This window comes from Mycolicibacterium brisbanense, from assembly GCF_001570425.1.
GTDB classification, from domain to species: Bacteria; Actinomycetota; Actinomycetes; order Mycobacteriales; family Mycobacteriaceae; genus Mycobacterium; species Mycobacterium brisbanense.
Genome location: NZ_BCSX01000049.1, coordinates 1 through 92,190 on the forward strand (window position 1 = coordinate 1; position 92,190 = coordinate 92,190).

A 92,190-nucleotide genomic window follows, 5' to 3' on the forward strand; every position below is an offset into this window, starting at 1 on the left:
CGACCGCCTCCTGCACCGATCCGTAGTCATCAACCTCGACGGCGAGTCCTACCGACTACGCGACCACCACGCCTCCACCGACACCCTCCGCCGAGCCACCACCGGCACCCGCCAACCACTACACTGACCGCTGCTCACAGGTGAGGAATTTCAACGAGCACACCTGGGGACTTTCGACGAGCGCGATCACTCCGCTGGGCGCCGGATCCAGCTCGAAGTCCTCGGTGTGGGCCACGATCAAGGAAGTACCACGTAGACCGCGAATTCGCGCGTTTCACGCCCAGTCGCTTCGCTAAATGGCCACGGCTGCGTCGTCGACTCACGAACGGTCGTTGTGTCGATCAGATCGCAGCGACCCCGCGACTGAACTTTGGTCGCCCTGTCGAGAAGAACCCCGCGCAATCGGCACGAGCCGAGCAACCCTCGCACTCCTGCACGTAGGCATTTTTCCAATCTGAGATCGATCGCACAGCAAAGCGGCGGACCGCAGGATCGAGCACGCACAAAGGCAGGTTGTAGACCGAGACGTTCACTCCGGCGGCGGAGAGGACATCCACGCCTGCCTTCAACTGTTCCTGATAATCGAGCGGATCAATCCACAGCGTCTCGTCATTGGCGATCGCGAAGCCGGTGTTCTCCATGCCCATCAGAGCCACGTGATCCACGAACGGGAGATTTCGGGCGATCCACGAGCAGGTCTCGCGTAGCCGCGGGGCGGTGACGGCATGCAGCACAACACGTATTTCGACTCGCTGGCCACGGTCCTTGAGATGAAGCACGCCGAGCACCGTTTCGTCGAACGCTCCCTTGGCCTGGACGACGTAATCGTGAATGTGGTCTACCGCCGCATAGATGGGAATTCCGGCCGAGAGCTTCGGGTGATCGACTGCCGCCCACGCATTTGCTACTTCGGGAGAGGAGAAAGCACGCCCGTTGGTCAGCACGTGTATCGCAGTGTCCGGGAGCAGATCACGCGTCAACTCGAGGAGCCCGGTGAATCGGCGCCACTCGGTGAGCGGTTCACCTCCGGTGAACGTCAGAGCGGATGTCGCGGGATCGACCAGCGAAAGGCTCTGCGCGATCTCATCGATCAGCCACCCGTCATCGACTTTCCTCGGCGGCTGAGAGCACATCAGGCAGTAGTTGTTGCAGCGTTCGGTGACCAGGAAGAAGTTGTGTCTGGAGGATCTGCGGTAGAGCACCCGCACCCGACCAGACTTCGGGTAGATACTCAGCACGTCGCCGTCGCCAAGTTCGGCCAGCATCGCCGGAACTCGCACGTAGCTCATCGACATTGCGTCCGGGCGCGCGTCGCGCCCAACAGCGAGCCTGTAGCCGCGCTCATGCGCCAGCGCCCAATCGTCGTCTTTCGTAATCAACGCGGCGTCGCGATCGTCGGCCGGGTGACGATCCGGGGACCGAAGTCGTACCGACACCCGTTCCCCGCCCACTCCGACTATGTCTGCCAGAGGCGAACGTGCAGCAAGCACAAGCGGTTTCACGATGCCCATCTCCGAAGGATGGCGGCGTCCTCGGGGGAATGTTCCAGCAGTTCGAACAGGTGAGTGATGACACCTTTTTGCCGCGCGCAAAACTCCGATAGCGGCTTGATACCCAACAAATCGCCCTGCGTCGCATGGTGATAGACGGGATCAGCTCCGCAGTTGGGCTCAAAGACACACGTTGAGCATTGCGGCGCCGTTTGCGTCAGCGAGTTCGCGACTGCCGAGAGAAGAGTGTCGGACAGCACGAGGTCTCGATATCCATGGTCGCGGACGTTGCCGAGTTCGAAACTGCGGTCGCCCATCTCGGCGAGCATGCGGCCCTCGTCGGAAGCGAACACCGTCCCGTCATAGTTGTATACGAGGGCTCCGAGCCCTATACCGGCCGGACTTCGCAGATCGACGTAGCCAATTGGCTCGTCGCTTAGCATCCGTCGCAGGATCAGCGCTGAATAGAACTCAGGAAAATGGCGGCCAGACTTGTTGACCTGCAAGATATAGCGAAGACCGCGCTTCCAGAATTCGAGCCATTCCTGGGCGTCATATTTATGGAACTGCTTGTTCTTGATCGCGAATCCGTAGGGAGAGAGCGGCCTGAGAAAAATCCCGTCGAGGTCCTGCCGCAGGTATTCGTCGACGATCTCCTCGACGCGACCCAGGCTTGCTTCAGTGGTGGTCATCAACGCCCCAACCCTGTCGGACCCCAGTTGATCCTTGATGCGCGCGATTCCCGCGACCGCAAGCTCATAGCTGTTTTGGCCTCGGCGGGGTCGGTTCATGTTGTGCAGATCTCGGGGCCCATCTAGCGACGTGCTGAAAAGAACGTCGTGTTCAGCGCAGAAGTCGAGCACCTCGTCATTGAGTAAGGCCAGGTTCGTGGCAATCACGAACTGCAGCTCCTTACCTAACGGAACCGCGCGACGCTTGGCGGTCAAGACGATCCATTGGATGAGTTCGAAATTCAGAAGCGGCTCGCCGCCCTGGAATTCGATCTTGATCAGCGGAGCGGGCGCAGACAGGGCAACATCGAGTGCCTTGGCGGCGGTGGCCTGGTCCATGTCGTAGCGTGCTCGGTCCCGGCTTTGCCGTGACACCTGGCAATACGGGCAGGAGTGCTCGCACCGCAGAGTGACAACGAACAAGTGCAAGGGTGTGGCCGCACGCAAGAAACTCAGGCGGCTACGCAAACGAAGGGCCAAGAGCTGCTGCTGCGCGCGTTGACCGACCGACCCGACGAAGAGTTTCTCGAACGCACGCTCGTAGAGACCATCGCCGGGTGTGAGATCGAGCGTGCACAGACGGTCGAGTTCCGCCGCCGTCATCTCCGCCATGTCGCCAACCATGTTGCCAACAAGGAATCGATCCGCGCCGAGTCGCTCAAACCTGATGGGCAGCAGTTGAAGCGCAGATGCCTCGGGACGGAATGCCTCCGGTGACGCGAAGCCGGACAAGACTCAGTCCCCGTCCGCCAGAGAGCCGAAAGCCAAGGCGACAATGACGTCTCGCAGTCGGCCAGTCTCTCTACTCACTTTCTCGCGGAGGTTTTCGTCTGTCACGAGGTTCAGGAAGTGAGAGCGCAACTCGCCGCCGCGAAGCTGCGGGTGCGATGGTGAAAGTCGGCAGACGTATCGGCCGTCCGCTTGGTCGATCTGGCACGTGGCTTGCCCGATTAGGCGGTAAGCGGCTTCTTGCAACGCGCCGAGCGATTGTGTCGACACGCTGAAGTCCACGACGACATCAGCCATTGAGAAGTTGCCCATCTGCCGTCAGCGCACGACGTGCTGGACACCAAGGAGGACAACTGCGATCAGTCATGGCGGTAGCCGTCGCAGTAGTGCCCGCCGCCAAGCACAGCGGTCAACGCCTGCTTGGCAATATTCACCGCGTCAGCTCCGGATACGCCGTAGACCTCTTCGAGTTCACTGGCGATGTCGTTCACACCAAAACCGTTGCTCGCCCGCGTGCACGCGACGTAGGCAACGTCGGTGGCCGGCGCCGGTGCGGGCGTGGCCGTGGTGCTCGGTGAGGCCGCTGCCGGCGGGACCACGGCAGGCGGCACATAGGCGGGTGGCGGTACGTACGGCACGTAGGGCACATAGGGCCCGCCAAATCCGGGGCTGGAAGACGCATGCGAAACATGTGAGGAGTGAGACGAATGCGACGAATGAGAACTGTGCTGTGGGAACAAAATGCCGTCGCTGGTCTGGTGCACAGTGAAGCTCAGCAGCTCCACATCGCCAGGTAGAGAAATCTCGGGCCCCACCGGGACCTTTTCCATCGCGTCCCGCGCAACCGGGTACGCGTCCGCATCGGCCGCCTCCCCGATTGGCGGTGCAGCCGCGGGAGTCGCGAGGGCTGCGAGCGCGGTAGCGAGGCTGACGATTTTCGGAGTGTCACGCATCTGGCTTCACCCCAGCAATCCGGAGCCAACCGCTGTGGACGAACTCGCCGTGTGCTCCATCGCCATTTCCTCCGTGACTGCGCTGCCGGAACGCTGTGAACTCGCTGTCGGAATTTATAGCAAGGTTGACGGCGGCGTCAGACCCCAACGGCGCTAATCGAAGAATTTGTCGGAGCGGAACCGCTTGTCGTCGGCAATGGGATCTGCCGACCGCTGTTGGGAAACAACAACTCAGGTTTCGAACGGGGGCCGACGGCTAGCGACTCGCGGCCGACATCACTGTCCCGACGGAGAAGGTCACCCAACTCCGTCATCGGCCCGGGGGGACCAATGTTACTGTGCCCCATGGTATTTGACGCGCAGACTGCGACGGGCATGCTTGCCCGAGGGTTAGGGCAGGCCGACCTCTTCTGACGGCAGTGTGGCCGAACCCGTAATCGACGGCTGGGCCTTGCTGACAGCCGGCTCAGTCGGTGGATTCGAAGTGGTCGTCGTCGCCCCCAGCGACATGACGGTGTGGCCGACAGTTGGCGGCGGCGGGGGCAGATGCACTGCCATGTTGTTGGAATCGCCGGACGTGGCACCTAGCCAGCCCAGCGCCACCAGTGCACCACCGCCAGCGACCGCGGCAAGTACTCGGACCCTGCTGTCGGCTGCCATGAGCCGAACCTCCCTGTTGTGTGCAAACCCCCGAATTCACTTCGCGCCGCGCTACCCGTATCGGCATGCGTCGTACTAGGTGGGTTGCCCCCGCGTCGCCCGTCCAAACAACGGATACGGGGGCACCGGGGGTTGCGCTGCCGTCGGGAGAGCGGCATACGAGTTACTGACCGTACGTGTAGCGAAGGTTCGCATTGATCAAGGTGTTGATGCGCTCTCGCAGGTGGCCGGTCAAGCCCTCATCGGGCACCGGCTCGTCGACGGTCAGAGTCCACCGCAGGTCGGTTCCGCCGCCGGCGCCGTCAGGCGGAAGCTCGAAGGTGATCCGCGCGTCCGGCCGAGGCCAAAGCGAGGACCACACCACGCACCTGGGCTCCCGGGACTCCAGCACCACGGGCGCCCTGCTCGTCGGGAAGCAGGTGCAGCCACGAACGGATACCGACACTCCGCGGCGACACCAAGTCGCCGAAGACGATGTGCGGCGGCGCGGGGAGGTTGCGCGACCGGCTTCCTATCTCGGGCACCGGCCCAGCGTGACACGGCGAGCGGCCAAGACGCAGCGCTCATGACGGCGAAGTTCAGGTCCGCCGCCCGCGCCGCCAGGCGGAAGCTGGGCGGCGTCACACGGGGGCCTTGACTGAGGACCTAGTCATATGTGACGATTCCGTCACTAACGAAGGAAGCGGAGATGGCCCTGACCGAGACTGATGATTCGCACACCAACGGCCGTCGGGCGCTTCTGCCCGCGCCGCCGTTCATGTCGCGCCGCCCCGTGGGTATCCCGTCGTACCGGCCCGATCTCTACAGCACGTCGGCGATCGTCGACCCGTATCCGCACTACCGCGCGATGCGGGACCTCGGACCCGTCGTCTGGCTGCAGCGGCAGCGGCTGGTCGCCCTGCCGCGGTACACCGAATGCAAGGCCACGCTTCGCGCCGACGACCTGTACGTGTCCGGCCACGGAGTCGCCGCCAACGCGCTGGCCAACCGGCTCTCCCGAGGGACGACCCTCAACAGCGACGGTGTCGACCACGACAGGCGCCGAAAGCTCGTCGCCCACCGCCTCATGCCGCGGGCGTTGCGCGGGGTCAACGCCTCGGTCGAGAACACTGCTCGTTCCATCGTCGACGCCGCCCTCGCCAAGGGCCGAGTCGACGCCGTCGCGGACCTGGCCACCGCACTGCCGCTCGCCGTGGTGCCCGATCTCGTCGGCTGGCCGAAGGACCAGCGCAACCATCTGATCGCCTGGGCCGCAGCGACATTCGACATTCTCGGACCCTTGAACCGGCACGCGCTGCGAGCCGTCCCGCGCAGCACCCACATGTTGCGCTACACCCGCAGCGTCGTCCACGACCGCAACGTTCTGCCAGGCAGCATGGCCGACGAACTGTTGACCGCCGTCGATGACGGCGCGCTGACGCTCGATGACGTACCACCCCTGATGATCGACTACATTGCGCCGTCGTTGGACACCACCATCAGCGCCATTTCCAGTGCGATCTATCTGTTCGCGACGCACTCCGAGCAGTGGGAACTGCTGCGAGCGGAGCCAACCCTGCTGTCGAACGCGATCAACGAAGTGGTGCGTATCGAATCACCGCTGCGGGCCTTCACCCGCAAGACGGCGCGCGACACCGAGATCGGGGGAACGCCCATTCCCGCAGGCACGCGCCTGCTTGTCATGTACGCCTCGGCAAACCGTGACGAACTGGAGTGGGAGAACCCCGACGTGTTCGACATCCGCCGCGACGCCGGACGACACATCGGCTTCGGCAACGGAGCGCACGCCTGCGCGGGCCAGGGTCTGGCCAGGATGGAAACAGCCGCCCTCCTCACAGCGCTGCTCGAACGCGTCGAACGCTTCGACCTCCAGGGACAGCCGACGTGGGCAGTCAACAACGTCATTCACCGCCTCGAACAACTGCCCGTCACCTTGGTGCCCAACAGAAACCGCGACTGATGGCCGAAGCAAACGGCCCCGAGCTGCTCGACGTCCACGCGCATTTCGTCACCGACGAGTATGTCGGCGCCGCCATCGCCGCCGGTATCGACCACCCCGACGGCATGCCCGCGTGGCCGTCGTGGACCGTCGACCACCAGATTTCGTCGGTGCGGGACAACGCAATTCGCTACGCGGTCCTGTCGTTGTCCTCCCCCGGCGTGAGCTTCGCCGGGACGGATGCGCCTGCTCTGGCCCGCCACGCCAACGACTTCGCCGCCGCGGCCATCGCCGAGCACCCTGCGCGCCTCTCCTACTTCGCCACCCTCCCGCTACCCGACGTCGAAACCGCCGTGCGCGAAGCCATCCGCACGACGGACAGCGGAGCGGCAGGCGTCATCGTCATGAGCAACGCCGGCGGGCAGTACCTCGGTGACGCCGCTCTGGACCCGCTGTGGGAACGCCTGGACGCGCAGCGCTCCATCGTCTTCGTGCATCCGACCTCACCGCCCGATGCCAATTTCGTATCGCTCGGTCGCCCTCGTCCCATCATCGAGTTCATGTTCGAGACGACCCGCACGATCACCGATCTCATCTTCGCGGGTGTCGTCGGCCGCTATCCCGACATCCGCTTCGTGATACCGCACTGCGGAGCCACCCTGCCGCTGCTGGCCGCACGCATCGAACTGTTCCGCAGCGTATGGCCGGCCCCCAATGGCGATCCACCCGGACCGCTGACGACCGACGACCAATTGCGCCGCATGTGGTTCGATCTCGCCGGGCATCCACTACCCACCCACGCCGCCGTGCTGCGTGACGTGGTCGGGGACGGACGCATCCTCTATGGCAGCGACTCCTGCTGGACACCGGAGTTCGCGGTCGGCAAGCAGATCGCCGCCCTGGACGCCGATCCCGACGTCGACTGGCGACAAGTCACCTCCGAAAACGCACGGCGGCTGTTCGGATAAACGCCCCTGGCCGGCGCTCGATAACGGTCCGCACCGCGAGCACAGAGCCTGCCCGGCCACCACACGTTGTTGTTGACTCGCACAATTCGCTGACCTGAGGAAACAAGAGTGGGCGCGGACGGTATCGAACCGCCGACCGCTGGTGTGTAAAACCAGAGCTCTACCACTGAGCTACGCGCCCCGTCGCAGGCACGGTACACGGCGGGGCACCCTGACCGGAAATCCGCTACGTGCGCAGGGCCGCCAATGCCTGCCGCCACACGGATTGGTCGCGTGGTTGACCGGGTTCCATGGTCTCGGCGAAGCGGATGACCCCGGAGCGGTCGATGACGAAGGTGCCGCGATTCGGATAGCCAGCATCGTCGTTGAAGACGCCGTAGGCCTGCGATACGGCGCCGTGCGGCCAGAAGTCGGACAGCACCGGGAAGGTGAAACCGCTTTGGCCAGACCAGATCTTATGAGTCGGCGGGGGCCCGACGGAGATCGTCAGCGTCGCGATGTCGTCGTTTTGGTAGGCGGTGAGATGGTCCTGGATCTCATCGAGCTCACCTTGGCAGACGGCGGTGAACGCCAACGGGAAGAACACCAACAGCACGTCTTTGGCGCTGCGGAAGCCGCTCAGGGTCACCGCGCGGCCGTTCTGGTCCCGCAGCGTGAAATCGGGCGCTGCGGTTCCCACCTCCAGCACTGGCTAGCGCCTGCCTGCCGCCTTGGACTTCGGCTGCACCAACCGGCTCGCCGTCCAGTCCCCCAGCTTGGCCGACGAGGTCTGCATCAACCCTGCTGTCGGAGCCGATTCGGCGATTTCGGCGGGCTGCACATGCCCGGGCTTGCCGGTCTTGGGCGTCACCACCCAGATGACCCCGTCCTCGGCCAGCGGGGTGATAGCGTCCATCAGCCGGTCCACGAGGTCTCCGTCACCGTCCCGCCACCACAGCAAGACGACGTCGACCACTTCGTCCGCATCTTCGTCGAGCAGCTCAGAGCCGCACGCATCCTCGATGTCGGCCCGGATGTCGTCGTCGGTGTCCTCATCCCAGCCCAATTCCTGGACTATCTGATCCTTGTTGATGCCCAGACATTGGGCGTAGTTCGGGTCAGAGTCCTTCCCCGCCGCGACCACCGTCGATCCTCCTTCAGGCTCCAAGTGCACTCTTTGATGCGTTTTCGTCCTAATCGTCGCACGTCGGTGTCCGAGTACGGGCGCATGCCGGGCAGTTCATCGATACGCCTTGTCGCAGCGGTCCAGCGCGTTGGTCTTGGCGGTGTTGGATCGGTCGGTCGCGGCATTGATCGTGTCGACCGCCGCGTTGCTCGAAATGGCCGCCGCGAGCGCCCGCGCAGCGTCGACCCATTCGTTCAGCGCAGCGCGAAGATCAGGCGCGAGAGCATCGACGGAGCCAGAGCTGACCAGGTCAGCGCTGTGGTTGAGCGCGTCGGCTGCCGGGCCGACCTTGGACTGCACGTCGCCGTGGTTGTTGGCGGCGGTGACGTAGGCGTTGACGGCGTTGACCGCGTCGACCGATGAGGTGCTCATGTCCTCGCACACCGCATGGATGGCCTGGGTGGTCAGCGAGGCCTGGCGTTCCGACTCACGGGTCGCCGAGCTCGACTTCGACGCGTCGATCGAGGCCGAGATCGAAGCCCGGTACAGCTGAGCGTCCTGTTGGTCGGCGACAGCGGCGCCGTCGGTCATGCGGGTGCAGCCGACGATCACCATGGCGATCGACGCCGCACTCCCCACCGCGAACGCGGCGACGCGCAGCCGCGTCCGACACTGTCCACCCACCAGCACGGTCTGCAGACGTTACCGGCTGGAACCGATTCCGATGGGTTCATTGCACTCGACACCCCAGCGGCATGAATACGGCACGATAGGTGGACGATAGAGGACGCCACAAGCACCCATGAGTTGTTAACCGCCTAACAAGGAGCGGAAGTTGACCACCGAGTTCGCGCGCCAGGATCTGGCTCAAAACTCCACCACCGCAGCCGAACACGACCGGGTTCGCGTCATCCGGGAGGGGGTTGCCTCCTATCTTCCGGACATCGATACCGACGAAACCACGGAGTGGTTGGAGTCGTTCGACGAGTTGCTGGAGCGCTCCGGTCCCGCCCGGGCCCGGTATCTGATGCTGCGCCTGCTGGAACGTTCGCGGGAAAAGCGCGTCGCGATCCCGGCACTGACGTCGACCGACTACGTCAACACCATCCCGACGGACCTGGAACCGTGGTTTCCCGGCGACGAGGACGTCGAGCGACGCTACCGCGCCTGGATCCGGTGGAATGCGGCCATCATGGTGCACCGGGCCCAGCGCCCGGGAGTCGGTGTGGGCGGCCATATTTCGACCTACGCGTCGTCGGCGTCGCTGTATGAGGTCGGCTTCAACCACTTCTTCCGCGGCAAATCTCACCCGGGTGGCGGCGATCAGGTCTTCATCCAGGGTCACGCCTCACCGGGCATCTACGCCCGTGCGTTCCTGGAAGGCCGGCTGACAACCGACCAACTGGATGGTTTCCGTCAGGAACACAGCCATCGCGGCGGCGGCCTGCCCTCCTACCCGCACCCCCGGCTGATGCCCGACTTCTGGGAATTCCCCACGGTGTCGATGGGTCTGGGCCCGATGAACGCGATCTATCAGGCCCGGTTCAACCACTACCTGCACGACCGGGGCATCAAGGACACCTCCGATCAGCACGTGTGGGCGTTCCTCGGCGACGGCGAGATGGACGAGCCCGAGAGCCGCGGCCTGATCCAGGTCGCCGCCAACGAGGCGCTGGACAACCTCACCTTCGTGATCAACTGCAACCTGCAGCGGCTCGACGGCCCGGTGCGCGGTAACGGCAAGATCATCCAGGAGCTGGAGTCGTTCTTCCGCGGAGCGGGCTGGAACGTCATCAAGGTGGTCTGGGGCCGCGAGTGGGATGCCCTGCTGCATGCCGACAAGGACGGCGCGCTGGTCAATCTGATGAACGTCACCCCCGACGGCGACTACCAGACCTACAAGGCCAACGACGGCGCCTACGTTCGCGACCACTTCTTCGGCCGCGACCCGCGCACCAAGGCCCTCGTCGAACCGATGACCGATCAGGAGATCTGGAACCTCAAGCGCGGCGGCCACGACTACCGCAAGGTGTACGCCGCCTACCGGGCCGCCACCGAGCACAAGGGCCAGCCGACGGTCATCCTGGCCAAGACCATCAAGGGTTACACGCTGGGCAGCCACTTCGAGGGCCGCAACGCCACGCATCAGATGAAAAAGCTTGCGCTGCAAGACCTCAAGGATTTCCGCGACGTCACCCGCGTGCCGATCTCCGATGCCCAGCTCGAAGAGGATCCGTACCTGCCGCCGTACTACCACCCCGGCCCGGAAACTCCGGAGATCCGCTATCTGCTGGATCGCCGCCGCGCCCTTGGCGGATTCGTGCCGGCACGCCGCAACAAGAGCACCCCGTTGGCGTTGCCCGCGTCGGAGTCCTATAAGCCGCTCAAGAAGGGCTCGGGCAACCAGGCCGTGGCCACCACCATGGCGACGGTGCGTACGTTCAAGGAACTGTTGCGCGACAAGAACATCGGGCCCCGCCTGGTGCCGATCATCCCCGACGAGGCCCGCACCTTCGGCATGGACTCGTGGTTCCCGTCGTTGAAGATCTACAACCGCAACGGGCAGCTCTACACGTCGGTGGACTCGGCATTGATGTTGGCCTACAAGGAATCTGAGGTCGGCCAGATCCTGCACGAGGGCATCAACGAGGCCGGGTCGACGGCGTCGTTCACCGCCGTGGGCACGTCGTACTCCACCCATGACGAGCCGATGATCCCGATCTACATCTTCTATTCGATGTTCGGGTTCCAGCGCACCGGCGACGGGCTGTGGGCGGCGGCCGACCAGATGGCCAAGGGCTTCGTGCTCGGCGCCACCGCGGGCCGCACCACGCTGACCGGCGAAGGCCTGCAGCACGCCGACGGGCACTCGCTGCTGCTGGCGTCGACCAACCCGGCTGCGGTGACCTATGACCCGGCGTTCGCCTACGAGATCGCCCACATCATCGAGAGCGGGCTGCAGAGGATGTACGGCGAGCACGCCGAGAACGTCTTCTTCTACATCACCATCTACAACGAGCCCTACGTCCAGCCTGCCGAGCCGGAGAACCTCGACGCCGAGGCACTGCTGCGCGGCATGTACCGCTACCGCGCGGCAGCCGAGCCGCGGACCAACGCCGCCCAGATCCTGGCTTCGGGCGTCGCGATGCCCGAGGCTCTGCGGGCGGCAGACCTGCTGGCCGAGGAATGGGATGTCGCGGCGGATGTGTGGTCGGTGACCAGCTGGGGCGAGCTCAACCGCGAAGGCGTGGAGATCGAGAAGCACCGGCTGCGCCACCCGGACAAGCCGTCGCTGACGCCGCACGTGACCGCCTCGCTGGCGGATGCCGCAGGGCCGGTCGTGGCGGTGTCGGACTGGATGCGCGCCGTGCCTGAGCAGATCCGGCCCTGGGTGCCCGGCACCTACATCACGCTGGGCGCCGACGGGTTCGGCTTCTCCGACACCCGCCCGGCCGCGCGCCGCTACTTCAACACCGACGCGGAGTCGGTGGTGGTGGCCGTGCTGCAGGGGCTTGCCCGCGACGGCAACATCGACGAGTCGGTAGCCGTCGAGGCCGCCCGTAAGTACCGCATCGACGACGTGTTCGCCGCCGCGGTCTCCTACGCCGACACCGGCAGCGCCTAGCGTTTCCGGCGGTTTTCTCCGGCGAGCAGATGCCGCGGTACCGGAAACGCGGCGTGTCGCGAACCGCACTGTCTGCTCGCCGAGAAACCGTTTGGAGGAATCCGCCAGAACTTCGGCGTAGCTTTTAGGGATGACCGACAATCGGTTCGTTCCGCCGAAGACCACGGTCGAGGTGCTGGAGGCGGTGCCTGACTCGACGCTGCGCCGCTTGAAGCAGTACTCCGGCCGGCTGGCCACCGAAGCCGTGCATGCGATGGAAGACCGGCTGTCATTCTTCGCCGAGCTCGACGCGTCGCAGCGGGCCAGCGTGCAGCTGGTGGTGCAGACCGCCGTCGTCAACTTCGTGGAATGGATGCGCAACCCGCAAAGCGACGTCGGCTACACCGCGCAGGCCTTCGAAGTGGTGCCGCAGGATCTGCGGCGTCGGATCGCCCTGCGGCAGTCGGTGGAGATGGTGCGCACCACCATGGAGTTCTTCGAAGAGGTGGTGCCGCTGTTGGCCCGCTCAGAAGAGCAGCTGACCGCGCTGACGGCCGGGATCCTGCGATACAGCCGTGACCTGGCGTTCGCGGCGGCCAGCGCCTACGCCGACCAGGCCGAGGCTCGCGGCGCCTGGGACCGGCGGATGGAGGCCAACGTCGTCGACGCCGTGGTGCGCGGCGACGTGGGGCCCGAATTGCAGTCCCAGGCGGCGGCGCTGAACTGGGACGCCACCGCACCCGCCACGGTGATCGTGGGACTGCCCCACCCCGACCGCATCGATATGGCCAGCGACGACGTGCGCGACATCGTGCAGCGCCACGACCGGGCCGCCCTGTCAGACGTGCACGGCACCTGGTTGGTCACCATCGTGTCCGGCCCGTTGTCGCCGACCGACCGGTTCCTGACCGATCTGATGACGGTGTTCGCCGACGGCCCGGTGGTGATCGGTCCATTGGCCCACACCCTGACGGCCGCGCACCGCAGCGCGACCGAGGCGATCTCCGGCATGAACGCGGTGGCCGGCTGGAGCGGTGCCCCGCGGCCGGTCCCGGCGCGCGAGCTGCTGCCGGAGCGCGCACTGCTCGGCGACATGGACGCGATCGCGGCCCTGGCGACAGAGGTCATGCGCCCGCTGTCCGATGCCGGACCCGCACTGACCGAAACCCTTGACGCGTACCTCGATTCCGGCGGCGCGATCGAGGCGTGCGCCCGCAAATTGTTCGTTCATCCAAATACCGTCCGGTACCGGCTGAAACGGATCGCCGACTTCACCGGGCGCGACCCGTCGGTACCCCGGGATGCCTACGTGCTGCGGGTGGCGGCGAGCGTCGGGCGACTGAGCTCGCAGCCGTCTCAGTCGAGCACGTCAAACACCCTTGCCAAGGCGGTTCCCGCCATCGGACCGGCCGGCGGTGGCGGACGTCGGGCCTGGTAGCGGGGTTCTTGCCAAAAACCTGGGTCGCGACCGGGTATCGAGAATGTCGCATCACGTGCAGTTTTGTAGACATCCCACAAAAACCTAAGACAAGGTTCATAATCTCTTACACGGCGCAAAACCAACTTCACAGTGTTCTCTTAATGACGTGCCTCAAGGACCCGTGCTCGCATTGCTCGCCCCCGGACAGGGCTCGCAGACACCCGGCATGCTCACCCCATGGTTGGAGCTGCCAGGTGCTGCCGACCGTCTGGCGGCCTGGTCGCAGATCAGCGGCCTGGATCTGGCTCGTCTGGGCACCACGGCAACCGCCGAGGAGATCACCGACACTGCGGTGACACAGCCTCTGGTGGTGGCCGCAACCCTGCTGGCCCACGAGGAACTCGTCCGCCGCGGCGTCCTCGACAAAGTGGCCGCCGCCGAAACCATCGTGGCAGGGCACTCCGTCGGTGAGATCGCCGCCTACGCGATCGCCGGGGTGATCTCCGCCGACGATGCGGTCAAGCTCGCCGCCACCCGGGGCGCCGAGATGGCCAAGGCCTGCGCTGTCGAACCCACCGGCATGTCGGCGGTGCTCGGTGGCGACGAGGCAGAGGTGCTCGCCCGCCTCGAATCGCTCGACCTGATCCCGGCCAACCGCAACGCCGCGGGCCAGATCGTGGCGGCCGGCGCAGTGGCGGCCCTGGAGAAGCTGGCCGAGGATCCGCCGGCGAAGGCCCGGGTACGCCAGCTGGCCACCGCAGGCGCCTTCCACACCCACTACATGGCTTCCGCGCTCGACGGCTACGCGGCTGCGGCGGCGTCTGTAACGACCGGCGAGCCCACCGCGACACTGCTGTCGAACGCCGACGGGCAGCCCGTCACCTCGGCCGCCGATGCGATGGAGAAGCTCGTCGCTCAGCTGACCAAGCCGGTGCGCTGGGACCTGTGCACCGCGACCATGCGTCAGCACGAGGTGACCGCAATCGTCGAATTCCCACCGGCAGGCACGTTGGCCGGCATCGCCAAGCGGGAACTCAAGGGCACGCCGACGCGCGCCATCAAGTCCCCCGAGGATCTCGACACCCTCACCGAGCTCTAGTCCATCTCCACCCGAGAACGTTCCAAAGAGTCCTCCGCACCCGGGGGACGTAAACACCAATAGAAGGAGCCATAGTGGCCGCCAGTCAGGAAGAAATCATCGCCGGTCTCGCCGAGATCATCGAAGAGGTCACCGGCATCGAGCCGTCTGAGGTGACCCCCGAGAAGTCGTTCGTCGACGACCTGGACATCGACTCGCTGTCCATGGTGGAGATCGCCGTGCAGACCGAGGACAAGTACGGCGTGAAGATCCCCGACGAGGATCTGGCCGGCCTGCGGACCGTCGGTGACGTCGTCGCCTACATCCAGAAGCTCGAGGAAGAGAACCCCGAGGCCGCCGCCGCCCTGCGTGAGAAGTTCTCGGCCGACCAGTGACCAGGCCTTCCACTGCTAATGGCGGTTACCCCAGCGTTGTGGTAACCGCCGTTACGGCGACGACCTCGATCGCGCCGGACATCGAGAGCACGTGGAAGGGCCTGCTGGCAGGCGAGAGCGGTATCCGCGTCCTCGAAGACGATTTCGTCGCGAAGTGGGATCTTCCGGCCAAGATCGGTGGGCACCTCAAGGAGCCGCTCGATCCACTGATGACCCGCCTGGAGATGCGCCGCATGTCTTACGTGCAGCGCATGGCCAAGTACCTCGGCAACCAGCTGTGGGAGACCGCCGGTAAGCCGGAGGTCGACCCTGACCGGTTCGCCGTGGTCATCGGTACCGGGCTCGGCGGTGGCGAGAAGATCGTCGAGACCTACGACGCTATGAACGAGGGTGGGCCCCGCAAGGTGTCCCCGCTCGCCGTTCAGATGATCATGCCCAACGGTGCGGCTGCGGTCGTCGGCCTCGAACTCGGGGCCCGTGCCGGCGTCATCACGCCGGTCTCGGCCTGTTCGTCGGGTTCGGAGGGCATCGCCCATGCCTGGCGGCAAATCGTCATGGGCGACGCCGACATCGCCGTCTGCGGCGGCGTCGAGGGTGCCATCGAAGCTCTGCCGATCGCAGCGTTCTCGATGATGCGTGCCATGTCGACCCGGAACGACGACCCCGAGGGTGCGTCGCGTCCGTTCGACAAGGACCGTGACGGGTTCGTCTTCGGCGAGGCCGGTGCACTCATGGTCATCGAGACCGAGGAGCATGCCCTGGCCCGCGGCGCCAAGCCGCTGGCCCGCCTGATGGGCGCAGGCATCACCTCCGATGCCTTCCACATGGTGGCCCCGGCCGCCGACGGCCTGCGGGCCGGTGCCGCAATGAAGCGCGCGCTGGAGACTGCCGGTCTGGACGCCAAGGACATCGACCACGTCAACGCTCACGCCACGGCAACGCCGATCGGTGACACCGCGGAGGCCAACGCCATCCGTGTCGCCGGGGTGCAGAACGCCGCGGTGTACGCACCGAAGTCGGCCCTCGGCCACTCCATCGGTGCTGTCGGCGCACTCGAATCCGTGCTGACAGTGCTGGCTCTTCGCGACGGCGTCATCCCGCCGACGTTGAACTACGAAACACCGGATCCTGAGATCGATCTCGATATCGTTGCAGGTGAGCCTCGGTATGGCGACTACCAATACGCCATCAACAACTCGTTCGGGTTTGGTGGCCACAATGTGGCCCTGACCTTCGGGCGGTACTGAGGCACGAGAGGAAAGAACGCAGTAGAAATGGCGGGATTGTCCACGGGTAACGGTCTGCCCAACGTGGTTGTCACGGGCGTAGCCATGTCGACGGCGCTGGCAACCGATGCCGAAAGTACCTGGAAGAAGTTGCTGGACGGGCAGAGCGGCATTCGCACGCTCACCGACTCGTTCGTCGAACAGTATGACCTGCCGGTCCGTATCGGCGGTCATCTGCTCGAAGACTTCGATCATGAGCTGACGCGCGTCGAACTCCGTCGCCTGTCGTACCTCCAGAAGATGGCGACCGTGATCGGCCGCCGGGTCTGGGAGAACGCGGGCAATCCTGAAGTTGATCCCCGGCGCCTGATGGTGTCTGTGGGCACGGGCCTCGGTTCCACCGAGGAGCTCGTGTTCGCCTATGACGGCATGCGGGCCAAGGGTCTTCGTGCGGTGTCCCCGTTGACTGTGCAGATGTACATGCCCAACGGGGCCGCCGCCGCCATCGGTCTCGAGCGCAAGGCCAGGGCCGGGGTGTGTACCGCGGTCTCGGCCTGCGCCTCGGGCTCCGAAGCCATCGCCAACGCATGGCGCCAGATCGTGCTCGGCGAGGCCGACATCGCGATCTGCGGTGGCGTGGAAACCAAGATCGAAGCGGTGCCGATCGCGGGCTTCGCCCAGATGCGCATCGTGCTGTCCAACTCCAACGATGATCCCGAGGGCGCCTGCAAGCCCTTCGACAAGGACCGCAACGGGTTCGTGTTCGGTGAGGCCGGCGCGCTCATGGTCATCGAGACCGAAGAGCACGCCAAGGCCCGCGGCGCCAACATCCTGGCCCGGATCATGGGTGCCAGTGTGACCTCGGACGGCTTCCACATCGTGGCGCCGGATCCCAACGGCGAGCAGGCGGGTTACGCCATGACGCGCGCCATCGAGTTGGCCGGCCTGCAGCCGTCCGACATCGACCATGTCAACGCACATGCCACCGGCACCAACGTCGGCGACGTGGCCGAGGGCAAGGCCATCAACAACGCGATGCGCGGCCACAAGCCGGCCGTCTACGCCCCCAAGGCCGCACTCGGCCACTCGGTCGGCGCTGTCGGTGCGGTGGAGTCCATCCTGACCGTCCTGGCGTTGCGGGACGGCGTCATCCCGCCGACGCGCAACCTGCACAACCTCGATCCGGAGATCGATCTGGATGTTGTCGCTGGTGAGCCGCGGCAGGGCAATTACCAATACGCTATCAACAACTCGTTCGGATTCGGTGGGCACAACGTCGCGCTCACCTTCGGGAAGTACTGACACCCACCGTATTCCCGCAAGGCTGGCCGGCATCCGACAGCTACAAGGAGGTTTGTATGACCATCATGGCCCCCGAGGCGGCTGCCGAATCACTCGATCCGCGCGATCCACTTCTCCGGCTCAAGACTTTCTTCGACGACGGCTGCGACGTCGAGCTGCTGCACGAGCGTGATCGTTCGGGTGTGCTCGCCGCCGCAGGCACCGTCAACGGTGTGCGGACCGTCGCGTTCTGCACCGACGGCACCGTCATGGGCGGCGCGATGGGTGTGGACGGCTGCGCCCACATCGTCAACGCCTACGACACCGCCATCGCGGACCAGAGCCCGATCGTGGGCATCTGGCACTCCGGCGGTGCCCGGCTGGCCGAGGGCGTCCGCGCGCTGCATGCCGTCGGCCTGGTGTTCGAGGCGATGATCCGCGCGTCCGGCTACATCCCCCAGATCTCTGTGGTTGTCGGCTTCGCGGCCGGCGGCGCGGCCTACGGCCCGGCCCTGACCGACGTGATCATCATGGCCCCGGACAGCAAGGTGTTCGTCACGGGTCCCGACGTGGTGCGCAGTGTCACCGGCGAGGACGTCGACATGGTGTCGCTCGGCGGCCCCGACGCTCACCACAAGAAGTCCGGCGTGTGCCACATCGTCGCCGACGACGAGCTCGACGCTTACGAGCGCGGCCGCCGCCTGGTCGGATTGTTCTGCCAGCAGGGTCATTTCGACCGCACCAAGGCCGAGTCGGGCGATACCGACCTGCACGCGCTGCTGCCGGAATCGGCCCGCCGTGCCTACGACGTGCACCCGCTGATCACCGCGCTGCTCGATGACGGCGTGCCGTTCGAGGAGTTCCAGGCCAAATGGGCACCCTCGATCGTCGTTGGTCTGGGTCGCCTGGCCGGTCGTTCGGTCGGCGTGATCGCGAACAACCCGCTGCGGCTGGGCGGCTGCCTGAACTCCGAAAGTGCCGAGAAGTCGGCACGTTTCGTGCGGCTGTGCGACGCCTTCGGCATCCCGCTGGTGGTGCTGGTGGACGTGCCCGGCTACCTGCCCGGTGTGGATCAGGAATGGGGCGGTGTCGTGCGACGCGGCGCCAAACTGCTGCACGCCTTCGGCGAGTCGACGGTCCCCCGCGTCACCCTGGTGACCCGCAAGATCTACGGCGGCGCCTACATCGCCATGAACTCGCGGTCGCTGAACGCCACCAAGGTCTTCGCGTGGCCGGACGCCGAGGTCGCCGTGATGGGCGCCAAGGCCGCCGTCGGCATCCTGCACAAGAAGAAGCTGGCTGCCGTCGAGGATCCCGCCGAGCGGGAGGCCCTGCACGAGGAGCTGGCGGTCGAGCACGAGCGCATCGCCGGTGGCGTCGATTCGGCCATCGAGATCGGCGTGGTCGATGAGAAGATCGACCCTGCCCACACCCGCAGCAAGATCACGCAGGCATTGGCCGAGGCGCCGCACCGTCGTGGCCGCCACAAGAACATCCCGCTGTAATTTTTCTTCGCGCGAGCAGTCCCCCGCAGGCGGGGGACTGCTCGCCGTTTATTACCGGGTGGTGTAGCCCCCGTTGGCGAAGATGGTCTGCCCGTTGATCCAGTGCCCTTCACCGGCAAGGAACACCACGAGCGGGGCGATGTCGGTGATCTCGGTCAACCGGTTGCCCATGGCCTGCGACTTGTGGAACTCGACGCGCTCGGGAGTCTCCTGCGGATAGAAGAACGGCGTGTCCATCGGCCCGGGAGCGACGTTGTTGACGTTGATTCCGCGCACGCCGAATTCCTTGGACGCCGCGCGGGTGAAGTGCTCGACAGGGCTCTTCGAGCCGGCATACGTCGAATAGCCGTCCGTGTAGGCCGCCAGCAGCGCGGTCACGATGGTGACCACCGAACCGTTGTCGTTAAGCCGCTTCCCGGCCTGCTGCAGGAAGAAGTAGGCCGCCTTGGCGTTGATGTCGAACATCGAATCGTATTCGGCCTCAGTGGTTTCCACGAACGGCTTGCGCAGCACCTTGCCCACGGTGTTGATCGCGATGTCGACGCTGCCGAATGCATCGACAGCCGCGTCGAAGAGCTTCTCGACATTGGCGGGCACGGTCAGATCGCCCTGCACTTTGATCGCCTTCACGCCGGCGTCCTTCACCGCGGCCACGGTCTTGTCGGCGTCGGCCTCGGTGGACGCGCTGTTGTAGTGGACGGCGACGTTGACGCCGCGTTCGGCGAGTGTGGTGCTGATGAGACCGCCCAGGTTCTTGGCGCCTGCGGCAACGATCGCGGATTTACCTTCGAGTTTGCTCATGGTTCCGAGGCTAGCCAGCCGACTCACAAATGAGTAACGCAAAATTCTGATCTTTCGACAATCATCGCTTGTGGATAAGCTGGCGCGATGAACGAGCGCATCCCCGACCTGCGGCGTTTACGTCATTTCATCGCGGTCGCCGATGCCGGGGGCTTCACCCGGGCCGCCGCCGAACTCCACCTGAGTCAGCAGGCGCTGAGCAGTTCGGTTGCTCAGCTGGAGAAAGAGCTCGCCACAACGCTGTTCGTCCGCGAGGGCCGGCGGGTTTCACTCACGCGAGCCGGTGAGTTGCTGCGCAGCGAGGGCCGTGTTCTGCTGGCCGCGGCCCACACGGTCTCCGAGCGCGTGCGCCAAGCTTCAGGCACCGACGAGGTCTACGTCGTCGGCCATACTCCCGCGCTCAGCGGTGCCGAGGTGTACACGCGGCTGGAACGGGCCATCACTGCCTACGCGAGCACGTCATTCACGTTCCGGCAGCTCTATCCCGATCAATTGGTCGACGCGGTGCTCGATGGCACGGTAGCGCTGGGCCTGCGCCGTGCCGTGGTGCCCACCAGCGAATTGGCCACCGCCGTCGTGGGATACGACCGAGTGCGCCTAGCCGTACGAGCCGAGCACCCGCTGGCAGGCCGCTCGATGGCCGATATCGCCGAGGTGGCCGGCGAGCGGATCGCCCTGTGGGCACCACCGGGCGCGTCCTACTACAGCGACTTCTTGATGGGCGCGTGCCGCCGCGCCGGATTCGAACCCGACTACGTGGTGAGCCGGGTCCAGGGCGCCGCCACCGTCGCCGCGCCGCTCACCACCGGTGCGGTCGCGTTCGTGACGACACCGGCCGGTCCCGCCATGGCCGGACGAGTGGCGGTCATCGACCTGGATCCGCCGTTGCTGGTGCCCATCCAAGCGCTCTGGCAGCGCCACACCGCGTCCGCGGTACGCGATGCCATCCTCGCCGATGATCCGCTCTCACCGGTCGAGAATCGCGGAAAGTGATTGCCGCAGGGCGCTTTCCGGGTCGGAGGGCAGGCTCTCGGTACGCCAACCGACGAAGTCGTCGGGCCGGACCAACAGCGCACCGCCCGCACCGAGTCCCGTGTGCGCCGCGCCGTCGTCGCCCAGCGCATGCACCGTGACCTCGACCGCCAACGTGGCCGCCACACGCGTGGCCGCGGCCGTCCACGCCGCCAGATCCCCCGCGGTGAACAACGCGAAACCCGAACCGATCATGTCGAGGGTGGATACCCGCTTCCCGTCACCGGCGAGCCAGATGTGCGGCATGCGGGTGCCCGGTTGGCCGGTCAGCACGTCGACGAAGGTGACGGTACCTGGCGAAGCATCGTCGGAAACCACTGCAGCCGAATGGTATTGGTAGCCGAGCACCATGGTGAACAGCGGCGCCTCTTCGCCCGCGGGCAACCCGGGTGTCGCACCCTCCAGCTTGAGCAAGGCCAGCGGTGGCCCGATGAGCGACTGGCGGGCGGCGAACCGGCCGATCGGATACCGCTCGTCGTGATAGGTCGCGAGCAGGCCCGGGCCGGCGATGCCGTGATGCACGGCCGCCAGTTTCCAGGCGAGGTTGTGCGCACTCTGGATCGCGGTGTTCGCGCCCCCGGCCTTGAACGGCGGCATGGTGTGCGCGGCGTCGCCCACGAGATAGGTGCGCCCAGTTCGGAATTGATCAGCCACCCGCTCGTAGGGCTGCCACGGTGCCACCTCGATGATCTCCACATCGGTCGGTTCGCCGATCGCGGCGTTGAGAACGTCGCGGCAGTATTCGGGGGTGAACTGCTCGGCGGATTCACCGCGCTCGGGCAGGTAGGTGGCTGGCTACATGCCGCGGTCGCCCTCGACGACCAGGAAAATGCCGTCCGCCTCGGCGTTGCGCACCTGGATCGCATCGCCCTCACCCAGCTCGGGCACCAGCGATCGCCAGGGAGCCCGAAAGTAGATGAACACCACGAAGATCGGCAGTGCCCCGTACCCCGACGTGCCGGTGCCGAGCATGGTCCGGATCGGGCTGTGCACGCCGTCGGCCGCGACCAGGTAGTCGGCGTGCACCGTCTCAGTGCCGGCCTCGCCCCGCAGCTCGGCGGTGACGCCGTCGGGCCCATCGGTGAAACCCACAAGGCTGGTGCCGTACCGAACCTGGCTCCCGCGCCGGCGAATATCGTTGAGCAGCATCGGTTCCAAGTGGCTCTGCGGACAGTACTGGGCCACCGGTTCGGGACTGAGGCCGTCGAATACGGCGAAGATCGCGTCGACGTCCATGGCCGGCTCGGCCGACGGACTGTTCAGCGTCGGTTTGAGTACCACACCGGTGACACCGTCGGCCACCGCGTGCACCTGGTCCCCCAAGCCCAGCGACCGCAGGATCTCGAGTGTGCGGAAGGTGATGTTGCGGGCCTTCGGGTAGACGAAGGTCTCACGCCGCTTTTCCACCAGCATCGACTCAACGCCGTGCTGAGCCAAGAGATCCGCACAGGCCAGGCCTGCGACCCCTGCACCGACGATCAGCACCGGGACTCGAACGTCGTTCATGGCCCCTCCTTTAGACGGAACTACTTAGTTCCGTCTAGTCTCACTGTCGCACTGCTGGCCGCCCCGCGCAACCGTCAGAGCCCCGGTGCACCGGCCAGCGGCAGGATCACGTCTTCGAGCACGCGCCGCACGAACACCCGGTCGATCGGCCGTCCGGTGATCACCCTCACCACGTTGAGACCCAGCGCGACGTCGGGTATCAGGCTCAGGTCGCGGCCGGGCGGGATCTCGCCGCGGGCCTGCGCATGGTCGAGCAGTAGCCGGATCATCTGACGCGGCGGGGACAGCACGAGATCATCGAGTGCGGCCGCGAGCACCGGATCGTGCATCGCGGCAGTCGCCACCCCGACGATCACCTTTATGGTGCTCAGTCCCGCGTCATCGAACTCGGGCACCGCAGCGACGAGTGCCTCGATGTCGCCGCGGAGGCTTCCCGTATCGGGCGGTTCGACCGACCCCTGACGTCGCCGCCAGTGCGCGATCGCGTCGGCGATCACCACGGGCTTCGACGGCCAGCGACGATAGATCGCGGCCTTGCCGACGCCGGCCCGCGCCGCGATGTCGTCCATGCTCAGCCGGTCATACCCCAGTTCGGCCACACCCTGCAGCGCCGCATCGAGAATGCCCGGATCGCGGGTGCGGTCCAGGCGCCCCGGGCTGCGTCGCGCGTTCGATGTCGGCGGGGCATCTGCCATGGCGAACCATCCTGTCGATACGGGTTAGTTCCGTGTCAATATACGCGCGATCACACCCGGGCCAGGAACTCCGCGGCGGCCTCGGCGGCGAGCGCCCGGTCGCCGGCAACCAGCCCGATGCGGGTGCGGCGATCCAGGATGTCATCGACCGTCGCCGCGCCTTCGTGCGTCACCGCATACTCGAATTCCGCTCGGGTCACGTCGATTCCGTCGGCCACCCGCTCGGTCGGGCGATCGCAGCCGGCCTGAGCGACGACGTTGGGCGCCTCGGCTCCATAGCGGGCCACCAGGGACAGTGGCAGCTCCATCGGCGCGCGCAACGTCGACACCGGATTGGCCGGGGCACCGACCAGCGGCAGGTTGCGGGTGCGGCAGGCAGTGGCAGGCAAGCCGCGCAGCGCGACCGCGCGGTCGAGGACGTCCTGGGCCATGTAACGGTATTCGGTGAGCTTGCCGCCGATGACGCTGATGACACCGTTGGGTGATTCGACGACGGCATGCTCACGGGAGACGTCGGCGGTCCTGCTGTTGCCCTTGGTGCTCCTCACGTCCGCGGCCCTGCTCTCGATCAGCGGTCTCAGCCCCGCGTAGGCGCCCCGCACGTCTTCGGTGGTGAGTGTCGTGGCCAGTGCGGTGTTCACGGTGTCCAGCAGGAAGTCGATCTCACCCGGAGTCGGTTGCGGCACATCGGGTATGGGGCCAGGTGCGTCCTCGTCGGTAAGGCCCAGGTACACCCGGCCGAGCTGCTCGGGCATCGCGAAGACAAATCGGTTCAACTCCCCCGGTATCGGAACGGTCAGCGCCGCAGTCGGATTGCCGAAGGCCGCGGCATCGAACACCAGATGGGTACCGCGGCTCGGCCGCAGCGTGATGGACGGGTCCACCTCGCCCGCCCAGACGCCTGCGGCGTTGATCACGGCACGGGCCTTCACGTCGAACGTCTCGCCCGTGACCTGCTCGGTGAGCGTGACCGAATCACCCTGCGCGCCGGTCGCGGCCAGCCGGGTCAGGATCCGGGCGCCGTGCTGGGCGGCTGTGCGCGCGACGGCGACCACCAGCCGGGCGTCATCGATGAGCTGACCGTCGTAGGCCAGCAATGCGCCGTCCAGACCATCGGTGCGCACCGTGGGTGCCAGTTCGACCGCACGGGCGGCATCCACCCGCCGCGACCGCGGCAATACCGTGGCGGAAGTTCCGGCGAGCCTGCGCAATCCGTCGCCCGCGGCGAACCCGGTGCGCACCAGAGCCCGCGACGACCGGCTCATCGAGGGCAACAGCGGCACCAGCTGCGGCATGGCCTTCACCAGATGGGGAGCATTGCGGGTCATCAGAATTCCGCGTTCGATGGCACTGCGGCGAGCGATCCCGACGTTTCCCGTCGCGAGGTAGCGCAGCCCGCCGTGCACCAGTTTGGAGCTCCACCGGCTGGTGCCGAAGGCCAGATCGTGCTTTTCCACCAGGGCCACACTCAGCCCGCGGGTGGCGGCATCCAGCGCGATGCCCGCGCCGGTGATGCCGCCGCCGATGACGAGCACATCGACTTGCGCGTCATCGGCCAGTGCGGCGAGTTCGGTGACCCGGCGGGCCCGGTTGAGTGCGGCAGAGCGGGTCATGGCGCGAGGTATCCGTTCAGTGCGTGGGTCAGTTCACGAGCGAGCGCATCGGCATCGAGGATCGGCTCGACCATCTGTGCCGACTGGATCGCCGACTGCGTGATCAGCAGGCACATGGTGGCGAGTTGACGCGGGTCGCCCCCGCGTACGCTGCCGTCTTCCTGCGCGAGTTTGAGTTCGCCGGCGACCGCGTCGATGAGGATCTGCTGGCTGGTGCCGAGTCGTTCGGCGATGTACACCATGGCCAGCTCAGGCGCGGTGTGCAGCACCGCCATGATCACCTCGTCGTGCCGCAGGCGTTGTGCGACCTGAACGATACGGGCCACCAGGGCATCCCGACCGGGCCCTGGGCTGTCGACGTCGTCGAGCACCCGCACGATCCGCGCGGTGAGCAGCGCGGCCAGGATCGAGCGGGTGTCCGGGAAGCGGCGGTAGACGGTCGGCCGGCTGACCCCGGCCCGGCGGGCGATTTCAGCCAAGGTGACGCGGTCGATGCCGTATGCCAGTACACAGCTGGCGGCCGCGTCGAGGATCCGGTCGCCCAGAGACTCCCCCGCCGCATCGTTACTGATTGACATCATGTGTAATACTGTAACGCATGACGCGCCCGGCTGAGCAGCTTCTGCCCCCGATGAAATGGAATGCCTGGGGCGACCCCCAGGCAGCCAAACCCCTGTCCGACGGGATTCGAGCCCTGCTGCACCAGGCCCTCGGCGTCGGCGAAATCCAGATGCCCGAGCTCACCGCCGAAGCGGTCCGGCTCCGGCCGTCGGCGCTCGACGAGACGCACCGCGCCGCACTGGCAGCGATCGTCGGCGCGTCGCACTGCGCGACCGACGACACCTCCCGGCTGCTGCATGCCGGCGGCAAGTCGACCCTGGACCTGTTGCGCCGCAAGCATTCCGAACCACAGGATGCTCCCGACGCCGTGCTGCTGCCCGGTTCCGAGGACGAGATCGCCGAGCTTCTCGCCTACTGTTCGGCCCAGCGCATCGCGGTCGTCCCGTTCGGCGGCGGCACCAGCGTGGTCGGCGGGTTGGATCCGGTGCGCGGAGACCTCAGCGCTGTCATCACACTCGACCTGCGCCGCCTGAACCGGTTGATCGGCCTCGACGAGGTGTCCGGCGAGGCCGAGCTGGAGGCCGGCGTCACGGGCCCTGATGCGGAGAGAATGCTTGGTGCACACGGGTTTTCACTCGGGCATTTCCCGCAGAGTTTCCAGTTCGCCAGCATCGGCGGATTCGCCGCCACCCGCTCCTCGGGTCAGGACTCGGCAGGCTACGGCCGGTTCGACGACATGGTCCGCGGGGTGCGGGCGGTGACGCCTGCCGGTGTGCTGGATCTCGGGCGTGCCCCCGCGTCTGCGGCCGGGCCGGATCTGCGCCAACTCGTCGTGGGTTCCGAAGGCGTGCTCGGGATCATCACCCGGGTGCGGGTGCGGGTTCACCCCGTTCCTGAGTCCACCCGCTACGAGGCGTGGTCGTTTCCCGACTTCGCCACCGGCGCGGCCGCGCTGCGCGCCGTCACCCAGACCGGGACCGGCCCTACCGTGATCCGGTTGTCCGACGAGGTCGAGACGGGCGTGAACCTGGCCACCACCGAAAGCATCGGCGAGCAGAGCATCACCGGCGGCTGCCTGGCCATCACGGTGTTCGAGGGCACCGCGGCCCATGCCGAGAGTCGCCATGTCGAGACGCGCGCCGTGCTGGAACAACACGGCGGGACGTCGCTGGGTGAGGCCCCGGCCCGCGCGTGGGAGCACGGCCGGTTCGGGGCGCCGTACCTGCGGGATTCCCTGCTGTCCGCCGGAGCGCTGTGCGAGACGCTCGAGACCGCGACCAATTGGTCCAATGTCGCGGCGTTGAAAGCCGCTGTCACCGAAGCGTTGACGACCGCACTCGCACCGGCTCTGGTGATGTGCCACATATCGCACGTCTACCCCACCGGAGCCTCGCTGTACTTCACCGTCGTCGCCGCCCAGCACGGCAATCCGATCGAGCAGTGGCAGGCCGCCAAGGCCGCGGCCAGCGATGCCATGCTGCGCGCCGGAGGCACCATCACCCACCATCACGCGGTCGGCTCCGATCACCGGCCGTGGATGGGAGCCGAGATCGGCGATCTCGGTGTGGAGGTGCTGCGCGCCGTCAAGCGCACCCTTGACCCGGCCGGAATCCTCAACCCGGGCAAGCTGATTCCGTGAGCATCAGCCGCGTCACGGTGCTGACCAATCCGCTGTCCGGGCACGGCAACGCACCGCACGCCGCCGAACGCGCCGTCGCCCGGTTTCAGCGGCAAGGCCTTGACGTGTGCGCCATCGTCGGCACCGACGCCCAGCACGCCCGCCGTCTGGTCCGCGAGTCCCTCGACGCCGGCACCGACGCCCTCGTGGTGGTCGGTGGTGACGGCGTGATCTCGCTGGCCCTGCAGGAGTTGGCCCAGGGCAGCGTGCCGCTCGGCATCGTCCCGGCCGGCACCGGGAACGATCACGCCCGCGAATTCAGGCTGCCAACAGGCGATCCCGAGGCCGCGGCCGACGTGATCGTCGCCGGCCGCACCGAGACCATCGATCTGGGCCGCATCGTCGACAGCTCGGGCGTGGTGAAGTGGTTCGGCACCGTGATGGCTGCCGGGTTCGACTCGCTGGTCAGTGATCGCACCAACCGCATGACATGGCCGCACGGCCGGATGCGCTACAACGTGGCCATGGTCGCCGAGTTGTCGAAGCTGCGGCTGCTGCCGTTCCGGCTGGCCTTCGACGACGGGCCGGAGGTCGCCACCGACCTGACTCTGGCGGCCTTCGGCAACACCCGTAGCTATGGCGGCGGCATGTTGATCTGCCCGGGCGCCGATCACTCTGACGGTCTGCTGGATGTCACCATGGCGCATTCGGCGTCGCGTACCAAGCTGATTCGCTTGTTCCCCACGGTGTTCAAGGGCACGCACGTCAACCTGCCCGAAATCACCACCAAGCGAGCCGCGACCGTGCACGTCGACTGCCCCGGCATCAACGCCTACGCCGACGGGGATTTCGCTGCGGCCCTTCCGGTCACGGTGTCCGCGGTACCGCACGCGGTGCGGATCCTCGTGCCCTAGTCCGCGTCCTCGGCCGAGCCCATCACGGCCAGCAGTTTGGCGAGGTGGCCGAAGGCGTCGGTCATGGGTCGCGTGGGCACCGACGGATCGACGGCCCGCTGAATCCCCAGCCCGATACCGGCGCTGAGCAGGAGATTGCCGAGATCGTCGAGGCTGGCCGCGACGTCGCTGCCCGCCAGTTGCTCCTCGGTGAACCCGAGTTTGGCCGACATCGACTGCAGGACATCGACGATCATCGTCGCGGCCTCGTTGCGCAGCGCCGTGATCATCTCCCCGAGTTCGGGGTTGTTGCGCGACAGCACCACGAACTCGAGTTCGAGCATGGTCCAGCCGACATCACCGGCGGTCCGTTCCAGCCAGGCGCTCACCGCGGCTACGCGAGCCTCCAGTTCGTCGTCCGAGGTGGCGAGTTCGGCCATCTCGTCGAACTTTTCGCGGTGTATGAGTTCCAGCACCTCGCGGCACAGGTTGGGCTTGCTGCCGAAGTTGGAGTACACCGCGCCCTTCGAGAAGCCCGCGTCGTCAGCGATGTCGTCGAGGCTGGTGGCAGCGTATCCGTGACGCAGGAAGCGGAGTTTGGCAGCCTGCAACAGCTGGGCCCGCGTCCGTTCCTGGCGTTGCGCCCTGGTCAGCCGCGGCATCCGCTGATGATAGTTCGAGGTGCACTCCGGGTATTGAATTTACTCAGAGTATTCGGATACCGTCAGTATTTGAATGCTCGTGAGGTGACCCGTCGGGAGGCATGACGTGCAGTTTTCCTGGAAGAAGCCATCGGCTGCCGGCGCGGTGGTCGTCATCACCGGGGGTGCCCGCGGCATCGGCGCCAAGACCGCCGAGGTGTTCTGCGCCGCAGGCGCCACGGTGTGGATCGGCGACGTGGACGGCGATGTCGCCGCGGCGACGGCCGCAGGCATCAGGAATTGTCGCAGCGCGTGCCTCGATGTCACCGACCGCACGTCCTGGGACGGTTTTGTCGCCGAGGTGCTCGACGCCCAAGGTCGCATCGATGTCTTGGTCAACAACGCGGGCGTGATGCCGCTGGGCGCATTCGAAGCCGAAGCGGAAGCCACCACCGACCTGATTCTCGACGTAAACGTCCGCGGGGTGCTCAACGGGATGCGCGCGGTGGTTCCGACCATGATCGATCAGGGCGCCGGGCACATCGTCAACGTGGCATCGATGGCAGGCATGATCCCGATCCCCGGCATGGTGACCTACAACGCCAGCAAGTTCGCCGCGCTCGGTGCATCGCTGGCCGCGCGTCGCGAGTACGCGGGCGCCGGTGTCACGGTGTCGGCGGTGCTGCCGTCGGCCGTCCGTACCGAGTTGTCCTCCGGTGTCCAACTCGGTGGCGGGCTGCCGACGGTGGATCCCGACGACGTCGCGCGCGCCATCCTGCGCACGCTGCGCACGCGTGCCGCACGTACGTCGGTGCCGGCCTGGGTCGCTCCCGGATGGGCGCTCGTCGACGCCCTGGTCCCCGAATTCGTCGAGCGCGCAGTACGTTCCAAGATCGACGACCGGCGCGCCCTGACGGCGATCGATACGGCCGGGCGCGCGGACTATCTGCAGCGCCTCGATCGGCAGTCGAAAGCCCATGCCGTGCAGGCCGATTCGAAGGCGGTGCGATGAAGACGGCACTGGCCATCGGCTGCGGCGGAACCATCGGTGGGGCGTGGGCCGTCGCGGCGCTGCACGCCCTGGTCGAGCAGACCGGCTGGGATCCTGCCGGCGCCTCGGTGTTGCAGGGCACGTCGGCGGGCGCCGAACTGGTCACGATGCTCGGCGGCGGCGCATCGGTGGACGACCTCGTGGCGATGCATCTGGGCACCAGCACCGACGAGCGGTTGCGCCGCCACATCGCCGACACCCCGGCCAGTTTCCCGCCGATTCCCATGCCGGCGTTGCTCAATCCGCGACTGCTTCGCACACAGCGGGGTCTCGCGGCGGCGACAGGGCTGGCCCCGATCGGGCGCGGCGACGCGACCTGGCTGCAGCGCCTCGCCGATGGCTTCACCGGTGTCTCCGGCTGGGTGGCGCATCCCGGGACGCGGATGGTCGCTTTCGACTATCGGCGGGCCGAACGCGTCGCGTTCGGTTCCCCCGAAGCTCCTCGCGCAGAAACCGGATCGCTCCTCACGTGCGCAGAAACCGGTGAGGCACTGCGCGCGTCGTGGGCCATCCCGGGCTGGATGCCGCCGGTCACCATCGGAGACCGGCACTTCGTCGACGGCGGTGCGGCCTCGACCGCATCGGTCGACCTGATCGCCCGCGACGACGCCGATCTCATCTACGTCATCGCACCCATGGCCTCCGAGAGCGGCCACCGGGCAGCCGGTTTCGGTGGCGTCATGGAGAAGCGACTGCTGCGCAGGCCGATGTCGGAAGGACTCGAGCGCGAGGTGGCCGCCGTGCGGGCACGCGGCACACAGGTGGTGGTCATCCGTCCCGACGACGCCGATCTGGCCGGGCTGGGCGCCCACTTCATGCGGCGCGACCGTCGGCGGGCAGCCTTCGACGCAGCGCTGCGCACCGCGCCGGCCACGGTGGCACGGGCGCTGGCCATCAGTGAGGGGGCCCGGTGAACCGCGAGCTTCGGATCGTCATCGTCGGTGCCGGGATGGCAGGCATCGCCACGGCGTACACGTTCACCCAAGCGGGTTTTACGAATCTGACGATTCTGGAAAAAGGGTCCGACGTCGGTGGGGTCTGGCACTGGAATCGCTATCCCGGCCTCACCTGTGATGTGCCATCGCAGATCTATCAGTTCTCGTTTGCGCCCAACCCCGACTGGGGCCACATCTGGGCGAGCGGCCCGGAGATTCAGCAGTATCACCGCGACGTCGTCGAGCGTTTCGGGCTGCAGCGATATCTTCGCTTGAACACCGAGGTCACCGAGATGCGCTATGCTGCAGCCGATTCCACGTGGACGATAACCACGGGTGACGGTTCCACGCTGCCCGCCGATGTCGTGGTCTGCGCGACCGGGGTGCTGCACCACCCGTTCGTGCCCGATATCGCCGGGTTGGACACCTTCCAGGGCTCGATCGTGCACACCGCCCGGTGGGATCCCGACGTGGTCACCGCGGGACGACGAATCGCGGTCATCGGCACCGGATCGACTGGTGTGCAGGTGGTTTCGGCGTTGCAGCCCGAAGCGGAGACGATCACTCATTTCGCCAGGTCGCCCCAGTGGATCCTGTGGGCACCGATGGGGCTGCGGCAACCGAAGGCGTTCGGCCGCATCATGCGGCGCTGGCCGGCGCTGCACGACGCGACCCATCGGTGGCTGCTGTGGGCCTCGGGCATTCTGGCCGACATCGTCACCAAGCCGTCCTGGCGCCGCGCGCTGGTGCAGTCGTATGCGCGATGGTGCCTGCGCGCGCAGATCCGGGATCCGGAGTTGCGCGCCAAACTCACTCCGGACTACCAACCGCTGTGCAAGCGACAGGTGGTGTCGGGCAGTTACTACCGCGCCATCACCCGGCCCAACGCGCGACTGGTCACCGATCGCATCGACGCGTTCACCGCGACCGGCATCCGCACCGCCTCCGGCGAACACCATGACGTCGATCTCGTGGTACTGGCCACCGGGTTTCACGCCCACAACTACATGCGGCCGATGCGGATCATCGGCCGCGACGGGATGACGCTCGACGACGCGTGGGTCAAGGGCCCGCGGGCCTACCGGATGACCGCAATCCCGGGATTTCCCAACCTGTTCACCGTGCTCGGCCCGAACTCGCCGACCGGCTCCATCCCGCTGCAATATTCGGCAGAGCTGACGGCGCGTTACCTCGTGAAGTGGCTACACCGGCTCGCGGCCGGTGAGGTGACCGCAGTGGAAGTCACCGAGTCGGCCACCGACGAGTTCAACGCCGCAGTGGCGGAAGCGCTCGGGCCGACCGTGTGGAACACCGGCTGCAACTCGTGGTACTTCACCGACAACGGCACCATCGACCTGTGGCCGTTCGACCGCGCGACGCTCACCCACATGCTCTCCGAACCCGATCCGGCTCATTACCGTACGGCCTGAGGCACTTTCGCGTGTTCTTCGCACGCGCTGAACCGCGCACGGTACGTTTCGACGGGTTGATGGATCGACTCGTACGGAGCCTCATGGATGCAGTCACCCACATCGGTCGTTTCAGCGCGTTGGTGGTCGCTCTGGGCGCGGTCGTCGTCCACGGCACGGACTCCTACGCCCGCGCCGACCCCGGCCCGACGCCGCCGCAGGCCGGCTCTGCCTGTGGCGACAATCTCGACGGCGCGTTGACAGAGCTGCCCCAGCCCGCCTCGGATACCGGGACCGCCAAGAATCTTCTGCAGTGCACCGGCGGCACGTGGCAGCCGTACCTCGACCCGTATCCCGCATCCGATCGCTGGCTGACCACCGGCCCCGAACTGGTCCTGCACGGTCAGGGCCGACGGAATCCGGAAGTACACGCGGGCACATGGACCGGGACACCGCAGACCGACGAAACAGCGTGCCGCGCCGAGGTCGTCGATGTGCTCGCCCCCGGCGAGACGTCGGCGCCCGAGTTCCACGCAGCCGACCCGGGCCGGCCCCTGACCCTGGAGGTCGGCGACCACCTGTTCACGGCCAGGCTCACCGGCTACTGCCTGTGGCAGCGCGGCTGACGGTCGTCTGCGGGCGGCCTCAGCCGACTCCCCTGTTGAGCCAGCTGACCTCGCCGGTCTCGCCGCCGTCGCGGTAGGGCTCAAGCGATTCGTCCCATGCCGTCCCGAGCACAGAGTCCAGTTCGGCGGCGAGCATGTCAGCACCACCGGCCATGAGAGTGCGCAACCTCTGCTCGCCGACCATGACGTCGCCGTTAGCGCTCATGGCCCCGCTCCACAGACCGAGCTGCGGCGTGTGGCACCACCGGTGGCCATCGACACCCGCGCTGGGATCCTCGGTCACCTCGAAGCGCAGCACAGACCAGGAGCGCAGGGCATTGGCCAACTGCGCTCCGGTGCCGACCGGGCCGACCCAATTGGTGACGGCACGTAGCTGCCCCGGCATTGCCGGCTGGGGCGTCCACTTGAGGTTCGCCCGCGCCGACAGGGTCGACGACAACGCCCACTCGACATGCGGGCAGACCGCCGCGGGTGAGGCGTGGATGTACACCACACCCGTCGCCGCGTCGGCGAACTGGTTCGACGCACGCATCTGCTTCTCCTTCGGCTTCACGAGGGACGTCTTCCCCAACGACCTAGCGATACCGATCGAGTAATGCAGTTGTGTGTCGCGCGTGTCTATTGTGCCTTGTGTGGCCTATGTTGCGCTAGTCTGGCCCGATTTCTCTCAGGACACCATCAGATATGGCCGGCCACAGCGGGTAGGTCCACTCCCCGAAGTTGCGGTCGGTGAGCACTACCAACGCCACATCGGCGTTCGGATCCACCCACACAAACGTCCCTGACTGGCCGAAATGGCCGAAAGTCGACGGCGAATTGGTCAAGCCGGTCCAGTGCGGCGATTTGCTGTCGCGAATCTCGAACCCAAGCCCCCAGTCGTTGGGCCGCTGCGCACCGAAGCCCGGTAGCACCCCCGAGAGGCCGGGAAACTGCACCGCGGTCGCGGCCGTGTGCATGGCCGGCGAGACCAGCGCCGGGCGCAGCAGCTCACGGGCAAACTTCGCCAGGTCGGCGACGGTCGACGTGCCCCCGTATCCGGCAGCCTCCGCTCCCCCGGTCAGCGTCGACGCCGACATCCCGAGCGGCTCGAACACCGACTCGGTGAGGTACTGACCGAACTCGATCCCCGACTCCTTCTCGATCGCCTGCGCCAACAGCGCGAATCCGGTGTTGGAGTAGATGCGCCGCGTACCCGGCTTGGCCAGGATGTCGTCCGACACCATGGCCACGCCCGAGGTGTGCGCGAGCAGATGACGGATCGTCGAGCCCGGCGGTCCGGCCGGCGTGTCGAGTTCGACGACACCTTCCTCGATCGCAATCTGCGCAGCCCGTGCCGTCAGCGGTTTGGTCACCGACGCCAGCGCGAACGGCTTGGCCGTATCGCCATAGCTGGCGCACACGCCGGTCGGCCCGATCACCGCGGCGGCCGCGGCTGTCACCGGCCAATCGTCAAGGACCTGCAGAACATCCGCAACGCTCATGGGAGGCAAACTAGCCCGTGCGCCCCATGCCACGCGCAAGCAGCCCGTCCGCCAAACCGGCTGCGACGGCGTCGACTTCGGCGACCAGGCGACGCAAGTCGACGCCTCGCCGCACCAACTCGGCAGTGTCGCGGCCCGACTCCACCGAGAGCCGGTACACATCGCAGATCGCGCGGTAGGCCGATGGCGAGGCCTGCGTGGTTTCGCACCACTGGTCCATCGACCGAGTCCACGCCCGCAGCCGCTCGCGGTCGGAACGACGCTGCGCCAGGTTCAGCACCCGCCGATAGACATCACCGGCCCACTCCATCGGCACGCGCTCGTCGAGACCAGACAGCAGGACATCGTCGAGCGTCGCGAGCCCGGCGGCATCGCCCGCAGCAACGGCGCTGAGGCCCTCGAGCACCCGCGCCAGCGTCGCCACCCCCGCATCGTCGACGCGCCCGGCGATCCCCGTCAGTGCCCGTGCCGCCTCCGCCAGCTGAGTCGATTCGTCGGCATCGGCCGCCATCACACCAGTGAGATACATCACATAACCGTGGGCGCCGCTCTCAGGCACACCGCGCAGCAGCATCTCGGCCCGCTGAGCCCAATTTCTCGCCAACGCGATATGGCCGCGGGCCAGCCAGGCCAGGCCGAGTTCGGCCGCCTTCACCGCAGCCTGAACCGGGTCGGTGCGCAGCAAACGACTGTGGACGCGTTCATTGATGCGCACGGCTTCCCCGCCGTGGCCCTGCCGCCACGCGACCGCAGCGAAAACCGCGAGATCGTCCGTGTCGAGTGCCTGCACACCTTCCACGCGACTGAAGGACTCGTAGCTGGTGCGCCAGTCGTTTCGCCGGTACGCCGACCGCGCGACGACGAGAAGTTCGGTTCGATCGTCGACCACAACCAACGGTATCGCGAAGGTGGGCATGGGGCGGACGGTTCGGTTCCCTAAGTACTACGTTAGGGGGCATGAGCCAGATTGTTCGCGGCGTCATCGCCCGTAGCGCCAAAGCCCCCGTCGAGTTGGTCGACATCGTCATCCCGGATCCCGGTCCCGGCGAGGTTGTGGTGACAATCCAGGCCTGTGGGGTCTGTCACACCGATCTGACCTATCGGGAAGGCGGCATCAACGACGAATTCCCTTTTTTGCTGGGACACGAGGCCGCGGGCCGCGTCGAGTCGGTGGGCGAGGGTGTCAGCCACGTCGCCCCCGGCGACTTCGTGATTCTTAACTGGCGCGCGGTGTGCGGGGAATGCCGCGCCTGCAAGCGCGGCCGCCCCCAGCTGTGTTTCGACACCCACAATGCGAAGCAAAAGATGACACTCACCGATGGCACCGAACTCACGCCCGCCCTGGGCATCGGCGCCTTCGCCGACAAGACTCTGGTCGCTGAAGGTCAGTGCACCAAGGTCGACCCCGCTGCCGATCCTGCGGTCGCCGGTCTGCTCGGCTGCGGTGTCATGGCGGGCATCGGCGCCGCCGTCAACACCGGGGCGATCACGCGCAACGACACCGTCGCCGTCATCGGGTGCGGCGGCGTGGGCGATGCCGCGATCGCCGGCGCCAACCTCGCCGGCGCCAAGACCATCATCGCCGTCGACACCGACAACACCAAGCTCGACTGGGCCCGCGACTTCGGCGCCACCCACACCATCAACGCCCGGGAACTCGACCCGGTCAAAACCATCCAGGACCTCACCGACGGCTTCGGCGTCGACGTCGTGATCGACGCGGTCGGCCGCCCAGAAACCTGGAAGCAGGCCTTCTATGCCCGCGATCTCGCCGGCACCGTCGTGCTGGTCGGTGTCCCGACCCCGGACATGCGGCTGGATATGCCGCTGATCGACTTCTTCTCCCACGGCGGATCGTTGAAGTCCTCGTGGTACGGCGACTGCTTACCCGAACGCGACTTCCCCACCCTCATATCCCTGTATCTGCAGGGCCGCCTGCCGCTGCAGAAGTTTGTCACCGAGCGCATCGGCCTCGATGCCGTCGAGGAGTCCTTCGGAAAGATGCACGGCGGTCAGGTGCTGCGATCGGTGGTCGTACTATGAGCGCCATGAGCGCGATCCAGCGAGTGGTCACCTCCGGCACCTTCTCCCTCGACGGCGGCACCTGGGACGTCGACAACAACATCTGGCTCGTCGGCGACGACAGCGACGTTGTGGTCTTCGATGCCGCCCACACCGCCGGCCCCATCATCGACGCCGTCAACGGACGCAACGTGGTCGCGGTCGTGTGCACCCACGGGCACAACGATCACATCACCGTCGCACCCGAACTCTCGAAGGCGCTGGACGCGCCGGTGCTGCTGCACCCCGCCGACGAAATGCTGTGGCGAGAAATCCACCCCGACAACGAATTCCGTCCTGTCGCCGACGATCAGGTACTGAAGGTCGGCGGCATCGAACTGCACGCCCTGCACACCCCCGGTCACTCCCCCGGCTCGGTCTGCTGGTCCGCACCCGACCTGAACGCCGTCATCTCCGGCGACACGCTGTTCCAGGGCGGCCCCGGTGCCACCGGACGGTCGTACTCCGACTTTCCCACCATCCTGGAATCCATCAGCACGAGACTTGGCGCCCTGCCCGGCGAGACCGTGGTCTACACCGGACACGGTGACACCACCACCATCGGCGGCGAGATCGTGAATTACGACGAGTGGGTGGCGCGCGGCCACTGAGGTGGCCCTGCCCGGCCACTGACGCTTTGCGATCACGCTGAGCCAGTGTCTTAACGCGCGGCGGCGGTGCGCCCATAGTCGGTGCCATGACGACATCGAGCGGGCGCTCCGCTGCCATCATCGGAGCCGGCCAGACCGGGGTTACCGCAGCACTGGGGTTGTTGGACAACGGGTTTGACGTCACGTTGTACAGCGACCGCGATCAGCGCAGCCTGCGCGACGCGGTGCCTGCGACAGGCACGGCCCTGATCTTCGGCACCGCCCAGCGTGCCGAGGAGAGCCTTGGCCTCAACACCTACCTGGCCACCGCTCCGACCTCCACCGGACAGAGCGTGCGGGTGGTCAACGGCTCCGATCCGGCACGTCCCGAGGAGGTCGCGTTCGATGCGTCGTTCGACGGCTTCGTCGGGGTCGCGGTCGACACGCGCCTCAAGGCCGACGACCGGCTCACCCTGTTCCAGCAGCGCGGCGGAAGGTTCGTCGTCGAGCCGGTCGATCCCATCCGTCTCGACAGCATCGCCGCCGGTGTCGACCTGACCCTGGTGGCGACGGGCCGCGGCGGGCTCTCGTCGCTGTTTCCGATCGATCCCGACCGGACGGTGTACGACCGGCCGCAGCGCCGGCTCCTGGCCCTGACGGTAACCGGATTGCCCTACGGGCCGGAGGTTTTCGCGCACCGCAGCGCCGCAGGCGGCAGGCACAACGCCTTCACCGTGATCAGTGATCAGGGCGACTCGTGGTTGGGTCCGTATCTGCACAAGGACGCCGGTCCGTCCTGGGCCTTCCTCGGCTGGGCGTTGCCGGACAGCGACTGGGACCGCCGATTCGCCGGTGTGGACAGCGCCCAATCCGCGCTGCGGACCATCACCGAGCTGCACCGTGACTACATCGACTGGGATCTGCCCGAAGTCAGCGAATTGGCGGTGATCGAGGACGATCCGCATTCGTGGCTGACCGGCGGGGTCACCCAACTGGTGCGCTCGGGGGTGGGCCACACGGCCGGTGGACATCCGGTCGCGGCGCTCGGCGACACCGCGGTCGCGTTCGATCCGATCGCCGGGCAGGGCGCGCAGGGTGGACTGGTGCAGGCCGCAACACTGGTACGCAAGGCCGCGGCGCACGACGGCGCATTCGACACCGCATGGCTGACAACAGTGTTCGAGGACTTCTACCAGCACCGTGCCCGGGCGGCCCAGCTGGTCACCCGCCTCTTTCTGTCGGACCCCGAGTTCGCGGAGTACGGCGAACTGTTCTTCACCGCGGCCGGCTCCAGCGATCGGTTCGCGTCGAAACTCTTTGGGCTGCTGGATGACCCGACACCCGTGGAGCGGCTCACGTCCCGGCAGGCGGCATATGACCTGATCGCCGATTTCGCCGGGGAACCCGCCGAAGCGGTGCTCGACCGGTTTGTGCCGGCCGGCCGGTTCGACCGCTCCCGGTTGGCGTTGCGGGTGGCGTGACGATCAGCTTTTGAGGATGCGGCGCTTCTCCGCTTCGAACTCGGCGTCGGTCAGCGCACCCGAATCACGCAGCGCCGCCAGCGTCTTCAGCTGTTCGAGGCGCACGCCCTGATCGGTGGTCGGATAGCTCGGCGGTGCGGGAACATAGCTCTGCGACGAGTACGTCGGCGCATCCGACGTTCCGAAGGCCGGGTATTCCTGCGGACCGACGGGACGCGGGCGCTTCGCAACGCGCGCCGACCACCAGAGGGCGACCACAAGTTCGACGAGGCCCAGCACGAACAGCCCGACAAATAGCCACACGACCCAGCCGTACCGGCTGCCGTGACCGAACGCCAGCCGCGGACTGATGTAACCGTTCACGTCGCCGTCGGTGACCACGTGATAGCCCCCGGCCTCGGCCACCTGAGCCACCCATACCCGGACCCGGGCGTCATTGTTCACCGTCGTTGTGCCGCCGGGACTTTCGGTGACGACCGGCTCGGGCGTCCCTTCCGGGGGAACGAGCTGTAGTTTCAGACTCGGCACGGGCACGCCTCCGCCCGACCCCGTGGTGAGCGTGTGGAAGCTGATGGTGACCTCACCGGCGGGCAACTGCACCGTGCCCGATCCTGGGATCGGCACCTCTCCGTACGCGTCGTACTCGTCGAGTACGAACGCGTTGAGGACCAGGGCCACGATGAACCCGATGACCCCGACCACGAGGGACACGATCGCGGCGGCCACCATCGGTGCCGCGATTCGCCGGCTGCTCATAGCCGGAAGTGTGCCATGGTCGCCACAGCAACGACTACCGTCGGGGCATGCCTCGCGACGAGACCGAAGCACACCCGCCGGTCGGCCCGGTGCGCCGGCTGGCGATGCGGTACTGGATGGCGCTGATCCTGGTGATACTCGCGGCGCTCTTCGTCGCTCAGAACCGCGACCGCGTCCGGGTGCACGTGCTGTGGGTGACCGTCGAGTCGCCGATGTGGTCAATCTTGGTCATCATTTTCGTCGTGGGACTTCTCATCGGACTGTTGCTGCGGTGGCGACGGAGCTAGACATGCCGGAATCCAGCTTCGTCGTACGCCCGGATCCCGGCGACGATCGCAAGCAGACGCCGAGTTCGCGGTTGCAGGCGGCGGGATTGACTTCGGCCATCACGCTTTTCGCGGAGGCCGCCCGCACCGTGCCACTGCCGAGCCCGCCGCAGCCCATCGTGGTCGCCGACTACGGTGCGGGCACCGGGCACAACGGCCTGCTCGCGATCGCGAAGGCGGTCGGCGTGCTGCGTGGGCGCACCCGCCCCGAACATTCGGTGCTGGTGACGCACACCGACACCCCGGACAACGATTTCACCACGCTGTTCCGCACCCTCGCGGAGGACCCGGCGTCCTATCTGCGCACGGATGCGGCGTCGTTCAGCTCGGCGGTCGGCCGGTCGTACTACACCCAGATCCTGCCGTCGAACAGCATCAACCTGGGTTGGTCGGCGTGGTCGATTCAGTGGCTGGGGCGGGTACCGATGCCCGTGGGCGATCACCTCGTGGCGGCCTACAGTGCCGACCCGTACGTCCGCGCCGCCTACGCGCGGCAGGCGGCGCACGACTGGCACGAGTTCGTGGCGTTCCGGGGCCGGGAGCTGTGCCCCGGCGGCAAACTCGTGGTGCTGACGATGGGCCTCGCCGACGACGGCGATTTCGGTTATCGGCCGCTGATGCTCGCCCTCACCGACGCTCTGCGAGGACTCGTGGCCGACGCGGTGATCACCAGCGACGAGCTGCACCGAATGTCGTTGCCTGTGATGGGCCGGGCCGCAGTGGATTTCGCGGCCCCCTTCGCACCCTCCGGCCGTCTCGAACGGCTCTCCATCGAACATCTCGAGGTGTTCGACGCCGAGGACCGGTTCTTCAACCAGTACCGCACCGACCATGACGCAAGGGCTTTCGGCGCCCAATGGGCCGCGTTCTGCCGGTTCGCGTTGTTCGGCGCGTTGGCCGAAGCGCTCGGGGACGCGAGACGGCACGCGGTGTTCTTCGACCGGCTCGAGGCCGGCGTGGCCGCCCGGCTGGCCGCCGCCCCCGAACAGATGCGGATCCCGCTGGCCGAAGTGGTCCTGGTCAAACGACCCAAGAGTTAAACCGACCAGCCCGCAATCGCGGCGTCGATCAGGTGTGGGCCGGGCTCGCCGAGCGCAGCGCGGAACTGCTCGGCAAGGTCCTCGGCTGTGGTCGCCCGCGTCGCGGGAACGCCGAATCCCTGTGCGATGGAAACAAAGTCGATGTCGGGTCGACTGAGGTCGAGCAACGAGCGGGACTGCTCACCGGCCGCCGCGGCACCGACGCGCTGCAGTTCCATTTGAAGGATCGCGTAGGCGTGGTTGTTGAGGATGACGACGGTGACATCGAGTTGCTCGCGGGCCATGGTCCACAGCGCCGAGATGGTGTAGAGCGCACTGCCATCGGCCTGCAGCGCGATCACCGGCCGGTGCGGCGCGGCGACAGCGGCGCCTACAGCCACCGGCAGCCCCTGGCCGATCGCGCCACCGGTCAGCGTCAGCAGGTCGTGAGCGGCCGAACCCGCAGTCGCAGTGGGCAGGAACAAGCCGCTGGTGTTCGCCTCGTCGGAGACGATCGCGTTCTCGGGCAGCAGCGCGGCGATCACCTGGGCCCAGTTCTGCGCGTTGAGTGGGCCGCGCGGCAGTGCGGCGAGTTCGGCGGGATTGTCGATATACGGCGCGGCCCCGAGGTGGTCGGCCAGCTTCTCCAGATCGCTCGGGGCCACCGTGTGCACGGTCGCCCCGGATGGCACGAGGTCGCCCGGCTTGCCCGGATATGCGAAGAACGTGACCGGCGAACGTGCCCCCACCAGAACCAGATCCGTTGTGCCGGCGAGTTGTTCGACAGCCTGCTCACCAAGGTAGGCCAACCGGTCGAGGTGCGGCACACCACGTCCACGGGCCAGCCGGGCCGGGAAGGTCTCGATGAGCGCTCGAGCTCCGGTCACGGCCGCGATGCGGGCCGCCGCGATGAGCCCTTCGGCGGAGTTGGCCGCGCCACCGAGCAGCAACAACGCATGCGCGCCGCGTTCACGCAGCAGCTCCGCCGCAGCCTCGATCTGCATGCCACCGGGCGCCGGCCGCCGTTGTGGCGACACCGGCGCGCCGGGCGACGCCGGGCCCCACGAGAAATCGGCGGGCAGGATCACGGTCGCCACTTCGCCGGGTTCCCCGGTCGCGCTGCCGACAGCGCTGTCCACGGCCGCAGCCACGTCGTCGGGCGTCGCGGGCCGGTGTACCGAACCGTGGGTCCAACCGGCCAGCGCCTCGATGTCGGATTCCAGTGGGGCATCAAGTCGTTTGTGGTGCGTCGCATGGTCGCCGACGATGTTGACGACCGGACTGAAGGCCCGCCGCGCGTTGTGCAGATTGGCCAGACCGTTGGCCAATCCGGGTCCGAGGTGCAGCAGGGTGGCCGCCGGCCGCCCAGCGATGCGCGCATAGCCGTCGGCCGCACCTGTGGCCACGCCTTCGAACAGGCAGAGCACGGGCCGCATCTGCGGCGCGGAGTCCAGTGCCGCGACGAAGTGCATCTCCGAGGTGCCCGGATTGGCGAAGCACACGTCGACTCCTGCGGCGAGCAATCGCGCGATGGCCACCTGGGCACCGGTGCTCGGGCTCATCGGCCGGCCCGTGTCAACATCAGACCGCCGGCTTCGATTTCGTGTTGATGGCGCTTGTCCCGCACCCACTCATAGTGGTCGGCGATCCGGTCGGGCGCCAGGGCGACACCTGATGAAGTCGCGCCGGACGGTGACGCAAGCTAGCCGCCGTGGCCGTGGCCGCCGCCCGGAGCGGGCACCCACGGCAGGCCCGGGACGGTCGGGTAAGGCGCCACGGGGGTCCACGGCGTCTGGGTCGGCGTCGACGGAGCCGCACTCGTCGGCGTATCGGTCGTCGCAGGCGCGGCGGTCGTGGGTGTGTCCGTCGTCGGCGGTGGTGCGTCGGTCGTCTGGGGCGGCGGTGGCGCATCGGCGGGTGGCGGTGGTGCGGTCTGGGTGACGGTCTGCGCCGGGGCCTGCTCGATGACGGTCTGCGGTGACTGCTGCTGCTGTTGTTGTTGCTCAGGTGCCGACGCGCCGGCCGGAGCGTCGGCCGCCGGTGCCTGCGCGGGCGCCGATGTGGTGGTCATCGCCGTCGAGGTCGATGCCGGGGCCGGGCTCTTCTCCGAGTCTTGATGGGTCAGCAGCAGCACGGCCGCGACGGCGACGAGCGCTACCGCGCCTCCCGCGCCCGCCAGCAACGCGGGTTTGCGATACCAGGGCAGCGCGGCGACCCGGTCATGGTCGGTGAGCTCGGCTTCGCCGAATTCCAATCGCGGGCGGGCGCTGGTGAGGCCGATGCGGGCGGGCTCGGGTTCGGGTTCGGCATAGCCCAATTCGGTGGCCGGAGCGACGTCGGGCACATCGTCGGCATCCGACCAGGCCAGCGCCCGCGAGGCCGGCGGCGGTTCGGGGGCCATCACGGCGGCCGCCTGGGTTGGCGGCGCGGCGGCCGACGCCGGAGCGAGTGCGGTCATGCTCTCCTCGACCGTGCCGCGCACCGCGGTGATCCCCGATCCGATGGCCGCGGTCAGCTCGGGTTGCGCCCCGGTGATCACCGGCACCCGCAGACTCTGCGACAGCGCTGTGGTGACGGCCGGGATCCTGGCCCCGCCGCCGATGGTCGCCACGGCGACGAGATCGCCGGGCCGCAGCCCGGCGCGGTCCACGGTGTCCTGCAGAACCGCGACGAATTCGTTCAACGGCGCCTGCATGGCGTCGTCGAGTTCACGCCGGTTCAACCGGACCTCGCTGCGGTGGCCCGGCAATTCGGCGGTCAGCGAGGTCACCGACTCGGTGGACAGCCGCTCCTTGGCGCGGCGGCACTCACCGCGCAACCGGCCCAGCGAACCGATCGCCGACGTGCTGGCCAGGTCGATGGTGCCCGCAGCCGACAGTTCGTTGACGATGTGGGTGAGCAGGGCCTGGTCGATGAGATCACCCGACAGATCGGGGTGCCGGACGGTCGGGGCGATCGGCTGGTAGCCGTTCCCGGCGTCGGCGAGCGTGATGCTGGTGCCTGTACCGCCGAAATCGCACAGCGCGATCACCCCGCGGGTCGGCACCCCCGGGTTGTCCTGCAGAGCGGTCAGCGCTGCCGTGGCGTCCGACATCACCGTGGGCGTGGCCGGGGCCCGGAACTCCGGGACCTCGTCAAGGGCGTGGCGCAGCGCAGCGACCTGGTTTGGCCGCCAGTGTGCGGGGTGGGTGACGGCGATCGGGTCCGTTGCCGGCGCGCCTCGGGTGACCGTGCGCAGCAACGCTCCCAACGCGTCTGCCACCAGCACCTCGCCACGATGCGACGAGCCGTCAGGGGCCAAGATGCCCACCGGATCCCCGACCCGGTCGACGAAGTCGGTCAGGATGAGTCCCCGCTCGGTGAGATTGGGGTTCTCGCTGGGCACTCCGACCTCGGATGGGCGATGCGGATACAGCGTCAGCACAGGTGAGCGCGTCACCGCGGTCCTGCCCACCACCACCGCCGTCAGGTTGGTCGCACCAACCGACAACCCAATTCCGTCAGCCATGTCACCCCGTCTCGAGAGAGCACTATCCGGTAGTCCATCTCAGTTAACGGGGCGAATGTTACTCAGCGAATATTGCCGCTACCTGTGATGAGGGGTAGATCCAGCGGGGTTACCCATCCTGGCAAATGATCATTGACTGCGGGGACGGCGTTTAGCGCACGTAGACCAGTGGCCAGGCAGCCCGCCGCGGCCGCGTCGCGGCCCGAACCATCGGTGAACCGGAACGCGGTTTCCTGCGAGATGCTCGGGGTGCCGTCGATGTCGACGCGGTACACATCGTTGTCGTTGCCGGACGGCCAGTCGGGCGCAGCGTCCAGTCCGATGCGGTTGACGTGCTCGAGCTGGATGCGGGTCTCGCCGCGGTACACGCCGTTGATGGTGAACCGGACCGCGGCCACATTGCCCGGTGCGATGATCCCCTTGGCGGTCTTGCGTTCGTCGGGGGTCACCCACTTGTCCCAAGTGGTGGTGATCGCGTCGAGTTCGATACCCGCCGCGTACGCGATCATCGGAACGGTTGCGCCCCAAGCGAATACCAGGATATCGGGGGTTTCGAGCAGCGCCCGGTGCTCGGGCGGCTTGCCGATTCCCATCTCGAACTCGTAGTCGCCGGTGTAATTGGTGTAGTCGAGCAGCTCCGAGGCCCGGACCTGACGGATCTCCGAACACAGGCCCATCAGTGTCATCGGGAACAGATCGTTGGCGAAGCCGGGGTCGATGCCGGTGGTGAAGCACGACGCCCCGCCGGCCTCGCACGCCTCGGTGACGGGCTCGATCCAATTCGGCGGGTTCAGGTGCATCTTCGGCCACACCCAGGGCGTCATCGCCGTCGAGCAGACGTCGATGCCGGCCCGTAGGAACCGGGTGATCAGGTCGATGTTGGCGTCGGCATGCGCTGCGGTCGGACCGTAGTGGACCAGGGCGTCGGGCCTCAGCGCGATGAGCGCGTCGACGTCGTCGGTCGCCGTGACACCGATCGGAGCGCCCAGCCCACAGATCTCACCCGCATCGCGGCCGACCTTCTCGGGGTTACAGACCCCGACACCGACCAGTTCGAACAGTGGATGCTTGACGATTTCGGCGATCACCATGCTGCCGACAAAACCGGTGCCCCAGACCACGACTCGCTTCGTCACCGCACCACCATATGCACAGATGTCATGTGCGCGGGGCGGTTCCGGGCCAGCCCGCCAGGGCCAGGTCGGCCACGGCGTGCAGCTCCGCACGGCTCGCGCCACTGCGCGCTTGCACCGAAATCCCTTGACACACAGCCGAGATCCACCGGGCCAGCAACGTGGTGTCAACGTCTGCCAGTTCGCCGGTGGCCACCGCGGCGTCGAACCGGCGGGCGATGTCCTGTACATCTGCGCAACGCCGGCCTGCCAGCCCTTCCTCGTTCCCGGTCAGCAGGCAGCCACGCTGCTCGCCGGTGGTCGCGTCCGCCGCGCCGTGCACCATCGCCTCGGCCACCTCGCGGGCGGTCGGCCGGGTCAAAGCCACAGCAACGTAGCCGCCGGGCCCGGCGACATACCGCTGCAGTGCGCGCTCGAAGAGCTCTTCCTTGGAGCCGAACTCGGCGTAGATACTGCGGCGGTTCACTCCGGTCGCGGCGGTCAGATCGCTGATCGACACCCCGTCGAAGCCGTGTACCCAGAACAGTTTCATCGCCACGTCCTCGACCTGTTCGGGGTCGAATTGCCGCGGCCTGCCCACCGCCATCGCACATCTGCCTTTCTCTGCTGTGATACCAGTCACAACGGGAATCATCGCTATTGCCTAGGCCTTGACCTCAGCGTACTTAGTAACCAACCGGTTCGAAATCATTCCGGAAGGAAATCCCATGAGCACAGCACCCCTGACCGGCCGCCGCGCACTGGTGACAGGCGGTTCCCGTGGCATCGGCGCACAGATCGTGCGTCGACTGGCGGCCGACGGCGCCGCCGTCGCCTTCACCTATGCCGCGTCGGCCGTCGAGGCAGAGAAACTGGTCGCCGAGGTCAGCGCCGACGGCGGGCGAGCTGTGGCCATCCAGGCCGACAGCGCCGACCCCGCACAGGTGGCCGCGGCGGTCGAGGAGACCGTGACGGCCCTCGGCGGCCTCGACGTGCTGGTCAACAATGCCGGCACTGCCTACATCGCACCCATCGACGAGTTCCCGCAGGAAGAGTTCGACCGGTTGGTGGCGATCAACATCGGTGGCGTCTACGCCGCGATCCGCAGCGCCGTCGGTCATCTCGGCGAAGGTTCGCGGATCATCAACATCGGCAGCATCAACGCCGACCGCGTACCGGTGCCCGGCCTTTCGGTGTACGCGATGACCAAGGGCGCGGTGTCCTCACTGACCCGGGCGCTGGCACGCGATCTCGGCCCGCGCGGTATCACCGTCAACAATGTGCAACCCGGCCCCATCGCCACCGATCTGAACCCTGATGAAGGCGAATTCGCCGATTCCATCAGGCAATCCACCGCACTCGGACGCTACGGCGACACGTCCGACATCGGCGCGGTGGTGAGCTTCCTGGCGGGTTCGGAATCCGGCTTCGTGACCGGGGCGAACTGGAACGTCGACGGCGGGTTCACGGCCTGACCTACAGGTTGATCGGATCCGTCGGTTGCGGTGTCCTGCTGGTGTCCTTGAGCTGAGCCTTGAATTGCATTGCCCGGTAAGGCCATCCGGTATCGGTGCGCCACTGGGACACCACCAGGCCCACCCCGCCTTGCACATCGAAGCGCGAACCCGGCAGCAGGTAGCCGCCATAGAGCTGAGCGACCCTGCTGTCGGCGGGGTCCTCGTCGGCCCACGACGAACCGACCACCGGAATCTGCAGTGGCGTGGTGTACATATTGGCCACCGGGGAGTTGACGACGCGGTAGCCGAGGGCATACTGCGACGCCAAAAACCCACCGAGAACCCATGTTCCGGCGGACAAGCGGCGGAAAGTCAACTCTCCCCACTGTTCTCCGGGCGGTGTGATCGGCGTACTCTGCCGGCCCCAGCCCCAGCTGCCGTTCGTGAAACCCCAGCAGCTGTACTGGCTCCGCTGCCCGATGTGTTCGGGCCGCACCCGCATCAAAATGATGCCCTTGTTGCGCTGAAAACCGGTGGCCACCACGTAAACCCAGCCGTCGTCCGGGTCGTAGTCCCACGACCAGCACTGCGCGTAGCCGCCCTGCAGATCACCAGGGAACTTGGCCTGCTCACCCATGTGGGTCCAGGAGACACCGCTGTCGTCCGAACGCCAGATCTCGGTCCACATCACGTTGCCGAAGCCATGGTTGACGATGGCGTGCAGGTAGATCGAATCACCGACCCGCAGCAGGTCCGACGGGATCACGGTGCTGATGCCGCCGCGGCTCCAGCCACTGGACGCGTCGTCGTGAATGTAGAACCACAGCTGATGGGCGTAGTGGGGGTCGGGGCCTGCGGCCCGCTCGTAGACGATCTCGTGATCGGCATCGCCGCTGCCGATCAGCGCCACCGGAGAACGCCAATCCCCCTGTCCCACCATGGGTCCCGAGAACGTGTCACCGAACACCGAGACCAGCTTGCCGTTGGGGGCCACCACCGACGCTCCGAGATCGGTGGCCGTCACGCCGAATTGGTCGGTGCGGCCCGGGCCCGTCAGGTCGGCGGCCTTGCCGTTGAGCATCGGCAGTGCCGGAGTCTGGTCGCCCTGCAGTGGGCGACCGGCACCCCCGCCGACGCTCACGTGCACAACCGCAAGCCCCAGGGCTCGCAGTCCAGCGGATAGACCTTGACCGGCATGGACAACGGCTCTTTGTACGCCAGCTTGAACGGCACACTCTGCTCGCCGGGCTGCAATCCGCAGACCGCATTGTGGAACACCGACCGCGTACCCGTCATCGCCACGTCATCGAACTTGTAGACCTCGGTGGTCGGGGCCCAGCTACCGTCGGGGCACTGCATACCCTCGGCCGCGGTCGTCGAATAGGTCCACAGCCCGCCGGTCAACCGGGCATCTCCGCCCTTGATTTCGGAGCTCGTCGCGACGTGCAGCCGGCACGCCACCGCCAGCTCGAGAGGTTCGCGCAGATCGCCGACCACGGGCACGCACGACGGGTACACCGTGAAGGTCTGTGGGTCCAGTCCGTCCTGGGTGTAGGTGTACACGCCCTGCATCACGGGGTCCGCCTGCGCCGGGCCGGCAAACCCCAGGCTGAGTCCGATTCCGAGGGTCGAGGCCAGGGCGGTCGCGGCGGCCGTGCGCTTGAAGGTCACAATGGGTGAGTATCGCAGTCTTCATCAGCGTCGTCACCGGTATGGTCCACCGACGTTTCGGTCGGGCCCGGCGGCGGCCCCAGCGGGTGAGCGTACTGACGGATCGCCCGCGGTGATCCTGGAGAGATCGTGACCACACGACCAGTGGTGAGAACGTTGAGCGCGGTGGCAGCCGTCCTGGCGCTCGTGATGTCGGCATGCTCGGCCGGCAACCGCGTCGACCTCGGCGGTGAGGCGTCGGGCTATCTGATCGCCGCCATCGCCGGTGAGCCCGACCAACTCGACCCCCAGCGGACGAGTGCGTACTTCTCGTTCGAAGTGCTGGAAAACGTGTTCGACACGCTCGTCGAACCGGACGCGAACCTTCAGATGGGCCCGGCCTTGGCAACGTCGTGGGAGGTCAGCCCCGACCAGTTGCTGTGGACGTTTCACCTGCGCCCCGGAGTGACCTGGCATGACGGCAGCCCGCTGACCGCCGCAGACGTCGTCTACTCGTATCGGCGCATCATCGACCAGCAACTGACCAACGTGGACAAGTTCAGTGCGGTCGCCGGCGTCGACGAGGTGGACCCCGCGACCGTGCGGATCGCCGTCAAGCATCCGACGCCGAATCTGCTGACCAATCTCGGCGGTTTCAAGGGCATGGCGATCGTGCAACGCCACAATGTCGAGAGCGGGCAGATCACCACCCATCCGGTCGGCACCGGACCGTTCTCGTTCGTGTCGCGCAAGAGCGGCGACTCGATCACGCTGAAGGCCAACCCGCACTACTGGGCCGGAGCTCCGCCGGTGGCCGGGGTGACATTCCGGTTCATCTCCGAACCGTCGACGGCGCTGTCGGCGTTGCAGGCCGGTGAGGTCGACTGGACCGATTCGATTCCCCCGCAACGCGTCAGCCAACTGCGCGAAGACGACTCGCTGCATCTCGCGGTCACCCCGAGCAACGACTACTGGTACCTGGCGCTCAACGAGGCTCGCACGCCGTGGAACGACGTCCGGGTCAGGCAGGCCATCGCCTATGCGATCGACCGAGATTCGATCACCGCGGCCACCACGTACCGCACGGCGACCACCAACCAGCTCGCCATCCCGCAGGGCAATGCGTGGTACACCGACTATCACCGCTACCGCCACGATCTGGACGAAGCGAAACGTCTTCTCCGAGAGGCGGGTAGCGCACCGAAGGACCTTGACATGCTGGTCACCAGTGAATACCCCGAGACAGTGACCGCAGCCCAGATCGTCGCCGATAACCTTGCCCCGCTTGGCATCACGGTGCACATCCGCACGGTCGACTTCGCCACCTGGCTCGACGAACAGAACAACGGGCACTTCGACATGTTGATGATGGGCTGGCTCGGCAACATCGATCCCGACGACTTCTACTACGCCCAGCACCATTCCGGCGGCACCAGCAATGCGCAGAAGTTCTCCGACCCCGAGGTCGACCAACTTCTCGACGCCGGGCGAGTCGAGACCGACATCGAAAAGCGAAAATCCATCTACGCCAGAGCGGCAACGCGTATCGCCGACGAGGTCAGCTACATCTACCTGTACAACCCGTCGGTGATCCAGGCGTGGGCAACGAATCTGTCGGGCTACGAGGCGCGGCGCGACGGCGCTGTCCGGTTCCGTAGCGCAACCCTGAATCGGGGTGGGACGAGGTGAATGTGGGCAAGTTGGCGGCAGGGCACCCGGTGGTGGTGTTCCTGGCCCGGCGTCTGATGCACTCCGCGGTGGTGCTCATCGGCGTGCTGATCGTGGTGTTCGCGTTGGTGCACCTGGTGCCTGGCGACCCGGTCCGGATCGCGTTGGGCACGCGCTACACCCCAGAGGCGTATGCGGCGCTGCGGTCGGCCAGCGGGATGGACAGACCGCTCGTCGAGCAGTTTTTCAGCTACCTCGGCTCGGCGTTCACCGGGAACCTCGGGGTCAGTTTCCGCAACGGTGACCCGGTGACCGTCACGCTGCTGGAACGACTTCCGGCCACGGTGTCGCTGGGCTTGGTCGGCATCGTCATCGCGCTGGCGATCGCATTGCCTGCCGGGATCTGGTCGGCCCTGCACGAAGGCAGGGTCAGCGACGCGATCGTGCGGATCGCCAGCCAGTTCGGCGTGTCCATTCCCGATTTCTGGATGGGCATCCTGTTGATCGGGGTCTTCGCGTCGACGCTGGGCTGGCTGCCGACATCGGGATACCGCCCGCTGTTCAGCGATCCGGGTGGCTGGCTGCGACACATCATCCTGCCCGGGCTCACGGTGGGGCTGGTCGCCGCGGCGATCATGACCCGCTACGTGCGCTCGGCGGTCCTGGAGGTCACCGCCATGGGGTACGTGCGCACCGCCAAATCGAAAGGCCTAGCGCAGGCGGTGATCACGTTTCGCCACATCGTCCGCAATGCGCTGCTGCCCATCCTGACCATCACCGGTATCCAGCTGGCCACCATCCTCGGCGGGGTCATCGTGGTCGAAGTGGTGTTCGCCTGGCCGGGGCTGGGCCGGCTGGTGTTCAATTCCGTTGCGGCCCGCGACTATCCGGTCATCCAGGGCGCGGTGCTGCTCATCGCGGTGTTGTTCCTGCTGATCAACCTGATCGTCGACGTGTTGTACGCGGTGGTCGACCTGAGGATCAGGCTGTCATGACAGTCACCGAAGGCCGGGTCTCGTCCTGGCGGCTGCTGCTGGCCAACCCTGTGACCGCGATCAGTGCGGTCGTGCTCGTAGCCGTGGTGTTCGTCGCGGTGGCCGCCCAGTGGATCACCCCGTTCGGCATCAACGACATCGACGTGCCCAGTGCTCTGCAGGGGCCCAGCGGATCGCACTGGTTCGGCACCGACGAACTGGGCCGTGACGTGCTGTCGCGCGTGCTGGTGGCGATACAGGCATCGATGCGGGTCGCGGTGGTGAACGTGGCGTTCGCGGCGGCCGTGGGCGTGACGATCGGCGTGGTGGCCGGCTATCGCAGCGGCTGGGTGGACACCGTCGTGATGCGCGTCGTCGACGTGATGTTCGCCTTCCCCGTGTTGTTGCTCGCGCTGGCCATCGTGGCAATCCTGGGGCCGGGCATCACCACGACCATGCTCGCCATCGGTGTCGTCTACACGCCGATCTTCGCGCGCGTCGCCCGCGCCAGCACGCTGAGCGTGCGCCTCGAGCCGTTCGTCTCGGTCTCCCGCACCATGGGCACCGGCGATGGATACATCTTGACCCGCCACATTCTGCCGAACATCGCCGGGCCGCTGATCGTTCAGCTCTCGCTGTCACTGGCCTTCGCGATCCTGGCCGAAGCGTCATTGTCGTTCCTGGGCTTGGGAATCCAGCCACCACAACCGTCGCTGGGCCGGATGATCTTCGACGCGCAGGGCTTCGTCACGCTCGCGTGGTGGATGGCGGTGTTCCCCGGTGCCGCCATCTTCGTGACGGTGCTGGCGTTCAACCTGTTCGGTGACGGCCTGCGCGACGTGCTCGATCCCAAGCAGCGCACCATGATCGAGGCCAGAAGGGCGGGAAAACAGTGACCTCCCCTGTGTTGAGCGTGCACGACCTTCGCGTGCGGATCGGCCGCCGCGACATCGTGCGCGGGGTGTCGTTCGACGTGGCACGCGAACAGACCGTCGGCATCGTCGGCGAATCCGGATCCGGCAAGTCGATGACGGTGCTGGCGGCGACCGGGCTGCTCGACGCGCCGGGTGCCGTCGTCACCGGCACTGCCGCATTGGCCGACGGCACCCAACTCGTCGGGGCGTCCTCGCGCACACTGCGCCAAGTCCATGGTGGCCGAGTCGGATTCGTGTTCCAGGACCCGGGCACGTCGCTCAACCCGCTGCTGACCCTGGCGCGGCAGATCACCGAAACACTGGAGACTCACCGCAACATGACCCGCCGGCAGGCCCGTACCCGGGCGGGTGAACTGCTCGACGCCGTGGGCCTGCCCGCCGAGCGGCTCGACGCCTATCCCCACCAGCTCTCGGGTGGCCAACGCCAGCGCGTGATGATCGCCATCGCGCTGGCGTGCGACCCCGAATTGCTGATCGCCGATGAACCGACCACGGCGCTGGATGTCACCACCCAATCCCAGATCATCGACCTGGTTGCCGACTTGCAGCGGGACTTCGGCACCGCGGTGGTGTGGATCAGTCACGACCTCGGCGTCATCGGTCAGGTCGCCGACGAGGTGACGGTATTGCGGGAGGGCGAGGCTGTTGAGCAGTCGGCCGTCCTCGACGTGTTCGATCATCCGCAGCACGCGTACACCCGTGAGCTGCTGGAGGCCCGGCCGCGCATCGACGGCGACGGACCCACCGAGGTCGCTGACACCCCGGTGTTGCTGGAGGTCAACGGACTTGACGTCCGCTACGGCGAGGTCACCGCGGTGCACGACGTGTCGTTCCGGATTCGGCGCGGCACCACGCTGGGCCTCGTCGGCGAGTCGGGTTCGGGGAAGTCCACGGTGGCCGCCGCGCTGACCGGTCTGACCGACCCGTCGTCAGGGACGGCAACCCTGGACGGCGTCAACGTCTTCGGCGGTGACCGCAACCTGCGGCGCCGAATCAGTCTGGTGTTCCAGGATCCCTTCGCATCGCTGAACCCGCGCGCTCGGGTGGGCGCGGCGATCGGTGAACCGTTGCAGGTCCACCGGCTGGCCAAAGGCCGCCGCGGCAGGGCGCAGCGCGTGGCAGAACTCCTCGAACGCGTCGGGCTGCCCGCGGAGTTCGCGGCCAGATACCCGCACGAACTGTCCGGCGGACAGCGCCAGCGCGTCAGCATCGCCCGGGCGCTGGCCACCGAACCCGACTTGCTCATCCTCGACGAATCGACAGCCTCCCTTGATGTTTCGATCCAGTCGCGGGTACTGGACCTGCTGACCGAACTCCAGCGCGACCTGGGCTTGTCCTACCTGTTCATCGCGCACGACCTGGCGGTCGTGCACCGCATGTGTCACGACGTGATGGTCATGCGATCCGGCGCAGTCGTCGAGTACCGCCCGGCCGCCGAGCTGTTCGCATCCCCCGAGCACGAGTACACCCGCACTCTGCTCGCCGCGATACCACCCACCAGACCGCGCGCGGCGATCTGAGAAGGTCTACGGCATGAGTCAGCTGAGCGGCAAGGTCGCATTGGTCACGGGTGCGTCGTCGGGATTGGGTGCGGCAGTGGCGCGCCTGTTCGCCGAACGGGGCGCTTCGGTGTTCGGCATCGCCCGCGACGCCGAGCGGATGGCCGAGGTGTTCACGCAGGTTCCCGGCGGCAAGTACGCGTCGGTGGACATCGCCTCCGCCGAAGCCTGCAAACAGGCCGTCGCCCAGTGCGTCGAGGAGTTCGGCAGGCTCGACGCATTGATCAACGTCGCGGGTTTTCACCAGATGCGCCACACCATATCGATGACCGACGAGGACTGGGACAAGGATCTGGCCGTCAACCTCAACGGCCCGTTCTTCCTGTGCCGGGCGGCGTTGCCGCATCTGCTGGAGGCCGGCGGCAACATCGTCAACGTGGCCTCGATCGCGGGGATCGAGGGCGAGGTCTATTCGGCGGGCTACTGCGCGGCCAAGCACGGCCTGGTCGGGCTGACCCGTGCGCTCGCCATCGAGTTCACCTCGGAACGCCTGCGCGTCAACGCGGTCTGCCCCGGCGGCATGCTGACCCCGCAGACCACCGAGTTCGCCGCACCCGAGGGTGCGGACTGGAATCTGATCCTGCGCATCGCCGCACCCCGCGGAATGATGGACGTGGCCGACGTCGCCAAGACCATTGCGTTTCTCGCCAGTGACGACGCCGCGGCCGTGCACGGTGCGGTGTACATCGTCGACGCCGGAAAGACCGCCGGGTAAGGGTTTCGCATCGCCATCGGTGCGCGCACGATAGAAGTGTCCGCCGAGTAGGCGAAGGGAGCGGACGATGAAAGCGCACGTCGGCGATTTCCTGGTTGTCAAAGGCACAACCACCGACCAACATGAGCACCACGCCGAGATCATCGGGGTTCGCGCCGAGGACGGCTCTCCCCCGTACGAGGTGCGGTGGCTGGGCACCGGCCAAGAAGCGGTGATGTACCCCGGCACCGATGCGGTGGTGGTGTCAGCCGCTGAACACGCGCGGGCGGCCGGGCGCGCGAAACACTAGGTACTCGATGTGCCCAGCGAGGTGCGCATCAACATCACGCTGTAGTCAGACCAGCGCGACAGCGTGAAGTACAGGTCGCTGCCGGTGGACCACGGGTGGATATAGGGCGCGTAGATGCCACCGGGCACCGCGGTCGAGCTGACGATCGTCTTCGCTTGGCTCCACGGGCCTTCCGGCTTGTCGGCGGTACGCATCACGACCGCCGAGGTCGTATTGGTGTAGAGCATGACGAACTTCTTCAGGTAGTCGTTCCACGCCACGGACATCTCACTGCCGGGCGCCCACACCACCTGGACGGCCAGGAACGGGAAGCCCTTGAGCCAGCCGAACGGTGTGTAGTACTCGTAGGCGGACTTGTCGGCGACCGAACTCTCCACGACCCGCGACAGGAACGGCATGCCGCCGCGCCCCGCCCCGGTGCCGTAGGAGTAGACGTACCCGCCGGTGCGCAGGTAGGCGCCCATCTGGAAGTTCTGGTCGCCCCACGTGAAGGCCACCCCAGGGACGGTGTTGAACCAGCTCGGGCGGATACTCGTCACCGGAACCGTCCACGTTTCGCCGTTGTCGTTCGACACCGCGACCGCCGAGAAGTTCGTCGACCACTGCCCCGGTGAACCCCACTGGCTGACAGACATGAAGTTCACGTATTGCGTTGTGCCGACCGAGATTCCGGCAGTCGGAATGATGGTCACCTCGGTTCCCGCGAGGCCGAGGCTCCGGATCACCTGCCGGGAGAAGTTGGGGCGGGCGGCGTCGACGGGCGAGCCGGCATAGACGTTGCCGGGCACAGGGTTCGGGATCGTCATGCCGTCGGCCAAGTTGCGGTCGGAGCTGCGGAACAGCGTGTTCTTGCGCCACTCCTGGTCTGGCACACTGCAGTTGCCGAACGTGTCACCGAACGCCATCAACACCTGATTGCCCGCGCCGGATTGCCCGTTGTCCCACATGATTCCGAGGTCGGCACCGGAGATGCCGAAACGGCTGTAGCTGTCGGTGTTGGGCCCGGTGATCCACCCCACGGTGGCTGCGGTCGACGCCGACGGGGCGGCCGCGGCGCGCGCGGCGGTGTTCGGGGCGACGGCGGTGTCCTTGGCTGCTTCCGGGGTGCTCGCGGTGCTGACCGGTTTGCGGCCGATGGGCAGATGCAGGATCGGCAACGACGGCAGTGCCGGGGCGGCGGCGCGTGCCGACGGCGTCGATGTCGGCACGGAGCACGGGTCCGCGACCGCGCGCGGAAGCGGTACGGCGAGAGTGATGGTCGCGGCTGAGGCAGCCGCCATCGCCGCTAGCCGACGCAGTGTCGTCATGTCCTACCTTCCGGCTAACGCCTAACGCCTGTGACAATAGTTGCTACAGCGGCGGAGACGGTTTGCCAGAAGTGAACCGCGATGCATCTGTGACCGGGTCGAGATGCGGGACTGGGGCGTGTGGAAGCCCAGTGGCAGCGGGCGGCGCTACCACTGGGCTGGTGACGAGAATCTAGTCTTTGAACGCGTCCTTGATCTTCTCGCCGGCGTCCTTCAGGTTGGACTTCACCTGGTCGCCCTTGCCTTCATTTTCGGTGCTCTTGTCGCCGGTGACATTGCCGACCGCTTCCTTGGCCTTGCCGCCCAGCTCCTGCCCCTTGTTCTTCGCCTTGTCGATAGCGCTCACAGTGTTTCTCCTCTTCCGTGGAGTCGGCCCGCATGGCCGACCGGTCCAGCCGTTGGAGTACCTCAGGAGCCAGTGATCGAAACTCGGCGCTGACCGCAGATGAAATGGTCTGTGATCCAGTAGGTTCCGTGTTACCTCATGCAGTGCCGCACTGGGCCCGCCCCGCACTCAGCCGCGCGCCAGTGGCACCACGATCGCGACCTCGGTGCCGGCGTCTGTCGCGTGCGCATCGAACTGCCCGCACGACGCGAGGACCTTGGTGCGGATCGATGCCATGCCGATGTGGCCTTCGGCAATGCTCTTCGCCAGCCGTGCATCGGAGATGCCGACACCGTCGTCGATGATCCGCAGCCGCGCCTCTCCATCCTCGCGGCGCAGCTCGATCCGCAGTGTGTTGGCGTGAGCGTGTTTGATGACGTTGGTGGTGAACTCGCGCGCCGCGCTGTAGAGCAGATGGTCGGCGTCGGTACGGTAATCCGCGGGCCACGTCGAGGCATCGAGATCGACCGCGAGATCGTCACGGGCAGCGATGCTGTCGGCCAGCGCTTCCATCGCGGCCTTCAGACCGGCCCGAGTGAGGATCTCGGGATGCAACTCGCGCACCGCGTCGCGCAGCAGCGCCGAGCATTCCTTGAGCGCGTTTTCCACCAGGTCCAGCGCCGGGACCGAGCCTGCCCGCACGTCCTCGAGATCGCCCCGCGCAACGAGCACGTACTGCAACGGCCCGTCATGGAGGCGCTCCGAAAGGGCTTGCCGTTCCCGCTTCTCCAAGCCGAGCACATCGTCGAGCAATTGCGTTCGCTGCCTGGCCAGCTCCTCGATCGTCTCGACCTTTGACCGCTGGATCCGCGACAGCGCGACCGAGCCGGCGGCCAGCCCTGACAACACCATGGCGTTCAACAGGATTGACGACCACGGCTCTGCGTTGGGGTTCTGCCCGATCCAACTGACCAAGATGTACGCCGCAACAGTCGGAATCGCGGTAACGCCGCTGAGGAACGGATCCAGCTGTGCGGCCGCGATCACCGGAATCAGAAACAGCCCGGTACGCAACACATCTGACGTCCAGTTGTCCGGTGAGTGCAGGCCTGTGAGCACCGAGAGAAGCGACACCAATGCGACGTCGGCGGCGAGCATGAACAGCGCAGGCCGCCTGCTGGTGATGCCTTTCGACGATGGCCCCGTGCGTACCACCCACCACGTCCACGCGGCGAACGCGGCCAGGTACCCGGCCAGAGTCAGGATGCAGAATCCCAAGTCGCGGTCAGGCGGCTGCAGCAACAGTGTGATGGCGATGTAGCCCACGAGTACCAGCCGTAGTGCCCACTGCAGGACGAGTCCGTAAAAGGCCGGGCGCGCAGTCGAGTCCGGCGGGAGTTGCAGCTCTGGTGCGTTCGCCGCGCGCTCGTCGTATCCGGCCATGAGGGCTCCTGTCCCCGCGTGGTCAGAGTATAGGGCGGCAACCGATGTCGCCGACGGTCCTCAGCAGGTCACGGTCACTCGGTGGCGCCGGATACGACCTTCTTCACAGCGTTCTGGACGCCCTTGCTCACACCGCTCACCGTCGAGTTGAGGCTGCCGGCCACCTTCTGCGCGGGGTTGGACCCTCCGGTCGACTGAAGCGACTTCACCGGATTGGGGACCACCTTGTTGCCCGAGGTCAACGGGGAGAGCCCCGAGAGCCCCGGCACGCTGGACGTCGACAACGAGGAGGTGGGCAGGTTGCCCGTGATGATCTTGGCGGTACTGCCTGCCTCGTCGAGCGGCCCGGTCACCAAGGTGGTCGGCGACGAGATGTCCTGCTGGGCGGTGGCCGCGGCCTTCGTCACCCCGGCCTGCACATCGCCGGGCAGGGCGCCGAGGGTCTCGGTCATATCGGATGCCGGCGGCAGCAGTCCGACGGGGCGGGTCTTGGTGGGATCGGTCGGGACGGGCTGGTTGTCCTGATAGCCCGCGTCGACGATGTCGGTGAGTGCCGGTTCGACGGCGTCGGCCACGATGTTGCCGCCCGGCACCAGCAGCAACGGCCGTACCAGCGGGAGCCGGTCGGTCGTGAAGGTCACGTAGGTGACGTTGCCGGGGACCGCCGTCTTGGTATAGCTGCCGTCCGGCGCGACGACGTAGTGGTAGTGCACGGGATCAGTCGGTTGGGCGGCGAGTGCCTCGGCCGGCATCGGTGCGCTCGACTGCCCGCCATAGCCGTAGCCGTAGGCCGCCAACGAATTCGCGTCGGCGACGAGGTTGAGTGGGTAGGTCGGGGCGTCGGAATTGATGTTGTATTCATAGGCGGTGTCGATCACCGGGACCGACAGGTCGCTGGGCTCCGGGGCTGCCGAGGTCCCCAGCAGCGGCGCGAACATCCAGTAGGTGGTCCAGAATCCGCCACCGGCACGGTTGGTGTTGTTGTCCAGGATGACCAGTTTGACGTTGTTGAGCGCCGGGTCATGGTTCGCTTGCATCTGGGCCAGCGCGAGGCCGGTCTGCCCGGCGCCCCAGCCTGACGACACCACCACGACGTTCGGATCGTTGCTGTTCTGGTCGACCGCGTCGACAATGCCTTGCGGCCCTAGGAAAAACGGGACAACCTGCTGCGGCGGATTCGACTTCGCGTAGTCCGTGCCGTAATAGGTGGAGCCGGCGAAGATCTGCGCCGTCGAGTTCGCGGGGGTGATCGCCGCCGCCAGCGCCACGTCACGCGCGGCCAACGTGGTCGTCGTTCCGGTCACCACCGCGGTCGACAGTCCCGTGACACTGACCGCCGCCGCGGTCAGTGAGGGTACCCAGCGCGCGGTTGCGGCGCGGGTACGCGACAACTTGCGATGCCTACCGGACATGTTGGTCTCCGCCCCTAGTCACGCGCACGACACCGCCCCGCAGATGCGCACGAAACCTCAAACTTGGCAAAAGCTAGCATGCCCGGTCAGCCGGGATAACCCGGTTGGAAGCAAAATTCCAGTGAAATCGTCCGAACGGCCGACACCCATCCGCGTCAGGGCTGGGCAGCGATCGAGTAGCGCACTACGCTAGTGGGCCCCGTGCGGGGTCAGCAGGCTTTCGGTATGGACGTGATCGCTGCGGACGCCGGTGAGGCACTCCGCTGCAGCACGTTCAAACGATGGGTGTGGGGCGCGGCCGCCGTCAGCATCGCAGGCGGGGTGACCGTCGGGGCGTTCCTGGCATTCGCCGCCCCGATCGTGTTGAGCCCGGTGGCCACCGAGCGGCTGCTCATCCGCGGCGGCACCGCGCTCGTGGTGTTCCTGGTCGTCGTCATTCCGGTCATGTTGCGGGTGCGGCGGCACCGGTTCGCCGCGAGCACCGCGTGGCTGCGCGAAAACCGGCACCCGACCGCCGCCGAACAACGGATGGCGCTGGGCGCACCTGGGGAGGCGGTGCGGATGTCGGTCGTCGTGTGGGCCGTGGGTGCGGTGGTCTTCGGTTCACTGGCCGTGCCCGACGCCCTGTCCACCGCGCTCTACATCTTCTGCGTTGTGGCGTTGGGCGGAATGTCCACCAGCGCAGTGTGGTACCTGATCGTGGAACGGGTCATGCGCCCGATCTCGGCCCGCGCGCTGAGCGGCGGTGCGCCCGAACGCCGGGTCGGGCCGACCATCCAGCGCCGGCTCACCATGGCCTGGACCCTGGCCACGGGTGTGCCACTGCTCGGCGTCGCGATGTTGGCACTCGGGTATCTCGCCGACACCGACTACCGGACCCAGCGCACCATCGGGGCCATCCTCGTGCTCGTGGCGGTGGCATTTGTGGTGGGGCTCTTCGCGATTCTGGTGGCGGTGCGCTCGGTGGCCGAACGGGTGCGGGCGCTGCGTCACGCACTGGCGCGAGTTCAGAGCGGAGACTTCGAGGCTCGAGTCGAAGTCGACGACGCGAGCGAAATCGGCCGCCTGCAAGCCGGATTCAACACCATGGCAGCGGGTCTGGCCGAGCGCGAACGCATTCGCGCCACATTCGGCACGTACGTGGATCGCGATGTGGCCGAACACATCCTGTGCGCAGGCGGACCGCTCCAGGGCCAGGAGGTCGACGTCACCCTGATGTTCGTCGATGTCCGCGGTTTCACCGCATTCGCCGAACAGCTGCCACCGGCCGACGTGGTCGCCACGCTCAACCGCCTGTTCGAACGGATCGTCCCCCTCGTGCATCAACACCACGGGCACGTCGACAAGTACGCCGGCGACGGGCTGATGGCGGTGTTCGGCGCGCCGCGGCACCGGGCCCGGCACGCCGACGAGGCGCTGGCAGCCGCCCTGCAGATCGCCGATGCCGTGCACGTGGAGTTCGGCGGCCGACTGTCGGTGGGCGTCGGGCTCAACTCAGGTCCGGTGGTGGCCGGAAATGTCGGCGGCGCTGGACGTTTCGAGTTCTCGGTCATCGGCGACACGGTCAACGTGGCCGCCCGGGTGGAGGCAGCCACCCGGCAAACCGGCGACGCCGTCCTGCTCACGGCCGACACCCTCGAGCTCCTCACCGATCGCCGGGTGGCGTTCGCCGAACGTCCGGGTCTGACCCTCAGAGGCAAGACCACACCGGTACAGATCTACGCGCCTGCGTGACGCGCACAGCTAACCCGCCGAGTACTGCTGCGCCGCTTCCTCGGAATCGACGTGGCCGTTGCTGATGATGGTGAGGCTGTCGGGGCGGATCTCGTACTGAGCGCCGTCGGCGGGGTTGGTGGCGTTGAACCCGTCGCCGGAACGCTGAGCCTGCGCGATTTCCAGGTGGGCACCGTCGCTGAGCCGTTCGCCGCGGTAGTAGTAACTGTCCGGCCCGCTCTGACAGATCACCGCGATGGACGATGCCGTCTTGATCATCGCCGCCGGGGTGCTACCCGAATCGCAGCGGGCGGTATGGCCGACGAAGCCTTGGGCGTCGGCCCCGGAGACGGGTGCGGCCGCCGACCGGGACGTGGATGTCGTCGTCGTCTTGCTCGTGGTGGTCGAGTCGGTCGTCGACTCGCTCGTCGAGTCGCTGGGTGCACTCGAACTCGTCGCCGGGGGCGGTACCGCCAACGGCGTCTTGGGCGTCGTCGAGCCCCGGTCGTTGCCGCTGAGCGCAAGGATCGTCGCCAGGATCCCGGCGACACCGAGCAGCAGCACCGTCGCGATCACCAGCCGCACCTGCCCGCGCGTCCAGCGCCGCCGCGGCGGGGCCACCGGGGCATGCACCGGGGGTGGCGGCGGATAGGGCGCCTCACCGCTGCCGGTGGGCGTCGGGTAGACCGACGAGAACTCGCGCGTGCTCGGCGGCGGGGTGGGACGGGGCGCGACGACCGGTTCGGGCACCGGCGGCGGCGGAGCGGCAACAGGCGCCCCGGAGAGGGCACCCCGGGCGGCTCTGGCCAGCTCGCCGGCCGACGCGTACCGGTGGGTGGGGTCCTTGGCCATGCCGCGGGCGATGACATCGTCGAACGCACGCGGTATACCGCGGCGCATGATGCTCGGTCGCGGCGGTGCGGAGAACATGTGGGCGCTCATGAGCTGGCGGAGATCACCGGTCTCGAACGGCGGCCGGCCGATGAGGCATTCGTAGAGCAAGCAGGTCAACGCGTAGATGTCGGCGGGCGGCCCCACGGTGGCCCCGGAGAACCGTTCCGGCGCCATGTAGGCACTCGACCCGATCAGCACGCCCGTCATCGTCACGGTCGCCTCGCCGCCGATGTGGGCGATGCCGAAGTCGACGAGGTACGCGAAATCGTCGCCGGTGAGAAGCACGTTCTCGGGTTTGATGTCGCGGTGCACCAGACCGTCGGTGTGCGCGGCGTCCAGGGCCGACGCCACTTGTGTGACGATCGACACGGTCCGCGCGGGATCGAGCGGACCGTTGGTCCTCAGCACTTCTTTGACGCTGGCCCCCTCCACCAGTCGCATGTCGATGTAGAGGACGCCATCGATGTCACCGAAGTCGTGCACCGGGATCACGTGGGGTTCCTGCAGCCGCGCGGCCGCCCGCGACTCGCGTCGAAACCGCGCCTGATAACTCCGGTCGGCAGCCACCTCGGTGCGGAGCAGTTTCACCGCGACCATCCGGTCCTTGACCGTGTCGTAGGCGCGGTACACCTCGCCCATTCCCCCGACGCCTATCAGCGACCTCAGTTCATACGGCCCGAACCGGGTGCCGACGCGCGACGCGTCGTGGGGGGATGCCATTCCACGATCCTTTCGGCCGCCTGGACACGGTCTGCGACCACCATCCAGGCACACGACCGTCAGGTCGCCGGTGCACCAGGCGTCGCGGTATCCAGGCGGAGCGGTCGCGCGACGCGGTTTCACCGAGCCCGGGCGGGACGCGGTGGTCTCGGGAACGAGGATAGCCGGAGGTCGTCAGTTGAACGACGAGTGCGGCGCTCCGATACCGGGGTCGATCGTGACCGGGCCCGATGCCGAGGGCGTGACCGGGAAGTCGAAGATGGCCGTCGGGATGTACACCGTCGCACAGGCATTCGGGATGTCCACCACGCCCGAAAGGCGACCTTCGATCGGTGCGGCACCCAGCAACAGATAAGCCTGTTCGGGGCTGTAGCCGAACTTCGTCAGGTAGTCGATGGCGTGCAAGCAGGCGCGTTGATAGGACAGATGCGAGTCCAGGTAGCGCTGTTCTCCGTCGAGGGTAACCGAGGTGCCGGAGAACGCCAGCCACTCGGAGTACTGCGGATCGGTGTTGCCCGGCATGAATATGGCGTTCTCCCCCACGCCGTAGGTCTCCATGCCGCCGGGGATCACGTCGACCCGAAGGTCGATGAAGCCGCCCATCTCGATGGCGCCGCAGAAGGTGATCTCACCGTCGCCCTGAGAGAAGTGCAGATCGCCCACCGACAGGTTGGCTCCGTCGACATAGACCGGATAGAACACCCGGCTGCCCTTGGTGAGGTTCTTGATGTCCTGGTTGCCGCCGTTCTCCCGCGGTGGGGCGGTGCGGGCGGCTTCGGCGGCGGCCCTGGTGAAGGCGTCGCCGGTGAGGCCGCCGAGGATCGCGTCACGCGGCTCGGGCGGCAGCGCCAGCGGCGGGACCCGGTCGGGGTCGGTGGCGATCAGCGCGGCCTCGCGGGTGTTCCACTTCGCCAGCAGGCCGCTCGACGGCGCGGTACCCATCAGGCCGGGGTGCACGATGCCGGTGAATTCGACGTGAGGCACGTGGCGCGAGGTGGCCTTCTGCCCGGAGAAATCCCAGATGGCCTTGTAGGCATCGGGGAACTGGTCAGTGAGAAAACCGCCGCCGTTGAGCTTGGGGAAGATGCCCGTGTAGCCCCACCCCTGGCCGGCCAATGGACCCGAATCCTCCTGCGGGATGGGTCCGACGTCGAGGATGTCGACGATCAGCAGGTCCCCGGGCTTGGCGCCTTCGACGGCGATCGGGCCGGACAGCACGTGCACCGTGGTCAATGGCGCGTTGAGGATGTCGTCGGCGGAATCGTCGTTGACGATCGCTCCGTCGAACCACTCCCGACAGTGCACGCGGAACGAATCACCCTTCTTGACCGTGACCGCGGCCGGAATGTCCGGGTGCCACCGGTTGTGCCCCAGCTTCTCCTGATCGGTGAACTTCTTGGTCGAATCGAGCGGGAACACAACTTCGGGCATTGATCCTCCTTCAGGGGCGGGGCAATTTTTGGTGAAGCGGGTTGCGCGAGACGTTCTGTCGCCGCAGCGACGGTGAGGGCGAGCTGACGACGGCGGGGCGGTCGGCGGTGGCGCGCGTCGAATCCTGCAACGCCATCGCGGCCTTGTCGGCGCGGCCGAGGTTGGGTGACGCCATCATCCGGCGAGCCGCACCGCTGCAGCTCGGGCAGTCGATCACGTCGGGTCGTGCGTTCATCGCAAACCGTCGTTCGGTGGTGCCGCAACCGGAGTCGCATCGAAACACGTACAGAACCAACGGCTTTCCTCACCATCTCCGGAACTGCGATCGAGTCATGAGCCACCCTACCCACGGATGGCACTGTGCGCGCGACACTTTGACAAAAAAATTTCCATCTGGAATTGATTGTGGGTGCGACTTTACGCCGGCCTCGATGTGCGCTAGAGAGAACGGGGTGACCGACCTGAGTTTCGCCGCCGCCACGACGGGCCTCGTGGTGATCGACCCGTACAACGACTTCATCTCCGACGGCGGCAAAGTGTGGGACCGATTGCAGGGCGTGGCGGAGGCCAACGGGTGTGTGCCCCACATGGTCCAGGTCCTCAGCGCCGCACGGGCGGCCGGCATCCGGGTGTTCTATGCCCTGCACCGCCGCTATCGTCCCGGCGACTACGAGACGTGGCAGCACGTCGCCCCGGTTCAGCGCGCGGCTTGGTCGCGTCGCACCTTCGAATACGGGACCTGGGGCGGCGAAATCCGCACCGAACTCGCCCCTGAGCCCGGTGACGTTGTTGCCCAAGAACATTGGTGCTCCAGCGGTTTCGCCAACACCGATCTGGACCTGCTGCTGAAGCGGCACGGTATCCATGAGCTGATCGTCATGGGCCTCATCGCCCACACCTGCGTGGAGGCCACCGTGCGCTTCGCCGCCGAACTCGGATATCAGGTGACGTTGGTCGACGACGCCACCGCCGACTACTCGGATGTCGAAATGCACGCTGCGTTGCGGGTCAATCTGCCCAACTACGCCACAGCCATCGTCAGCACCGACAACGTCGTCGGCGCACTTTCCGCGCTGCGCTGAAACTCTGGTGCCGAGTGGCCTTGTATCCGTAAGGATGTCCGTCATGGATCACATCACCTTCGTGCCGACCGTCGAGCAGATGAACTACACCTTCGGCGGCGCCGAACCCGTCATGCGGATCAAGCCCGGCACGGTGTTGACGCTGTGGGCCGAGGACGCCTTCGGTGGCCGTATCACCAGCGTCGACTCGGTGGCCACCGTCGCGCTGGACACCGAGGACCTCAATCCGCAGACCGGTCCGTTCTGGATCGAAGGCGCCGAGCCCGGTGACACCCTCGCGATCCATCTGGTCGATCTCACCCCGGCGCGCAGCTGGGGCGCGTCGACGCTGATCCCGTTCTTCGGCGGGCTGACGAGCATCCCGGTCAGCCCCACCCTGCAGGAGCCGTTGCCGGAGCGCACCTGGATCTACGAATACGACTCGGCCGCACGCACAGTGGGCTTCTCGGCCCGGGGCAGCGATTTCGAGGTGACCCTGCCCGCCAACCCCATGCTGGGCACCGTCGGGGTCGCCCCCGCGCGCCGCGAGGTCCGCAGTTCACTGGTGCCCGAAGCGTTCGGCGGCAACATGGACTCGCCGGACATGACCGCGGGCGCCACCTGCTATCTCCGGGTCAACGTCGAAGGCGCGCTGTTCTCCCTCGGCGACGGGCACTACCGCCAGGGCGAGGGCGAAGCGTGCGGCACCGCCGTCGAGGGCGCCATGAACATCACGGCCATCGTCGACCTCATCAAAGGTGGCGGCGGACCGGCCTGGCCGCGCCTGGAGACCGACACGCATCTGCTGGCGATCGGTTCCGGGCGCCCGCTGGAAGAGGCGTGGCGGGCCGGCCAGGTGGAGATGATCACGTGGTTGGGCGAGCTCTACGGCCTCGACCGGCTCGACGCCTACCAGCTTCTGACCCAGATCGCGCTCGCGCCGATCGCCAACGTCGTCGACGTGAACTACAGCTCGGCGACCAAGATCGACAAGCGGCTGCTGCCACCTGCGGCCGCCTACGGCGGAATCCATGCGGAGCTGCGCAGCGCCGCGCGGGCACTCGGGGCCATCTCCTACCCGTAGGGGGCTCACTAAACGACCGCTCAACGGGATAGGGTCGGCCGCAGCCCTGCCCGAATCCGACTCCAAGGTTTCTCTCCCGATGGCCGATCCCAGCAAATCCACGACGACTCACACCGGGGTCGCCCGTTGGATTCGCCGACTCGCCGTTCCGATCATCCTCGGGTGGATCGGCCTGGTCGTCGTGCTCAACATGACCGTGCCTCAGCTCGAGGCCGTCGCACAGATGCGGTCGGTCTCGATGAGTCCGGACGAGGCGCCGTCGGTGATCGCGATGAAACGCGTCGGTGTGGTCTTCGACGAGTTCCACTCCGACAGCTCGGCGATGATCGTGCTGGAGGGCGACAAGCCGCTCGGCGACGATGCGCACTACTTCTACAACGACATGGTCGCCAAGCTGAAGGCCGACACCAAACATGTCGAACACGTCCAGGACTTCTGGGGTGATCCGCTGACCAAGGCCGGCGCCCAGAGCAACGACCTCAGAGCCGCCTACGTCCAGGTCTATCTCGTCGGCAACATGGGCGAGACCATCGCCAACGAGTCGGTGGAGTCGGTCCAGAAGCTGGTCAAAGGGCTGTCCCCGCCGCCGGGGGTCCAGGTGTACGTGACCGGCCCGACGGCACTGGCCGCCGACCAGCAGATCTCCGCCGACCGCAGCGTCCAGATGATCGAGATGGTCACCTTCGTGGTGATTATCACGATGCTGCTGCTGGTCTACCGGTCGGTGATCACCGTGATCATCGTGCTCGCCATGGTGGTCCTGGAGTTGTCGGCCGCGCGCGGCGTGGTCGCGTTCCTCGGCTACCACAACCTGATCGGGCTGACGCCATTCGCCACCCAGCTGTTGGTCACCCTGGCGATCGCCGCCGCCACGGACTACGCGATCTTCCTCATCGGCCGCTATCAGGAGGCCCGGGGCAACGGCGAGGACCGGGAACAGGCGTACTACACGATGTTCCACGGCACCGCCCACGTGGTGCTCGGCTCCGGTATGACGATCGCGGGCGCGACGTTCTGTCTGCATTTCACCCGCTTGCCGTATTTCCAATCGCTGGGCATCCCGATGGCGGTCGGCATGGTGGTCGCGGTGTTCGCGGCACTGACCCTCGGACCGGCGCTGGTCACGGTCACGAGCCGGTTCGGACGCACGCTCGAGCCCCGGCGCGCCATGCGGATCCGGGGTTGGCGACGCTTGGGCGCTTTCGTCGTGCGGTGGCCGGGACCGGTTCTGCTCGGCACCATCCTGCTGTCGCTGGTCGGGTTGCTGACGCTGCCGGGCTACCGGACCAACTACAACGACCGCAATTACCTGCCTGCCGATCTGCCCGCCAACGCGGGATACGCCGCGGCCGAACGCCACTTCTCGCCGGCCAAGATGAATCCCGAGTTGCTGCTCATCGAAACCGACCATGACGTACGCAACTCGGCCGACTTCCTGGTGATCGACAAGATCGCCAAGGCCATCTTCCAGGTGCCCGGTATCGGCAGCGTGCAGGCCATCACGCGCCCGGACGGCAAACCGCTGAAGTTCAGCACGATTCCGGCCCAGATGAGCATGGGCGGAGTCATGCAGACGATGAACCGCAAGTACCTGACCGACCGCGCGAACGACATGCTGCTGCAGGCCGACGACATGCAGAAGACCGTCGACATCATGGATCGGATGATCACGCTCATGGAGGAGATGAGCGCGACGACGCACAGCATGGTCGGCAAGACCCACGACATGGTCACCGACGTCGCCGAATTGCGGGACAGCATCTCCGATTTCGACGACTTCCTGCGCCCCCTGCGCAATTACCTGTACTGGGAACCGCACTGCTACGACATCCCGGTGTGCTGGTCGCTGCGGTCGGTGTTCGACGGTCTCGACGGCGTCGACACGATGACGGCGGCCATTCAGGAGTTGCTGCCCGACATGGACCGACTCGACGCGCTCATGCCGCAGATGGCGGCGATGATGCAGCCGCAGATCGAGACCATGAAGCACACCAAGACCATGATGCTCACCATGTACCAGACCCAGAAGGGTCTGCAGGATCAGATGGCGGCCATGCAGGACGGCCAATCCGCCATGGGTGACGCGTTCAACGATTCGAAGAACGACGACACGTTCTACCTGCCGCCGGAGACGTTCAACAACAGCGACTTCAAACGCGGCATGAAGAGCTTCATCTCCCCCGACGGAAAAGCCGTGCGGTTCATGATCTCCCATGAGGGCGACCCGCTGACGGCCGACGGCATCAAGCTGATCGACGGGATCAAGCTGGCCGCCAAAGAAGCCATGAAGAACACGCCGTTCGAAGGGTCCAAGATCTATCTGGGTGGCACCGCCGCGACCTTCAAGGACATGCAGGAAGGCAACAACTACGACCTGATCATCGCCGGAATCTCGGCGCTGTCACTGATCTTCATCATCATGCTGCTCATCACTCGCAGCCTGGTGGCCGCGGCGGTGATCGTGGGGACGGTGCTGGTCTCGCTGGGCACGTCGTTCGGGTTGTCGGTCCTGGTGTGGCAGCACCTGATCGGGATCGAACTGCATTTCATGGTGATGGCGATGGCGGTCATCGTGCTGCTGGCCGTGGGCGCCGACTACAACCTGCTGCTCGTCGCGCGGCTCAAAGAGGAGCTACCGGCGGGCATCAACACCGGCATCATCCGCGCCATGGGTGGCAGCGGATCGGTGGTGACGGCTGCGGGCCTGGTGTTCGCGTTCACCATGATGTCGATGGTGGTCAGTGAGATGACCGTCGTCGCGCAGGTCGGTTCGACGATCGGCTTGGGCCTGCTGTTCGACACCCTGGTGATCCGATCGTTCATGACCCCGTCCATCGCGGCGTTGATGGGCCGCTGGTTCTGGTGGCCGCAAATGGTGCGGCAACGCCCGGCGCAGGGCGTGGTGGCGCGGGCGCTGGAACGCTCGAGCTCCTAGGAGTCACGCGATTGTGAAACGTCTGCGAAATCTGGCGCTGTTTTTCGCAGAGGATTCACGTTCGCGGTGAGTCTGCGACCGACGCCGCGATGAGGAGTTCGGCGGCGGCGTCGACCCGAGACCGGTCCTTGGTGACCAGCGCGTCCTGACACAGCCCACGCAGCCCGGAGACCACCAGAGTGGCACGCGCGCAAGCGTCATCGCCGGCGTAGCCGATGGTGCCCAGCGCCGCGGCGATCGGCCCGATCATCACCTCGACCGCTGTACGGGCGGACTCGCCGTAGGTCTCGGGGTCGGTGACCGCCAGGCTGAGGACCTGCAGGAGCAGCCGGACATTGCGGCGCTCGCCCCCGCGCGTCAGCTCACGCCACATTGTGCGCGCCGCGTCGGTGAACTGTTCCGCGGTGGTGACATCACTGAACATCTCCCCCAGCTGCGGACGGCTGGCGTCGAGGGCCTGGGTCAGCAACTCGGCGCGGTCGCCGAAGTAATACAGCAGCATCCGTTTGCTGGTGCCCAGCGCCTGCGCCATGGGTGCCAGCGACATGTCGCCGATGCCGTGTTGTTCGAGATAGGCGACCACCGCCTTCAGGAGCTCTTCGCGTTTGACGGGATCTGCGGTGCGGGCCACCTCTTGACTGTACCGATCGGTACGTTTATAGTCAATCTTGTATCGATCGGTACACATATCACGGATGGAGAAGATCATGACCGGCCTCAGAGTCGCCGTCATCGGCGCAGGCATCGGTGGACTGAGCGCCGCGCTCGCGCTGCGCGCCAACGGCATCGATGCGACCGTCTACGAACAGGCCCATGAACTCAAGGCGCTCGGCGCCGGGGTCGCCATCGCAACCAACGGATCGCGAGTTCTCAACCAGCTCGGCGTGGGCGATGCCCTGACGAAGGTCGCCGGCCCGGTGACGCACTACCGCTTTCGCACCTGGCGGGCCGAACCCATCGCGGGTGAACCGTCGACGCTGTCGTTCGGCGATCCGGCCCGCACCTGGTTTCTGCATCGCGGCGAATTCCAGCAGGTACTCGCCGACGCGCTGCCGTCTGACGCACTGCACCTCGGCCGGTCCTGCGTCGGCGCCACCGAGCACACCGACGGCGTGCGCGTCGAGTTCGCCGACGGCACAACGGTCGACGCCGATCTGGTCATCGGCGCCGACGGCATCCATTCGCGTCTACAAGGCCTGGTGACCGCGCCGGCCGAACCGGTCAGCGAGGGAATCATGGCCTACCGCGGGCTGATTCCCGCCGAACGGGTCGACACGATCGCCGACATGCGCGCCAGCTCCATGTGGCTGGGGCCCCGGCAGAGCTTCCTGGCCTACCCGGTTTCGGCGGGCCGGCTGCTCAACATCGTCGCCTTCGTGCCGACCAATCTCACCGTTGCCGAATCCTGGACCGCACCAGGCGATGTCGCCGAACTCGCCGAGGCTTACCGCGGTTGGGATCCCCAGGTGAGCGCCATCATCGACGCGATGGATTCGACCTTCCGGTGGGGCATCTACGATCGCGAACCCCTCGACCGCTGGTCTTCGGATCGCATCACCCTGCTGGGCGACAGCGCCCATGCGGTCACGCCACACCTCGGGCAGGGCGCCAACCAGGCCATCGAAGATGGCGTGACCTTGGCGGTGCTGCTACGTGGCACACAACCCGACGAATTGCCAGAGCGGTTGCGTCGCTACGAAAATCTGCGGATGAAGCGCACCGGCCAGGTTCGCGCGCAGGCTCGCGCTGCCGGGCGCATCTACCGGTCCACGGAGCTGGCGCCTCGCGCCCAGGCCGAGCAACTACAGGTGATCCTCGACAGCGTCGCGATCAACACCTACGACGCCCAGCAGGTGGCCGAGACCGCGCTGACCACCGCGTGAGCTGTCACTTGCGGACCAGCTCGAAGACTGGAATCACCCGATCGGTGCGCGCCTCGTAGTCGGCGAACCCCGGTGCTCGCTGCGTGACGATCTGGTAGATGCGGTCCCGCTCGTCGCGAGGAAGCTCACGCGCAGTGACAGCCGCGGGGGCGTCGGCACCGATCTCGACAGTGGCGTCCGGGTTGGCCCGAATATTGAAGGCCCAGGCGGGATCCCGGTCCCGGCCAGCTGACGATCCGACGATGTAGATGGCCCCGTCGATGTCGAAGTAGGCAACCGGATTGACCCGCTGCTCCCCACTCTTGGCGCCCGTGGAGGTGAGCAGCAACAAGGGAAATCCCTCGAACTGACCGCCGACCTTGCCGCCGTTGGCGCGGAACTCCTCGATGTTGCGCTCGTTGAAGTCGCGTTCGCCCTGATCCGTCATGGCTTCATCGTGGCACGTTTACGTGACTACCGGCCGAGAGCGGCGAGTTCCTGTTGGGTGACCAGACGTTCCTGCTCCTCGGGGTAGCGCCGGCTCATGATGGGACGACGGATCAGCAGGAGAGCGATCCGCGCGGTTCGCGTCTCGAACGTTCGGCTCATGTTCACGGTTTCACTCCATCCCTCTGATCGTCCGTCGAATACACGACGCGTAGGGCCGCCAGGTTCACCGGGAAGCGATCTCGCGCGCCCTTCGTGCACTCATATCACTCTGGAAACATTGGACTTCTTCTGTCACTTTTAGAACACGACTCAGTCACATCTCGCACCCTATGGCGCGCCTTAAGCCTTTCCGGTAGGCGACTGTGAGAAAGTGCCCCGCCCCACCGCACACCGTCGGCTGCCCGCACGCCAAAAACCGCGGCGCGCTGTTGCGCGCCGCGGTTCGTCAGCACTTCCAGACCGGCCCGGTTGGCCGCGGTTTCACCGAAAGCGTTACGGCAAAACGGTTTTCATCAGCATCACGTTGTACGCCGACCACAGCGACAAGTTGAAGTACAGCTCCTTGCCCGTCGACCACGGATGCAGGAACGGCGCATAGATGCCGCCCGGGAACTGCATCGAGGACACCAACATCTGCTCGGGGCTCCACGGCCCTTGTGGCGCAGGAGCCGTGCGTGCGACGACGTCGTTGGCGCCGTTGCAGTACAGCACCAGATACTGCTTGAGATAGGTGTTGTACTGGGCTGACATCTCCCCGACCGGACCCGGGATCACCGGGGTGGCCGCGGCAGGATTGCCGGGCACCCAGGAATTGCTGTCGCCGTTCCAGTACTCGTAGCGCCGCTGATCCGGCACGAAGCCCTGGGGAACCCGGGCGATGTAGGCCGATCCCCCGCGCCCGGACGGCGTGCCGAACATGTAGAGGTACGGGTCACCGGGCCCCGGCTTGAGGAAAGCGCCCATCTGGAAGTTCTCGTTGCCCGGCACGGCCGCGAGCCGCGGTACGGAGTCCCCCACCGTGCGGATGCTGCTGGGGTACACCCCCCAGTTCTCGCCGTTGTCCTGGGACACCGCGATGCCCGAGAAGTTGGTGTCCCAGAAGCCGTTGTCGCCCCACCGTTTGATGGACATGAAGTTCAGGTATTGGTTTCTGCCGACGGAGACCCCGGACGTCGGGATGATGCCCACCTCGGTCGGCGCCCATTTGATGCTGTTGATGATCTGCTTGGAAAGGCCCGGTGCCCACACCGGCGAGCCCGAATAACGGTTGGCCTTCACCGCATTGGGCACGGACACCGTATTCGACAGCGACCCATCCTGGCTCCGGAACAGGGTGTTGTAACGCCATTGCTGTCCGCGGACACTGCAGTAACCGTAGGTATCCCCGAAGGCCATCAGCACCTGATGCGCGCCGGGATCACCGTTGTCCCACATGATCCCGAGGTCTGTGCCGGAGATGGCGAACCGCTGGATGGTGTTGTTGGGACTGTCCGGACCGGTGACCCAACCCACCAGCGATGTGCCCGGCGCGGCAGGTGCCGGCGCAGCCTCCGGCGCCGGGGCCGGCGCCGCGTTGGGAACGGGCTGAGCCTGGGCGGGCGGAGCGGGGTTGTTCGGAACGACTGGGCGTGGCGGCGGTTCCACCGCCGCCTGCTGGCGCACCGGGGCGGAGTGCTGGCTCAACGGCGAGAGCGCGTTGAGCAACATCTTGGGCAGCTGGCCCAATCTGGGCAGCGGCGCACTGTCATTCGCACCGGCGGGCCGGTGACCTGTTGGCGGACGGTTGAGCCCGGGCAACGCCGGAGTGGCCACGGCGTTGGCGGGCGGCTGGGCAGCAGCGGCGGCTCCGGTGCACGGTTCGGCGCCCGCAGGAGGTGCGACGCCGATTGCGACGACAAGCCCCATAGCGGCCGCCGACGCCACCGACAGTGATGCGATTCGAGGACGCGGCGACATCTCACCCCTTCCAGAGGGCACGACGTCCCATTGACGTCACTAGCTGACTGATGTGACGATAGTGACCGAAGTGAAGGTTGCTGCTCCTGATGCATTGATAGGTATGCTTCTGTGACCGTGTCGCAACCGTCAGCGTCCGGGCCAAAGGCCTCCGGTGTGGTATTTCGATCCGCTCCCGGGCGCATGGCGAATTCGCGACAGGTGTGCGTATTGTGCTGCCCGCAAACAGGTTTCACCGCGCCAGAAAGCAGCTTCAGCGGGTTCTCAACAGGTGAACACCAATAAAATGTCGTTCAACTGGCGCGCGCACATCGTTCCGATGTGTCAGCATGTGTGCGTGGAGGCACGCCACGTTGTTGTTCTGATCGGCGCCGCGACAGCGGTGCCGACCATATTGTTCGGCGCACCAACGTTATCCGCGCAGGCGGCGAACTGCCCCGACGCCGAGGTGATCTTCGCCCGCGGAACCACGGAGGCTCCGGGCCTCGGTCCGACCGGCGAGGCATTCGTCAATTCCCTGCGGTCACGCGTGACTGGCAAAACTGTTGGCGTGTACGCGGTCGACTACCCCGCCACCATGGACTTCCCGACCGCTGTCGACGGCATCTCGGACGCACGCGCACACGTGCTGGCCACCGCGTCGAACTGTCCACGCACCAAGATGGTGATCGGCGGGTTCTCCCAAGGCGCAGCCATCGCCGGTTTTGTCACCGCCAGTGTGGTTCCCGACGGCGTTCACGCCACGGATGTGCCGACCCCGCTGCCGCCCGACATCTCCGATCACGTCGCGGCCGTGGCCCTCTTCGGCAAGCCGTCGACACGGTTCATGAAAGCCATCAGCGAGCCACCGATCGCCATCGGCCCGCTCTATGCGGCCAAGACCATCGACCTATGCGTCGACAATGACCTCGTCTGCGCATCCGACGGACGCAGCTTCTCCGCGCACAACCAGTACGAAGAAGCGGGCATGGTCGACAAGGGCGCGTCATTCGTCGCCAACCAGCTCCAGTCCAGCTGGGCCGCCGACGCCATCGCGAATCCGCCGGCGGCCGGTCCCGCACCCGGCCCGGTCCCGGCACCCGCCGCACCCGCGACCTTGACGCCGTTACCGGCCGCACCCGGGCCGTCGCAGCATCTTCCGGCGCCGGTCGCCGCACCGGGTCCGGCCCCAGCCGCGACGCCCTCCCCTCTACCGCCGGCACCGCGCCCGGCGCCCGTTGACCCGCTCACGTAAGGTATTTGCTCGGTCAACGACAACTACGTTGGCCGCCTGCCGTTTTCCCTCGTTTGCCCGGAGCGATGCCTTCCACGTTGCTACCGTGCGGCAAACGAGAGGAAACGGCCCATGCGTGTCACCCCGAACACCTGTGCTCTGGCGGCCCTCGCAGTCGCGGTCGGTCTCGCCGCGTCGGCATGTGCCGCGTCGTCGGATTCGGCGGCCCAGACAACGACTCCCGCGGCAAGCGTGGATCTGCCGTCGCTGATCCCGGCACCTGCTGACACACAGCAGACCAAGGGCCCGAATCAGATCGCCGACAACGGCATCCACATGTTCTACCAAGTCAACGGCGCACCCAACGACGTCCTCAACGCATACAAGTCGGCACTCGAGAGCAAGGGTTGGCAGGTGACCACCATCGTGACCTCGGCCGGCCGCAGCTCAGGTGGCGGCGCCACCTACACCGGAACCCACGGCGATGCGTACGGCGTGTTCGACGGCGGTGGATTCAACACCAGCACGTTCATCGATGTCTGCACGTGGCCGTCCAAGCCGGCAAACCCCAATTGCAGCCGCAGCGACCGGTAGGCACCGCGCCCGTTTTGCCCACCGATGCGGCCGCCGGCGACACCGGTGCGAGCGTCACTTGCGCCCAACAGGTTTGGAACTGACGAAACTGGCAATTCCTCCTCGCGACAGATTTTCCGTTGCTACCTAGAGGATCGGACTGACCATGATTGTGCTTGGCATCATCCTTCTGTTGATCGGCTACTTCACCGGGTTGTCGATCCTGTACACGATCGGCGGCATCCTCGTGGTGATCGGCGTCATCCTGTGGATCCTCGGCGCCGTCGGCCGCCCCGTCGGCGGTCGAAAAGTCTGGTATTAGATCCACCGGCCTACTCCGCCAGCAGCGGGATCACACCCCCTGCAAGCACGGCCATGACCTGGCGCTTCGACAGTCGATGAGTCAACGCGACGTCGATGCGCCGGGTTTGGTCGTGGGCCGTCAGCGGCGTGCCCGCCTGCAGCGCATCACGCACGCCGTCGATCCGCAGAACGTCGCCCTGCGCGATTTGGTCATAGTCACCGGGGTCTTCGAACTCAAGCGCGAGGATGCCGAAATTCGCCAGGTTTTGCCAGTGGATCCGGGCAAACGATTTGGCGATGACCACCCGCAGCCCCAGATATCGCGGAGTGATCGCGGCGTGCTCACGCGATGAGCCCTGACCGTAGTTCTCTCCACCCACGATCACATGCCCAGTGCCGGAGGCGATCTCAGCGGCCCGCGCGGGGTATGTCTCATCGACCTGGGTGAAGGTGAATTCGGCGAGTTTTGGAATGTTGGACCGAAACGGCAATGCCCTACCCGCCGGGGAGATTTCGTCGGTGGAGATGTTGTCGCCGACCTTCAACAGCACCGGCGCCTCGATGTGGTCGGGAATCGGATCGAAGTCGGGCAGGCCAGAGATGTTGGGTCCCTTGACCAACTCGACCTGCCGCGCTTCGGATTCGGGCAGCGGCGCCACCAGCATGGCGGTGTTCACCGACGCGTGGGCAGGCAGATTCAACTCCGGGTAGGCCAGACCGAGCTGGTCGGCCAGATTACGCGGGTCGGTGATCTGACCCGTCAACGCCGCGGCCGCCGCCGTCTCCGGTGAGCACAGCCATACGGCGTCCTCCCGAGTGCCGGAACGACCAGGGAAGTTGCGGGGCATGGTGCGCAACGAGTTTCGGCCCACCGCGGGCGCCTGCCCCATACCTATGCAGCCCATGCACCCTGATTGGTGGATCCGCGCCCCGGCGCGGATCAATTCAAACGTCGCTCCCATCTTGGTCAAGTCCTCCAGGATTTCGCGCGACGACGGGTTCACGTCAAAGCTCACCGCACTGTCGGTTTGGCGGCCGCCGACCATTGCGGCGACGATGGCGAAGTCTCGCAGCCCGGGGTTCGCCGACGATCCCACCACCACCTGGGCAACCGGTTCCCCGGCAACGTCGCGGACCGGCACCACATTGTCCGGTGACGTGGGCTTGGCGATCAGCGGCTCGAGCGCCGACAGGTCGATCTGTTCGGCGACGTCATAGCGCGCGCCCTCGTCGGCCAGCAACTCGGTGTAGTCGTCCTCCCGGTCCTCGGCGCGCAGGAACTCCCGGACCGCGGCGTCGGCGGGGAACACCGAGGTGGTGGCACCGAGCTCGGCGCCCATGTTGGCGATCACGTGGCGGTCCATCGCGCTCAGCGTGGCGACGCCCGGCCCGTGGTACTCGATGATCCGGTGCACCCCACCTTTGACTCCATGCCGGCGCAGCATCTCCAGGATGACGTCCTTGGCCGAACACCACTGCGGCAGTTCGCCGGTCAACTCGACACCCCAGATCTCGGGCATCCGGATGTAGAGCGGCCGACCGGCCATGGCAAGCGCCACCTCCAGCCCGCCGACGCCGATAGCCAGCATGCCCAACGCGCCACCGGCCGGCGTGTGCGAATCCGACCCGACCATGGTCACGCCCGGTTTGCCGAACCGCTGCATATGGGTCGGATGGGAGACGCCATTGCCGGGTTTGGAGAACCACACGCCGTACCGCCGACACGCGGACAACAGGAATTCGTGATCCTGCGCGTTCTTCTCGTCGGTCTGCAGCAAATTGTGGTCGATGTACTGGGCGCTGAGCTCGGTGCGCACGCGGTCCAGCCCGAGGGCTTCCAGCTCCTGCATCACCAAGGTGCCTGTGGCGTCCTGCGTTAGCGTCTGATCGATGTGCAACCCGATCTCCTCGCCGGGGCGCATCTGCCCGTCGACGAGGTGCGATCCGATCAATTTGTCTGCGAGGGTGTAGGGCCCTTCCTTACCGGGAAAATCAGTCGGCATCTCAACTCCTGCGAGGTAGCTGTCCGGCGCCGCCGGCCGGCGCCGTCCTTAGGAGTTCCCATTCAGGTGCGCGGCTAATAGCGGTTGGCGCGATTACCGGACCGCTCCGGCGGGAATTCGCATGCCATGAGCACGACGGTTGCCGACACGCTGGCGCCGCTCATCTGCGACACGGTGCGCCAAGACATTCCATTCAAGATCCAATGCTGGGACGGCAGCCGCGCCGGGCCTTCCTCTGCGCCATGGCAATTGACCCTCAGCAAACGGGGTCTGCTGCGGTTGCTATGGGAGCCCAATGAACTGGGCTTGGCCCGCGCCTACGTAGCCGGCGACATCGACGTGGAAGGTGACTTGCTCGCATGTCTTGAGGCGCTCGAACGGGTGTCGGATCCTATGGTCGGGCCCCGAATCGCCGTCGACACGCGCACGAAGGCGGCTTTTGTGAAGGCCGCACTGCGGCTCGGCATCGTGGGCCTGCCACCCCGTCGGCCTCCCGAAGAGGCCCGACGGCTCCGCGCGCACCGCCACGGCAAGCGCCGCGACGCAGCTGCCATCAGCCACCACTACGACGTCGGCAATGACTTCTACCGCCTGGTGCTCGGCGAGTCGATGACGTACTCGTGCGCGTACTGGACGCCCTCGACCAGGGACCTCGACGACGCGCAGTACGCCAAATGCGATCTGATAGCCCGCAAGCTCGGCCTCTGCCCCGGCATGCGGGTCCTGGACGTCGGTTGTGGTTGGGGCACGTTCGCGCTGCACGTCGCACAGACGTACGACGCGCGGGTGGTTGGTATCACGTTGTCGCGTCAGCAGGCCGAGTACGCCACGAAGCGAGTGGTCGACGCCGGGCTCGGCCGCTCGGTGCAAATCCGCGTGCAGGACTACCGCGATGTCGACGATGGCCCGTACGACGCCATCGCGAGCATCGGGATGGCCGAACACGTCGGAGCCGCGATGCTGCCCACCTACGCCGCGCAGCTGTTTCAACTGCTGCGTCCGCAGGGTCGTTTGCTCAACAGCGCGATTTCCCGGCGCCCCGGCCGCGGATTCGGATTCGGCAAGAGGTCATTCATCGACCGATATCTATTTCCCGACGGGGAGCTCGAACCGATGGCGACGATGGTCGATGCCATCGAACAGAGCGGCTTCGAGGTCCGCGATGTCGAGTCGCTGCGCGAGCACTACGAACGAACGCTTCGGGCCTGGGTGGCAAACCTGGAAGATCCCTGGGACCAGGCCGTGGCGTTCAGCAGCGCCGGCCGCGCACGGGTATGGCGGCTCTACATGGCCGGGTCGGCGATGGGGTTCGCGTCTAACCGGCTCGGATTGAATCAAGTACTCGCCGTCAAGAACGATCGGCGGGGCCGCAGCCACATGCCCGCCACCCGCGCCGAACTCTTGTCAGCGTGAGCCTATGGTTTCTGCCACGGCGGTTTCTCGACCCGCGCGGCAATCTGTTGAGCGATTTTGACCGCCGTGTCCGCGGGGTTGGCGCTGCAGGTGTTGACGTCGACCACGACGTTGTTGTGCGCGGTCAGGGCCCGACCACAGGCCCAGCCGCCCGCCTGCGCGTTGGACTGGGTGCTGACGGTGCTCAGCATCCCGTCCTTGTCCGATATGGGCGCCACGTCCCACTGCGTGCCGGACTGTGTGTGGCTGTAGTGCGTGCACGCCGGCCATTGTTTGGCAGACGCCTCGTAGAACGCCTTGGCCTGATCGGCGCTGCCGTAGAGAACCACGCCCTGATGGGCGTAATGGACAAAGGTGTCGGGCTCCCTCATCGTCACATCGAGCACGTTGGTGTAACCACTATCCGCATAGATGGGCGCCTGCACCGCACCGTCGATCGCCAGACAGTCCCGAGGCGTCATCGTCGCGCTGTCATCGGACATTTCGGTGTTGGTCGCCGTGACGACCATCCCGCCCGCCGCCATGGTCGCGTTGATCTCCTCCGGCGAAAGCAGCAAGGCGGGCAGTATCTTTGGGGCGAGCGGCAGTGGAGCAAACGACGTGATCATCGGCGTGGTCGGCGTTTTCGCGGCCGGTTGCTCCTGTGACTGGCCACAGCCCGCCGCAAGGATGCAAACAGCACTGACAGTGATCGCGGTTGCCACAAAGCGCATATGTCGTCCCCTATGTCTGCGCCAGCACATCTGAGTCGCGGTGACCATTTTCCCACCCTGGACGATTCCAGGGAAACAGCAAAGCCGTTTTCACCGCGGGACATCCCACCAGCCATGTGAAGACTTTGCCAAACCGTTATCGAATCACCATCACCCAGCGCGCGCCGAGTGTGCTCGTGCAGCCGCCCGTTCACTGCCCGCAAAGGTGCGCTTCGAAGATCGGATTGCGACGCCTGACGAACGGAAACCGTTGCGGCTCCTCCCCTTTACGCTTCGCAAGCAGACGTTGGCGAGATGTCCAGGTCGCCGTGGAGCCGGATGCGAGGTCATCTGTTCGGGCAGGAGTTCCGGGTTGAGCCCCGGTTAGTCGGGACGCCTGCACAGGCAGGCATCGACCGCGGCCCTGCACGCTTGCGACTAAAGTGCATGCAGTGTTCGATGCCCTGTGGACTGCCGCAACCCAGCACACCTTTCTGGAGGCCGTGCGCGACGGCACCGTTTCCAATGCGGCGTTCGACCGATGGCTCGCGCAGGACGCGCTGTTCGTCGCTGATCTGCTGACCTTTCAGGCTCGGCTGCTGGCCCGGGCGCCCAGGCATGCGCAGACGGTTCTCGTCGGCGGGTGTTCGGCACTCGTCGCCGAACTGGACTGGTTCGAAGACCAGGCCGCGCGACGCCACATCGACCTGCCGGCCACGCCGCAACCGGCGACGCTGGCCTACCGGGAACTGCTGCAACGGCTCGACAACCAGCCCTTCGACGCAGCCGTCACCGCGCTGTGGGTAATCGAGCGCGTCTATTTGCTGGCCTGGACGCACGCGGCCTCACCGACCTCGCCGTTCGGGGAGTTCGTGGAGCATTGGACGGTGCCGGAGTTCGCCGCCTACGTCGATGGTCTCGCCGCGCTCAAGACCGACGGGCACGACTCGTTGATCGCAGAGGTGCTCAAGCTCGAAGTGTGGTTCTGGGATATGGCGTTGGAAACGCCGTGACATGCCGCTACGGGCTACGGCTTACGGAGAGTCGGCGCGTCGTCTGACTCGGGCATCTCGGGCGGCGGTGATTTGTCTGTCAGCGGACCCATAGGCTCGGTTGCCGGCTGTTTCGAGTCCGGGCCGTCCCGCAAGGTCGGCGCCTGATCGGACGCAGGACCCGAAGGAAGCTCTGATGGTTCAGCACCTTGCGCCCCGCGCCCCTGTCGGACCGTTGGAGGCCCGGAATCAGGCGCAGGGAGCACCGCAGCATCGGCCCTGGCTCGGAGGGCGTCTGATTCTGCGTTCACTTGCTTCATGACAGGGTCGAACCGCGCCTGCACTGCGTAGGCGTCTCTCTCTTCCGGCAGGGTCTTGTACCGCTGCTCCCAACCGAATGCTGCATCGCGGGCGTCGTTCATCTCTTTCTCAGCGATCTCGATAAGTTGTTTGGAGGCAGGAGGTTTGCGGCCCAGTAGCTCGTCGAGTTGCGCGTTGAGCTTTTGCCACCGCGCTGTGGCGTCGTCCATCTCCTGGTAGATGCGCTTCCTTTCCCCGGCCCCCGCACCGAAGATGCTCTCGTACCATTCCCGCGCTGCCTTCGACTCGGCACTGCCCGCTGCCAGTGGCTCGTTCACTGCCTGGTCCGCCACCATCCTGGGAATCCGGAGTTCGTTCACGAGCTCGATGGGCTCCAATCCCTCAGCGGCCTTCATGCGAGCCATCATCCAGAACTGCTCGGCGTGGCGAGCCTCGTGATAGACACAGCTCACCACGTCCTCGAATTCGGCATCGGTCAGTCTTTCCTTGGCCAGCAGCTTGCCGAGAACCTCAACGTTCCAGGGGCCCTTGTCAAATGCCATGTATCCCTTGTTGTCGAAGATGGCCATCGCGGCGGGGATACCCTTCTCTTCCAAGACCGGATTGACGATGCCCACCAATGCGTTCAGCCGTGTTCGCGCGTCGGCCGGTTCGAGGAAGAATTTCTTGACGCCAACGGCAAGTCGGGCCGTCTTCTCCATCGTGGCCATCTCACCGAGTGCAAGTCCCAGGATCTCGTCGGCCGCCCCGCCGCCGATGCCTGCACGACTTCCCAGGAAGTTGCGCGCCGCCTCGACGTCCTCGGCTGCCGTCGACGACGCTGCCGACGCCCGTCGTTGGCGCATGAAGCCCTGTAGGTCGTCCACGACGTCAGAACGCCAATTCTCCAGCCGCCGAACGCTGGCCGTGTTGACCGCCTTCGATTCGACTGTGGCCCAACCGCCTGCCCGCTCAATGGTTTTCGCCGGTCCGAGCACCTCGATGCCCTGCGACAGCGCCTGGTCGGCGTCAGTCGGAGCCAGCGTCGCCAGCTTCGCGAGGGCGGCACCGACGTCATCGGCACTCTTCGCACCGCCGGCGGCGATGAACGCGTTGATGCTGCGGCCGGCGGCCGTATCCTTGCCCACGATGGTCAGCAAGTCCTCGGCCTTCTGCCCGGAGCGAGCCACGACGGAGCCGACGCCGTCGCGCTCGATCGCCTGGCTCACCACGGTGACGCGCTCCTCGGCCGACAGCGCCGAAAGCCTCGTCAACTTGGCGGTGACCTCTTCTGCGGCCATGAGCCCGGCGACGCGCGCCGCCGCCACCCCAGACATCGCGGCATGGCCGAGCATGAACACGTCCAGAAGCGCTGCGGCCGTGTCCAACGCGGCCGTGGTCTCGGCGTCGTTCGCTTCCTCTTTGCTCACCACCGCGCTGTCATCGTTGAACCCGGTCTTGCTGGCGGCGCCCTGCTGAAGCGCCTGATCCCATGAGTTGGCGGCGACGGCGCTCGACGATGCAGCGCCGATCAGCGCTCCGATGACGGGCGTGGCGGCGCCGCCGGTGCCGATCTCCACGGCGATGATCAGGGCCATCGTGGCGAAGCCAAGCGCCGCTTTCATCGACTCCTCAGAGCCCTTTTCATCGACGACGTATGCCTTCAGGAACTCGCGGTCGAATGTGTTCGGATACTTGGAGCCGTAGAGCTTTTCGTGGACCGGCAGAAGGTGTTGGAACCCGAGCGATTGGGTCGTGATGTTCGCGCGGGTCTCTTTGATGTTGTCCAAGATCTTCGTGAACGCTCCGCCGATCTGCACGCGGGCTTCCTCGAGACTGTGACCCTGCGTGGCGGGCTGGCCCTGGGCTGCGGGTGCTCCAGAGCTCACTCCGCTGACATCGCCTCCGATCGACGCGAGGGCGTATAGCGCCGGATTCTGGTTGAGGATGCGGTTGATCGCCTTCTCCAGACCGTTGTACGCCGCTTGCACCTGATCGTTGTTGGCCATCGGTGACTGTTCGTTACCTTCCGGCGTGAACGGTGGCTTCTCGCCCGGCTTGAAAGTGAAGTGCCTTCGCAACTGCTCCTGAGTGCCGGGCGCACCGGCCGGAGGGGCGCTGTCCGTCGGCGTCTCCGGGGCCGGTACCGGCACCGGGCCCTCGGCGTAACCGACATCCAATTTGAGCAGGTTCTGCATCGACTCCTTGAGGTCGGTGACGCGCTTGGCCAGTTGTTGTTGCTCGGTCATCGCGGCGTCCTGAGCGGCGCTGGGCGCAACAGGAGCACCCCCGTCGACGGCGACGCCAAGCCGCCCTGCCTCGTCGGAGATGTGCTTGGCGTTGTTCTCCAGATTGCGATCAGCAAGATCCCTTGTCGCCCAGGCGAAATCCGACTCCATGATCTTCATCCATGGGACATTGTGGATTTCAGCGCCACGGTCTTCGCATCGCTTCCACATGTCGTAATCGGCTTGCGTCATCGACGGTTGGTGACCGTAGGCCTTCCACGCTTCTTCGAGTGTGCTCTCGTCGTCTGGGCCAACCCACGCGTTGGTGAGGACGATGTTGCAGATCGACAGCAGTTGTTGGGAATTGATCGGCGGGAACGGCCGGAAAGGCTTGAGGCTGCCGGAATCTCCTGTCTTGATGGCCTCGTCGAGCGTCTTGGGATTGCCTTCGTCGGCGCGCTGGACCACCTGCGTCTGGCTAGTGCCGGCCAACATCCGGCTGACTGCCAGATTGCCCGCAGTGCGCTGCAATGCCATCAGGCTGACCGGCACTGTCCGTGCGTATCCCGTGGAAAGACTCGACGTCTCCTGCTTGCGAGTCGGCCTCGCGGTGCTCGCGGCAGCCGCCTCTGCCTGTGGCAGGTGGTGTTCCACCGGTTGATCGTATGTTGGCCCACGGTGCCCAAAGGAGCAGTCTTTTGTTCCCTGTCAGCCGCTCATACACGCTCTGAAGTGGGGCGGGCGGGGCTCGAACCCGCGACCAATGGATTATGAGCCCCTAGGTCTAGGCCGATAGCAAACCCTGCTGGATCCGAAAATCGGCCAGCAGCCGCTTCTATCCCCTAGTTTTACAGCACTTTTGTTTCAGATTCTGGCCTAGCAGCCGCTGCTGGCCCATCGCCGCAAATCAGCAGGTTGCGCCACGACTATGGACGCGGCGTGGACGCGGCAAGCCACAGATGGTTCAGCGAACGGCGTGGCAACGTTGCGTCGAACACTTGTTCACGTACCTTTGCGTGCGGGCGTTGCGCATACGTCCAGACAGGAATGCAGCAAGCAATGAGCGTATGGGAGCGGTTGGGTTTCCGGGAGAACTTGTATGCCACGCCTCCGTTACCTGGCAACGAAGAGGGGTCCCGCCTACTGGTTGGCCGCGATGAGGAGGTCGAAGAGTTACAGGATCACTGGGCTTCTTATGACACCCACGCCTCCATCGAAGGTTCAAACGGTGTGGGAAAGACCAGCTTGGTTGCCGTGGCTGCTTACCGCGACATGGTGGAACGCGAACAGGCCAGGAAGCCGCTGATCATCCCCTTGAACGAGATTTTCCAGCTTACTTCAGAATCAGCGGGGTTTGAGAACCGCGTCTATCTCGCACTCGCGCGAGCAATGCTCGACAATGAACGGAGATTAGCACGCGCGGGTTATCCACTTTCCGACCTAGGCGGACTGCGACAGTGGATCGACTCACCGACCAATACGACAAAAGCTGTCTCTGGCAGCGCATTCGGGTTCGGCGGGGGAGGTACGTACGGGGTTGCGTCGAGCACCTCACCTGGCTTCACCGAAGGCGGCCTCGTCGAACTCGTAAACAGCAACCTACGCAACATCTTTCCCTCGCGGGCCGCTGGCGGTTTTGTCGGAATTCTCGACAACATGGAATTGCTGTCAACGTCGAAAGATGCGCGTAAGCGCCTAGAGGAGATGCGTGATGGAGTGTTGAGCATCCCCGGTGTCCGATGGGTCCTTTGCGGGGCAAACGGCATCGTTCGCAGCGCGGTAGGATCACCTCGATTGACCGGACGGGTAGCCGATCCGATCCGACTACAGCCCCTTAAACCCGCAGACGTGCCTGAAGTGATTCAACGTCGCATCACGCAATACGGCGGGAACACCTACTTACACGGTCAGGACTCCAAGTTTCTGGATCCCCCTGTAGATCCAACTGGCTTTCTCCACCTGTACCGCGTCCTCAATAATAACCTGAGGATTGCGCTGAAGCATGCGGGTGAGTTCACGAAGTGGTTCGACAAAAACGCTCTCCGGGATTACAAGCGCAACCAGGAATCCCTGGACTATGCATTCTCTAGGGGACGTAGGGAATTCGACAGAGTTCTTCGCGAACGAAGCGCCGAACGCTATCGCTACCTAGAAGTTTGGCTTACAGAGCAGGCGGATCAGTACGCACTCGACGCAGGCGCATTGACCGAGCGGACATGGCGCCTGTTCGACGACATGATCATAATCGGAGGTAGTTGCAGCCCTAGCGAATACGAGCAATTCGGCTTCACTAGCCGTGAAGCTATGCGCCCGTACGTCAAAGCTCTCGAGGATGCCAACCTCGTGAATAGCGCCGTCGATGAGGACGACTCTCGCCGACGGACCATCGAGATAACTCCCAATGGGTGGCTCGTGCACTACAAACGTTCAGGGTACAAAGAGCCTGGGGCATAAGCGCTCTCACCGCGCCTTCCGATGTAGCGGCACTATATTTCTCGCAGCCTTTGCGGCCTGCGCAACCGGGCGGGGGAGGTTGGGTGCGGCGGTGTCGTCCTCTCTGATGTAGTCCGCGTAGGTGGTCAGCGTCAGCACATAGCTGCTGTGCCCGAGCCACTTCGACACCTGCATGTAGTGCTCCCCCGCACTCAGGGCCAGCGTGGCGAAGGTATGGCGCAGATCGTAGAAACGGACATTGCCGAGACCCAATGCCTTCGTGGCGGGTTGGAAATAGTTGTGGTACACGTTGTCCACCACCAACGGTTTGGCCCAATCGAAGTCCTGAGCCGACACCTCGGCTTTGCCGGCACGGGTGCGCTTGCCCGGGAACAGCGGTGCGTGATCAATACGCTTACTCGACGATCCGATGCCCGAGAACGGGTGCATCTGGGACAGATAGGCCCGCATGTCGTCGGCCAGCCACGGTGCCAGCGGAATGGTGCGGTCAGTGGAGGCATCGCTTTTGGGCGTTCCCTCGATCCACCGAAGTGTCGTAGACACGGATTCATTCACGGCATTGCCGTCGTGGTTGGGGGTGGGCCTGCCCTTCTTCAGCGTCCGAACAACGCGAACACTTCCTACAGTTCCAGGGATATCCGACAGCGTCAGGTCTTGGATCTGCAGGCCCTGCAACTCGGCCACTCGAACACCGGTATAGGCGGCGAACACCACAACCAGGGCATACACCGGGTTCCCGCGCTGCTCGGCGATGTAGTCGTGTACCGCCGCTACTTCACCCGACGACAAAGGCCGGTGCTTGAACGGTGCCTTGCCATTTGCGACAACTCGGCGCTTGGTGGAGTGTCGGCGACCGGGCACCACAGGGTTGCTTGGGATGGCCTGATCGTCCACGGCAACATCGAGCATGCGCTTGAGCGTTCCGATGATGTGTTTCACCGTCTTAGGACTGCGCGTGACAGTGGCCCGCTTCTTGCTCGCCGTAGCCGGGCTAGCTGTGCCCCGAGTGACATAGTCACGCTCTTCGTGCGGTGCTAGCAGATCGGCGCGGAATCGGGCCACATCGGCAGTGGTGATACTGGCGACCGGCCTCTGACCGAATACACCCGCAATGTGACGGCGGTAGGTGTTGGCGTAGCCCTGGATGGTGTCGTCATCGATGGTGCCGACCAGGCTGTCCAAGTATTGCTTGGCGTACTCCCCTAGCGGCCGATTGGCTTTGGCCTTTTGGCTAGAGGGGTCAACACCGGCAGCGCTGTCCAGCTGGTCCTCCACCTTGCGCAGGTGAGCCTTGGCCTTGCGTTCGGTCGGGAAGGTCTCGCTAGTTTCCTTGTACTGGCCCGTTGGTGCCCCGAACTCATCGCGAACTGGCTCATTCCACCTAACCTGATAGGACACAACTGGGTTGCCGAACTTGTCCAGCTTCTTGGTGGTGCGCTTGCGAATCGTTGCCATTAGGCCACACCTTCTCGGGCCAGGACATCGCGAACTGTGCTGTAGCTCCATTTGTCGCCTCCATTAGGCGGCACAATGCGCTCAGAGGTGAGCGCCGCAGCGATTGCCTTGGTTCCCATACCAGCACTACGCAATTCAACGATTCGCGCAACTGTGTCACGCGCAATGGTCGACGGCTTGCCGAGCTGCTTGCCAGCCTGCCGAGCACGGATCAGTCCCTGCTTGGTCCGCTTGCTGATCAGTTCGCGTTCCTCCTCTGCCACCAGCATTCTGGCGTGTGCGGTCAGTTGGGACACTGTGTTGCTATCGGTTCCATCAAGGCCGATAATGCGCCAACCTTCAGCCTTCGCATCGGCCACCAGCTGCGCGCCGTCTGCCATGCTGCGACTGCTGCGATCTAAGGTGTTGATTACCAACACGTTTGCCATGCCAGTCCGAATAGCGGTGATAGCGGCTATGCGTCCGTACAACTTATCGGTACGCTTTCCACTCATGACGTCGGGTATCAGCGCGACCAGATCCAGTCCGTTGTCGGCGCAGTAGCGGTTGATCTGTTCACGTTGCGCCTCTAGGCCGTAGCCATTGTCGGCCTGTCTGTTGGTCGAGACTCGTATGTAACCAATAGCTTTCGGCCTATCAGTCGCCTTCACTGCGTTCATGCTTTCTCCCTGGTGGTGGTTGTGGCGGATGTCGGGCGACATCCACCTCAGCCACTACTTTTAGCCGACCCGGTACAAGCGGGGGTACAAACGGCAAACGCCCTGGTCAGGGCATCAGTAAGGCCGGGGGTACCGCTTGTGCGGGCTCTCCAGCGCCCTTTGCTCACGGGCTAGATCAGCGGCAATCTTGAACGCCAGCTCCCCGGTGATGTGTGGTGGCCCCGACCCTGGCTGAGGCTGGCTCTGACGGCTCATCTCCTCCCGCCTGGCTGATCGGACCGGGGCATCACGCGTGACCGCTTCCTCGTATTCCCGGTATTCCCTTTCAGCGTATTCCCGTGTCCTACCGTCCAAATCGTCCTCTGCTACAGCACTTTCCGCTCCTGTGCCAACCGGGGCGGGGAGGGGTGAGACATCAGCCGTGCTAGACGAAACTGGTGTCTGGCTAGGACTTCCTACAGGGTCACCCGGTGCTACACCACCGATAGAGTCGAACACCTCTTCGTAAGGCTTAGTTTGCCCTTGAGACAGTACAACTTCGGCCGGAGGTTTCAGTCCAGCACGGTCCAGAGCGTCTCGCATAGCCCTTAGCTGCGTGTCAGGCGGCTTGGTGTCGTCAAAGGCAAACTCAATCAGCTTGCCCATCAGTCGGTCTGATGCGTTTTCGACGCGTATACGGGCTGCGTTCTTGATGTGTCGAGTAGCGCCACCGTGTGTGCGGCACACCGTACTACCTAGGATCGCAAACTTTCTGCACCGTTCCCCGTTGCTTTTAACTGCAACACTGAATCGCCCCGGGTTTGGTGCACACCGGTTACTGGTGTGCAGCCTCTGATCGGGCTGTGTTTGGAGCGTAGTGGGCGGTCTCGTACTCGATGGGTGGGATGCGGCTCAGGCGGTGCATGAGCCGTTCGGTGTTGTACCAGTGCACCCACTCCGCGGTGAGCAGTTCCACGTCGGTCAGACGGTGCAGCGGGCCCCGCCGAAACGGTGAGTCGTCGCGGACGGCTTCGGTCTTGTAGAGCCCGATCGTCGTCTCCGCCAACGCGTTGTCGAAAGCATCTCCGACCGTGCCGATCGAGGCCACCAGCCCGGAGAGCGCAAGGGTTTCCCCAAAACGTATGGACGTGTACTGCGAGCCTGCGTCGCTGTGGTGAATAGTGTTTCCCAACAACGGATTACCCTCATCCGCACGAAGTTGCGCCGCGTGACGGATCGCCCGGCGCACGAACCGGTCTTCCTTGCTGGTCGAACAGGTCCATCCCACGATCCGGCCCGCGTAGGCGTCGATGGCGAACGCGGTGTAGACGAACGTCCCATTGGCCAGGCGGACGTAGGTGAAGTCGGCCACCAGCAGCACGTTGGGGGCGGGCACCCGGAACTGGCGTTTCACCAGATCGGCAGCCCGGTCGGCCGCCGGATCGGCGATCGTGGTGCGGACCCTCTTGCGGCGGGTCACTCCCCGCCAGCCGTTGTCCCGCATCAGGCGCTCCACGGTGCAGCGGGCCACCGCGATGCCCTGGCGCTGCAGGTGAGCCCACATCTTCGTGGCGCCGTACAACGCCTCTGGCTTGCGCCGGCCGTGCTCGTCGGGCTCGTAGAAGCCGGCCAGTACCTCGGTGATGACCGTGTCCCACAGCGCCCGGGCTGACGGGGGTCGGGTCAGCCAGGCGTAGTAGGTTCTCGGGGCGATCTGGCAGCCGTGCTCGGTGAGCACGCGGCAGATCGGAGCGACCCCGAACCGAGCGTGATGCTCGGCGATGAACGCACACATCAACGGTGTCGCGGGTCGCTCTCCCGCGCGAAGAAACTTGTTGCGGCCTTGAGGATTTCGATGGTTTCCTCAAGCTCGCGGTTCTTGCGTTTGAGTTCGCGCAACTCCCGTGCGGTATCGGTGGGCACTCCGTCACGCTGACCGGTGTCGACCTCGGTCTGGTTGACCCAGCGGCGCAGCGATTCGTAGGACACTCCCAAACGTTTGGCCACCGCGGTGATGCAGGCCGTGCGGGTGTCGTACTCCTCGGCGTGGTCGGTGACCAACCGCACCGCCCGGGCCTTGAACTCGTCGTCGTACTTCTTCGGCATGATGCGGACAACCTTCCCTCGAAAGAAGGTGTGCATCAAACCCGGGGCGGTTCACACAGCGTCTTTCAGGGTTTGCCGCTAATACGGCATCCTGGTGCAGGGATGGCGGAGGTTTTGGCACCCATCCTGGCTTGAGTCCTAAACCGTTCGAAGCCTTATCCTCTAGCTTCACATCCGGAACATTAGGCGTCTCTACGATTTCTGCATCGATAATGTCGTCAGGTTCAGTACCGGTGCTCATTGGTCTCTCCAATCCTTCTGTACTCCTTGCATTTACCCAGGTAGACGGGTCGGCACCACTTGGCACCACTTGCGGCCTATTCTCCGAAATGCCTATAGGTCCATGGCGAAAATAGGCGCGAAGTGGTGCAAAGTGGTTCGGGCCAAAACCCCAGGTCAGACATCATCTTCGTCCTGTCGTAGAACCAGGCTGCCCCAACGCCATACCTTGTCCACGGCTTTGATGCGCTCAAAGCCAAGGGATTTCAGTGCCTGGCTGAACTGCTTTGGCCCCAATGGCATTGCGGACGTTCCAGGGTGCTCGCCGTAGAACCACTTCACGTACGCGTCCAGAATCTCCGTTGACGTCGGGTAATGTGCGCCACCGTCTTCCACTGCAGCATGTGCCTCTGACCCGACAAGACAACGTTCGTCGACAAACTTCCCCGCCTTGTTGTTGCTCATCCGATAACGCTTGGTTGCTATGCAAACCTCTTCTGGTTCCGCAAGCCCGTTTTGAATCGCGTCCTTGTATCCCTGGACCAAGCTGGTGAGGATGCCGTCGGCCTCAGTCTGCGTTGCGAGCTTCTCGGCCAGCTGTTCGTCTTGGTCAGCCTCAGCCAGCTCCACCATGAACGGAACTGTTTTCATACGCTTCCACACACCCATGTCATTGGCGTCGACCTGTGGCAGGTTGTTGGTCACCATCACCAGAAGCCAAGACACCGGCATCTGTACTTCGTTCTTGTGCATGGCGCGAGCGTTGACAAACTGGTTGCCGGTGAGTTCCTTCATCAAAGCGGCATTGAGCTTTCGACCCTCGTTGATTTCGGCCGTAACGACAAATCGCCTGCCACGCAGGGAGAACAGGCGTGTGGGGTGCGGCGAACCCTTCTGTTCCAGTAGCAGCTCCGAATTTGCCTGATAACCATATCCATTCAGGCCACCCAACGCGGTAATGACGGCTTCGTAGGTTTTGCTCTTGCCGTTGCGTCCCTTTGGCCCGTGTAGCACGGCAAGCATGTTCGGCTCCGGCAATGTGCCAGATAGTGCTCCCTTTCCGAACACGCGTAGTAGATACTGCCGCACCGCCTTTGGCAATATCCGATCAAGGTGGGCATCCCACACAGGACCAATTGTGTCTCGGTGGTCCCCGAAGTAGCGTCCGTGCGTGACTCGTGTCATGAGGTCGGCGGGATCGTGCTTCTTCACCTGAAAGGTCCGAAGGTTCAGTGTCCCGTTAGGCATGTTGAGTAGGTATGGGTCTGCGTCCAGCTGCTGGATGGACCGGGCGAACACTGGATTGCTCTCGGCCATCTTCAGCACGCCCTGAACGCCGCTGGCTGTGCTCCAGCACTTCTTTACGTCAGCCAGTAGCTTCTCCGCTCTCTGCGGGTCTGTTGGCTGCAAGTTGACCGCTCGGATGCCCGCGCGTTTCAGCGTTACTTTCACTGCCTCAATGCTTTTGCCGATATCGTCCTCCTGCCAGTATTTCCCGGTCCAGTAGAACCATCCAGTTGGGGTGTTTTTCACATGGATCAGATGGCCTTTGAAGTACCGTGCCAGAAAGTGGGACAGTCGCACCTGTCCTGCGTGGTCGTTGGTGTTGAACGGGCTCACTTGTCGTTGCCTTTGCCTTCCAGCGTTCCGGCAACACATGCCGTCCTATCCCACTTGGCTCTTAGTGGACCTTCTTCCAAGTTCGCCACCTGTCCAACCGCGTAGGCCACCAGGGACTCAAACTGGTCAGGGTCCAGCTGTCTGCCCGCTTTGGCGTACTGCCGCTGCGCCCACAGCTGTATCTGCTCTACGGCATTGGCAAACCCGTACCTACCGCCCTTAGCCTCCCTAGCGGCAAAACAGAGGGAATCCCGTACGGCATTGCGAACGCTGTCAGGGTTGCGCAGCTTAGCGGTACGGATCACGTGTGGGACAACGTCGGCCTGTGGCCCCTGCCAATACCTCTTGTCAAAGGCTTTCACCTCTGCGGCACTAGCGGCTCCACCCCTCCCGCCCGGTTGCTGTACCGGCAGGCCTTCTAGATAGGACTGCGGCAGTAGGGGTATTGAGTCAGTCGGCGGCAAAATGCCGTGCTTACTACGTGTCCCATCAGGAAGGTACAGCGCATAGCGGTTCCCTGTGTGGTGCCAGCTCGGCGGTGCCACCAGGTAGCGGTGGTGATGGTCTAGGAACTCAATCCCACTGTTGGCGACTTCCTTTGGATAGAAGCCGATTGGGATTCGATACAGGCGTATGCCACTGACACCGTCGACCCGTGCCGTGACTCGATACGTTGCCGGCAAGGGGCCGTAGCGGGCCTCCCAGTCACGTAGGGTCTCAGCACCACCCTTACCCTCATATGCGTCTATATCGAACCCGAGCACACCGGCGGGCAGGCGAAGGCCTAGAGACAGTGTGCCGGGCACACGCATGGCCAGCACCCTTAAGGCGTGCACGGCGTCGGTTTCGACCTGTGCGACCGTGGCGTTGCGGCCCTCGTAACCGTGTCGCCCCTTTACCCACGGCAGCTTGTATCGGCCTTTGTGTTCCTTGCCCACGGGTATGGGAGCCCAACCGTGCCTATAGTTTTCGACGGCAAGGGCTACGTAACTGTGCAGTGGTGGATTAGCGGGCGGGACAGGCCGGGTCGCATCGGGTACCATCGCATGTACTTCCTTTCTGCCGACGGGTGCCGTTCTCTCCTAACAAAATTGAGCGGCGCTCGTCGTTTCTTATGTCGTATCAACGGTTTTCATTTGTCCCGCCTTTAAATCAGGCTGATGATTGGGTGATGGGCTAGGCGCAAGCGACACTCTCGGTGGTTTAAGTGCTGTGGCTGTACTCGGATGTGTCACTGTGGCGTGTTCCCCGTGATTGAGACCAGCCTGTTTTAGAGTCCTGTGGCCCGAGGTCGGGCCGAGAAGGGACGATGACACGCATGGCTGGTCGTAAGCGGCATTCC

The 92,190-nt window shown here is 65.8% G+C and carries 81 protein-coding genes, 1 tRNA gene and 3 pseudogenes; 40 read left to right on the forward strand and 45 right to left on the reverse strand.

The features are described from left to right. Nucleotides 1–127, forward strand: a pseudogene (locus RMCB_RS36690) (IS21-like element helper ATPase IstB); the annotation flags it as partial. Between the two features lie 214 nt (nucleotides 128–341). Here the strand turns inward: RMCB_RS36690 and hxsC are convergent. The 6 genes and pseudogenes from hxsC to RMCB_RS37005 all read right to left on the reverse strand — a co-directional run bounded on the left by hxsC (nucleotide 342) and on the right by RMCB_RS37005 (nucleotide 4,924). Then, entirely contained in the window at nucleotides 342–1,511 is a 1,170-nt protein-coding gene (hxsC, locus tag RMCB_RS27890; protein WP_062831345.1) for a His-Xaa-Ser system radical SAM maturase HxsC, read from the reverse strand. After that, nucleotides 1,499–2,953 carry a His-Xaa-Ser system radical SAM maturase HxsB gene (hxsB, locus tag RMCB_RS27895; protein ID WP_062831346.1) on the reverse strand — a complete coding sequence of 485 codons (1,455 nt, stop codon included), beginning with the start codon at nucleotides 2,951–2,953 and terminating at the stop codon, nucleotides 1,499–1,501. Before hxsB ends, hxsC begins: the two co-directional genes overlap by 13 nt. A gap of 356 nt (nucleotides 2,954–3,309) precedes the next feature. Then, nucleotides 3,310–3,588 (reverse strand): hypothetical protein, encoded by a 279-nt coding sequence (locus RMCB_RS36695; RefSeq protein ID WP_165606340.1) that lies wholly within the window; start codon nucleotides 3,586–3,588, stop codon nucleotides 3,310–3,312. Between the two features lie 42 nt (nucleotides 3,589–3,630). Further along, a pseudogene (gene hxsA2 / locus RMCB_RS37000) lies at nucleotides 3,631–3,903 on the reverse strand (His-Xaa-Ser repeat protein HxsA2); the annotation flags it as partial. Nucleotides 3,904–4,293: 390 nt separating this feature from the next. Next, nucleotides 4,294–4,563: a hypothetical protein gene (locus tag RMCB_RS27910; RefSeq protein ID WP_062831349.1), complete on the reverse strand. Its 270-nt coding sequence runs from the start codon at nucleotides 4,561–4,563 to the stop codon at nucleotides 4,294–4,296. A 163-nt stretch (nucleotides 4,564–4,726) separates the two neighbouring features. Then, the gene (locus tag RMCB_RS37005) at nucleotides 4,727–4,924 is read right to left on the reverse strand and encodes a hypothetical protein (RefSeq protein WP_407662147.1); all 198 of its coding nucleotides are present in this window, start codon (nucleotides 4,922–4,924) and stop codon (nucleotides 4,727–4,729) included. A gap of 396 nt (nucleotides 4,925–5,320) precedes the next feature. Here RMCB_RS37005 and RMCB_RS27920 point away from each other — a divergent pair, with 396 nt between their 5' ends. Continuing rightward, entirely contained in the window at nucleotides 5,321–6,523 is a 1,203-nt protein-coding gene (locus tag RMCB_RS27920; RefSeq protein WP_062831395.1) for a cytochrome P450, read from the forward strand. After that, a complete protein-coding gene (locus RMCB_RS27925; protein WP_062831350.1) occupies nucleotides 6,523–7,470 on the forward strand; it encodes an amidohydrolase family protein in 948 nt (315 codons plus the stop codon). The genes RMCB_RS27920 and RMCB_RS27925 overlap by 1 nt, the downstream gene beginning before the upstream one ends. Nucleotides 7,471–7,579: 109 nt before the next feature. Here the strand turns inward: RMCB_RS27925 and RMCB_RS27930 are convergent. The 4 genes from RMCB_RS27930 to RMCB_RS27945 all read right to left on the reverse strand — a co-directional run bounded on the left by RMCB_RS27930 (nucleotide 7,580) and on the right by RMCB_RS27945 (nucleotide 9,265). After that, a tRNA-Val gene (locus tag RMCB_RS27930) sits at nucleotides 7,580–7,651 on the reverse strand. A 45-nt stretch (nucleotides 7,652–7,696) separates the two neighbouring features. Then, the gene (locus RMCB_RS27935) at nucleotides 7,697–8,158 is read right to left on the reverse strand and encodes a peroxiredoxin (RefSeq protein WP_062831351.1); all 462 of its coding nucleotides are present in this window, start codon (nucleotides 8,156–8,158) and stop codon (nucleotides 7,697–7,699) included. Nucleotides 8,159–8,161: 3 nt separating this feature from the next. Beyond that, complete coding sequence (locus RMCB_RS27940; protein ID WP_062831352.1) at nucleotides 8,162–8,593, reverse strand: DUF3052 domain-containing protein; 432 nt, start codon at nucleotides 8,591–8,593, stop codon at nucleotides 8,162–8,164. Nucleotides 8,594–8,689: 96 nt separating this feature from the next. Next, entirely contained in the window at nucleotides 8,690–9,265 is a 576-nt protein-coding gene (locus tag RMCB_RS27945; RefSeq protein ID WP_029373728.1) for an Rv2240c family protein, read from the reverse strand. Between the two features lie 145 nt (nucleotides 9,266–9,410). Between RMCB_RS27945 and aceE the strand changes: the two genes are divergently transcribed. The 7 genes from aceE (at nucleotide 9,411) to RMCB_RS27980 (ending at nucleotide 19,084) form a co-directional block, all read left to right on the forward strand. After that, entirely contained in the window at nucleotides 9,411–12,200 is a 2,790-nt protein-coding gene (gene aceE / locus RMCB_RS27950; protein WP_062831353.1) for a pyruvate dehydrogenase (acetyl-transferring), homodimeric type, read from the forward strand. Nucleotides 12,201–12,330: 130 nt separating this feature from the next. Next, nucleotides 12,331–13,617 carry a PucR family transcriptional regulator gene (locus RMCB_RS27955; RefSeq protein WP_029373730.1) on the forward strand — a complete coding sequence of 429 codons (1,287 nt, stop codon included), beginning with the start codon at nucleotides 12,331–12,333 and terminating at the stop codon, nucleotides 13,615–13,617. Between the two features lie 163 nt (nucleotides 13,618–13,780). Next, nucleotides 13,781–14,698 carry an ACP S-malonyltransferase gene (locus RMCB_RS27960; protein WP_072278558.1) on the forward strand — a complete coding sequence of 306 codons (918 nt, stop codon included), beginning with the start codon at nucleotides 13,781–13,783 and terminating at the stop codon, nucleotides 14,696–14,698. A 74-nt stretch (nucleotides 14,699–14,772) separates the two neighbouring features. Next, nucleotides 14,773–15,072 carry a meromycolate extension acyl carrier protein AcpM gene (gene acpM, locus RMCB_RS27965; RefSeq protein ID WP_018599434.1) on the forward strand — a complete coding sequence of 100 codons (300 nt, stop codon included), beginning with the start codon at nucleotides 14,773–14,775 and terminating at the stop codon, nucleotides 15,070–15,072. Further along, nucleotides 15,069–16,319, forward strand: coding sequence for a 3-oxoacyl-ACP synthase KasA (gene kasA / locus RMCB_RS27970; RefSeq protein WP_029373732.1), 1,251 nt, complete (start codon nucleotides 15,069–15,071; stop codon nucleotides 16,317–16,319). Before acpM ends, kasA begins: the two co-directional genes overlap by 4 nt. Before the next feature lie 27 nt (nucleotides 16,320–16,346). Further along, a complete protein-coding gene (gene kasB, locus RMCB_RS27975; RefSeq protein ID WP_029373733.1) occupies nucleotides 16,347–17,600 on the forward strand; it encodes a 3-oxoacyl-ACP synthase KasB in 1,254 nt (417 codons plus the stop codon). A 56-nt stretch (nucleotides 17,601–17,656) separates the two neighbouring features. Continuing rightward, entirely contained in the window at nucleotides 17,657–19,084 is a 1,428-nt protein-coding gene (locus RMCB_RS27980; RefSeq protein WP_029373734.1) for an acyl-CoA carboxylase subunit beta, read from the forward strand. A gap of 51 nt (nucleotides 19,085–19,135) precedes the next feature. Here the strand turns inward: RMCB_RS27980 and RMCB_RS27985 are convergent, their stop codons facing one another. Continuing rightward, entirely contained in the window at nucleotides 19,136–19,885 is a 750-nt protein-coding gene (locus RMCB_RS27985; RefSeq protein WP_062831354.1) for an SDR family oxidoreductase, read from the reverse strand. 87 nt (nucleotides 19,886–19,972) lie between these two features. On the opposite strand from RMCB_RS27985, the gene RMCB_RS27990 reads away from it, so the two are divergent. After that, entirely contained in the window at nucleotides 19,973–20,878 is a 906-nt protein-coding gene (locus tag RMCB_RS27990; protein WP_062831355.1) for a LysR family transcriptional regulator, read from the forward strand. Here RMCB_RS27990 and RMCB_RS27995 read toward each other — a convergent pair. From RMCB_RS27995 to RMCB_RS28010, 4 genes and pseudogenes are all read right to left on the reverse strand, one after another. Beyond that, nucleotides 20,852–22,423: pseudogene (locus RMCB_RS27995) on the reverse strand (FAD-dependent monooxygenase). The gene RMCB_RS27990 and the pseudogene RMCB_RS27995 sit on opposite strands and share 27 nt — an antisense overlap. Before the next feature lie 74 nt (nucleotides 22,424–22,497). Further along, nucleotides 22,498–23,118: a TetR/AcrR family transcriptional regulator gene (locus tag RMCB_RS28000; protein ID WP_062831356.1), complete on the reverse strand. Its 621-nt coding sequence runs from the start codon at nucleotides 23,116–23,118 to the stop codon at nucleotides 22,498–22,500. A 50-nt stretch (nucleotides 23,119–23,168) separates the two neighbouring features. Then, nucleotides 23,169–24,731 carry a glycerol-3-phosphate dehydrogenase/oxidase gene (locus RMCB_RS28005; RefSeq protein ID WP_062831357.1) on the reverse strand — a complete coding sequence of 521 codons (1,563 nt, stop codon included), beginning with the start codon at nucleotides 24,729–24,731 and terminating at the stop codon, nucleotides 23,169–23,171. Continuing rightward, complete coding sequence (locus RMCB_RS28010; protein ID WP_062831358.1) at nucleotides 24,728–25,312, reverse strand: TetR/AcrR family transcriptional regulator; 585 nt, start codon at nucleotides 25,310–25,312, stop codon at nucleotides 24,728–24,730. The genes RMCB_RS28005 and RMCB_RS28010 overlap by 4 nt, the downstream gene beginning before the upstream one ends. Nucleotides 25,313–25,362: 50 nt before the next feature. Here RMCB_RS28010 and RMCB_RS28015 point away from each other — a divergent pair, with 50 nt between their 5' ends. Both RMCB_RS28015 and RMCB_RS28020 read left to right on the forward strand, forming a co-directional pair. Further along, nucleotides 25,363–26,931 (forward strand): FAD-binding oxidoreductase, encoded by a 1,569-nt coding sequence (locus RMCB_RS28015; protein ID WP_109784450.1) that lies wholly within the window; start codon nucleotides 25,363–25,365, stop codon nucleotides 26,929–26,931. Nucleotides 26,932–26,933: 2 nt separating this feature from the next. Beyond that, nucleotides 26,934–27,824 carry a diacylglycerol kinase gene (locus tag RMCB_RS28020; protein ID WP_234792268.1) on the forward strand — a complete coding sequence of 297 codons (891 nt, stop codon included), beginning with the start codon at nucleotides 26,934–26,936 and terminating at the stop codon, nucleotides 27,822–27,824. On the opposite strand, the gene RMCB_RS28025 is transcribed toward RMCB_RS28020, so the two are convergent. Further along, nucleotides 27,821–28,465: a TetR/AcrR family transcriptional regulator gene (locus tag RMCB_RS28025; RefSeq protein WP_062831361.1), complete on the reverse strand. Its 645-nt coding sequence runs from the start codon at nucleotides 28,463–28,465 to the stop codon at nucleotides 27,821–27,823. The genes RMCB_RS28020 and RMCB_RS28025 overlap by 4 nt on opposite strands. A gap of 106 nt (nucleotides 28,466–28,571) precedes the next feature. Between RMCB_RS28025 and RMCB_RS28030 the strand changes: the two genes are divergently transcribed. The 4 genes from RMCB_RS28030 (at nucleotide 28,572) to RMCB_RS28045 (ending at nucleotide 32,465) form a co-directional block, all read left to right on the forward strand. Next, nucleotides 28,572–29,456, forward strand: a complete 885-nt coding sequence (locus RMCB_RS28030; RefSeq protein ID WP_062831362.1) for an SDR family oxidoreductase — start codon at nucleotides 28,572–28,574, stop codon at nucleotides 29,454–29,456. Continuing rightward, nucleotides 29,453–30,409 (forward strand): patatin-like phospholipase family protein, encoded by a 957-nt coding sequence (locus RMCB_RS28035; protein ID WP_062831363.1) that lies wholly within the window; start codon nucleotides 29,453–29,455, stop codon nucleotides 30,407–30,409. Before RMCB_RS28030 ends, RMCB_RS28035 begins: the two co-directional genes overlap by 4 nt. Further along, nucleotides 30,406–31,860 carry a flavin-containing monooxygenase gene (locus tag RMCB_RS28040; protein ID WP_072278559.1) on the forward strand — a complete coding sequence of 485 codons (1,455 nt, stop codon included), beginning with the start codon at nucleotides 30,406–30,408 and terminating at the stop codon, nucleotides 31,858–31,860. The genes RMCB_RS28035 and RMCB_RS28040 overlap by 4 nt, the downstream gene beginning before the upstream one ends. Nucleotides 31,861–31,943: 83 nt before the next feature. Then, nucleotides 31,944–32,465: a hypothetical protein gene (locus RMCB_RS28045; RefSeq protein WP_234792266.1), complete on the forward strand. Its 522-nt coding sequence runs from the start codon at nucleotides 31,944–31,946 to the stop codon at nucleotides 32,463–32,465. A 19-nt stretch (nucleotides 32,466–32,484) separates the two neighbouring features. Here RMCB_RS28045 and RMCB_RS28050 read toward each other — a convergent pair whose 3' ends face one another. The 3 genes from RMCB_RS28050 to RMCB_RS28060 all read right to left on the reverse strand — a co-directional run bounded on the left by RMCB_RS28050 (nucleotide 32,485) and on the right by RMCB_RS28060 (nucleotide 34,862). Continuing rightward, nucleotides 32,485–32,997 carry a DUF3145 domain-containing protein gene (locus RMCB_RS28050; RefSeq protein ID WP_036424776.1) on the reverse strand — a complete coding sequence of 171 codons (513 nt, stop codon included), beginning with the start codon at nucleotides 32,995–32,997 and terminating at the stop codon, nucleotides 32,485–32,487. Between the two features lie 115 nt (nucleotides 32,998–33,112). Further along, the gene (locus tag RMCB_RS28055; RefSeq protein ID WP_062831364.1) at nucleotides 33,113–33,946 is read right to left on the reverse strand and encodes a serine hydrolase domain-containing protein; all 834 of its coding nucleotides are present in this window, start codon (nucleotides 33,944–33,946) and stop codon (nucleotides 33,113–33,115) included. A 10-nt stretch (nucleotides 33,947–33,956) separates the two neighbouring features. Next, nucleotides 33,957–34,862, reverse strand: coding sequence for a hypothetical protein (locus RMCB_RS28060; protein ID WP_062831365.1), 906 nt, complete (start codon nucleotides 34,860–34,862; stop codon nucleotides 33,957–33,959). A gap of 41 nt (nucleotides 34,863–34,903) precedes the next feature. Here RMCB_RS28060 and RMCB_RS28065 point away from each other — a divergent pair, with 41 nt between their 5' ends. From RMCB_RS28065 to RMCB_RS28075, 3 genes are all read left to right on the forward strand, one after another. Further along, complete coding sequence (locus tag RMCB_RS28065) at nucleotides 34,904–35,989, forward strand: S-(hydroxymethyl)mycothiol dehydrogenase (protein WP_062831366.1); 1,086 nt, start codon at nucleotides 34,904–34,906, stop codon at nucleotides 35,987–35,989. A 5-nt stretch (nucleotides 35,990–35,994) separates the two neighbouring features. Further along, nucleotides 35,995–36,618, forward strand: a complete 624-nt coding sequence (locus RMCB_RS28070) for an MBL fold metallo-hydrolase (protein ID WP_321180690.1) — start codon at nucleotides 35,995–35,997, stop codon at nucleotides 36,616–36,618. 86 nt (nucleotides 36,619–36,704) lie between these two features. Further along, nucleotides 36,705–38,078, forward strand: coding sequence for a styrene monooxygenase/indole monooxygenase family protein (locus RMCB_RS28075; protein ID WP_062831367.1), 1,374 nt, complete (start codon nucleotides 36,705–36,707; stop codon nucleotides 38,076–38,078). Nucleotides 38,079–38,081: 3 nt separating this feature from the next. Here RMCB_RS28075 and RMCB_RS28080 read toward each other — a convergent pair whose 3' ends face one another. Beyond that, nucleotides 38,082–38,834: an SHOCT domain-containing protein gene (locus RMCB_RS28080; RefSeq protein ID WP_062831368.1), complete on the reverse strand. Its 753-nt coding sequence runs from the start codon at nucleotides 38,832–38,834 to the stop codon at nucleotides 38,082–38,084. A 47-nt stretch (nucleotides 38,835–38,881) separates the two neighbouring features. Here RMCB_RS28080 and RMCB_RS28085 point away from each other — a divergent pair, with 47 nt between their 5' ends. Beyond that, entirely contained in the window at nucleotides 38,882–39,121 is a 240-nt protein-coding gene (locus RMCB_RS28085; protein WP_062831369.1) for a lipopolysaccharide assembly protein LapA domain-containing protein, read from the forward strand. Nucleotides 39,122–39,123: 2 nt separating this feature from the next. Further along, nucleotides 39,124–40,200: a class I SAM-dependent methyltransferase gene (locus RMCB_RS28090; protein WP_062831370.1), complete on the forward strand. Its 1,077-nt coding sequence runs from the start codon at nucleotides 39,124–39,126 to the stop codon at nucleotides 40,198–40,200. Here the strand turns inward: RMCB_RS28090 and RMCB_RS28095 are convergent. The 4 genes from RMCB_RS28095 to RMCB_RS28110 all read right to left on the reverse strand — a co-directional run bounded on the left by RMCB_RS28095 (nucleotide 40,197) and on the right by RMCB_RS28110 (nucleotide 45,406). Next, nucleotides 40,197–41,741 carry an acetolactate synthase large subunit gene (locus RMCB_RS28095; RefSeq protein ID WP_062831371.1) on the reverse strand — a complete coding sequence of 515 codons (1,545 nt, stop codon included), beginning with the start codon at nucleotides 41,739–41,741 and terminating at the stop codon, nucleotides 40,197–40,199. The genes RMCB_RS28090 and RMCB_RS28095 overlap by 4 nt on opposite strands. A gap of 140 nt (nucleotides 41,742–41,881) precedes the next feature. Next, a complete protein-coding gene (locus RMCB_RS28100; protein ID WP_029370925.1) occupies nucleotides 41,882–43,687 on the reverse strand; it encodes an Hsp70 family protein in 1,806 nt (601 codons plus the stop codon). Between the two features lie 62 nt (nucleotides 43,688–43,749). Then, nucleotides 43,750–44,778, reverse strand: a complete 1,029-nt coding sequence (locus RMCB_RS28105; RefSeq protein ID WP_234792269.1) for an NAD(P)H-dependent amine dehydrogenase family protein — start codon at nucleotides 44,776–44,778, stop codon at nucleotides 43,750–43,752. Between the two features lie 67 nt (nucleotides 44,779–44,845). After that, nucleotides 44,846–45,406, reverse strand: a complete 561-nt coding sequence (locus tag RMCB_RS28110) for a TetR/AcrR family transcriptional regulator (protein WP_062831373.1) — start codon at nucleotides 45,404–45,406, stop codon at nucleotides 44,846–44,848. A 121-nt stretch (nucleotides 45,407–45,527) separates the two neighbouring features. Between RMCB_RS28110 and RMCB_RS28115 the strand changes: the two genes are divergently transcribed. Further along, a complete protein-coding gene (locus RMCB_RS28115) occupies nucleotides 45,528–46,274 on the forward strand; it encodes an SDR family oxidoreductase (protein ID WP_029370928.1) in 747 nt (248 codons plus the stop codon). 1 nt (nucleotide 46,275) lies between these two features. On the opposite strand, the gene RMCB_RS28120 is transcribed toward RMCB_RS28115, so the two are convergent. Further along, complete coding sequence (locus tag RMCB_RS28120; RefSeq protein WP_062831398.1) at nucleotides 46,276–47,337, reverse strand: glycoside hydrolase family 183 protein; 1,062 nt, start codon at nucleotides 47,335–47,337, stop codon at nucleotides 46,276–46,278. A gap of 56 nt (nucleotides 47,338–47,393) precedes the next feature. Further along, nucleotides 47,394–47,927, reverse strand: coding sequence for a hypothetical protein (locus RMCB_RS28125; RefSeq protein WP_029370930.1), 534 nt, complete (start codon nucleotides 47,925–47,927; stop codon nucleotides 47,394–47,396). A gap of 189 nt (nucleotides 47,928–48,116) precedes the next feature. Between RMCB_RS28125 and RMCB_RS28130 the strand changes: the two genes are divergently transcribed. The 6 genes from RMCB_RS28130 (at nucleotide 48,117) to RMCB_RS28155 (ending at nucleotide 54,046) form a co-directional block, all read left to right on the forward strand. Continuing rightward, entirely contained in the window at nucleotides 48,117–49,595 is a 1,479-nt protein-coding gene (locus RMCB_RS28130; protein WP_051243985.1) for an ABC transporter substrate-binding protein, read from the forward strand. Further along, nucleotides 49,592–50,569 carry an ABC transporter permease gene (locus tag RMCB_RS28135; RefSeq protein ID WP_264028681.1) on the forward strand — a complete coding sequence of 326 codons (978 nt, stop codon included), beginning with the start codon at nucleotides 49,592–49,594 and terminating at the stop codon, nucleotides 50,567–50,569. The genes RMCB_RS28130 and RMCB_RS28135 overlap by 4 nt, the downstream gene beginning before the upstream one ends. Further along, complete coding sequence (locus RMCB_RS28140; RefSeq protein ID WP_062831374.1) at nucleotides 50,566–51,444, forward strand: ABC transporter permease; 879 nt, start codon at nucleotides 50,566–50,568, stop codon at nucleotides 51,442–51,444. Before RMCB_RS28135 ends, RMCB_RS28140 begins: the two co-directional genes overlap by 4 nt. After that, nucleotides 51,441–53,003, forward strand: a complete 1,563-nt coding sequence (locus tag RMCB_RS28145; protein ID WP_062831375.1) for an ABC transporter ATP-binding protein — start codon at nucleotides 51,441–51,443, stop codon at nucleotides 53,001–53,003. Before RMCB_RS28140 ends, RMCB_RS28145 begins: the two co-directional genes overlap by 4 nt. Nucleotides 53,004–53,016: 13 nt before the next feature. Continuing rightward, nucleotides 53,017–53,757, forward strand: a complete 741-nt coding sequence (locus tag RMCB_RS28150) for an SDR family NAD(P)-dependent oxidoreductase (protein ID WP_062831376.1) — start codon at nucleotides 53,017–53,019, stop codon at nucleotides 53,755–53,757. A 67-nt stretch (nucleotides 53,758–53,824) separates the two neighbouring features. Next, nucleotides 53,825–54,046: a DUF1918 domain-containing protein gene (locus RMCB_RS28155; protein ID WP_062831377.1), complete on the forward strand. Its 222-nt coding sequence runs from the start codon at nucleotides 53,825–53,827 to the stop codon at nucleotides 54,044–54,046. On the opposite strand, the gene RMCB_RS28160 is transcribed toward RMCB_RS28155, so the two are convergent. The 4 genes from RMCB_RS28160 to RMCB_RS28175 all read right to left on the reverse strand — a co-directional run bounded on the left by RMCB_RS28160 (nucleotide 54,043) and on the right by RMCB_RS28175 (nucleotide 58,533). Then, a complete protein-coding gene (locus RMCB_RS28160; protein ID WP_062831378.1) occupies nucleotides 54,043–55,353 on the reverse strand; it encodes a glycoside hydrolase family 183 protein in 1,311 nt (436 codons plus the stop codon). The genes RMCB_RS28155 and RMCB_RS28160 overlap by 4 nt on opposite strands. A gap of 172 nt (nucleotides 55,354–55,525) precedes the next feature. Further along, nucleotides 55,526–55,699, reverse strand: coding sequence for a CsbD family protein (locus RMCB_RS28165; RefSeq protein ID WP_062831379.1), 174 nt, complete (start codon nucleotides 55,697–55,699; stop codon nucleotides 55,526–55,528). 168 nt (nucleotides 55,700–55,867) lie between these two features. Continuing rightward, the gene (locus RMCB_RS28170) at nucleotides 55,868–57,121 is read right to left on the reverse strand and encodes a sensor histidine kinase (RefSeq protein WP_029370939.1); all 1,254 of its coding nucleotides are present in this window, start codon (nucleotides 57,119–57,121) and stop codon (nucleotides 55,868–55,870) included. 74 nt (nucleotides 57,122–57,195) lie between these two features. Further along, nucleotides 57,196–58,533, reverse strand: coding sequence for a PE-PPE domain-containing protein (locus RMCB_RS28175; RefSeq protein ID WP_029370940.1), 1,338 nt, complete (start codon nucleotides 58,531–58,533; stop codon nucleotides 57,196–57,198). A gap of 225 nt (nucleotides 58,534–58,758) precedes the next feature. Here RMCB_RS28175 and RMCB_RS28180 point away from each other — a divergent pair, with 225 nt between their 5' ends. After that, nucleotides 58,759–60,267, forward strand: coding sequence for an adenylate/guanylate cyclase domain-containing protein (locus tag RMCB_RS28180; RefSeq protein WP_062831380.1), 1,509 nt, complete (start codon nucleotides 58,759–58,761; stop codon nucleotides 60,265–60,267). A gap of 9 nt (nucleotides 60,268–60,276) precedes the next feature. Here RMCB_RS28180 and RMCB_RS28185 read toward each other — a convergent pair whose 3' ends face one another. The 3 genes from RMCB_RS28185 to RMCB_RS36320 all read right to left on the reverse strand — a co-directional run bounded on the left by RMCB_RS28185 (nucleotide 60,277) and on the right by RMCB_RS36320 (nucleotide 63,526). Continuing rightward, nucleotides 60,277–61,860: a serine/threonine-protein kinase gene (locus RMCB_RS28185; RefSeq protein ID WP_062831381.1), complete on the reverse strand. Its 1,584-nt coding sequence runs from the start codon at nucleotides 61,858–61,860 to the stop codon at nucleotides 60,277–60,279. A gap of 174 nt (nucleotides 61,861–62,034) precedes the next feature. Further along, a complete protein-coding gene (fmdA, locus tag RMCB_RS28190; RefSeq protein ID WP_029370943.1) occupies nucleotides 62,035–63,291 on the reverse strand; it encodes a formamidase in 1,257 nt (418 codons plus the stop codon). 10 nt (nucleotides 63,292–63,301) lie between these two features. Continuing rightward, on the reverse strand, nucleotides 63,302–63,526 hold the full coding sequence (locus RMCB_RS36320) for a hypothetical protein (protein WP_051243978.1): 225 nt from the start codon (nucleotides 63,524–63,526) through the stop codon (nucleotides 63,302–63,304). Between the two features lie 217 nt (nucleotides 63,527–63,743). Between RMCB_RS36320 and RMCB_RS28200 the strand changes: the two genes are divergently transcribed. The 3 genes from RMCB_RS28200 to RMCB_RS28210 all read left to right on the forward strand — a co-directional run bounded on the left by RMCB_RS28200 (nucleotide 63,744) and on the right by RMCB_RS28210 (nucleotide 68,371). After that, entirely contained in the window at nucleotides 63,744–64,373 is a 630-nt protein-coding gene (locus RMCB_RS28200) for a cysteine hydrolase family protein (RefSeq protein WP_234792267.1), read from the forward strand. 43 nt (nucleotides 64,374–64,416) lie between these two features. Continuing rightward, nucleotides 64,417–65,436 (forward strand): acetamidase/formamidase family protein, encoded by a 1,020-nt coding sequence (locus tag RMCB_RS28205; protein ID WP_029370946.1) that lies wholly within the window; start codon nucleotides 64,417–64,419, stop codon nucleotides 65,434–65,436. A 79-nt stretch (nucleotides 65,437–65,515) separates the two neighbouring features. Continuing rightward, a complete protein-coding gene (locus tag RMCB_RS28210) occupies nucleotides 65,516–68,371 on the forward strand; it encodes an MMPL/RND family transporter (protein WP_029370947.1) in 2,856 nt (951 codons plus the stop codon). Between the two features lie 55 nt (nucleotides 68,372–68,426). On the opposite strand, the gene RMCB_RS28215 is transcribed toward RMCB_RS28210, so the two are convergent. After that, nucleotides 68,427–69,002 carry a TetR/AcrR family transcriptional regulator gene (locus tag RMCB_RS28215; protein ID WP_062831383.1) on the reverse strand — a complete coding sequence of 192 codons (576 nt, stop codon included), beginning with the start codon at nucleotides 69,000–69,002 and terminating at the stop codon, nucleotides 68,427–68,429. A gap of 76 nt (nucleotides 69,003–69,078) precedes the next feature. Here RMCB_RS28215 and RMCB_RS28220 point away from each other — a divergent pair, with 76 nt between their 5' ends. Beyond that, entirely contained in the window at nucleotides 69,079–70,254 is a 1,176-nt protein-coding gene (locus RMCB_RS28220; RefSeq protein WP_062831400.1) for an FAD-dependent monooxygenase, read from the forward strand. A 4-nt stretch (nucleotides 70,255–70,258) separates the two neighbouring features. Here the strand turns inward: RMCB_RS28220 and RMCB_RS28225 are convergent, their stop codons facing one another. From RMCB_RS28225 to RMCB_RS28230, 3 genes are all read right to left on the reverse strand, one after another. Then, the gene (locus RMCB_RS28225) at nucleotides 70,259–70,681 is read right to left on the reverse strand and encodes a nitroreductase family deazaflavin-dependent oxidoreductase (RefSeq protein ID WP_062831384.1); all 423 of its coding nucleotides are present in this window, start codon (nucleotides 70,679–70,681) and stop codon (nucleotides 70,259–70,261) included. A 26-nt stretch (nucleotides 70,682–70,707) separates the two neighbouring features. Beyond that, nucleotides 70,708–70,848 carry a hypothetical protein gene (locus RMCB_RS36140; protein WP_165606339.1) on the reverse strand — a complete coding sequence of 47 codons (141 nt, stop codon included), beginning with the start codon at nucleotides 70,846–70,848 and terminating at the stop codon, nucleotides 70,708–70,710. A 327-nt stretch (nucleotides 70,849–71,175) separates the two neighbouring features. Continuing rightward, nucleotides 71,176–72,639, reverse strand: coding sequence for a glycoside hydrolase family 183 protein (locus tag RMCB_RS28230; protein WP_062831385.1), 1,464 nt, complete (start codon nucleotides 72,637–72,639; stop codon nucleotides 71,176–71,178). Between the two features lie 337 nt (nucleotides 72,640–72,976). Between RMCB_RS28230 and RMCB_RS28235 the strand changes: the two genes are divergently transcribed. The 3 genes from RMCB_RS28235 (at nucleotide 72,977) to RMCB_RS28245 (ending at nucleotide 74,747) form a co-directional block, all read left to right on the forward strand. Further along, on the forward strand, nucleotides 72,977–73,873 hold the full coding sequence (locus tag RMCB_RS28235) for a cutinase family protein (protein WP_072278562.1): 897 nt from the start codon (nucleotides 72,977–72,979) through the stop codon (nucleotides 73,871–73,873). A 111-nt stretch (nucleotides 73,874–73,984) separates the two neighbouring features. Beyond that, nucleotides 73,985–74,446, forward strand: coding sequence for a hypothetical protein (locus RMCB_RS28240; protein ID WP_062831386.1), 462 nt, complete (start codon nucleotides 73,985–73,987; stop codon nucleotides 74,444–74,446). A gap of 145 nt (nucleotides 74,447–74,591) precedes the next feature. Next, a complete protein-coding gene (locus tag RMCB_RS28245; protein WP_095533362.1) occupies nucleotides 74,592–74,747 on the forward strand; it encodes a hypothetical protein in 156 nt (51 codons plus the stop codon). Between the two features lie 10 nt (nucleotides 74,748–74,757). Here RMCB_RS28245 and RMCB_RS28250 read toward each other — a convergent pair whose 3' ends face one another. Beyond that, a complete protein-coding gene (locus RMCB_RS28250; protein WP_062831387.1) occupies nucleotides 74,758–76,731 on the reverse strand; it encodes an aconitate hydratase in 1,974 nt (657 codons plus the stop codon). Nucleotides 76,732–76,857: 126 nt separating this feature from the next. On the opposite strand from RMCB_RS28250, the gene RMCB_RS28255 reads away from it, so the two are divergent. Beyond that, nucleotides 76,858–78,144 carry a class I SAM-dependent methyltransferase gene (locus tag RMCB_RS28255; protein WP_062831388.1) on the forward strand — a complete coding sequence of 429 codons (1,287 nt, stop codon included), beginning with the start codon at nucleotides 76,858–76,860 and terminating at the stop codon, nucleotides 78,142–78,144. A 2-nt stretch (nucleotides 78,145–78,146) separates the two neighbouring features. Here the strand turns inward: RMCB_RS28255 and RMCB_RS28260 are convergent, their stop codons facing one another. After that, a complete protein-coding gene (locus RMCB_RS28260) occupies nucleotides 78,147–78,857 on the reverse strand; it encodes a sensor domain-containing protein (protein ID WP_029370956.1) in 711 nt (236 codons plus the stop codon). A 431-nt stretch (nucleotides 78,858–79,288) separates the two neighbouring features. On the opposite strand from RMCB_RS28260, the gene RMCB_RS28265 reads away from it, so the two are divergent. Beyond that, nucleotides 79,289–79,849 (forward strand): TenA family protein, encoded by a 561-nt coding sequence (locus tag RMCB_RS28265; RefSeq protein WP_029370957.1) that lies wholly within the window; start codon nucleotides 79,289–79,291, stop codon nucleotides 79,847–79,849. A gap of 14 nt (nucleotides 79,850–79,863) precedes the next feature. Here RMCB_RS28265 and RMCB_RS28270 read toward each other — a convergent pair whose 3' ends face one another. Beyond that, nucleotides 79,864–83,010 carry a hypothetical protein gene (locus RMCB_RS28270; RefSeq protein ID WP_131805587.1) on the reverse strand — a complete coding sequence of 1,049 codons (3,147 nt, stop codon included), beginning with the start codon at nucleotides 83,008–83,010 and terminating at the stop codon, nucleotides 79,864–79,866. A 405-nt stretch (nucleotides 83,011–83,415) separates the two neighbouring features. Here RMCB_RS28270 and RMCB_RS35900 point away from each other — a divergent pair, with 405 nt between their 5' ends. Further along, nucleotides 83,416–84,810, forward strand: coding sequence for a helix-turn-helix domain-containing protein (locus RMCB_RS35900; protein ID WP_131805588.1), 1,395 nt, complete (start codon nucleotides 83,416–83,418; stop codon nucleotides 84,808–84,810). A 6-nt stretch (nucleotides 84,811–84,816) separates the two neighbouring features. Here the strand turns inward: RMCB_RS35900 and RMCB_RS28280 are convergent, their stop codons facing one another. From RMCB_RS28280 to RMCB_RS28300, 5 genes are all read right to left on the reverse strand, one after another. Next, nucleotides 84,817–86,265, reverse strand: a complete 1,449-nt coding sequence (locus RMCB_RS28280; RefSeq protein ID WP_062831391.1) for a tyrosine-type recombinase/integrase — start codon at nucleotides 86,263–86,265, stop codon at nucleotides 84,817–84,819. Next, nucleotides 86,265–86,924 carry a recombinase family protein gene (locus RMCB_RS28285; protein WP_072278563.1) on the reverse strand — a complete coding sequence of 220 codons (660 nt, stop codon included), beginning with the start codon at nucleotides 86,922–86,924 and terminating at the stop codon, nucleotides 86,265–86,267. The genes RMCB_RS28280 and RMCB_RS28285 overlap by 1 nt, the downstream gene beginning before the upstream one ends. An 814-nt stretch (nucleotides 86,925–87,738) precedes the next feature. After that, nucleotides 87,739–89,009, reverse strand: a protein-coding gene (locus RMCB_RS28290; protein WP_109784449.1) for an IS3 family transposase whose coding sequence is annotated in 2 segments (ribosomal slippage) — nucleotides 87,739–88,736 and nucleotides 88,736–89,009 — 1,272 coding nt in all. Because the reading frame shifts where the segments join, the coding sequence is not laid out codon by codon here. A 396-nt stretch (nucleotides 89,010–89,405) separates the two neighbouring features. Further along, nucleotides 89,406–90,848, reverse strand: a complete 1,443-nt coding sequence (locus RMCB_RS28295; protein WP_062831393.1) for a DNA primase family protein — start codon at nucleotides 90,846–90,848, stop codon at nucleotides 89,406–89,408. Beyond that, the gene (locus RMCB_RS28300) at nucleotides 90,845–91,891 is read right to left on the reverse strand and encodes a bifunctional DNA primase/polymerase (protein WP_072278561.1); all 1,047 of its coding nucleotides are present in this window, start codon (nucleotides 91,889–91,891) and stop codon (nucleotides 90,845–90,847) included. Before RMCB_RS28300 ends, RMCB_RS28295 begins: the two co-directional genes overlap by 4 nt. Nucleotides 91,892–92,190 lie beyond the last annotated feature (299 nt).

Excerpts from the sequence above, each read along its gene's own strand:
- hxsC (WP_062831345.1), bottom strand. The coding sequence starts at position 1,511 with ATGGGCATCGTGAAACCGCTTGTGCTTGCTGCACGTTCGCCTCTGGCA.
- RMCB_RS27910 (WP_062831349.1), bottom strand. The coding sequence starts at position 4,563 with ATGGCAGCCGACAGCAGGGTCCGAGTACTTGCCGCGGTCGCTGGCGGT.
- RMCB_RS27920 (WP_062831395.1), top strand. The coding sequence starts at position 5,321 with ATGTCGCGCCGCCCCGTGGGTATCCCGTCGTACCGGCCCGATCTCTAC.
- RMCB_RS27925 (WP_062831350.1), top strand. The coding sequence starts at position 6,523 with ATGGCCGAAGCAAACGGCCCCGAGCTGCTCGACGTCCACGCGCATTTC.
- RMCB_RS27955 (WP_029373730.1), top strand. The coding sequence starts at position 12,331 with ATGACCGACAATCGGTTCGTTCCGCCGAAGACCACGGTCGAGGTGCTG.
- kasB (WP_029373733.1), top strand. The coding sequence starts at position 16,347 with ATGGCGGGATTGTCCACGGGTAACGGTCTGCCCAACGTGGTTGTCACG.
- RMCB_RS27980 (WP_029373734.1), top strand. The coding sequence starts at position 17,657 with ATGACCATCATGGCCCCCGAGGCGGCTGCCGAATCACTCGATCCGCGC.
- RMCB_RS27985 (WP_062831354.1), bottom strand. The coding sequence starts at position 19,885 with ATGAGCAAACTCGAAGGTAAATCCGCGATCGTTGCCGCAGGCGCCAAG.
- RMCB_RS27990 (WP_062831355.1), top strand. The coding sequence starts at position 19,973 with ATGAACGAGCGCATCCCCGACCTGCGGCGTTTACGTCATTTCATCGCG.
- RMCB_RS28000 (WP_062831356.1), bottom strand. The coding sequence starts at position 23,118 with ATGGCAGATGCCCCGCCGACATCGAACGCGCGACGCAGCCCGGGGCGC.
- RMCB_RS28005 (WP_062831357.1), bottom strand. The coding sequence starts at position 24,731 with ATGACCCGCTCTGCCGCACTCAACCGGGCCCGCCGGGTCACCGAACTC.
- RMCB_RS28010 (WP_062831358.1), bottom strand. The coding sequence starts at position 25,312 with ATGATGTCAATCAGTAACGATGCGGCGGGGGAGTCTCTGGGCGACCGG.
- RMCB_RS28015 (WP_109784450.1), top strand. The coding sequence starts at position 25,363 with ATGAAATGGAATGCCTGGGGCGACCCCCAGGCAGCCAAACCCCTGTCC.
- RMCB_RS28025 (WP_062831361.1), bottom strand. The coding sequence starts at position 28,465 with ATGCCGCGGCTGACCAGGGCGCAACGCCAGGAACGGACGCGGGCCCAG.
- RMCB_RS28035 (WP_062831363.1), top strand. The coding sequence starts at position 29,453 with ATGAAGACGGCACTGGCCATCGGCTGCGGCGGAACCATCGGTGGGGCG.
- RMCB_RS28045 (WP_234792266.1), top strand. The coding sequence starts at position 31,944 with ATGGATGCAGTCACCCACATCGGTCGTTTCAGCGCGTTGGTGGTCGCT.
- RMCB_RS28050 (WP_036424776.1), bottom strand. The coding sequence starts at position 32,997 with ATGCGTGCGTCGAACCAGTTCGCCGACGCGGCGACGGGTGTGGTGTAC.
- RMCB_RS28055 (WP_062831364.1), bottom strand. The coding sequence starts at position 33,946 with ATGAGCGTTGCGGATGTTCTGCAGGTCCTTGACGATTGGCCGGTGACA.
- RMCB_RS28060 (WP_062831365.1), bottom strand. The coding sequence starts at position 34,862 with ATGCCCACCTTCGCGATACCGTTGGTTGTGGTCGACGATCGAACCGAA.
- RMCB_RS28065 (WP_062831366.1), top strand. The coding sequence starts at position 34,904 with ATGAGCCAGATTGTTCGCGGCGTCATCGCCCGTAGCGCCAAAGCCCCC.
- RMCB_RS28070 (WP_321180690.1), top strand. The coding sequence starts at position 35,995 with ATGAGCGCGATCCAGCGAGTGGTCACCTCCGGCACCTTCTCCCTCGAC.
- RMCB_RS28075 (WP_062831367.1), top strand. The coding sequence starts at position 36,705 with ATGACGACATCGAGCGGGCGCTCCGCTGCCATCATCGGAGCCGGCCAG.
- RMCB_RS28080 (WP_062831368.1), bottom strand. The coding sequence starts at position 38,834 with ATGAGCAGCCGGCGAATCGCGGCACCGATGGTGGCCGCCGCGATCGTG.
- RMCB_RS28085 (WP_062831369.1), top strand. The coding sequence starts at position 38,882 with ATGCCTCGCGACGAGACCGAAGCACACCCGCCGGTCGGCCCGGTGCGC.
- RMCB_RS28090 (WP_062831370.1), top strand. The coding sequence starts at position 39,124 with ATGCCGGAATCCAGCTTCGTCGTACGCCCGGATCCCGGCGACGATCGC.
- RMCB_RS28095 (WP_062831371.1), bottom strand. The coding sequence starts at position 41,741 with ATGAGCCCGAGCACCGGTGCCCAGGTGGCCATCGCGCGATTGCTCGCC.
- RMCB_RS28100 (WP_029370925.1), bottom strand. The coding sequence starts at position 43,687 with ATGGCTGACGGAATTGGGTTGTCGGTTGGTGCGACCAACCTGACGGCG.
- RMCB_RS28105 (WP_234792269.1), bottom strand. The coding sequence starts at position 44,778 with ATGGTGATCGCCGAAATCGTCAAGCATCCACTGTTCGAACTGGTCGGT.
- RMCB_RS28110 (WP_062831373.1), bottom strand. The coding sequence starts at position 45,406 with ATGGCGGTGGGCAGGCCGCGGCAATTCGACCCCGAACAGGTCGAGGAC.
- RMCB_RS28115 (WP_029370928.1), top strand. The coding sequence starts at position 45,528 with ATGAGCACAGCACCCCTGACCGGCCGCCGCGCACTGGTGACAGGCGGT.
- RMCB_RS28120 (WP_062831398.1), bottom strand. The coding sequence starts at position 47,337 with ATGCTCAACGGCAAGGCCGCCGACCTGACGGGCCCGGGCCGCACCGAC.
- RMCB_RS28130 (WP_051243985.1), top strand. The coding sequence starts at position 48,117 with ATGTCGGCATGCTCGGCCGGCAACCGCGTCGACCTCGGCGGTGAGGCG.
- RMCB_RS28140 (WP_062831374.1), top strand. The coding sequence starts at position 50,566 with ATGACAGTCACCGAAGGCCGGGTCTCGTCCTGGCGGCTGCTGCTGGCC.
- RMCB_RS28150 (WP_062831376.1), top strand. The coding sequence starts at position 53,017 with ATGAGTCAGCTGAGCGGCAAGGTCGCATTGGTCACGGGTGCGTCGTCG.
- RMCB_RS28155 (WP_062831377.1), top strand. The coding sequence starts at position 53,825 with ATGAAAGCGCACGTCGGCGATTTCCTGGTTGTCAAAGGCACAACCACC.
- RMCB_RS28160 (WP_062831378.1), bottom strand. The coding sequence starts at position 55,353 with ATGACGACACTGCGTCGGCTAGCGGCGATGGCGGCTGCCTCAGCCGCG.
- RMCB_RS28170 (WP_029370939.1), bottom strand. The coding sequence starts at position 57,121 with ATGGCCGGATACGACGAGCGCGCGGCGAACGCACCAGAGCTGCAACTC.
- RMCB_RS28175 (WP_029370940.1), bottom strand. The coding sequence starts at position 58,533 with ATGTCCGGTAGGCATCGCAAGTTGTCGCGTACCCGCGCCGCAACCGCG.
- RMCB_RS28180 (WP_062831380.1), top strand. The coding sequence starts at position 58,759 with ATGGACGTGATCGCTGCGGACGCCGGTGAGGCACTCCGCTGCAGCACG.
- RMCB_RS28185 (WP_062831381.1), bottom strand. The coding sequence starts at position 61,860 with ATGGCATCCCCCCACGACGCGTCGCGCGTCGGCACCCGGTTCGGGCCG.
- fmdA (WP_029370943.1), bottom strand. The coding sequence starts at position 63,291 with ATGCCCGAAGTTGTGTTCCCGCTCGATTCGACCAAGAAGTTCACCGAT.
- RMCB_RS36320 (WP_051243978.1), bottom strand. The coding sequence starts at position 63,526 with ATGAACGCACGACCCGACGTGATCGACTGCCCGAGCTGCAGCGGTGCG.
- RMCB_RS28205 (WP_029370946.1), top strand. The coding sequence starts at position 64,417 with ATGGATCACATCACCTTCGTGCCGACCGTCGAGCAGATGAACTACACC.
- RMCB_RS28210 (WP_029370947.1), top strand. The coding sequence starts at position 65,516 with ATGGCCGATCCCAGCAAATCCACGACGACTCACACCGGGGTCGCCCGT.
- RMCB_RS28220 (WP_062831400.1), top strand. The coding sequence starts at position 69,079 with ATGACCGGCCTCAGAGTCGCCGTCATCGGCGCAGGCATCGGTGGACTG.
- RMCB_RS28225 (WP_062831384.1), bottom strand. The coding sequence starts at position 70,681 with ATGACGGATCAGGGCGAACGCGACTTCAACGAGCGCAACATCGAGGAG.
- RMCB_RS28230 (WP_062831385.1), bottom strand. The coding sequence starts at position 72,639 with ATGTCGCCGCGTCCTCGAATCGCATCACTGTCGGTGGCGTCGGCGGCC.
- RMCB_RS28240 (WP_062831386.1), top strand. The coding sequence starts at position 73,985 with ATGCGTGTCACCCCGAACACCTGTGCTCTGGCGGCCCTCGCAGTCGCG.
- RMCB_RS28245 (WP_095533362.1), top strand. The coding sequence starts at position 74,592 with ATGATTGTGCTTGGCATCATCCTTCTGTTGATCGGCTACTTCACCGGG.
- RMCB_RS28250 (WP_062831387.1), bottom strand. The coding sequence starts at position 76,731 with ATGCCGACTGATTTTCCCGGTAAGGAAGGGCCCTACACCCTCGCAGAC.
- RMCB_RS28255 (WP_062831388.1), top strand. The coding sequence starts at position 76,858 with ATGAGCACGACGGTTGCCGACACGCTGGCGCCGCTCATCTGCGACACG.
- RMCB_RS28260 (WP_029370956.1), bottom strand. The coding sequence starts at position 78,857 with ATGCGCTTTGTGGCAACCGCGATCACTGTCAGTGCTGTTTGCATCCTT.
- RMCB_RS35900 (WP_131805588.1), top strand. The coding sequence starts at position 83,416 with ATGAGCGTATGGGAGCGGTTGGGTTTCCGGGAGAACTTGTATGCCACG.
- RMCB_RS28280 (WP_062831391.1), bottom strand. The coding sequence starts at position 86,265 with ATGGCAACGATTCGCAAGCGCACCACCAAGAAGCTGGACAAGTTCGGC.
- RMCB_RS28285 (WP_072278563.1), bottom strand. The coding sequence starts at position 86,924 with ATGAACGCAGTGAAGGCGACTGATAGGCCGAAAGCTATTGGTTACATA.
- RMCB_RS28300 (WP_072278561.1), bottom strand. The coding sequence starts at position 91,891 with ATGGTACCCGATGCGACCCGGCCTGTCCCGCCCGCTAATCCACCACTG.